Below are 115343 nucleotides of genomic sequence, written 5' to 3' on the forward strand. Positions count from 1 at the left end.
TTCGGAAAAGAACGATTCATCGAAAACTGTATAGAAGCAGGTGTAGACGGCATCATCGTTCCAGACTTACCGTATGAAGAGCAAAATATTATTGCTCCGTTACTTCGAGAGGCAAACATTGCGCTAATTCCACTCGTTACCGTAACGAGCCCAATTGAGCGAATCGAAAAAATTACGAGTGAATCAGAAGGATTCGTCTATGCCGTTACAGTAGCAGGCGTAACAGGAGTACGTCAAAACTTTAAAGGTGAGATTCATAGTTACTTAGAAAAAGTAAAATCACATACGCATTTACCGGTAGTGGCAGGGTTCGGTATTTCAACGAAGGAACATGTAGAAGAAATGATTACAATATGTGATGGAGTAGTCGTTGGAAGTAAAGTCATTGAGCTGTTAGAAAATGAAAAGCGAGAAGAAATATGTGAATTAATACAGGCAACAAAACAAAAAGAAGAGGCATAAGTCTCTTCTTTTTGTTTTACGTAATAAATGTTAAAATATACAGAAAATACATATAACTTAGAGGGTGAGAAAGCATGCTAAGACGAAAACTACTATATCTTCTTTTAACTGTACCACTATACGCTTGGCTCATTAGCATGACGAAAATAGAATTGATGGCTCTATTTATAGGATATGTATTTATCTTTTCCAACTTAAATCGCATTCAAGAGCAATCTATTTTAGAAATATGTATATTTTCGATTAGTATAGAACTATTTAGTATCGTTTCGATTGTATTATTAAACGAATTATTTCGATGGATCCATTCATTTGAATTAATGAAATTTGGAAATGTTGTATTGCAAGTAATATGTGCTTATATTGTGTTTGTTTTGTTAGATAAAATAGTCGGACAGCAGAGCGTTTTTCAGGATAAAAGAAAATGGGAGTGAAAGGAGCCATTTGGCTCCTTTTTTGAACCTGTTGTAAAAACAATTGAAAATTATGACATCTGTTATATAATAGTTAAAAATTGTATTTTTAATGAAAAGAGATGATAACATGGCCATATTGTTGGCACTTATCCCAATTATGATGATTTTCATTTGTTTATTTTTATTTAAACAAACGTCATTAAGATCCTCTTTAATTGCTTACGTTGTGTCTGTTGGAATCGTTTTACTCTCGCCAACGTTTCAACTAGGGATAAGTGAAACTGTGCACGCAACGATTAAAGGTTGGTTAATTTGTTTTATTGTTGGGTACGTTTTGTTTTTCGGTATTTTTTTATTTCACCTCATGAACAAAATGGGGTACATCGATCAAGTAGCGCGTTTTTTAGAAGAAGTGACGCACGATCGTTTATTACAAATGCTCCTTATGTGTTTTGGTATTTGTCCGCTAATCGAATCAGTAAGTGGGTTCGGAATTGGCTTCATGGTTGCAGCACCTATCTTTCTATCATTGGGCTATAAACCGTTTCAGGCTGTACTGCTTTCATTTATCGGCTTACTAGCTAGTTCGTGGGGCGCAATGGCAACTGGTACGATTATCGGTTCGCAGCTAATAAATATGCCGCTTACAACACTTGGTGCAAATACGGCACTACTAAGTATTCCGATGTTTGCTTATTTCGTCATTCTTTCTTTACACGTTGTTGGTGGCTGGCGGGCCGTAATTGAAAAGTGGAAAGAAGGATTCGGTTTCTTTCTATTATTTTCTCTCGGAATCTATCTTTCTAACGCATACGTAAGTGTTGAACTAGCAGGTATATTAAGTTCTATCGTTACAATTACATTTGGCTTTCTTATCAATAAATTAAAAGGAAAAAGTGAGCAAAATTTAATAACAGAACATGCTGCAGCAACGGAGAGAGAAGTATCTATTATAAAAATTATTAGCCCTTATATATTCTTAACTGTTTGTATTTTGCTTTCTCGCCTCGTACCAGCATTACATGATGTATTCAGATCATATGCCGTTCTTGATTTGAAATCATACTCTTACAAGCTAGAGCTACTATATTCACCAGGATTTTGGCTCGGTATGACATGCTTATTTACTATTATCTTCTTCCGTATTCCATCTCATATTATTAAACAATCACTCTCGCAAACGATAAAACAATGGATTCCTTTTGCGATTACAACGACGATGTTTATCGCCATTTCAGAACTAATGGGTGCATCTGGCATGCATTCATTACTGGCAAAAACAGCTGGTGAAACATTTGGAACGTTTTTCGTTTTCGTTGCCCCGTTTATCGGCGGAATCGGTGGCTTTTTAACAGGTAGTAACGCCGGATCAAATGCGATGTTTATAAAACTACAAATGCAAACTGCGCAAAACGTAGCGCTTCCGTGGCAATACGTCACAACACTGCAAAACACCGCATCGTCAGTAGCGACAATCGCTTGCCCGTCACGGATTACACTAGGGGCGTATTTATGTAACATTCCTTATCGTGAAAATGAATTGTTAAAGAAGACGACGTTAATGATCTTTGGTGCAATTTTGCTAGTAGTGGTAGAGGTTATTGTTTGGTATATGTTGAGAAATTAAAAATCCTCCTAACATAGGAGGATTTTCTTTATGATTGGATAATGTTTTAAATATGAAAAGCTTCTACTAAATGAATAGGAGATGAAATGTATGCCCCTAAAAAACTACGGCGTGTTAAAAGGTACAGTTATACAATCAAAGATTGGAAAAGGGAAAACACCTCATTATCAAGTTCATTTACAAGGTGAAGCAGAAGTAGATTATCGTATTGCAATTAACGTCAAATCGCAAAGTTATCCGTCAGAAGTTTTATATTTTGCGAGCGACAATATTCGGTCAGAAGCAATTAATATTTTACCGACATTACCATTCGGTTTTACAGAAATAAAAAACAATGAACCGAAAGTAGCTTTAGACTACGTAAGAGGTAATGTATTTGAATCGAAACAAATGATTCCTTTACCTGCTGAAAAAGCAGGTGTTGATAATGATTTAAATGAAAAAATAGAACGTTATATAAAACGAGCGATAGAAGAAAAAGCGATTATTTACGCATTTGGTGAAAGATGGGGGCCAGAAGAAAATACACCGGATTCTTACTTCCATTTCGAACCAGGAAACGGTATACACGATATTCATATGAACCAAGGGAATGTAGAGAAATGGAAAGGTGATAATGGTATATGGCAAGACGGAGGTATACTCATTCACTTCGAAAAGGAAGAATCATGGATCGGTATTTTTCTTGCCTTCCAGTCGCAGTCATGGTGTACAGATGAAGATGGGCACGCTCGTGTTCCGGTTGAGCATTGTGATTATAAGAACAATAAGTGATGAGAGGAGGGCGTTCAAAAAGAACGCCCTCCTCTTATTTTATAAAACCCAAAACTAACAAGTGTAGAAAGACAAGAGAACAGTAGTGCCACACTAGAAAATGCGATGAGGTACATATTATACTTTATCACTTTGCCGATTAGCTGGTTACTGTCGTACTGAAATAGTCCTGCGATTATGTTGAATAAAAATAATACGATAAACATGACGATGACACCGTCTATTGATCCTTTAATATCTGGTTTACTTAAAGCGATATGTGCAGAAATACAAATGGCGATAAATAAAAATAGCCAAAAGGAAGGATTCAATAAATTACTTATTGTAAATAAGCTTTTCAATAATACGAACGTCGACAAGAGCATGTTTTGAACCATTTCTATATTAATAGAAGTAGAAGCGATTGTTTTTTCGAGAGTGGTACTAAATAAGAAATATGAATTTGGTACGAAATAGCGCATTAAAAGGATTAGTGCAGTAATACCAGAAATAATAGGACCGATTCCAATGAAGAAGTTCCCAATTCGTTGATATACACTTTTTTGATTGTATTGATGCTGTACGTAGCCTAAAGCACCTTGACTTGTATCTGTTGGGAAAAACTGCGTTGCTACAATTTTATGACGAAATAGTACACACATAATGGCATGTCCAAGTTCATGAATAGGAACACCGATCCACGCCGTTAAAAGGAATCCTTTTCTTCCGAAAGCTCTCGACCAATACATGCGTGTGAGAGATTCTAAATAGCCTAATAGAAATCCAATTACAATGATAACGCCAATTAAAGAAAATAATTGGATTACGCTTGTAAGGAGTATTTGAAAAATTGAGTTTACCAATTCCATTGCCAGTCATCCAATCTGTTAAAAATGTTATTTGTTCTGTTTCATAATAGCATTATTTTTCAAGATTGCTAGCACATATATTTCTTTTGAAAGAAGGATTTCATAATCTTTTTCTTGTAGTCATGTTTTATGTACAAAGTCATATATTGAACTTGTAACACCCTATATGGTATCTGCTTAAGGAGGGAATGAGAGAATGAAATGTCCAGCGTGTCAGACGGAAAATGCAGCAGAGGCAAAATTTTGCGGAAAGTGTGGACATTCGTTGACGGAGGAAGCAGTAGCGAGTGGTGCACAAGAAGAAGGTGAGCAACAAGCACGCGTAGCACCAAAAAAGGAAACTCGACAAAATGAAACAGTAGAGCAAGCGAAGCGGTTTGCAAGTGGCTATTTTCAGTTCTTTAAACATGCTTTCAAAGCACCGACAGCGATTATGAAAAGCGGCAAGGTTGAAGTACGAAATGGAATTGTAAGTCTTGTTCTTATTTGTTTTTTAGGGGCATGTATTTTTTATAGAATGATGAGTGCTGGGGCAGCAGTTACGAGAACGTTAGTGCCAGATGTTTCTACTCTTACATTTTTTGGAGAAGCTGTAACGGTCTTTTTCTTTTTATTGATTTTAACTTTGTTTGTCGGATTTATTATTTTTGTAAGTGGTAAGATGATGAAATCTTCTTTTTCATTTCTTGAAGTATTTGGCGTATGGGGAACGATAGCAACGCCGGCTATCGCTATATTAGTTCTTACTTTTCTTTTTAGTTTTCTATTAATCTTTTTCTTACCAATATTATTATCTGTAGCTACAACTTATATAGGGATTAGTGTAACTGTTGCCATATTAAAATTAGACAACGGCGGATTAGATCTTGTTTACACACTTATTATCGCAAATGTTTTAATTGGAATCGCAACATTCATTGTACTTTGGTCTTACATTAGCACGATAATTCAAACCATTACTCAGGGATTAACTGGCCTCTAAAGAAAAGGTGGTTGAATGGATGAATGTATGTACAAAGTGTGGGACTCATTTTGAAGACGGTGTGCAATTTTGTCAAAACTGCGGTCAGAAGAGGGAAAGTCTTGTAGTAAAGAAGACAATGAGCAGCGGTACAAAATTTGGCATTACACTCTTAACATTACTTGCTGTAGTGATTGTGGGACTGTATTTGTACGGATCATCGTATTATAAGCAGGCGGCACAAGTAGATCGAATGATTACTATTGTACAAGAGAGGGACGGGGAGAAGTTAGCTGAAATCGTCACGGCAGATGATCCATCAGTTATTGCAACGAGAGAGAGTCTAATGCCGCTATTTTCGTATATAAAAGAAAATCCATCTTACTTGAATGAATTGAAAGAACAGTTGAGGATAGGTGAAAAACAAGGGAATGGAATTGAAAGAGCAGACTTTTCGTTAACGAAAGACGGAAAGTATTTCTTTATCTTTGATCGGTATAAATTGAAAGCGAAGACGTATTATACGACGGTGCTTACAAATGAAAAAGGTACATCTTTAAAAATGAACGGAAAAGAAATTGATAAGTCTGATGACAAAAAGTTTGAGAAGCAATATGGACCGTTTCTTCCAGGGGCTCAAGTGTTTCAAGCAGAATATAAAAATGACTATGTAAAACTATCACGTGAAGAAAAGGTTGTACTTATAAAACAAGGTCAAAATAATGTAACGATAGATTTAACGTTGCAAGGGCAATATATTACTGTCCAAACGAATGCACCTGGTGCAACATTGTATGTGAATCAAAAGCCAGTTACAGCTCTGGCTGGAGAAGAAATTAAGTGGGGACCGGTAGCAACTGATGGAAGTACGACGATTTATTTAGAACGAAATGGAGAAAATGGAAGGGAGACGACGAAGGTAGAAACGGTAACGGCACTTCCGTCTTATAATCTTCCATTCCACAAGAAGAGTACAGAAAAAACAGTTGTTTATAATGTTACTCCTCCCTCCGCGACTCGGTATGTATATAATGGTTTCATCTTACCAGATAGTGATATTCGAAAACTAACGAGTGCAGACTTAACATATTTATCGAAAGAACAATTGAAAATAGCGAGAAATGAAATATACGCAAGACATGGACACATGTTTCAAACGAAAGATATGCAAGCGTATTTCTCAAAACAGTCTTGGTATAGAGAAAATCCGTATTTTACAGGAAAGCTAACAGATATTGAATCTTATAATGTTGAACTCATCAAATCAAGAGAATAGAACACGTGAAAAAAGGTACAGTGCATAACTGTACCTTTTTTATGGTTATTTATCTGAACCAGGATCCCTTGAGAAAAAGATGTGAAAGAGAAATGTGACTTTGCTTGATCCTCCTGATGTACTAGCTTGTATATGGGATAAAGGACCAGACGTTAGAGCTGCCTCGGAATGGGGTGGCACGACTATTTTGAGCGCATGATCTGATTCTGGTGAGGCAGTAACGGTTATTGTATCATCAGAAAAGTTCATAATTTTAACAGAACCGACTGGAAAGATGGACTTGCCAGCATGTGATGCTGAAGCGAATTGGGTAGCTTTCCAAATATCTTGCGCAAACGTATCATCGTTAGATAACCAAGCACGGGCACTATATATTGTTGCATTAATGGAAAATTCTTGGTCAAGTGAGAGAGCGGGTTTCGGTTCTTTTGGTTCTTGTGGTTCCTCTGGAAGCTGGGCGAGAAGGCCGGCGCACATGTATGTTTCACCTACTTTCAATAGTAACTGTTATAGCATATTAAACATGTTGTTTTTAAGACACGACGATTACCTATTAAGGCATAGGTTCGTGCACCAAATTTGAAGATGGAATTCTCTTTCTTTACAATGGGAGTAGGTGTTATTTCTATAAAATATGGAAAACGTAAAGAGTATGTAAAAAATAAGGAGTGGTAAAGTGAACTATGTCATTATTGGTGGAGATGCAGCTGGTATGAGTGCAGCTATGCAAATTGTTAGAAACGATGAAAATGCAAATGTTGTAACATTAGAAAAAGGTGAAATTTATTCGTACGCGCAGTGTGGATTACCGTATGTCATTAGTGGTGCTATCGCTTCAACAGAAAAATTAATCGCGCGCAATGTAAAGGCGTTTCGTGATAAATACGGAATTGATGCGAAAGTGCGTCATGAAGTAACGAAAGTCGATACGGAAAAGAAAATGGTGTACGCAGAGCATACAGAGACGAAAGATATTTTTCAATTTCCATATGACCGTTTACTAGTTGCAACTGGAGTACGCCCTGTTATGCCGGAATGGGAAGGACGAGATTTACAAGGCGTTCATCTTTTAAAAACAATTCCGGATGCTGAGCGCATATTAAAAACGTTAGAGACGAATAAAGTTGAAGATGTAACGATTATTGGCGGCGGTGCAATTGGACTTGAGATGGCAGAAACATTCGTCGAACTTGGTAAGAAAGTAAGAATGATTGAGAGAAATGATCATATCGGTACAATTTATGATGCAGATATGGCGGAGTATATACATAAAGAAGCAGATAAACATCATATTGAAATTTTAACAAATGAAAATGTAAAAGCGTTTAAAGGAAACGAAAGAGTGGAACAAATTGAAACGGATAAAGGTACGTATAAAGCGGATCTTGTTTTAGTATCTGTTGGAGTGAAGCCGAATACTGATTTTCTTGAAGGAACAAATATACGTACAAATCATAAAGGGGCAATCGAAGTAAATACATATATGCAAACGAATGTGCAGGACGTATATGCAGCTGGTGATTGCGCAACACATTACCACGTTATAAAGGAAATTCATGATCATATCCCGCTCGGAACGACTGCAAATAAACAAGGGCGACTTGCTGGACTGAATATGCTTGATAAGCGAAGAGCATTTAAGGGTACGTTAGGTACAGGTATTATTAAATTTATGGATTTGACGCTCGCAAGAACAGGCTTAAATGAAAAAGAAGCAAAAGGGCTACATATCCCATATAAAACAGTCAAAGTAGATTCAACAAATATGGCGGGCTATTATCCAAATGCGAAACCACTTTATTTGAAATTACTATATCGTTCTGACACGAAACAATTATTAGGCGGACAAGTAATTGGAGAAGAAGGTGTAGATAAACGGATTGATGTGATTGCAATGGCGCTTTTCAATAAAATGAGCATTCACGATTTAGAAGATGTCGACTTAAGTTACGCACCACCATATAACAGCGTTTGGGATCCAATTCAGCAAGCGGCAAGGCGAGCAGAATAGCACTTTTTAAGTGCTATTTTTTTTGCAAAGGTAGGTAAACTTTTTTAGCGAATAATAAAGAGGGAGAAACAGTTACATATAGGGAAGGGGATTATTAAAAATGTTTGTAGCACTTCAAACCGTTCAAGAATCTGAAAAAGAAATATTACGTAATTTGTACGCACTATATCTTCATGATCTCTCTACATTCACTCCTAATATAAAGATTGGGGCAAATGGATTTTTTGAATATGAAGATTTGCACATGTTTTGGGAAAATGACGGAATCACTCCGTATTTTATTAAAAGTGATAATGAGATTGTAGGATTTTTATTACTACTGGAACGTCCTTTTTTGAAGAAGGAAAACGACTTTGGTATAAATGACATTTTCATATTGAATCAGTACAAGGGGAAAGGAATCGGTAAACAAGTTATTGCGAATGTACTAAAAGAGAAACGAGGGCAGTATTTCGTTATCGAACTTCTAAAAAATGTACCAGCAGTGTCGTTTTGGAAGAAAGTATATAAAGAACTGAACATTGAATTTGATGAGAGAGAGCAGTTAATTGATGATGAAGAATGCCTCGTTCACACGTTTAAAATTTAATGAAATTGGTGTTCCTTTTATATTACTTTGAAATTTAACTTTATCCCGCTATTTGCGGACAGTAAGACCCCCACCTCAAAATCCAGCGAAAGCAAAGAAGTTAGGTGGGCGATCAACTGCCCGTAAAAGCCCGATTGGTTCAACTAATAATCAGTGGGGATGAAGACCCCTATTGATTAAAGTTTCACTTTATTTTGAATATACCGTTCACCCTTGAAAACATAGTACTTATCGCTTATATTTTCATATAGTATTTATTTTTTAATAAAGCATTGAACGAACCAGGGGGCGCAGTATGGCAATTAATATGAAAACAATCGAAGAATGGATTGTTGAATCAAATACAAGACATGAAGAAGACTTTGGACATGTTGTGGAAGAAATGAAAGAAGTATGTGTCGGACTTGATAACGCGACATTAATTTATACGAAAAATGTATTTTGTTTCGGTAAAAAAGTAGAAGTATTTTTCTTCTTCCAAGACCATGTCGTGATCGGACAAGAAAAAGACGAATATATTGAGATTGAAAAATTAAAGTATGATGCCATTACAAATAGTAATTTAAAAACAAATGACAAAAATACAACGTTAGAATTAAAGTTTGCTAACGGACAATCTATTAATTTAGATAGTTTAAATGATAACTACGGTACGAAAAATTGGTTATTTGCTAGACAAATTAAGAGTATTTTTAAATTAATCTAGTAAAAAAGCACGCCGTCCACCGGCGTGCTTCTAATTACGCAAATCCCCTTTTAACCAATTCCGCGCTCGATACGCCCCAACAGGAATTTGAATAAGAGACGTTTCATTTCCAGTATCTATCCCGTATAACTGATCACATGAATTTGTATCAAAACTTAGTAATGGATGACCGCCCATCCCCATCGCGGTTGCGGCGAAAACGAGTTTATGGACGAGTATGCCAGCTTCCATTTGGTGAATACGGTACCCTCTATAGCCTAATGCACGTGTATAGTAATCTTTCTTTCCGACTACATGTAGGCAAAGCGGTACTTGAAAAAGATTCACGTTATCCATCGTCATACTAGATTGAAGGGGATAACGAAGGTCTCCATATCGAAGTGGTTGTATGGAATGCGTTTTACTGTTATAAGCGTAAGCACCGTTTTCTATATTTTTTACGTTATAAAAACATCCATATAAGGAGACGCGCGCATTTTCATTTACATACTGACCATCAAGGTCGTTGTAATAAGGGAAGGAGAGGCTCGCTTCTTGTAGTAAAGTAGCGAGCTCGGCTGCATCCCATTTCGTGAAAGTAAAGTCAGCATCAGGGGAATACCGTTCTTTACAAAGTTGTAAGAAATCATACGATAACCGTTCTACTTGCGGCAACTGTACAGCGTGCGCATGATGTTGATAGTGCTCTTCATGATGTAGTGTGTGGAAGTGTGCTGTCGATTCGATCATAGAAGCTTCATTTATTTTGGTTATCATAGGATGTTTATCTACTTGCTTTGATCGAACGAAATGTTCGTGTGCTAACGGCGGAATTTGTTGCAACAACTCATGAGAAGTAACTGTTTTATTTTCATGGTAATCATTGTGAAACCAACCAGTTTGCGGTTCTGTACTTAAAGGAACAACAGCATACACGCTTTCTTCGCCTTCTGGCAGTCCGAGTAAATGATTGATTGCGCGGTCTAAAAACTGAAAATATACGCCATTTGTGTAGCCAAATTGTTTGGCACATGCAAGTAATTGTCCGATGAGAACACCGCTATCTAAGCCTTGAAGCCGGTACGAAAAATTATTGTATTTAAAGAAGTTTTTCCAAAACATAGTGGATACGAATGCAGCGCCAAAACAAGACTGTATGTTACAACGGTTGCCAAGTGCTTCCGAAAGATAAGAATCGAAATTTCCTTCACGAAGTAAAACAAGCCGGTGATGCGCGGCATCGTAATGGTAAATGCCGTCTGGATAATCGTCAATCTTTAAATATATATACAATTCATTCGGATATAAAGCACCACCTGAAGGGATAGATCTTCGGAATAAAATTTTTTCGCTATTTAGCTGACATAACTGAGTTAAACCGAATGAGTACCCAAGGTAATGACCAATCTTCTTTAAAGTAGGTGTAGTAGAAGAGTTAGGTAAAGATAATGAAATTTCTAAAGAGAGAGGGATGACAGGTACATTTCGATATAATTTATAAGGAAGTGGTGCATCTGCCCAGTCCACTTCATGATTCGGCATAATTTCATCGATAGAAAAATGGAGATGATGTAAAAAAGTATCCAGCTGCATAGAATCCCCTCCTTTACTATGGAAACGGATGCGGATGTGGATTTAATTGTGCATTCGTTAAAGGCTCAGCGCTATATCCAAGTGTCATCGGTACAGTATACACTCTATCTAGTCCTGTAACCCGAGTGAGATGGTGACCGAACGTCATCGGGAGCATGCCTGGAATAATGACTTTTACACAATGTAATCCGTTTTTTTCTATAAGAGGTACTGTTTGATCTACAACGATTACTTCAAGTCCAGATTGCTGCAGACGGTTTAAAAGTTGATGAAGATCGGATGTTAAATCTATATTAACTGATTGTAATGCATTCATTTCTTGGAACGATTGCACAGGGGCATCGTCACGTAAAAGGAAGTGAAGCCGTTCTTCTGCTTCTTGCAATCCGTACAGCATACTATGGTCTTCCATTTTATTAACGAGATAAGGATCGTGTAAGCAGTTTTCGTAGTGCTCTCTTTTTTGTTCGAGTTCATCGTCTGCTATTAGTAACATGCCAGCTATTTCATGGATGGCACTCTTTAAAGCACGGACAGGATCTAAATGAGAGCCTCCCGCACAAACAACGTTCATTCCATTTTCACGCGTATTTTTCGCAATTACCCATAAGCTTGGGATACCGTGTTCCATCGTTGCGTTAAAAGCATGTAACTCATACCCAGTAATCGTGTACAGTCGCTGAATCATTAATTGTAATTCCGTATCATTTGCTGAACTAAGATCAAGGCGGGGGAGAGGTAATTCGGCATACCAAGTGAGCAAAAAGGCGTCACGCTCTACAATTTCTAAAATGCCGTGAAAAATTGCTTCTTCTAAACTACCACCAATTGCACATCCATTTGATGTTTCATACACGAAAGCATCTCGATGACCGAGACTATAATAAGCAATTGATTCAGGAACTAAAAGTGGTCGGTTTTGTAATAAAGAATAGCCCCATACCCAGTTTTGTTCATAGTCAGGATCAAACGGTTTAAACGGAAAACTATTACGATTATAATGTTCATTTGTATGTACACCGAGTAAGAGGGGATTAAGTGCATGATCCTCTAACTCATGAAAACTGCCGTGTACATTTGTCTTTTTTCCTCGAGGTGACATACCACAATATCGTTCTAAACCTTCTAAAATAGCAGTCGCTTCACTTATTGCAAATGAATGAGTTCGGCCTGCAACACCTTCATTTCCAAACATTAATGGCATGTTTATAATAACGTCAGCAAATGGTAATAAAGAGTGCTGCATTTTTCCGTTTAACATACCGACGCGATAATCTAAATAATCTCTCGTTAAAAATGTGTTTAGTTCATGAATGGAACGACAGCGATATGCTGCTTCGCTTGCTTTTAAGCTCGGTTGTAACGAAATCGCTGCTGCATCCGCCGTATCATCAGGCAAATTGCTACATACAGGGCAGAGCGGATCGGGAAGAAAAGAATGCCGTGTACATTGCAGTGTTTGTAAGTTTAGTAAAATGAGTTCATTTTCTAAAGAAGAATGGCTATGATTTAATATTTTCTCTGTTTCTGCACGAATAAGATGGCACATTTGTAACATACCATTTTGGGTGGCACGTACATCACGCCTTGTTACATTATCTGCCTTTAACGTATATTTCCGCTGTAGTTCCCACATTTCTTGTTGATCAAAGCCGGCGATAAAGCGGCGTCCATCAGAGCAGTTGGAACAGCCAGTTGCAAGAGGATGAATGTAAGGACCGATAATACCTTCACCAAATGAAGTGAATGCACGTAGCCATGGAATATGATTTGACCGAAACATTAGCTCGGCATCATGATGAATAGTAGAAGGAGAGCCATCATGTAATACGAGAGCGAGATGAATATTTTCAGGGAGTTCTTCTGTAAGGCTATGTTGGCGAATGATAGAATATTGTTTGCATAGTTGATCATGTGCATAGTTTGCAAGTAAGCCATCTCCTATAAGCAATATATTTTGAGTCATAGACTGTCCTCCTTTGCAATTAATACACCGTACACACCATCTAAGTTTTCTTTCAAAAATGATTCAATGGCTAAATCAAACACGAATGGATAAAAATTATGTTCTTCTAAATGTTGCAAGGCAAGCCGCACAGATTGCACACCTGGAACTTCTTCTTCCGCTTGTATTTCCACTCTAAAAGAATCCGTGTCATATAAAATAATAGAGGATTCAGGCAAGATATTAGCTCTGTAAGGAGTCTCTTCATTTTGAATATGAAGAAGTGATAGTTGTAGTGCGTTTCGTAAGGCTAACGTCATATTAATATTAGATGCACCGTACCATCGATCATTTATACCGACCCAAACGACAGGGAAGCTGAGAATCTCTTCGCTTACTGCTATTTTAGGTGTTTCATGAATTGTAGAGAGAGCATCGTAATAAAATCTACAATGTTTATCATGAATTTCAGTTAAATCAATCGTCGTAATTTCTTCTAGCATATGTGACTGCCGCTCATACAATTTATTATTTAAATGTTGTTGTAGCGCCCGGTATACACCTTCTGTCATCGTTTCTCCAGCGCCAATACCGATATCATTATGTTCAGGAATAAGGCGGTGCATAATTTCCGCTACATATGTTTCAATTCCTGCTAAACCAGCTTCTCGGCGCGCTTCATTATGAGTTAAACCACCACAAGTCATAAGAGGCAGGAGGGAAGCAGGGCCATCTGATAGTGGAGTAGCTACTTGAATATGGCATTGTGATAACGGTAATTGATATGAATCTTGTTCATCCCATACATGGAATAAACCAGCTTCTTTAGAAGTTAATGAGTCGAAAAAGCGGAATAAATCAGTTGAGGTATGTTGGTTGGAACGCTGCTCAAGTTGTTCAGAAAGGTTTTCTATCGTATCAATTGTAAAACTTTCATCAGTTGCGAGAGGATGTTTTATAAAAGGATGCCATGCTCCTTCGAGTGTTTCGTAATTTAATAAAAAGAATTGTGGTTCTTTTTCCCGGTAAGAATCATCAGCGACATGTTTAAGTAATTCAAATACGATTATATTTGCTAACATTGCAGATGGAAGTGGTGAAAATGATGCTGATGAATGTTCATTTTGTAAAGTCGTTTCATGTAGCCGATGCCATGCGGATTCCCAGCATTCTTCACGATTAGCTATTACGATAGGGCCGGCTATACCAAGTGCTGATAAACAGACGGCAGGTATGAAGTTCTTTCCTACTTCTCTACAAATCGTGTGAACTGCTCTTAGGCCTTCAATATCTCCATTTTGAGAAACATACAAAATCCAGTCGAAAGGCTCGAACACTTCATGCAGGGGACGATCAATTGTCGTATCTATTTCCTGAACAAGGACATGATCATCAACTTCATGTGCAAGTTCTACTAGCTCATGAATGCGATCGTAATTTGTTTCCTCATAATCTGTAACAAGGTAATGAAAGGTAGGTAATCCTGATTCTAATAAAGAAGAAACTAAGGAAGTAAGCATATCTCCAGAACCAATTATAAGGACGTTTGCCGCGCGATACGTTTCGAATTTTAGAGCGCCTGAATGAGAATCAGCTTCTAAAAATTCAATTTGTGAAGCGTATCTATCAAGTAATGCGCTATTTAATGCATGAGGTGCATCTTGACTTACATCCCGAACGAAACCATTTTCATATAAAATCTCTCCAATTTCAAATACACGATTTTGATAGGGGAGAGGGAGACCATCGGTTATTTCTGCTAAAGAATAATTCCCGTTAAACATTGGCATTAATTTTTCAATCCAGTTGTAAATTCCATCACCGTCCATACGAAATGAACTGGCATTATTTCGAAAATAGACACCCCCGTTTGAGTCGGGAAGGAAAAAAGTATCCTTATTTGCTTTAAGTTTTGCATCAATTGGAAGGTTATTCATTTTAATCCTCCTTACGTTTTAGGCATACATTATTAGCTTATGTTATGAAATTTGTCCCGTATGAATGCAATAAAAAAAGGCTGTAGAATAATTCATTCTACAGCCTTTAATAGATTATTAATCTATCAACCTTCTAATAATAATGATTTTGGATCTTCAAGCATATCTTTAACAGCAACAAGGAAGCTAACTGCTTCTTTACCATCAACAATACGGTGATCGTAAGATAGTGCAAGGTACATCATCGGACGGTTTTCCATACGCTCGTTATCAATCGCAACTGGACGTACTTGGATTTTATGCATTCCTAGAATACCTACTTGTGGGCTATTTAGGATTGGTGTTGACATTAGAGAACCGAATACACCACCGTTTGTAATTGTGAATGTACCACCTTGTAACTCTTTTAATGAAAGTTTGTTATCGCGTGCTTTCATACCTAAATTACGAATCTCGCTTTCAATTTCAGCGAAGTTCAATTGGTTAGCATCGCGTACAACTGGAACAACTAATCCATCTGGAGCTGCTACTGCAATACCGATATCATAGAATTTTTTTATGATAAGCTCGTCGCCTTGAATTTCAGCATTTAATAATGGGAATTGTTTTAATGCTGCAACAACTGCTTTTGTGAAGAATGACATGAAACCAAGACGTACATCATGTTTTTTCTCGAAAGCATCTTTACGCTCTTTACGTAATTCCATGATTGCAGTCATATCAACTTCGTTAAATGTTGTTAACATTGCAGATGTTTGTTGAACTTCTACAAGGCGTTTTGCAATTGTTTGACGGCGGCGGGACATTTTCACGCGCTCAACTGGTTTTTCGAATTCCGTTTTTGCAACTGGAGCAGGAGCTGGACTTTTTGGAGCAGCTGGTGCTTCTTTTGGTGCGGCAGCATGAGCTTGTACATCGTGTGGTCTCACACGTCCAAGTGGATCTGTGCTACGTACATCGTTTAAGTCGATACCTAATTCACGAGCCATTTTTCTAGCAGCTGGTGATGCGATAGGACGGTTCGTATTCGGTAAACCTTGTAAAGTTGTAGTTTGCTCAGCATTTGGTGCCGCAGCTTTCGGTGCTTCAGTTGTTTCTTGTTTTGGCTGTTCAGCAGCCGGTGCAGGTGTACTTACTGCAACTGGTGCTCCGTTTGCATCTAAAATTGCGATAGTTGCACCAACTTCAACTGTATCCCCAGGTTCGCCTAGTAACTTCGATACAATACCTGAATCTTCTGCAATGATTTCTACATTGACTTTATCAGTTTCAAGCTCAACAACGCTGCCACCTTTCTCAACTTTGTCGCCTACGTTGATAAGCCATTGTGAGATAGTTCCTTCAGTAATAGATTCTGCAAGCTCAGGTACTTTAATTTCGATCATTTTAAATGTCCTCCCCTTATTTGCCTAACGGTGTGTTTTTTCTTCTTTTGTCTTCGGTAATCTCCATTTGTTAGCTTGCCCCCGGGCAGAATATCTGTCCGGGGGACAAGCTAGAAACCTTCATTGTTACTTTCAGTTGCTGAAAACTTCAATTTCTTGTTTATCTTGACGGAAGTTATATTTCACATCTAAAGCGTGTGCAACAATTAGTTCTTGCTCAGCTTTGTGAGCGAATGGATCGCCACCAGATGGGCTAGAGCGATCTGGGCGTCCAATATAACCTGTTTTCACTTTATCTCCAGCAAGTTCGAACAGAATTGGAGCCATGTAATGCCATGCGCCCATATTACGAGGTTCTTCTTGAACCCAAATAATTTCTTCTAAGTTTTTAAAGCGTTTAATAATAGATTGAACTTTCTCAGCGGGGAATGGGTAAAGCTGTTCAATACGAACGACATGAACTTCATCTAAGTTATACTCATGTTTACCAGACTCAATTTCTGCTGCTAAGTCAATCGCCATTTTACCTGTGCTTAAAACAAGACGTTTTACTTTAGTTGGTTTTGTACCAAGGTTTTCTTGTTCTAGAGCAGGTTGGAAACGTCCTTCGCTTAACTGACTAGCAGTTGAAAGCGTAAGTGGGTGACGTAATAAACTCTTTGGCGTCATCAATACTAATGGTCGAACAGCTTCTGTTCCTAAGATAGATGCTTGACGACGTAAAATATGGAAGTATTGTGCCGCGCTCGTTAAGTTTGCAACTGTCCAGTTATTCTCAGCAGCTAACTGTAAGAATCGCTCTGGACGTGCACTAGAATGCTCTGGTCCTTGACCTTCATAACCGTGCGGTAATAGAAGAACTAAACCAGATTTTTGACCCCATTTTGCTCTTCCTGCTGAAACATATTGATCAAATAATGCTTGCGCAGTATTTGAGAAGTCACCATATTGCGCTTCCCACATAACAAGAGTTTCTGGAGCGAATACGTTATAACCATACTCGTAACCAACAACAGCAGCTTCTGATAACGGACTATTATGAACAGAGAAGGATGCATTAATGTTTGGTAAGCGATGTAATGGTGAATATGTTTCATTTGTATCAGTATCGTGTAATACGATATGACGGTGCGCGAATGTACCACGCTGTGAATCTTGACCAGTTAAACGAATTGGCGTACCTTCTTGTAAAATAGAAGCGAATGCTAATGACTCAGCAAGTGCCCATTCAATTTTACCGTTCTCTTCAAGAGCATCTTTACGGCGCTCAAGAATTTTCTTCACTTTCGGATATACGTTAAAGCCTTCTGGCCAAGATAGTAGACCTTCATTAATTGCACGAAGTGAGTCAATCTCAACACCAGTATCAATTGGCTGAATGCCTTTTGCAACAACATCTGGCACTTTAACGTGAATTGTTGCAGCGCTCGTATCAGCTGGCGGTACTTGTGCATAGTCAGATTTTAATTGCTCTTGTATAAACTGAGTCATTGTTTCAACCTCATCTGCATTTAGAACACCGGCAGCTTGTAATTGATCTGCATAAATCGCTCTTACAGTTGGGTGATTTTTAATCTTTTTGTACACTTGTGGTTGCGTAACTGCTGGGTCATCCATTTCGTTATGACCGTAGCGGCGGTAACCAATTAAATCGATTAAGAAGTCTTTTTTGAACAATGTACGATATTGAATCGCAAGGTTAGCAGCAGCAAGACAAGCTTCTGGATCATCAGCGTTCACGTGAACAATCGGAATATCGAAACCTTTTGCAAGGTCACTTGAATATTTCGTAGAACGAGAATCATAGCTATCAGTTGTAAAACCAACTGCATTGTTTGCGATAACATGAATTGTTCCGCCTGTTTGGTACGCGTTCAATCTGCTTAAGTTCAACGTTTCAGATACAATACCTTGACCAGGGAATGCAGCATCACCATGAACTAAAATTACGAATGATTTTGAAGTATCTTGTTCTGGAAGACCAGATTTTTTACGATTCTCTTGAGCCGCACGTGCAAAACCTTCTACAACAGGGTTAACGAACTCAAGGTGACTTGGGTTATTTGCTAATGTAACGCGAGTGCTAACTTCTTCGTTACTAACGACTTGTTCTCTACCTAAATGGTATTTCACGTCGCCAGTCCAGCCAGAATTTGCCACTGCGCCTTCTATTTTTGCATGTTTGAACTCAGCAAACATGTGACTATATGGTTTTTCTAATACGTGTGCAAGTACGCTTAGACGACCGCGGTGAGCCATACCAATCATGACATCTTCTACGCCGCCCTTTGCACCTTCTAGAACAATTTCATCTAGAACAGGTACAAGCATATCAACGCCCTCGATAGAGAAACGCTTTTGCCCAACGAATGTTTTATGCAAGAATTGCTCGAAACCTTCAACAGCTGTTAAACGTTTTAAAAGAGCAGTTCGTTTTTTATTTGGTAGTGGTTGACGCAATGAATTTGATTCCACCATTTGATGCAACCACGCGCGTTCTTCACTATCTTGTATATGAGAAAATTCATAAGCTAAAGATTTTGTATAAACGTCTTTTAATCTATGAATTACATCAAGTGCAGTGTGAATACCTTCTGGTGCATCTTGCCATACTGTTTTTGCTGGAATCGCTTTCAAGTCAGCATCGCTCAGTTCGTTCATTGCTTTCTCAAGAAGAGATTGTCCATTAGCAACATCTTCCATCGGATTGATGTGAGCCAACGTATGCCCGAATGAACGAATCTGTTCAACAAGCTGAACGACTTTAAGAATTTTTTCAATGTTCCCTGTGTTTTGAGGAGAAAAATTTGTTGCTGTGTTGTCCCCTGTTACGACATTATCTTGAAACGAAGGAGCTCCAAAAATTTCAAAAAGCTCTTGTAATTCCGGATCAACAGAACCTGCTCCAGTTACGTAAAGATCATACTGCTCAATAACATAACCAAGGTTCGGACCATGGAACTTGGCCCAAGGGTTTGTCGTTGTATTCTTCCTCGTCATTTGTTTAAACCTCCCAATGCATATAATCCTTTTTCCATACAAAAGGTGCATTTTGCTCTTTTCAATAATTGATGAACCAATAATCAATGTAAATGTTTTCTTTACTCTTATGTTATTACAATAATTTACATAATACCAAACACTATTACTTATCTGTTTTGTAAAAAAACATTCACAATAACTTATCACCCAAGTTAATCTTTCATGTTATAAAGTAATTTTACAGAAAAATGGGGTGGATATATTTGGTATACCTACACGAATAACTAAAATTGTTGCATGTAAATATAAGTATAATAATTGGAATGTTTCGATAAAAATGAGTTCGAATTATGTATATTGAAATAATAAGCGCTTTCATTGATATTATACAACAATATAACGGAATATAGTATAAAAAATAAAAAATTATGAATTTATCGTAAACTTTATTTAGATAGTGTTAAATATTGAAAGGAAAGTGAAGGATTTCTACAAAAAAAGTTGCTAAACATAAAAAATGCTTCATAAACAGTTAGTTTCTATAAATATGACGAAAAACACCGTAAAACCAATAACGCATTTCGTGGAATAAAGAGATGAATGAAATATTTTAAAAGGATAAAACAAATAGGGAGATATTAAATTTTAAAAATAGAGAGGAGGAGATATAGTAAAGGTTCATTACAGTGTTCCATATTTCATTTTAAAATAGACGTGCTGAAAATGAAAAAGTTTCTTCTATATAAATAGAGTGAAACAAACTGAAATGCATGTAAAGGAAACTTGACGTAAAGCTTACTTTACATATATACTCGAGATAAGGGAGGAGGGAGAAATTTCCTTGGAAAATAAAATGGTCGAATACCGAAAAAAATTTGGACTATCTCAAGAAAAATTGGCTGAGAAACTTGGAGTTTCCAGACAAACCATCATTTCAATTGAAAAGGGAAAATACGATCCATCACTTCCGTTAGCATTTGAAATAGCAAAAAAATTTCAGACAACGATAGAACATGTATTTATTTATGAAGGAAAAGAAGAGGGGGAATAGGGATGAATTATTCACAAAAGTACTTTTTAATTATGGGAATTATTTTCTGTATTATGAGTGGAACCATGATATTAGCGGGCATAATGACGCATTCCGCACCACCGGCTCCAACGTATACAGTACTTGCGATGATGATTATGTGTTTCTGCTTAAGTTACTTACATCCGCAATTTAAAGAAAAAGATGAGCGAATGAAACTCATTCGTTATAAAGGAATGTTCTTCAGCTTTTTTGCGCTAACGGCATATTACCTTCTTTTCTCTTTCGGTTTAAATCTACACGTAATTACACTATCTGCGGTTGAACTATTAAACATACTAATGGCACTTACGATGAGTACAGTTTTTATCTCATTTGTTGTTTTATCGAAAAGATATTAAGATGGAAGAGAGAAAGGAAGATTAATATATGCAAATGATGTATGCTTTTGGCATTGGGATTGTATTATTTTTAGCCGTATTCTTATTTATTCGGAAAGACGTTCAAGGTGGGACGTTAACGAAACGAGGCTTTTATAAAATGATCGGCTGTTTAGTTGTTATGTTTATAGCGATTATCGTAATGATCGTTTTAATAAATCAGTCACTATAGAATGAACCTTACTTGAGTAAGGTTTTTCTTTTTGATATAAAATCCGAAAATTCCCACTATATCCATTTACTACATATAATGGGTATTATATAATTTAATAAAATGATAGGTAGGGAGCATAGTATATGAATAAAAAAACTATCTTCTTTTTATTAACATGCCTACTACTTATAGCTAGTATTACTTATATAATATGTAACAAACGAGAACAAGTGCCACCGATGTTAGTATGGAAGGATCAAGAATACTATGTTACGAATGAACCTGTCAAAGCAGAAGAAGTCGGGCAAAGGCTCGGAGAAGTAACGAAGAAAATCGAAACGAGTAAAAAAACTACTAAAAATAGAAGGCGCTGTTGCAGAAGAGACGATAGCCTATAAATATAATTCTTCTAAAGGTTTTGGGGAGGAATTAACTCTTACTAGCAAACAAGGAGTAGCTTCTTATGTACAGGGGATTGAGGGATTTTCTTTTAAAAGTGAAAGCATGATAGCTTTACAAGTATACGAAGCGGAAATTACGAAGATTAAGATCCCTGATTATATCCCTGTATTAGGTGACTATGATATAGATGTTAAAGGTGAAATCATACTGGGTGGATATGGTTATAAAATCCGTGCAGGTGAAGAACCAGGATTTTCCGCAACAGCACCTAATGGTTATGGTGGAGGATTCTCATTTAAATTTAAGAAGGAAGAGTGAGGATGGGGTTAAAATGCGTAGAGTCACACAAGTAGTAATATGTATTGCAGCGGTACTATTAATTATACTAGCTATGATAAATGGAGAAACGTGGAAAGATAAAATTGTTATTTCGCTGGCTGTTCTTATATTTACTGGATTTTCTCTAGTGTGGAACTCATTTGTTATAAATCTTATGGAAAAAGTCAATAAAAAAAGGGGGAATAAATAAATGAAACTTTTACCGATTGGAACAGTTGTGAAGCTAGAAGATATAGAACAATTTGTGATGATTATTGGAAGAATGGTTATTTCAGCGGATAATCGTGAGTTCAATTATATAGGTGTTCCTTATCCAGTTGGCTATTTGGGTGAGGAAAAAGTATTATGCTTTAATCACGATAAGATTGTGGAAGAAATGAGAGGGTATATGACTGAGAGTGAATTGGCTCTACGTGAGAAATTAGTAGAATTGTAAAAAGAAACGTAAATCTTAAAGATATGATAGGAGAAAAAAATGGGGAAGGTAATGAGAATTATTGTAATTATTGGTATCCTTATTCCTCCAGCGTTAATGTGGAGTGCACCTGACATTCCTCTAAATGTTAAACTTCTGTTTACAGGTTTACAACTAACTGTAGGATTCATCGCAGTAGTAGTGTTAGAGGTAATATTTAGAAATCGAAAAAAGAAGAGGGCAAAATAGATATAAACTGTATAGAATGGCAGATAAGAATATTGGTGGTTAATCTTCTCAATAAAAGAAGCTAACAGAAGCAGGGAGAAATCCTTGCTTTATTTTTTGTATAGAATTACTAAGTAGAGTATCGTTAAATTAGGATATCTGAGGGGGATTACTGTAGGTGAAACTGGGAATCTGAGTTAAATAAACAGTAGTCTTAAGAGTTATCTCACTGATTTCAAAGAGTGTAAAAACTATAATTTTAATTACTATACAAACTTAAGTAGCATTTTCTTGTCAGTCCTTTCTCGGTTTTATAGAAACAAAAAAGAGGACTACCCCTGAGCCAGCTGATTTGCTGACTAGAAGTAGTCCTCTGTTAACTTGTGGTGTCTGATGGAGACCCCCACAGTTTTAGCTTTTGAGAATATCCTCTCAAGCCCTGATACTATTAGGTTTTATGACCCCGGAGAGGCTCGAACTCACGACCTCCACCCTGTCAAGGTGGCGCTCTCCCTGCTGAGCTACGGGATCTTCAAAAATGCGTATGTACCAGCAACTTTAATCTTTATGCTAAAGTAATTATATATAATTGACTGAAATTTTACAATATTTTTATATTAAACTTTTGAAGGGAAAGTAGTTGGAATGGTGCTAGTCGTGTATTAAGGAATATATAAGTAGAGAATGTAATGAAAAGTCGATTCGAATAAAGTGGTTATATTATTTTTTTCGATACCAATCTAAAGGACCTTCATCACTTAAATCAACAAGAAAAGGGAATAAGAAGTGTAAAGGTAAGCTAATAAGTTCTGGCATAGCGTTCAATGTTTTCTTTGATAGATACTGCCTTCCGAAACAATACGGACAATCTTTTTCAAATGTCACGAGTATTGACCATACATCTTTTATTGTCCACTTCGTTTTACAATACGTACAACGCGCCATAGAGTTCCTCCTCATGTTAAGTTTTCTACCATTATATTCCATTCTATTGTACGAAAGTCATTTGTATTTGGTGTGATAAAAGGTAAGTTGTTTTATTTTTATGTGAATTTATTTAGTCATTTATGATCATTTACATATCGTTTGATATTTTTGCAGGATGATAGGTTTTTGGATTCAATATGCAAACTGGCCAATATATCCTTTTTACAATTTACTTAAAATCATGTATAACAGAGATACAAGATTATTTTACCCCGCATTAACGGGCAGTAAGATCCCTGCTCAAAATTCAGCGAAAGCGAAGAAGTTAGGTGGGAGATTAACTGCCCGTAAAAGCCCGATTGGTTCAACTAATAATCCGTGGGAGATGAAGAAAACCCCCACGGATTAAAGTTTCACTTTATAAATATTCAAGAGTAGAGGGAGAATTATTGTAATGGTAAGGAAAACGTTCAAGATGCGTGTATCTAGAAATAGAACGATTTCGATTAATGGATCAATTCTTGATGTGGATGTTACACATGATGAGTTTTTACAAGAGTTTGTTGAGTGGGTCGATTCTAAAGGTTGGTCATTTATGGGGATGACAGATGAGATTACACCTGAGGAAGCTAGTCAAAATTTAATAGATTCATTAATTGATGAGAAGGATAAGAAAGAATAATTCTTTCTTATTTTTTATTGTATATTTATGTTCTTTATCGTAAAAGTATGATATAGTAAAAAACAGTGAATATTCTTCCAATTTAATACAAATTACGTATGGATTGGTAGATTCAGTTTTTAGACTGTGAGAGTATAGGAAAAGGGAGAGTCATATGGTAAATTTTAAGAAAATTTTGGCTTTTATTACCGTTATTTGTTTATTTTTTTTGACACCTATGACGTTACGTGCTGAGACGAATATTGGAGTGAATCCGGAGCAAGTGGCACCACCACCTAAGGAAGGGCCAAATGTTTTTAGTCAGTTTGCAACTACGATTGATGCGAAAACTGGAGATGTTTTGTATGATAAAAACGCACATCATCGTGCATTTCCCGCTAGTATGACGAAAGTATTAACGGCGATTTTACTTATGGAGCATACGAAGCCAGAGGATCAATTTACGTTTTCACAATTAGCATTAGATCAAGAGAAGAGTAATTATCAAATTGAATTTCAACCTGGTGAGACGATTAATAGAAATACTGCGCTTATGATTTTAATGGTACTGAGTGCAAATGATGTGTCGCATGCGATTGCGGAGCGTATTGGGGGAAGTGTTGAGAATTTCGCTCATCTGATGAATGAGAAAGCGAAGCAATTAGGTGCTACAGATAGTCACTTTGTAACGCCAAATGGATTGCATGATCCGAACCATTATACAACGCCATTTGATATGGCTATGATTACGAGAGGCGTACAAAAGTATCCTGAAATTTTGCAAGCAATGAATACGAAAAGAACGACAGTTACGACATCTAGACAGACGGTTTCTATTTTTAACAAGTCTACTTATTTTGAAAACCCATATAGCATTGGTGGAAAGACGGGTTTTACAAATGAAGCGCGCAATACGCTCGTTTTATTAAATGAGAAGGATGGAAATCGTATTATAAATGTAGTGATGGCTTCTCAAAGACCTGAAATTTATGAAGATTTGAAGCAGATGGCGGACTATTCTTTCGGTCAATTTGTGAAGCAAACTGTACTAGATAAACATAGTTGGCACCAAAAGACAACGTATTTAAATAAAAATATTGATAGCGAACTTGAAAAAAGTGCAGAACTTATGCTTAAGAAAGATGAAGGGAAAAACGTGAGGACGATTTTCCGTACAGCTTCATTAGATAAAGATTCTTTGTATCATAAAGGAATTCATCGTGGTGAGGTAGTTGGTGCAGTTGATATTACGAAAAACAATCAAACAATTGCGACGATAAATGTTCTTTCCAAAGAAGATGTTACTTTTGCGATGCCTAAAAAAGATACGGCTACGCCTGAAGTAAACGAATCAAATGTGAAAATAATAAGCATTGGGATAGGTGCCGCTCTATTATTTGGAGCTATTTTATTTGTAGTGCTACGCCGAAATACAACAGGAATGAAATCAGAAGAAAAATAAATTACTAGTTAAAAGGCTGTGAAGAGACTTTGTCACAGTCTTTTTTTATATATTAAAAATAACTAATAATTGTAAATTTTCTTATTGCATTTCCGTTTTGTTCGTTATATTATTTACTTATGTTCTTGTTAAAGAACGATAGTGAATATTGCATACTTCAAATAATATAAAACAACGGAGAGGGAGAGAGACGATGAAATTAATTTGGAAGGTGATTAGCAACGTTATCTCATTCGTTTTATTTGCGTTGATGGTTTGTTTAGCTTTTATAGTTATTTCTTCAAAAGCGAGTGGTGGTGATCCAACAGTGCTGGGATATCAATTTAAGAGCGTACTTTCAGGATCAATGGAACCAACATTTTTAACAGGATCAATCATTGCAATAGAGCCGACGAAAGATGGTTCTAAATATCAAAAAGGTGATGTTATTACTTTTAAAGAGAAAGATGAAAAAATTATCACCCACCGTATTATCGGTGTGAAAGATATAAATGGAAAAGTAATGTATGAAACAAAAGGGGATAACAACAACGGACCAGACTTAGAACCGGTGCTTGCGGACAATGTTATTGGTAAATATGCGGATATAACAGTACCTTATGCAGGGTATGCATTAAATTATGCGAATTCAAAAGCGGGAGCGGCATTGCTTCTTATTATTCCAGGAGTCTTTTTGCTAGGGTATTCCGCGATTTCTATTTTTAGCGCTATTCGTAGCATTGACGGAGAAAAGAAAGAGAAAAAAGTAGAACAATCCGTCTAGTTATTTTGGTTATACTTTCCGTTTAGGAAGTTGACAAATATATAGATTAAGGGGATATGGACATGACTTTAAAGAAAAAATTAGGGATGGGTATTGCATCAGCAGTATTAGGAGCAGCATTAGTTGGCGGAGGAACATTTGCATTCTTTAGCGATAAAGAAGTATCAAACAATACATTTGCGGCTGGTACGCTTGATTTAGCATTAAATCCATCAACAGTTGTTAATGTATCGAATTTAAAACCTGGTGATACAGTTGAAAAAGAATTTAAATTAGAAAATAAAGGTACATTAGATATTAAAAAAGTTCTATTAAAAACAGACTATAGTGTAGAAGATACGAAGAAAGATAATAAAGATGATTTTGGTAAACATATTAAAGTAACATTCTTAAAAAATGTAGATAAGCATGAGACGATTGTGAAACAAACTACATTAGATAAATTGAAGGGTGATACACTTACAGCAGTAGATAATGATTTAGCTGCTTGGTTCTGGGATGAAAAAGGTATTTCTGCAGGTAAATCTGATAAATTCAAAGTGAAATTTGAGTTCGTTGATAATAAAAAAGATCAAAATGAATTCCAAGGTGATAAACTACAATTAACTTGGACGTTTGATGCACAACAAGGCGATGCTGAAGCAAAATAATAAGGACAATAAAAAGAGACTATCAAAAGTGCAGTGACCCCTGTCAAGTAGACAGTATTAAAAAAGCGCAACTAAGCAACCTGAGTTCTATATTTATATGGACTCAGGTTATTTAATTTCTTTTGAAATCTTTGATGATTATAAAAGTACATATATTTACGCACGGCAAGTTTGACCTCATTCGCTTTACGGAAGGAGTGTAAATGAAAACACTCTGCCTTAAAGTGACTGAAGAAGTTTTCCATACAAGCATTATCCCAACAGTTGCCTCTTCGAGACATACTTGCCTTCATCTGATATTTTTTAAGTAATTGATTATATTGACGAGATGTATACTGGGACCCTTGATCACTATGTAAGAGGATTCCCTTTACATTTCGTTTTTTCTTTGCCTTTTTAAGTGTATCTAACACAAGTTTTAAGTCGTTTCTACGACTGGTTTCATAGGCAACAATTTCATTATTATATAAATCCTTAATAGCGGATAAGTACAAGCGCTGTCCATTGAAAATCAAATAGGTAATATCGGTTACCCATTTCTCATCCGGTTTTAAAGCTTGAAACTCCCTATTTAGATGGTTCTCTGAAATCACATAAGCTTCTTTTTTTCCTAATTACGGCTTTGATACCTAGTTCACTCATCAATCTTTGGATGCGCTTATGATTCAAATGAAGGTTATATGTGGCTTTCAGCCACACTTGTATTCTTCTATATCCATAAATTCCTCTTAATTTTTTATGACACTTCAATATCTTTTTCTTAATTTCGATATCCTCGGATTGTTTTATTGAAGGCGTCGTATGCCGTTTTATCCATTTGTAGTACCCACTTCTGGTTACACCAGCAATATTGCATAGAATGGTCACTGTATAACCTGTTTTTTTCATTTCATGGATAACTTCGAATTTTTTCGTTTTGGATACGACTTTCATTCCTCCTTTTACATCCCTAAGAGCTTTTTTAACATTTCATTTTCCGCTTCTAATCGTCGGATCTTAGCTTCAGAATCTTCGGGTCTAAGCCTTGGTCTACCTAAACCTGGTCCTTTCGCTTTACCGCGTTTTTCTTCTAGTCCTTTGATTCCTTCAGCTTCAAAGTATTTCACCCAACGACTTACAACCGAGTGATGAATACCTAATTCTTTCGCAATGGTTTTATAGCTCATGCCTTCTTTTAAGTATAAATCTATAGCTTTTTTCTTAAATTCTACATCGTAAGTGACACTAATTTTTCCCATAAAAAAATCCCCTCCATAGTAAACAGGTTAGTGTTCTTTCTTTTTCCTGTCTACTATAAGGGGATCATATCAAAAGAGGTAGTCTCTTTTTATGTTAAAAGAGAAATGTAAAAAGAAGCATAATTTTTATATCATTTTGTAATTCACTTTATTATAATAAAGATATAGTTCTTGATAAAGAACAAGTTGTTCGATAGGAGAGATTAAAATGCTGAAGCCACCTAGCAATTTCAAAAAGATGCTTATATTGCCATGTTTGTGTTCTATTACTTTTTATTTAGGCTCTCAAATGATGACTTATACAGAAGCAGCTTTCGTTCATGAAACGAAAGTAACGGCTACCATTTCTACAGCAAGTATTTTTCCAAAAACAGTTGATCAATTAACAGAACAAGCTAAGCAACATAAGGAAGTTATTTTGCGTGAGTATGAAGGGATGAAATTGAAATTAACCTTTACTTCCATTCAAGAGTTAGAGCAGGTGCTTACTACGTGGAAGCAAGGGCGTGAGAAAATAGTTGCGGAAAGAGAATTGTTACAAAAAGTATATGTATCAATAGAGAGTCCTTATAATCAAGTGCAAGAAGAGTTAAAAAGTAATACAACCGAATCGAATAAGCAAGTATTCTCGTATGTGAATGCGGGCTTCCATATAGTGAAAGACAATTGTGAGTATGTTGATAAAGAGGTAAAGTTACAGGTGATTGATAAACAAATTCAAGATTTTGAGAAGTTACTAGTAGATGAAACAGCAAAACTAGAAGAGGGTAAGAAACAAGAAGAAGCGAAAAAATTAGAAGAGAAGAAGCAAGAAGAAGCGAAAAAGTTAGAAGAGAGTAAGAAACAAGAAGAAGCGAAAAAGTTAGAAGAAAGTAAGAAACAAGAAGAAGCGAAAAAGTTAGAAGAGAGTAAGAAACAAGAAGAAACAAAAAAGCTAGAAGAGAAGAAGAAACAAGAAGAACAGAAAAATAAAGATAGCAAGTAAAATATAGTAACATTCCAGAGCAGATAGGGATCATAAAACAAATAGGTGAGGAGGGCACTATCACTCGCCTATTTTTCGTATCCTTCTCATCTTATTTAGCCACCTAGAGGTAGTTAGATGGATGAGGGATACTAATTAGTGGAGATAGGTCAAGAAATCAACAAAATCTTTTCTTGATTTCTTGATATTTTACTGAAAAATCAAAATAATATTGAGAAATAAAAATAACTGAAAATATTAATAAATATGTGTTGTATTTATATAGGTTTGTTCGTTATAATGAACACAAGGTTTTTAAAAAAGAACAAATATTAGCTAAGCTAATATAGTTTTAGTTACATCTCTTATTTTAAATAAGAGATAGCAATAAAAATATAAAAAACAGCTAGGGGGAATTGATTGTGAGTCTGAAAAAGAAATTAGGTATGGGAGTTGCATCAGCAGCATTGGGGTTATCTTTAATTGGTGGAGGAACATTCGCTTACTTTAGCGATAAAGAAGTATCTAACAATACATTTGCAGCTGGGACGTTAGATCTTACATTAGACCCTAAAACGCTTGTAGATATTAAAGATTTAAAACCAGGGGATTCTATTAAGAAAGAGTTCTTATTAAAGAATAGCGGTACATTAACAATTAAAGACGTTAAACTAGCAACAAAGTATACTGTGAAAGATGCAAAAGGCGATAATGCTGGTGAAGACTTTGGTAAGCACGTTAAAGTGAAATTCCTTTGGAACTGGGATAAACAAAGTGAGCCTGTATATGAAACAACTTTAGCAGATTTACAAAATGCTGATCCAGATCTTTTAGCTAAAGACATCTTTGCTCCTGAGTGGGGAGAAAAGGGTGGATTAGAAGCAGGCACAGAGGATTATCTGTGGGTACAATTTGAATTTGTAGATAATGGGAAAGAACAAAATATCTTCCAAGGTGATTCATTGAATTTAGAATGGACATTCAATGCTAACCAAGAAGCTGGCGAAGAAAAATAATTAAAAAGCGGGGATTCCCCGCTTTTTTTATAAAGAAAAAAGAAGTGCTGGTTGTAAGCACTTCTTTCTATTTATTATTTTTGATCGTGCTTCCATTTTGTAAATTCAAGAAATTCACGAAATTGTTCTTTGGAGACACCTGAGCTCATCGCATCTTTAACGAGTTGTGTCCATTCGGAGTCTAAGTGATTTTCCTTTGCTGTTTCATCATGAAGTAGAGTATCAACTGGAATTTGTAGAACTGCTGCAATTTTTTCAAGAAACTGAATGGAAGGGTTTTTTTGTAAATTTCGTTCTATAGAACTAATGTAAGATTTAGCAACACCAGCTTTTTCGGCAAGTTCAGTTAATGAAATACCTTTTTGTAAGCGAAGGCGTTTTATACGTTCTCCAATCATATTTGCGCACCTTTCTATCAATATGTAGTCGTCTTATGATGTCATTATTATAACATAAACTTCGTTAAAAAGAACAAGCCTATTGAGCCTGACTGGATGGCTTCATACGTTGGAAAAAATGTTCGATATCTTGCAGGGCGATACCAGCATCTAGAGCTTCAAGTATTAAATCAATCCATTCTTGGTCCAGTGCGTCAGTCTTATCTTTGTACAAATGTAATTCCTCCCTAATTATCGGTCATAACTGCTGCTACAGAATATATGATAATGCAATCGCATTTTGTGTTTTATATAGTGAATTATCAAATATTTTGTAGATAAAACAAAGATAAAATCCCCATTAAATTCCCTCTATGGAAATTATAAAGTTTCTGACAAGTATTTTCAATATTTTCAGAAAACATTGTTGAATTGTGATATATTCGTATGCTAACTATGGAATTTTTACAAATGTATTAAAAACATTACATAATATGACTAAATATTGAAAAAATATTGAATTTTTAATAAAATTCAATTTGTAATACATATTATTTATTAGGGGAGGAAATAAGGGATGAACAAGAAACCGTTCAAAGTTTTGTCATCAATCGCTTTGACAGCTGTATTAGGTCTTTCGTTCGGAGCTGGTACTCAATCTGCATATGCTGAAACGCCTGTGAATAAGACAGCTACGAGCCCAGTTGATGATCATTTAATTCCGGAAGAACGTTTAGCAGATGCGCTAAAAAAACGTGGGGTAATTGATTCGAAGGCTTCAGAGAAAGAAACAAAGAAAGCTGTCGAAAAATACGTAGAGAACAAAAAGGGTGAAAATCCTGGGAAAGAAGTAACAAATGGGGACCCACTTACGAAAGAAGCATCTGACTTTTTAAAGAAAGTGAAAGATGCAAAAGCAGATACGAAAGAAAAGTTAGACAAACCAGCAACAGGAACACCTGCAGCGACAGGCCCAGTTAAGGGTGGTCTAAATGGTAAAGTACCAACATCTCCAGCAAAGGGAAAAGAATATAACGGTGAAGTTCGTAAAGATAAAGTACTCGTTTTACTTGTAGAGTACGCTGACTTTAAACATAACAATATCGATAAAGAGCCTGGCTATATGTATTCGGAAGACTTTAACAAAGAACATTATGAAAAAATGTTATTCGGTAATGAGCCATTTGCGTTAGAGGATGGAAGCAAAATCGAAACGTTTAAACAATATTATGAAGAGCAATCTGGTGGTAGTTACACAGTAGACGGAACGGTTACAAAATGGTTAACAGTTCCTGGTAAAGCTGCTGATTACGGTGCGGATGCTGCTACAGGTCATGATAATAAAGGACCAAAAGGACCACGTGATTTAGTAAAAGATGCATTAAAAGCAGCTGTAGATAGCGGTATTGATTTATCTGAGTTTGATCAGTTCGATCAATACGATGTAAATGGTGATGGAAATCAAAAGCAACCGGACGGGTTAATTGATCACTTAATGATTATTCATGCAGGTGTTGGACAAGAAGCGGGCGGTGGTAAATTAGGTGACGATGCAATTTGGTCACATCGCTGGACAGTTGGACCAAAACCATTCCCAATTGAAGGTACACAAGCGAAAGTTCCATATTGGGGCGGAAAGATAGCGGCATTCGACTATACAATTGAGCCAGAAGATGGCGCAGTTGGTGTATTCGCGCATGAATATGGTCATGATTTAGGCCTTCCAGATGAGTATGATACAGACTATACTGGTCATGGTGAGCCAATTCAAGCTTGGTCTGTTATGAGTGGCGGAAGCTGGGCTGGTAAGATTGCAGGAACAACGCCAACGAGTTTCTCACCACAAAATAAAGAGTTTTTCCAAAAAACAATTGGTGGTAACTGGGCGAATATCGTAGAAGTAGATTACGAGAAATTAAATAAAGGTATCGGTCTAGCAACATATTTAGACCAAAGTGTTACGAAAACGAACCGTCCAGGTATGATTCGTGTAAACTTACCTGATAAAGATATAAAAACGATTGCTCCAGCATTTGGTAAGCAGTACTACTACAGCACAAAAGGTGACAATCTTCATACAACGTTAGAAACACCATTGTTCGATTTAACGAATGCAACGAATGCGAAATTTGATTTCAAATCGTTATATGAAATCGAAGCAGAGTATGATTTCCTTGAAGTACATGCTGTAACAGAAGATGGGCAAAAAACGCTAATTGAAAAACTTGGTGAGAAAGCAAATAGTGGAAATGCACATTCGACAAATGGAAAATGGGTTGATAAATCATATGATTTAAGCCAATTCAAAGGTAAGAAAGTAAAATTAACATTTGAATACATTACAGATGGTGGTTTAGCATTAAACGGTTTCCTACTTGATAATGCTTCATTAACAGTAGATGGCAAAGTAGTATTCTCTGATGATGCAGAAGGTACACCACAATTTAAATTAGATGGTTTCGCAGTTTCTAACGGAACTGAGAAGAAAAAACATAACTACTATGTAGAGTGGAGAAATCATACTGGATCAGATAGCGCATTGAAATTTGCTCGCGGTCCAGAATATAACTCTGGTATGGTTGTATGGTATGCAGACTCAGCTTACACAGATAACTGGGTTGGTTTACATCCAGGACATGGTTTCCTTGGTGTAGTTGACTCTCATCCAGAAGCAATTGTAGGAACTTTAAATGGTAAACCGACAATTGACAGTAGTACACGATTCCAAATCGCTGATGCGGCGTTCTCATTCGATAAAACGCCAGCATGGAAAGTTGTATCTCCAACTCGTGGAACGTATACGTATAACGGCTTAGCAGGTGTGTCGAAGTTTGATGATTCAAAAACGTATATTAATCAACAGATTCCAGATGCAGGACGTATTTTACCGAACCTTGGCCTAAAGTTTGAAGTAGTAGGACAAGCTGATGATAATTCTGCAGGTGCTGTTCGCTTATATCGTTAATACAGTAAAACTACCGAGAGATTTTCTTTCGGTAGTTTTTTTGTGAGCAATGAATTTTATATAAAAGAAGAAATTATATATAATGTAACTTTACGAATAGAAATTTATTATATATGAAGTCTATATAAATAATGAAAGAATTGGATAAAAATAGTGGGAGAAGGTGAATGAATGAGTGTTTCTTCTATTGTAAATAAACAAAAAGCATATTTTTATAATGGCCATACGAGAAGTGTAGAAGTGAGAAAGAATAATTTGAAGAAGCTTTATGAAGGCATTCAGCGTTTTGAAGAAGAAATATTTCAGGCATTGAAATTAGATTTAAATAAGTCAGTTCATGAGTCGTTTACAACGGAAGTTGGATATGTATTAAAAGAAATTTCCTTTCAATTGAAGCATATTTCATCGTGGAGTAAACCGAAGCGGGTTCGAACAGCACTCACTCATTTTGGATCAAAGGGGAAAGTAGTTCCTGAACCGTACGGTGTGACACTTATTATTGCACCATGGAACTATCCATTTCAATTAGCAATTGCACCTCTTGTAGGAGCGTTGGCGGCTGGAAATACAATTGTTTTAAAGCCATCAGAGCTAACGCCAAACGTTTCCAAAGTGCTTACGAGGATGTTAGAGGAATTATTCCAAGAAGAGCTTGTAGCGGTAGTAGAAGGCGGTGTAGAAAAGAGTACGGAATTGTTAAAGGAACCGTTTGATTATATTTTCTTTACAGGTAGTGTCGGTGTTGGAAAAGTTGTGATGGAAGCAGCGGCGAAACGGTTGACGCCACTCACGTTAGAACTTGGGGGAAAAAGCCCATGTATTGTACATAAAGATGCAAAAATAGATGTAACAGCAAGACGAATTGTGTGGGGGAAGTTTTTAAATGCAGGGCAAACGTGTGTAGCGCCTGATTATATGTATGTGCATGCTTCGGTGAAAGAACAGTTAATCGAGGCATTACGACACGAAATTGCGGAGCAGTATGGAAAAGATTCACTAAACAATGACAATTATGTACGAATTGTGACTGAACGTCATTTTGAACGTTTATGTGCATTTTTGAAAGATGGTAAAACGGTAATCGGCGGGAACTATAAAAAAGAAACTTTACATATAGAACCAACAGTGTTAACGAATGTTACATGGCAAAGTACTGTTATGGAAGATGAAATTTTTGGTCCGATTTTACCAATTGTAGAATATGACAACATAGAAGAGGTAATTGGAACAATTCAGCAACAACCAAAGCCGTTAGCGTTATATGTATTTTCTGAAGATAAAGAAGTACAAAAGAAAGTGACGAGTAATATTTCATATGGCGGAGGCTGTATTAATGATGTTGTCTATCATCTTGCAACGCCATATTTACCTTTTGGTGGTGTTGGAAGTAGTGGATTAGGTAGTTATCATGGGGAAGAAAGTTTTCGGACTTTTTCACATTATAAAAGCATTTTAGCCCAATCTACGGCATTCGATATGAAAATTCGTTACTCTTCTACAAAAAGTGCTTTAAAATTCATACGAAAGTTGTTAAAATGATGATGGTGTTTATCAGTAGGCGTAGCCGTATGATAATAGCCCCTTCGCAATGGAAGGGGTTTTTCTGTTCGACATATGTATCATGCAAAAATGAATCAAACATACTACATAAAGAATAGAAGAGAACGCTGCTAAACAACCATTTTTGTTTGGATCGAAACAAAAAATAGTCTATAGAACATAAATATTTATTCATGAATATAAAAATTAAAATTTAAGGTAGATAGGACGGGAAAATGAAAAAGATTATTAAAGTTGAAGCAGTAGAAAAACATTTTGGAAATCAAGTGATTATCCCACCTCTTTCTTTAGACATTAAAGAAGGGGAATTTTTAACGATTTTAGGGCCGAGTGGTTGCGGGAAAACAACGTTACTTCGCATGATCGCAGGTTTTGAAACGCCAACTAAAGGGAATCTTTTATTAGATGATGAAAAGATTAACGATTTGCCACCATATAAGCGTCATATGAACTTAGTGTTCCAACATTATGCGCTATTCCCACATATGAATGTGGAGAAAAATATTTGTTTCGGTATGAAAATGCAGAAAGTACCGGCAGCAGAGCAGAAAGAGCGTGCTGAAGAGGCAATGCGTTTAACGCAGTTACTTGAGTTCCGTAATCGTAAACCTGCAAAGCTTTCTGGTGGACAGCAACAGCGTGTAGCAATTGCGAGAGCGATTGTAAATAACCCGCGTGTATTATTACTAGATGAGCCACTTGGGGCGTTAGACTTTAAGTTAAGAAAAGATTTGCAACGTGAATTGAAAAACTTACAACGTAATTTAGGAATTACATTCATATACGTAACGCACGATCAAGAAGAAGCGATGAGCATGAGTGATCGTATTGTCGTTATGAATAAAGGACATATTGAGCAAATTGGAACGCCGAAAGAAATTTACAATAAGCCGAAAACAATGTTCGTTGCGACATTTATCGGTGAAAATAATATTGTGAAAAACGGGGAAGGCTATGTAGCAATTCGCCCTGAAAACGTAAAGGTACGTTCGGTTGAAGAGCCGATTTTAAAAGAATACCATCTTGGACATATTGAAGACGTTGAGTTTGTTGGAAATATGGAAAAGCTGTATGTACGTGACGAGAAAACATCAGAATTACTAATGGCATATCAAACTGCTGAAGAAGCAGCGCAGTGGAGCATTGGAGATAATGTATACGTAGGCTGGGAGCAAGAGGACGAGGTGACCTTAAATTGAAAAAAGGGAAATTACTCGCACTACCGACAGTCGCGTGGCTGTTAATCTTCTTCCTAATTCCCCTTCTGTTTGTATTGGCATTTGCCTTTATGCAGCGCGGGGCATATGGGACAGTGGAAATGCAATTTACGTTAGAGAATATAGCTCGTGTGTTTGATCCACTATACATGGGAACGTTATGGGAAACTGTTAAGATTGCAGTTATTACAACAGTAATCTGTTTAGTAATTGGTTATCCATTTGCTTATACAATTACAATTGTTGATCGCAAATACCGTTCCATTCTTTTATTATTGGCAACGATCCCGTTTTGGATTAACTTCCTTGTTCGTTCATACGCATGGATTGTTATTTTACGTTCACAAGGTCTTGTAAACACATTGCTATTGAAACTAGGTATTATAAGTGAACCTTTAAATTTACTATATAACACACCTTCTGTAATACTCGGAATGGTCTATTCTTTATTACCATTTATGATTTTACCGGTGTATGCAGCGATTGAGCAGCTTGATAAGCGTAAGCTAGAAGCAGCTTATGATTTAGGAGCAACACCAGCAAAGGCATTTTGGAATGTAACAGTACCAATGACAATGTCAGGGATTGCTACTGGTTCTATTTTAGTGTTTGTTTCTTCTATCGGAATGTTTGTTGTATCAGACGTTATGGGTGGATCGAAAGTAGCATTAATCGGAAACGTAATTCAAAATCAATTCTTAGGAGCGCGTGACTGGCCGTTTGGATCTGCGTTATCTATGATTGTTGTTCTATTCTCTGTTCTGTTAATTTACTTATATTATCGTGCAACGAAAGTATATAAATATGATGGAAACGGAGGGGAATAGGCAAAGATGAAGAAGTTTTTAGTTTCTTATTCTTGGTTAATTTTATTGTTCTTGTATTTTCCAATGATGGTTTTAATGGTATATTCCTTCAATGATTCTCGCATTAATGCGGAATGGGAAGGTTTTACATTCCATTGGTATACAGATTTATTTCAAAAGCAAGATGTTATTGATGCGTTTGTAAATAGTATGACGATTGCGATCGTAACGACGGTTGTAACGACAGTTCTTGGTGTGATTTTCGCGATTGCATTACATCGTTATAAATATCGTTATGAAGGGGCTATTAACGGTCTTGTGTATTTACCAATTTTAATTCCTGATATTTTAATGGGATTATCTTTACTTATCTTATTTAGTCAATTAGGTATGGAGCTTGGCAAAACAACAATTATTATTGCGCACATTACATTTAGTATTTCATTTGTTGTCGTTATTTTAGCAGCACGTCTTTCTGGAATGGGACGTGATTTAGAAGAGGCTGCCAATGATTTAGGAGCAACGCCGTGGCAAACATTTCGTTATGTAACGTTCCCGGCAATTGCACCAGGAGTTGTTTCAGCCGCATTATTAACATTCACATTATCAATTGATGATTTTGTAATTAGTTTCTTCGTATCAGGACCAGGATCAACAACATTGCCATTATACATTTACAGTATGGTTAAGCGCGGAGTATCACCAGAAATTAATGCACTTTCTACAATTTTAATTGTGGCTATCGTAGGATTAATGGTTCTATCTGAAATCTTCCGTAACAAAGGTGCAGATGGTGAAGAAAACTCTGGAGGACACCTTCCTTTATAATACGAACGATATAGAAAGTACGAGGAGGTAATAAACCGATGAAATTAATAAAAAGATTAGCCGGCGCAGCAATTAGCTTTAGCCTTGTTGCTGGTGTACTTGCTGGTTGTGGTGAAAAGAAAGAAGAGTTAAATATTTATAGCTGGGCTGACAATTTTGATGAGCAAGTGCTAAGAGATTTTGAAAAGAAATATAACGTGAAAATTAACTATGATAAGTATGCAAGTAATGAAGAAATGCTTGCGAAATTACAAGCAGGTGGCGCGAAGTATGATTTAATTCAGCCGTCTGATTACATGGTTAAAACAATGGCGAAAATGGATTTATTAGCGCCGTTAGACAAAAAGAATATCCCGAATATCGAAAATATGGTTTCTAACTTCAAAACACCGGCGTTTGATCCAGAGAATAAATATTCTTTAGTATATACTTGGGGTGTAACAGGTATTGCATACAATAAAAAGTATGTGAAAGAAGCTCCTACAAGCTGGGCTGACCTATGGAATGAAAAATATAAAGGGCATGTAACTTTATTAAATGATTCTCGTGAAGTGTTAGGAATGGGTCTTAAAAAGCATGGATTCTCAAACAGCACGAAAGACGATACACAGTTAAAGACAGCAGCAGATGATTTAAAGAAGCTGCTTCCAAACTTATTAGCATTTGATACAGATAATATTAAACAAAAATTCATTACAGAAGATGCTTGGATCGGAACAGTTTGGTCTGGAGATGCAGCATTTATCGCAAAAGATAATAAAGATGTAGAGTACGTTGTACCAAAAGAAGGCGGCACAATTTGGGCTGATACGTTAGCAATTCCAAAAGGTGCGAAAAACAAAGAGCTTGCAGAGAAGTTTATGAACTACTTATTAGATGAAAAAGTAAGTGTGAAAAACTACGAGTCAATTGGATACAGTAATCCTAATGAAAAAGCTCATCCTCTTCATAGTAAAGAATATCGTGATAATCATATGATCTTCTTAACGAAAGAAGAATTAGATCGTACGGAATGGCTTGTTGATGTAGACGATAAGCTAAAAGACTATGATCGTTACTGGACAGAGTTAAAAACAAAAGGTAAATAAGTAAGGAAATGCGGTTTCTAAAGTAGAAATCGCATTTTTTCATAGTAGGAGGAAATCGCTTGAAAAAGAAGTTGCATCAATATGAGGTAGTATGTATCGTTTTATTACTTGCTGTATTTGGCATTGTTGCTTGGCGCGTACATGCGGGTGGCGTTACAGTGATGGATACATATGTCCGAGCATTAGTAACAGGATTACAAACAGAAGGTTCGCTTACATTTTTTTCACACTATACAAAATTAGGTTCTGCTATCGGGATTGTAACTACGCTGGCTATAAGTTTACTTGTTTTTTGGAGAAAACGTTATTATGCTGCGATGATCGTGTATCCAATGGGCATTTTAATAACACATCTTGTTAATAAAGGGATAAAAGAAATTGTGAAAAGAGAGCGTCCGTCGTTAAATGAAGCGTTGGATGCGCTTGGATATAGCTTCCCTAGTGGGCATGCAATGTTATCTATTATGACATTCGGATTTCTTGCTTATATCATTGCGGCAAATTTGAAGAGTGTAACGGGGAAATATGTTATAACGATTTTGATGGGAATCGTAATTGTATCGATTGGATTAAGTAGAGTTATTTTAAATGTACATTATCCAACTGATATTTTAGCTGGTTATTGCGTAGGTGGTATTTTGTTAATTATAGCGATTTACTGCCATCGTTTACTTACGGAGAGATTGGGACTTAATAAAGAGAGATAAAAAACGTCTGGAAAAACTATCAATATAGTGTTTCCAGACGTTTTTTGTTTGTACGAAGATGTGATACAGTATAAATGACAATTGAATTATTTAAAGTAGGTGAAAATGTGTGAAAACAAATGTAAATAAAGTAGATAAGTGGGGGAAATTAGGCGCTTTTTTGTATCAGTTTCGTTATACAGTAATTGTAGCATTACTATTGCTTGCGATCGCACTTGGTATTTTCGCTCCAAAGCTGCCGGGGGTATTAGGTGGTGATGGTTTCCAAACGGAAGGGGACTATCAAAAAACGAAAGAAATTTTAGATAAAGATTTTAAGAGGTCTCAAGACACACTGCTACTCGTTTTTGAAAAAAACAAAGGTGTTTCACATGAGGAATTTCAAAAGCAAGTAGAGGAAATTGTAAAGAATGTACAAGAGAAAGAGACTTATGAATCTTTCCATCACCCAGTGCAAAATAAAGAAATGTTACAAGATGATATTGGCTATGCGACAATTTTATTTTCCGGGAAAACAATTAAGGAACGAATGGAAAAGACGTTACAATTTGCTGATAAAGTCGAAAAGGAAAGTAATGCAGCGTTAAAAGTAACGCCAACAGGATTTCCAAAAATTAATCAAGAGATTAATGAAAGAACGCAAAATGACTTAAAAGTAGCAGAGATGATTGGGTTACCGATTGCATTTCTCGTATTACTATTTTCATTTGGTAGCCTTTTGGCATCTATTTTACCAATTGTAAATGGAGCACTTAGTGTTATTAGTACGATGGGCATATTATACTTTATAGGTAGCGATAAGGAACTATCTATCTTTGTGTTAAATGTTGCACCGATGATCGGACTTGCGCTATCTATTGATTTTGCACTATTATTTGTAAATCGCTTTCGAGAGGAAGTTGCAAAGCGAACGGTAAAAGAAGCGATAGCAATTACATATCAAACAGCAGGGCGCGCTATCGTATTTTCAGGATTATGTGTATTTGTTGGATTATCCGGCTTGTTTTTCTTTAAAATCGATTATATTCAGTCTGTCGCAATTAGTGGAATGATTGTTGTGATTATGAGTATTTTATTCTCACTCACACTTCTTCCAACGTTATTGTCATTAATTGGGAAACGGATATTAAAAAAGAATCAAGTAGCGCATACGCCGGCAAAGGCGTGGCGTAAGTTTGCACAATTTGTAATGAAACATCCAATTGCGATGATTATTGTTGTTACAACATTTATTGTTATTTGCTTATTACCGTTACGTACAGCTAATTTGCAGTTCCCTGACGTAGAAGCTCTACCTAAACAAAGTGATACAAGAATTGCATATGAGAAGTACGAAGAGGCATTTAATAAAACTGCAAAAAAACATGCTGATGTTACGTTAGTGGTAGAGACGAAAAAAGATATGAAAGAAAAAGAAAGTTTACAAAAGATAGAAGAAGTCGTTCAAAAGTTAAAAGATGATAAGAAAGTATATGAAGTGAGAAGCTTATACGACGGGTTAACTGGTATGAAAGCAGATCAAGTTGCTGGAATGTTAGAGTCGCCAGAAGCTGCGAAACTAGCTCCTATATTTGAAGCATATACGAAAGGAAATAAGACGACGATAGAAATCTTTTTGAAAACAAAACCACGTACTGAAACTGCTAAACAGTGGGTTCGTGATTTTAAACAAAATTATAAAGAAACAGATGTTACGTATTATTTAGGTGGGATGACGACGTTCCAACAAGAGTTAGAAGATGAAATTAAAGATAAAGTTGCAATTGGTATGTCTGTTATATTTGGATCTACCTTTGTTATATTATTATTTGCATTCCGATCTATACTCATTCCGATTAAGGCGATTATTATGAATATACTTAGTTTAAGCGCAACAATTGGAATTGTTGTTTGGTTATTTGAAGGTGGGCATTTTGGTTTAGAAGCAAGTCCTGTTCTATTTGTCTTACCAATCTTCATTTTCGGTCTCGTATTTGGGCTTAGTATGGATTATGAAGTTTTTCTTATTTCACGTATTCATGAGTTATATGAAGAAACAGGAGATAATGATCAAGCGACGTTAGAAGGACTTGTGTCAACAAGTAGGATCATTACATCAGCTGCGTTAATTATGATTGTTGTAACTGGTGCGTTCGCCTTTACTGATATTTTACCAGTACGGCAAATGGGGCTTGGTGTTGCATTAGCGATATTCCTTGATGCAACAATTATTCGTCTTATGCTTGTACCAAGTTTAATGAAACTGTTTGGAGATTGGAACTGGTGGTTACCATTTCGAAAGAAAAGAGAAAAATCATCGTAAAAAATACTCATCTTATAGATGAGTATTTTTTTATGAATAGCAAGACCTACATTTTGCAAATAGTATGTGATAAGAACATTACATATAAGTAGGTGAAGGCAATGTTTCGTTATTTTAAGTTTAAGCTAAATGATACAGTACAGTTTGCAGAAAACGATGGGCATATGTATCGCATTGTCGGTTATCGGTTAGAAAAAGGATATTATCCAAAAGATGAATGGACTCATATCATTTATGAATTGCTTAGAGATTTTGATGGGTATACGATGGATGCGGAAGAGGAGGAACTTGTAAAGGTCATTCAAGTAGAGGATGAGTATTACAAAATACAAGAAGTATCAGGCTATCGTTATCCGGTAAAAATGAAGCAAAAACAACAAGTGATGAAAATAGAAAAAATTGATGACTTATTAGATACGTATAATGATTATAAAAGATTGGCGGATTTCTTTGAAGATTTATCGTATGAGCAAAAAGCGGAAGAAGTATTGCAGGAAATGAAACGGCGTAGAGCGTGAGGGGGACAGTCTACTATAAGACTGTCCTCTATTTTTGACGGTGCATCAAATTGTGTTTTCCGTTACAATGAGAGAATCAATAGAAATAAGGTGATACAGTATGGAAACGAAGAAGAAGGGCGAATGGTGCGAAATTACTGTTCCAGTGAAATGGAATGGCATAAGTATTGATTCGTTATTAAAAATAGAATGGGAAATACCGAAAAAGTTGTTACATCAGCTTCGTATGGAAAAAGGTATTACCGTTAACGGAGAACAGAAAAGATGGAATGAGCTTTTAAAAGAAGGCGATAAGTTACAAGTACATATGTTTATGGAAGAAGAATACGATGTAGAGCCTCAATATGGTGAATTAGATGTAGTATATGAAGACGATCACGTACTCATCGTAAATAAGCCTGAGAAGATGGATACGCATCCTGCGGAAAAAGGTGGAACGGGAACACTTGCAAACCTTGTTGCTTTTCATTTTCAAATGCAAGGTTTAGAGACGAAGATTCGTCATATTCATCGGTTAGATAAAGATACGACAGGTGGTGTCGTGTTTGCTAAGCATAGAATTGCTGGTGCAATTATGGATCGTTTATTAATGGAACGAAAAATTAAAAGAACATATGCAGCGATTGTGGAAGGGAAAGTAAAAGGTAAGCAAGGAACAATTGACGCAGCTATTGGAAGAGATCGCCATCATGCGACGAGACGACGTGTTTCTCCAAAGGGGGACCAAGCAATCACATATTATAAAGTAGAGAAGTATTTTAAAAAACAAAATGCTACGTTCGTAACGTTACAATTAGAAACAGGTAGAACACATCAAATTCGTGTTCATATGAGCTATCATGGTAATCCATTAGTTGGAGATGTATTATACGGTGGACAAACGAAATATATGTCCAGGCAAGCATTACATGCGATGAAAATTCATTTCTTGCATCCAATTACGAAAGAAGAGATCGAAGTGGATGTACCATTTCCGACAAAATTAAATAATACAATGAAAGAATTTCAAAGAATGAATGCATAAAGTGTAAGTTTAAATTTGAGAAAAATAGATTCTTGCAGGAATTTCTCTAAAAGAAGCGAAGCCGTTAAGAGAAAAGAGAGGTGAGAATTACTTGGTCAAATATAAATATATACTAGGAATATTTTTCGCTTGTCTTTTAGTTACTCTATGCCTCTATCCATACTTACCAAACCTTATGGCAGTACATTGGAATGAAAATGGTGAGCCAAACGAGTTTATGAGTAAACAAGTTGTTATAGCATTTATTCCTTGTCTTATTATTTTTTTACATGGATTCGTGTATATTATTTCACATTATGTATATAAGCTTAATGAAGGCGAGCATGTCATTATAAGTGGATTTCTAAAGACGATTACTTTATTTATGTTGTTTATCCATCTGCTCATTCTCTTTATTAATTTTGGAAGCATGATATCCTTTCAGACAGGACTAACAATTGGAATTAGTTTGTTTCTTTTTATGCTTAGTAAAGGATTTAAAAAAGTTAAGAGTACGGAAAAGGACCCAGTCAAATTACAAAAAATTCGTTTAGTGAGTAGGCGGATTTTTCAAGTGATGGCATGTAGTATATGGTTTTCCTTGTTTTTGAACTTGAAATGGGGATTTTATGTGTTACTTAGTGTAATAAGTTGTGGCTCTATTTTGTTTATGTTCTACATATTGTACTCATACATAATAGAAAGTTATGAAACGTAAAAAAGAGTCTTCTCATTATGAGAAGACTCTTTTAATCTATTTACTTCGTAATAAATTGTTGTGTCCAGTAGTTGCCGCTTTCTACATAGCCAACACCGATGTGAGTGAAGCCGTTATTTAAGATATTTGCACGGTGTCCAGCACTGTTCATCCAAGCTTGTACTACCTCTTCAGGTGTACGTTGGCCTTGAGCGATATTTTCACCTGCAGATGTATAAGAAATACCAAATTTCTTCATCATGTCAAATGGAGACCCATATGTAGGGCTGTTATGATCAAAGTAGTTATTCTTCTGCATATCTTCAGATTTAACACGTGCTACTTTGCTTAATTCAGTATCGATTTTTAGTGCCGGTAAGCCTTGTTTTGCACGTTCAGCGTTTGTTAATTCAACAACACGTTGTTCGAATTCGCTTAAAGATTTTGCTTCTTCAGCAGGCTTTTGCTCAGCAGGTTTTTGTTCAGTAGGTTTTTGAGTATTGTTGTTTTCAGCTGGTTTTTGAGCTTCTGGTTTTTGAACTTCTTCAGCAGGCTTTTGCTCAACTGGTTTTTGCTCAGCAGGCTTTTGAGTTTCTGGCTTAGCTGTTGGTTGCTCAGTTACAACATTTTCAGTTGGTTGTTGACCAGGAATGAAGCAGTTTGGTTGGAAATTTCCTTGTTGCCATTGTGCTAATGACTCAACGCCCATAGATTGTAAGAATGCTTGTAATTCTTGTTGGTTCATTTGCTTCATCATCACTTTTGAATGCTGAATATTTTGAACCTTTATGTTAGATGGTTGTACAGTTGCAGCTTGTGCATCTAAAGATGATACTCCTAAAGTAAGAGCTGTTGCAGCAGCTACAGATAATAAAACACGCTTTTTCATGATGTGTGTCCCCCTATATAAAGTTTTAATTTGTTTTCACACGATTTGTTTTGACAGCCTGTCTGACTGACAAATTCATCGTAGCATACAATTTGCGAGAAAAAAGATGGAAAAAAATTCATAGACTTTAAAATTACCTAATTTATCCTAATTGAAGAAAAGGAAAAAAATAAGAGAAACATAGAGTATAAAAGGAATTTTCAGCATTTTTATACTTCGTTTTAAGAGGGGGTTTTTGGATAAATGTACCTATATTGAAAATGAAGAATCCTATTGTATCAATGATTTGAGCGTTTTTTCGAGGAATATACTGGATTGATTTTTACACAACTGTAATGTTTCTGTTGTTCTTTTTTATAATAAAGTAACATATTCTTAATCTTGTAGCGGACAAAAAAGCGGCTATCTCTTTACATAGACGAAGGAGATAGCCGTTTTCCTATTATTACGTATGTTACGAGTTATTACGAGTTGGTTTCAATTGCTTCTAATAATAAATCTACAATGTGAATTCCTCTCATTTTATGAGAAAGTCCTTCTCGTTCAATGCCTAATTTCATTTGTAGTAGGCAACCTGGGTTTGCAGTAACAATAGTTGCTGCTTCTGTTTCATGTACACAGTCCATTTTATAATCTAGAAATTCCATGGATAGTTCTGAATGAACAATATTGTAAATACCAGCAGAACCACAGCAGCGATCCGCATCTTTCATTTCACAGTATGTTGCGCCTTGAATTGCTTCTAGTAACATACGAGGTTCTGAAGATGTTCGCATAACATTTCGTAAATGACAAGAGTCTTGATACGTAATAATTTGCGATGGAAGTCGTAAGTCATTCCGTTTATGGAAATCTAGTTCTACTAGAATAGCAGTAATATCTTTAATTTTAGAAACAAACTGCTTTGCGCGTTCAGCCCACTGTGGATCATCTTTTAAAAGATGATCGTAGTCTACGAGGTAAGCTCCGCAACCACCTGCATTCGTAATAATATAGTCGATGTTTAAATCTTCGAATGCTTTTATATTTCGTTTCGCTAATTCTTTCGCTCCACTCTTTTCACCAGCATGCCCATGTAATGCACCGCAGCAACTTTGTGTTTTCGGAATAACGATATCACAACCAGCTAACTGAAGAAGTTTCATCGTTGCGTTATTTGTTTCTAAAAACATCGTATCCATTAAACAGCCTGTGAAGAATGCAACTTGTTTCTTCTTCGTACTTTCAGCAGGTAAAAATGCAGGACGATCTTTCATTGCTTTCATTTTAGGGACTTTTGGTAAAACAAGATCCATCGTTGCAAGTGTTTCAGGGAATAACTTCATAATCCCTGTTTTATGTGTTAGCGTTTGTAAACCAGAACGCTGATAAAATCCGATTAACCCTGTTAATGTTCTCATTCGATTTTGATGCGGGAAGAGCCCTTCAAAAACGACTTTACGAACGGCTCTCACTGGCATCGAGAACTTTTTATTTTGATTTATAATATCACGAGTTTCTTCTAATAAATGTCCATAATTTACACCAGATGGACAAACAGGTTCACAAGCACGGCAGCCAAGGCAAACATTCAATGTATTTTCAACATCTTCATCTGGCTCAATTAAACCGTCAACGACCGCTTTCATTAATGCGATACGTCCTCGTGGTGAATGTGATTCTTTATATCCAGATTGGATGTAAGTAGGGCAAGTTGGTAAGCAGAAACCGCATCGCATACAGTTTAGTAGTTCATCTTCACTTAATCGTTCTTTAAATTCCTTTTGAATGTTTTCTTTATTTAATGTTGTCATCGCTCAACCACCACTCTTTTGCGAGTGTCTTTCGCGAACATCTTGCCTGGATTCATAATGTTATTTGGATCGAAGGCTTGTTTAATTCCTTGCATAGCAGCAATACCTTCTTTACCTAATTTCATTTCTAAATACGGAGCTTTCATCGCACCAACACCATGCTCACCAGTAATCGTGCCGCCAAGTTCAATTGCTTTTGCAAATATTTCAGCAAAAGCTTGTTCAGCCCTGTGCATTTCTTCTTCATTACGAGCATCTGTCATACAAGTTGGGTGTAGGTTGCCATCACCAGCATGCCCAAACGTACAAATAGGAATGTTATATTTTTTTGCAATTGCATTAATCGCTTCAACCATTGGAGCTATTTGTGAGCGTGGTACCGTTGCATCTTCTAGTATTGTAGTAGGTTTTAATCTTGCAAGTGCTGATAGTGCACTACGGCGAGCTGTCCGAAGCGCATCTGCTTCCGCTTCATTTTTTGCAATGCGAACATCGACTGCATTCATAGAGCGGCAAACGTTAGCCATTTTTTCAATATCTCGATTGACAACTTCAGGCGGACCGTCTTGTTCGATTAATAAAATTGCTTTTACATCAGTTGGTAAACCGATTTGTGCAAACTCTTCTACTACTTCAATTGTCGGCTGGTCTAAAAACTCAAGTGTTGCTGGAATGATTTTATTTGCAATAATAGAAGAAACAGCATGTGCAGCTTCATTAATATCTTCATATAGTGCAAGCATCGTTTTCTTCGTTTCAGGCATAGGAACAAGTTTTAATATCGCTTCTGTTACGACGCCAAGTGTTCCTTCAGAACCGATAAATAAACGAGTTAAATCGTAACCAGCTACATCTTTTGCTAATTTACCGCCAGTGCGAATAATATCGCCATTTGGTAAGACAAGTTCAAGACCCATCACATAATCACGTGTTACGCCATATTTTAATCCGCGTAAGCCACCTGAGTTTTCATTAATGTTACCGCCGATTGTAGAAATTTTCATCGAGCTTGGATCAGGTGGATAAAATAAACCTTTTTCTTCTACTGCTTTAATAATATCAAGTGTAATTACACCAGCTTGTACAGTAATTGTTAAATTCTCTTCATCAATTTCTAAAATGTTATTCATATGGCGGAAGATAAGGACGATACCGCCTTCAAGTGGACATGTCCCCGCGCAAAGGTTTGTTCCAGAACCACGAACATATACAGGAATGTTGTGAGTGTTACATATCTTTAACACTTCAGCTACTTCATTTGTATTACGAGGAGCAATGACTGCATCAGGCATTGCTTGGAAGTTTGGAGTGGCATCATAACTATACGTTAAACGCCCCATATTGGATGTATCTACATTATCTTCGCCAACAATGGATACGAATGAATGAATAATTTGCTTTTCTAACATTGGAAATCCCCCTCAAACTGTTAACGTATTTAGTCATCATAAAAAACGTTGTAACAGTGCTTTCATTATAATGATAAAAAAATTGGGGGATTCTTTCTATGTATAATCATCTAAGGATTAATCTAATTTATCATTATTTTTTGTATGATTATCTAATAAGAGGAGCGAGAAGTATAAAATGTTTAAGTCTTTGAATTGTTTCGGGTCAAGTTCTGTATGCTCCTCAATCTTTTTAAGTCTGTAATGCAATGTGTTAATGTGTATATGTAATTGTTCAGCTGTTTGTTTATAGGATTGGTTATAATCAATAAATAAGCGTAAAGTGTGCATAAGCTCAGGAGATGATAGTAAGTTTTCGATGGTGCGCCTTAGAAACTGTTCCCGCGTTGCAGCAGAAATATCTTGTAAGCACATTTCTAAACGTAAATCTTCATTAAATACAATTTTTTTCGTTTCAAGTGATACGGAAAGAGCTTGTAATGCTTGCTCGTACGATAAGTTCATATTGCTTGGTGTAACGGATTGTCCAATCCCAATATATAAAGGAATAGAAAACGAATTTTCACAGTCTTGTTTTAATCTTTTTAAAAATTGATACGTTTGCTCTTTGGAGTTTGTGGCTGTAAATAAAATGAATCGATCATTTCCCCAACGAACAAATAGATGCTCCTTTGTTAATAGATTGTGTACGTGTTGCCAAATCTTACGCTGAAGCATCGTGTCATTTTGATCGATAGAGAACAAAATAAGTTGTTTCTTCTTATATAAATCAATACCAAGTGTTTTTGCACGATCGAGAAAGCTTGAAGACCAGTCTGTATTTTGAAGCCAATCAAAGACAAATGCTTCATAAGAACGGTGTTCAAGTTCTAGTTGTTCTAAAAAGTAGTTTTCGTGAATGAGTAGTTCGGTCATTTTACGTAATATTTCCCCGTATTGTGAAATGTTTTCAGGTTCGCCTGTAATTCCAATGACACCAATTACTTCGTCATGAAATAGTAAGGGGAGGTTCATACCCGCCTTTACGCCTTGCAAACGTCGTTCATCTTCTTTTGTAATAATGACAGTTTTCTTTTGTTTCGCGCATCGGAGTGCACCTTCATGAAATTGGCCGATTCTTTCTACATCTGTACTCGCGATAATAACACCTTGTATATTAATGATAATAATATTTTCTTTAATTAGTCTGCGTACTTCTCGTACAATTTTATTCGCTAAATCAGGAAAAAGCATAATTTGCACACCTCAAATTCTATTTGTTGTACATTATATATGTAAATGCAGTAAGAAAGGGAAATTTCACACTTTCCACACATTTATTTGTTATTTTACAATTATAACGAAATCATCCGAAGATGGAGGGAATCTTTTGAGAAAGTATGTTTTTCTTCTCTGTTTTTTATTTCTATTAGTAGGGTGTCAAGGAAGTTCATATACACCGATTGCTAAAGAGAAAAGTGTTATTATAACAACGAATATAAAAGAAGGTAGTATCAGTTTTGTTGATGAAAAAACTAAAAAGTTAATTACGACATGGGAACTTAATGAACCAATGGCAGGAGTTGCACTACTTCCAAACGGTGAGGACATACTTGTATATGGCAAGCAGTTAGAGTACATGTATGTATATTCACTAGCAGAAGGAAGGCAAGTGGACAAATATAAAACTGGAAAAGGCATTGTAAATGTGATTGTATCCGAGGATAAAAAACAATTATTTGCTGCCGATCAAACTGCTCAAAAGGTAAGGTTCTTTACGATAAAAGGGAAAGAGACAGGGAGTGTATCAACAGGAAAAGGACCAATAACGATGGTAGAGCACGATAACCAGTTATCTGTATTAAACTTTTATGATACGAAGCTAACGACCATTGATACAAAGAAAAAAGAAGTGATACAATCCTTTATGATTCCCCCAGCATCAACGGGAGCGACAATTAGCCCAGATGGGAAAGAAATATGGATTGGCGGACATGGTGATGGAAATCAAGTCAATGAAAAAGTATTAGTGTATTCATTGCAGAGCGGAGAAATGGTACGTTCTTTACATGCTCCGTTTATGCCTGTGAATATAACGAAGGATAATAAGTATGTATTTGCATTAAGTCACGGTTCGAATACGCTTAGAAAGTTTGATGTTAGCACGTATAAAGAGGTTGCTTCTGTAGAAGTAGGATCGAATCCATTTGCATTTTTGAAGAGCGAAGCAGAAGGATACGTAGCAAGCTATGATAGTGATGAAGTGTGCGTCATGGATATGAAGAGTTTGAAAATAAAACAAACAATTAAAGTCGGAAAAGGGCCGTTTCAACTCATAGAGAGGGAAGGGAAGGACAATGAGTAAATATAGGGTGCTAGTTGTAGATGATGAAAGTGATATGAGGCAGCTTGTTGGAATGTACTTAGATAATTTTGGATACGAGTGGGGAGAAGCTGAAAATGGAAAAGAGGCGCTAAAAAAATTAGAGACGAATCATTATGATTTCGTTGTATTAGATATTATGATGCCAGAGATGGATGGACTTTCAGTTTGTAAAGAAATTAGAAAAACGTCGGATGTACCAATTATATTTTTAACAGCAAAAGGTGAAGAGTGGAATAGGGTGAACGGCTTACGTATGGGAGCAGATGATTATATTGTAAAGCCATTTAGTCCTGGAGAATTAATTGCTCGTATGGAGGCTGTGTTAAGACGGTATACAAAGCAAGAGCAACAAGAGGAGATTCAGTTTGGACCGATCCTTATTAATGAAAAAAGTAGGAAGATTGAGGCTGATGGTGAGCCGATTTCTCTTACAGTAAAAGAGTTTGATTTACTCTATTTTCTTTGCCAACATACGGGACAAGTATTTAGCCGGGAACAATTGCTGGAAAAGGTATGGGGATATGATTATGCGGGAAGTACAAGAACAGTGGATACGCACGTGAAAACGATGCGTTTGAAGCTTGGAGAAAGTGGAAACTACATTCAAACGGTTTGGGGTGTAGGCTATAAATTTGAGGTGTAACGTATGTTTACGATGGTACAGAAGCTTTGGCTTACAGTAGTATGTGCAGTATGTGTAACAGTTTCCTTTCTTTATTTTGTATCTTTATACTCGTATGAAAAACTATACGTTGATAATTTAAAAGATTCATTAGTAATGGAAGGCAAGCGTCTTGCTGCGCAATATGATAAGCGTGAAGGAATAGCAACTTTTGAAGAGAAAGTAAGAGCATTTGATCAAATATCTAGTTCAGATGTTCTTTTCGTATCTAATCCGCGTGATTTAAGCGCGTGTTTACCTTTTGATGTGCATCATCATTCTCTTATAAGTGAAGGGGACAGGCAAGCATTATTAGATGGAAAAACTGTGACAAAGATAGGGTATGAGGAACATTTTGACCGAAATATTATGGGGGTTGTCATCCCTGTTTTAGAAAATAAAAAGTTAGTTGGCATTGTATATTCTTATATTCCTTTAAAAAGTATAAAAGACTTAATATATGATATGGGCCTTATTTTAGCACCGTTAGCACTTGCTATGACTTTACTAACAATATGGATTGGTAGAAAGATTATTATTGCTATTACGAGACCGCTTTCGCAAATGGAACGAGTTGCCAATCATTTGGCTACGGGAGATTTCTCAGAACGGATTACAATTTCTTCTGAAGATGAAATTGGACGATTAGGAAAAGCATTTAATAAAATGGCAAATTCTTTAGAGACAGAAGACGTAAAGCGCAAGGAATTTTTAGCTAACGTTTCGCATGAACTAAGAACACCGCTTAGTTATATAAAAGGATATAGTGAAGCTATTTTAGATGGCGTAGCGAAGGGACCACAACAGGAAAAAGTAACACAGCTCATTCATAAAGAAGCGGGTCGTATGCAGCGTCTCGTTCATGATTTATTAGATTTAGCACAATTAGAAGGTGAACATTTTCCGTTAAAGAAACAACCTATCGTTTTTTCACAACTGATTGAAGATGTGTTAGATACGTATGAGATTAAGTTTATAGAAAAGAAAATTCGTATTTCAACAAATTTAAATCCAGAAATCATTGTAATGATTGATGAGGATCGCATGCAACAAGTGCTTCATAACGTGTTAGATAATGCGATACGGTATACAAATCAAAACGGGGATATTATGATAACACTCAGGCAGATAGATGATTACTGTGAATTAAACATAAAAGATACAGGAATCGGTATTGAAACAGAGCATTTAGAAAATCTTGGTGAACGTTTTTACCGCGTTGATAAAGCGAGAAGTCGTCAACATGGTGGAACAGGTTTAGGCCTTGCCATTGTCAGACAAATTGTTCATATACATGATGGACAGTGGCGAATTGAAAGTGAAAAAGGGCATGGAACGACGGTTAGTATTAAATTGAAAATACAAGTTGAAGAAAGCATGTTCTAACGTGAAGGACATGCTTTTCTTCATGAGTACAAATGAATAGAGGAATACATATAAATTGATATCAAATAAATATTAAAAATTTGACGATTTTATGAACAAAACATTTGTACTTCTTACCAATTCGTTCTAAAATAGTTATGATGCAAAGTTCTTATAAATCGTTTCAATTGTTGTTTGGAAGATACTGAGGTGATTTAACTGGAGTACAAATCTATTAAACCGAAAAAGATTTACGAAGAAGTATCTGAAGCTATTTTAACAATGATTAAAAATGGTACGTTAAAACCTGGTGACAAACTACTTCCTGTACATCAATTAGCTGAGCAGTTTCAAGTTGGTAGATCTGCTGTTCGTGAAGCGCTAAGTGCGCTAAGAGCAATGGGCTTAATTGAGATGAAACAAGGAGAAGGTACATATGTGAAGAATTTCGATTCTTCTTCATTAACAAAATCATTAAACAATAAATTATTAATGAAGAAAGAAGATATTTTGAACTTATTAGAAGTACGAAAGGTGCTTGAAGTGGGGGCAGTTCGAGCAGCTGCGGCAAAACGTACGGAAGATAATTTGCAAAATATGAAGCATTGGTTAGATGAAATGGCAAAGAGCATTGGAGATGAAAAGGCTGGCGAAAAAGCAGATTTTCAGTTCCATATGGGAATTGCGGAGTCTTCGCATAACAACATTTTGCTTGAACTCATGAATCACGTTTCAGAGATGATTGCTGAAACGATTGGTGAATCAAGACGCATTATTTTATATGGTGAACAAACAACATCAGAACGACTTATAGAAGAGCATCAAGTTATATATGATGCAGTGTTAAAGCAAGATGTAGAATTAGCGCAGCAAGCAATGCTAGATCATTTAACAAATGTAGAACATATTGTCACAGGTAAAAACGATATAAATTCGTAATTTAATCTTTTAAAAATCAAATTTTTTGATAAAATAGAGAAAGATTAAGTAAGCGTTTTCTTTAGAAGGGGGAGAGGGTAGGCCATGGTTGAGCCTACTTCTTCTTTCCTTAGTCATCTGATGACCATATGTTTGTTGGTGGAGTTGTAAAAAGGGGGAGTAATAATTATGAAAGTTACTTTATTTGTTACTTGTTTAGTCGATATGTTTGAAACAAACGTCGGCAAAGCAACAGTTGAAGTGTTGGAGCGTTTAGGTTGTGAAATTGAATTTCCAGAAGCACAAGTTTGTTGTGGTCAGCCTGCTTATAATAGCGGCCATGTAGAAGCAGCAAAAGAAGCGATGAAACATATGATTGAAACTTTCGAAGATGCAGAATATATCGTTACACCATCTGGTTCTTGTGCGACAATGTTTCATGAGTATCCGCATGTTTTTAAAGATGATCCGAAGTGGGCTAAACGTGCACAAAAGGTTGCCGATAAAACATATGAATTTACACAATTTATTGTAGATGTTTTAAAAGTGACAGATGTTGGTGCAAGCTTACCAGGGATAGCAACTATTCATAAATCTTGTCATATGACACGCCTGCTTGGAGTAAAAGAGGCACCAGGAATTTTATTATCAAACGTAAAAGGATTAACTGTGAGAGAACTGCCAAACGAACAAAATTGTTGTGGGTTTGGGGGAACGTTTTCAGTGAAGATGACTCCAATTTCTGAGCAAATGGTAGATGAAAAGGTAGATAGTGCAATGGAAACAGGTGCTGATTATTTAATCGGTGCAGATTGTGGGTGTTTGTTAAACATTGGCGGACGTATTGAGCGTTTAGGAAAAGAAATAAAAGTAATGCATATTGCTGAGGTACTAAATAGTCGCTCATGAAGGGGGAACATAAGCTATGTCTATGAAAATCAGTGAGAAAAAATTTAATGATCGCGTTGGCGATGGAATTCAAGATTCTTTTATGCGCGGAGCAGTATCTTCTGCGCAAACGCGCTTATATACGAATCGCTTAAAAGCAGCGGACGAATTAGGAAACTGGGAAGAGTGGCGTGAACTAGGTGAACAAATTCGCCAACATACGTTAGAAAATCTTGATTATTACTTAATGCAGTTAAGTGAAAATGTATCAAAAAGAGGCGGACATGTGTACTTTGCGAAAACGAAAGAGGAAGCAGCAAAGTATATTCAAGACGTTGCAAAAAAGAAACAAGCGAAGAAAGTTGTAAAATCAAAATCAATGGTAACTGAAGAAATTAGTATGAATCATGCCCTTGAAAAGATTGGTTGTGAAGTGTTAGAAAGTGACTTAGGAGAGTATATCTTGCAAGTTGATAACGATCCACCTTCACATATTATTGCGCCCGCACTTCATAAAAACAGAACGCAAATTCGTGATGTATTTAAAGAAAAGCTTGGCTATGAAAATTCTGATGATCCATATGAAATGACAAAGTTTGTTCGTAAACAACTTCGTGAGAAATTTATGGATGCAGAAATTGGTGTGACAGGTTGTAACTTTGCAGTTGCAAATACTGGCTCTCTTTGTTTAGTAACGAACGAAGGTAATGCCGATCTTGTTATGTCGATTCCGAAAACTCAAATTGCAGTAATGGGTATGGAACGTATGGTTCCGACAATGGAAGAATTAGATGTTTTAGTTGGTTTACTATGTCGTAGTGCAGTAGGGCAAAAATTAACAAGTTATGTAACTGTAGCGGGACCAATTCAAGAAGAGGAAGTAGATGGACCAGAAGAATTCCACTTAGTTGTTGTTGATAATGGCCGCTCTCAAATTCTTGGATCTGAATTCCGCTCAGTATTGCAATGTATCCGTTGTGCTGCTTGTGTTAACGTATGTCCTGTATATCGTCACGTTGGTGGACATTCGTATGGTTCTATATACTCAGGACCAATCGGTGCGGTATTAACACCACTTTTAGGCGGATATGATGATTACAAAGAGCTTCCATATGCCTCTAGTTTATGCGGAGCGTGTACAGAAGCTTGTCCAGTAAAAATACCATTGCATGATTTATTATTAAAACATCGTCAAGTAATTGTTGAGCAAGAAGGACGTGCACCACTTGCAGAAAAATTAGCAATGAAAATGTTTAGTATGGGTGCATCTTCAGCAGCTTTATATAAAATGGGATCAAAAATGGCGCCAGCAGCAATGAGTCCATTTACATCTGGCAACCGTGTATCAAAAGGTGTTGGGCCACTTAAAAACTGGACAGATATTCGTGAATTCCCGGCTCCAAGTAAAGAACGATTCCGTGATTGGTATAAAGATCATAAGAAAGGCGGGGACAAATAATGACAGGATTAATTCAAAACCGTGAGTCCTTTCTAGATAATATTGCAAAAGAACTTGGACGTGAGCGGAAAACGGAAGGCGTAAAGCGCCCAGCATGGAAAAGTAATGTGAATGTAGAAACGCTAAAAGATTATTCACAAGAAGAATTGTTAGAAGTATTTAAAAATCAATGTACAAACATTCATACAACTGTAGTGGAAACGACAAACGACCGTTTACGTGAAGATATTCAAAAAGTAATCGTGGAAAACGGCGGGGGACCTATTATGTTATCGGCAGATGAACGTTTTGATTCTTATGGATTGACTTCTTTATTTAAAGAAGAGCTTCCAAAGCAAAATGTTGAAGTGAATGTATGGGATCCTGAGAAAAAAGAAGAGAATATGCGTATCGCAGAAAGAGCGAATATTGGAATCGCATTTAGTGATTATACTTTAGCTGAATCTGGTACGATTGTTGTACAAAGTCATAAAGGTCAAGGTCGTTCTTTACACTTTTTACCAACTGTTTACTTTGCTATTATTCCACGTGAAACACTTGTGTCTCGTATTACACAAGCTGTTCAGGATATGAACACACGTGTAGAAAATGGCGAGGCAGTAGCATCTTGTATTAACTTTATTACAGGACCTAGTAACTCGGCAGATATTGAAATGAATCTTGTTGTCGGAGTACACGGACCATTAAAAGCAGTATATTTCATCGTATAAAAGAGGGGAAAGCAGGCCAGAAAATGGCCTGCTTTTTTAATAGAATAGAAATAATATGAAGTAGAATTTCTCTCCTTTTTTTGCTATGTTCTTCTGGAAAGGAGAGGAAGGGATGTTCACTTATTTATATGCATTGTTAGTGGGGATGGTGTTTGGTTCTTTTTTTATGTTAATTGCGATGAGAGTGCCGCTAGGTGAGTCTATCATTACCCCTCGTTCACATTGTCATTATTGTAAGTATGTGCTAAAGCCAAAAGAATTGATCCCAATCATTTCATTTTGTATACAACGGGGACGTTGTACGAATTGTAAGAGGAAAATTTCAATTTTGTACGTAGTATTTGAACTTGTAACCGGAATGATATTTTTTCTTACTGTATATATGATTGGGGTGGAACGAGAGCTTATCATCATTTTATCGCTATTTTCGCTACTTCTTATTATTTCAGTTACAGATTACATATATATGTTAATCCCAAATCGTATTTTAGCTTGGTTTGCCTGTTTACTCATTTTAGAATGTATTTTTGTACCGTTAGTGACTTGGACAGATAGTATAGTTGGTAGTGGCGTTATATTCATTTTGTTATATTGCATGCAAAAGATATATCCAGAAGGGCTTGGTGGAGGGGATATAAAATTACTTTCGTTACTTGGATTTATAGTGGGACTGAAAGGGATTTTTATGATTTTATTTTTAGCATCTTGCTTTAGTCTTTGTTTCTTTGGAGTTGGTATAGTATTAAAACGTATGAAAATGAGGAGCCAAATTCCGTTCGGTCCTTTTATTAGTCTTGGAGCAATATGTTACATGTTGGTCACGTATATAAAATAGAGAGGGGATAGAAAATGAATGTATATATGGATGATCAAAGAAGTTGTCCGTACGGGTATGTGCCCGCCACTACAGTAGAATGTGCTTTGCACATGGTTCGGGATTATGATGTGAATATTCTTTCCCTTGATTTTAATATGGGATGGGGGGGAAAGAAATGGATTAGATTTTCTAGAGGCTTTTTGTAAAGAGGGTTTATATGTAAATGAAATTCACCTTCATACGAATGATGTCATCGGTATGCACAAGATGAAACAGAGAATTAATAAGGGAAAGGAAGAAGGAGAAATTAATCCGCACCTTGTTGTTAAATATGTGGGGAGCTAAAAACTCCAAAGTAAAACTTTGGAGTTTTTAATGTTTCATATGTGCTTGTAACGGAATGATTTCTTCTTGTTGAGCTGCTACTAATTCAGTTTCTTCTTGTTTCACGTCAGGTACTTTTTTTGTTAAGTAATGGTATACCATACCGACAAAGACGGACCCGCCAATAATGTTACCGATTGTAACTGGAATTAAGTTATGAATAGCACCTGCAAAAGAAATTGTCTCCGGATGCGGTGAAACTAAAGATAGAGCAAACAGTGATAAGTTTGCAATGCTATGCTCGTAACCAGATAAGAAGAATGTGAAAACGAGTAGCATCATCATCATAATTTTTGCTGTATCACCTTTAACTTGAGAAGGTAAGAAACACGCAAGACATACAAGCCAGTTACATAAAATTGCTTTAAAGAATAATTGCATTGTAGGTGTATTCATTTTTCCTTCTACTACTTTATTCATGAAATGGCCGTGATCAATTGCTTCGAAAATTCCAGTTGCATAAAATAGTAAGGCAAAGAATAAAGCTCCAGCTAAATTCCCTGCATAACAAGCGAACCAGTTACGAAGTGTATCAGAAATCGTTGTTTCTTTTCTTAAAGTTGCTACAGTGAAGTACATTGTGTTTCCAGTAAACAATTCAGCACCGCCATATATAATAAGAACGAGAGCAATTCCGAAAAACATAGAAGCAGCTAAATAAGTTGCTGGTGAATCTGCAATGTGAAAAAAGTTACCTAATTTAAAACATAGTACAATAATAAAACCGATATAAATACCCGCAAGTGCGGCACGAATGAAATATTGCATCGGGTTTGTATCTAGCATTTGTTTTTTGCTCTTAGCCAGTTTGACAACATAATCTAATCCTTGTTCTAGCATGAGTAATACGCTCCTTTAGTACATCATCTATAAATACTCCTTATATGAATAAAGTACATGGAATCGTTCTTAGTTTCAATAAGTTTGTGCAATGTTTCACAAAAAGGACATACATAGATCAAGAAAACGTTTACAAAAGATAGTATAATGGAATTTTTTCTGGACATTGAGAGGGGGAAGGGAAAAAGAAAAAGCGCTGTAATTACAGCGCTTTTTCGTCTAAATTCTTTTCTACTTTTACTTCTACTTCTTTCGAGAAGAACCAGCCACCAACTGCGATTCCAACTAATACAATCCAGAATGTAAGTTTCCATGGCGTAGATTCTGGGAATGAATGCGGAATTACATTTAATGCAGGGTGTGCTAATGTATAAATTGCTAATTTCACACCAACCCAACCTACAATTAAAAATGCTGCGGTTTCAAGTCCTGGTTTACGTTTTAATATTTGTACGAAAGCAGTTGCTGCAAATCGCATAATGATTAATCCGATAAGTCCACCTACAAAGATAACAACGAATTGCCCAGTATCAAGACTACCAATTGTACCTAAGCCTGTTTTTGGTAAAGTCATTGCTAATGCAACAGCAGCTAAAATTGAATCAACTGCAAAGGCGATATCAGCAACCTCAACTTTAAATACAGTCCACCAAAAGTTCTCTTGTTTTTTCTTTGCTTCTTTTTCTTCTGTGTCTTCATCCGAATTCTTTTTAACATACGTTTTAAATAAGTGATTACCAGCGATAAACATAAGATAAATGGCACCGATTGCTTGCACTTGCCATACGTCGACTAGGAACGAAATCATAAATAACGATCCGAAACGGAAAACAAATGCCCCCGCTAATCCGTAAAATAGTGCTTTCTTTCGTTTTTCTTCTGGTAAATGTTTTACCATAATTGCAAGAACGAGAGCGTTATCAGCCGCTAAAATCCCCTCTAGTGCAATTAGGATGAGTAATACCCAACCATACTCCAATAATAATGATACATCCATGTACATTCTCCTCTCATTTCTATAAGTACTAAATAAGTGAAGAATTTCCCCACTATTTAGTTTCCCCATACTCCTGCCTATTAACTTTGGAAGAATTTGGAAATTAATACAAAAAAGACCTCTGCCGTTAATAGGCAAAGGTCTTGCTAGACATATGTAATGAAAATGCCAACAAAGCCGGAAGAACTAAGTTCTACGTAATGACGACTTTGTTTCCAAGAAATATTCTTGGACGCTACTCCCCTTTGGAGATATGCTATTGTACTCTCATTATATGGATAATTTATACGGTTGTCAACCTGTTAAAATATCTTCATTTGGATATTTTATTTTTCGGTTCTTTTTACGTGCAAATGAAAAAGCCAATGTTAAAGGTCCCATTTTCCCAAAAAACATCATAAAGATGATAATAGCTTTTCCGATCATAGTTAAGTGTGGTGTGAAATTCATACTGAGACCCACAGTCCCAAATGCTGAAAATACTTCGAAAGCACTCATCAATAGAGGAACTCGCTCAGTAATACTTAAAATTAAAATAGCAAAAAAGATAAATGAAATGGAAATAATAGTGATGGTCAATGCTTTGACAATGAGAGTATCTTTAATAGATTTTTTAAAAACGACAATATCATCTTGTTCTTGTAAAAATTTAAACACCCCAAAAAACATGATTAAAAATGTTGTTAACTTAATTCCACCACCGGTTGAAGCACTACCAGCGCCAATAAACATAAGGAGCATCATTAATAGTAGGGAAGGCTTTGATAATGCAGAAATATCAACTGTATTAAACCCGGCAGTACGAGTTGAAACCGCCTGGAAATAAGCGGCCATTCCTTCTTCAAATGGGGTAAATTCTCTCATAGAAAGGGAATTGTGGAACTCGAATATAAAAATAAAAACAGTCGCAATAATATTGACGATTAGAGTAGAAGAGAGCATAAGTTTTGAGTGTAATGTAAGGTTTTTAAAATTTTTCTTTCTTTTTATATCTACGATTACTGTAAAACCAATTCCACCTAAAATAATGAGGGAGGAAATAACGAGATTGACAAGAATGCTATGAGAATGGGACATTAAATTATCGCTCCACACAGAAAAACCAGCATTGTTAAAAGCAGAGATCGAATGAAAAAAGCTATAATAGACCCCTTTAGCAATCCCGTATTTTGGTACCCATTCAAAAGAAAGAATTAAAGTAGCGATACATTCGACTGTAAAAGAGAATAAAAATAATGCTTTGGCAAGACGAATGACGCCACCAATGTTCGTTTGATTTAACGCTTGTTGTAACAAAATTCGGTTTTGAAGACCAATTTTTCTGCCGAGCATAATCGCAATTAAAACGGCAAAGCTCATAATGCCAAGTCCGCCCACTTGTATAAGCGTTAAAATGACACATTGGCCAAATAAGGTAAATACTTTTCCTGTGTCTACAACACCAAGCCCTGTAACCGTACAAGCAGAAACGGTTGTAAATAAAGCATCGAGCCATGAAATAGACGTTGTTGTAGCAATTGGTAGCTTTAATAAGCATGTACCGATAATTGATAACATAATAAAAGACAAAGTAAGAACACGGGGAGGACTCATGCTAATATTAATCCGTTTCATGTTACATATCGTTCCTTTCAGTTTGCTCTTACTAGTATGTGAAAAAGCACGATTATGTATGTTAAAAATAGAAAGAGGCAGAGAATATCTGCCTCTAAGCCATATGGTATAGTATTATCCACGTAATTGTTGTTGAGCTAAAGCAACAAGTCGTTTCGTTACTTCACCGCCAACTGAACCGTTAGAACGAGATGCTGTATTAGAACCTAAGCTAACACCGAATTCTTGTGCGATTTCATATTTAAATTGTTCAAGCGCTTGTTCTGCACCTGGAACTAGTAATTTGTTTGTTTTTACCATGTTGATACACATCCTTATAAGTAGTCCAGTTCAGCTAAGTACCTATCTAAACTGGTAACGTTATTTTATGTGGAAACGACGTACTCATACGCGGAAGTAATCGGTGTGATTAGAAGTTATTGGATAGAAAAAAGAGTAGCAAATTTGCTACTCTTTTTTCAGTATTGTCGCTGTACCTTCCACGACAATATCACCGGATTGATTATATATGTTTGTTTGCAACGTAATGATTTTTTTATCGTCTCGTTTTTTAATGACTTCTGCCACAACGCGAAGTGTATCACCAATTTTGACAGGAGCACGGAATGAAACGTTTTGAGATAAATAAATCGTGTTTTTGCCAGGGAGTTTCGTTCCAAGAATCGTCGAAATGAAACTGGAAACGAGCATGCCATGAGCAATACGTTCTTTAAACATTGTCGTTTTTGCAAAAGAATCTAAAATATGAATAGGATTCACATCTCCAGTCAATTTTGCAAAATTAATAACGTCCTCATCCGTAATAGTTTTTGTAAGGGATGCTTGATCACCGACTTGAATCTCATCATAACGAAGCTCCGGAACAGTTTGTGCTTCTTGAAATGGATTCATTTTGGCCTCCTTCTTTTCCATATCGAAAAATGCCAGCCATCTTGATGTAGTAGGAGGAAGAAAGAGTTTTGTTTGTGCTGCAGTTAGCTCCCACATCTTTCTTACTTGATGGAAGTAAATAAATTTTTTGAGTTTTCCTCGAACTGCTTTGCGAGTTCTAGTTGTTTGGACTTGAACTCTCCCAAAAAAACATCTAACTGTTTTTGAACCTCGTCACGTTGTAATTGTTGTTGTTCGATAAATTGTTTTGTTGTTTCTTCAAATTGACCGCTAGTTTGAGTAAGAATAGACAAAGATGTTTTCGTAGGAGAAACAGTAAGTTGGTGCATTTGAGTAGAAAGTTCATTCCATTTTCCTTGCCACTCGTTAATTTGATCATTTAAGGAGTTTCCAGTTAATTGCTTCACGTAATCTGTATATTGGTTATTGAACTGAGCAGTGAATTGTTGTAGTTCTTTTTCTAGTTCATCTACTCCTGATGTTAATTTATGCAAAGCGTCTTGTTGTTGTTTTAAAGTTTCTAAAGTAAGTTGCTCTAATTGTTTCCCAGCTGAAGAGAAGAGGGAAAGAGATTGAGACCAGTTTTTCCAAAATGCATCGACTAATTCGTATGGCTTAGTTTCCATTGTTTGACCTCCAAATGTTTTTTTGCATATTGTGAACGCAGATTACTCTGCTGTACCACCAGGTGAAGATGAAGAATCCTTTTCATCCTTTTCTGGAGAAGTAGAAAATGGAAAGAATGCATTGGTGTATAACGTAAAAAACGTCCGCAACATATTTTGATAATGTTCAAAAGAAGTCGCACATGTTGTTAAATATTGCTCTCCATATTCTGTTAAAGAATAAATTCGTTTCGCTGGCCCGCCTTCGCTTGTATCCCAAGTAGAAGAAATAAGGTTTTCTTTTTCTAATTTGCGTAGTGTTCTATACACATTACCTTGGTCAACAGAAGAAAAGCCGATGTCCATTAGCATTTGAATGAGTTTGTAACCATGAAGACTCCAGTCTTTTAGACAGAGAAGTAAGAAAGGAACTAAGAAGTTTTTTGGCATGGAGTTTGGTTGTTTCGCTTGGTTTTTTTCCAAACTTTCTGGGTGTTCTGGTTCATTATGTAGCATGATTGTGCATCACCTCATGAATCAGTTAGATGGAATTTTTTGCTTATAAGTGCAATTTACACCTATCTGTTTTTAATGTCAACACATTTATTGGAAAATAAAGAAAAATAAAATATAGACTTGAAGTTTTATTCAGAATATTAGAAAATAGTGAATAGGTTGAATTGTTTCAAAAACGAAAAAGGGAGTGTAGGCGAAGTGATTGATCAAAAATTCGATCCATTGCAAGCATGGAAAAATGCTTATGAACAAACCGAAACATTTTGGGGAAAAGCGCTCAATGAAACAATTAAAACAGAAGAATATTCTGCTTGGATGGGCAGCGTTCTAGATTTGAATTTGTTTTATCAAAAAGCATTAAATGATACGACAAAAAATTATTTAGAACAGGTGAATGTGCCGACGAGAGAGGATATCGCTAGAGTAGCTACGCTTGTTATCAATTTAGAAAATAAAGTTGATAACATTGAGGAAATTCTAGAAGAGAAAGTGGATTCATTAGGACAAGCTCCTACATTAAAGCGTGATGTTACGAAAGTAAAACAAGATATTCGCACGCTAGAAACGAAAGTTGATCAAATTTTAGAGTTACTAGAAAAGCAAAATGCAGTACTAGAGAAACTACAAGTACCTGCAAAAGAAGAAGTAAAACCTGCGAATAAGCCGGAAAATAAAAAATGATAATAGCGTTTGTTTATAACGTGCAAAAGGGAAAGGGAGAATCTCTTTTTCATATATAAACAACGAAACATAATTAATATATGGACTCTATTCATATGAGTACCAAAATGATTCATAACAATCGTTCACAAATTCATTTAAGGGGGAAAAGAAATGGTTCAATTAAATGGCAAAGTAGCAATCGTAACAGGTGGGGCAAAAGGAATTGGAAAAGCAATTACAGTAGCATTAGCACAAGAGGGAGCAAAAGTAGTTATTAACTATAACAGCAGTAAAGAAGCAGCTGAAAACTTAGTAAATGAATTAGGAAAAGAAGGACATGACGTTTATGCAGTTCAAGCGGATGTTTCTAAAGTAGAAGATGCAAACAGACTTGTAGAAGAAGCTGTGAATCATTTTGGTAAAGTTGATATTCTTGTTAATAATGCTGGTATTACAAGAGATCGTACATTCAAAAAATTAAATCGTGAAGATTGGGAGCGCGTAATTGACGTGAACTTGAGCAGTGTATTTAATACAACAAGCGCGGTACTTCCATACATATCGGAAGCAGAAGAAGGAAGAATCATTAGTATTTCTTCTATTATTGGCCAAGCTGGTGGATTTGGACAAACAAACTACTCTGCAGCAAAAGCAGGTATGTTAGGATTTACAAAATCATTAGCATTAGAGCTTGCAAAAACAAATGTAACTGTAAACGCAATTTGCCCAGGATTTATTGATACTGAAATGGTAGCAGAAGTACCAGAAGAAGTGCGTCAAAAAATCGTTGCGAAAATCCCGAAAAAACGTTTTGGTCAAGCTGATGAAATTGCAAAAGGTGTAGTATATCTATGCCGTGACGGTGCGTATATCACAGGTCAGCAATTAAACATTAACGGCGGATTATACATGTAATGAAGTAAGAAAAAAGTGCATATCCATAGCAGGAATGCACTTCTTTTTTTAGAAATAAATCGACCGAAAAGGAGATAGAAAAATGACTACATTCGTAACGGAATGGGAAAAGCAATTGGAGTTGTACCCAGAAGAATATCGTAAAGCATATCGCCGTGTGAAAAGAGCGAGCGAAGTTTTATTACGCGAACCAGAACCACAAGTTGGTTTAACACCGAAAGAAGTTATTTGGACGAAGAATAAAACGAAGCTGTATCGTTACATTCCAAAACAAGAAAAAACACAGAGAGTTCCAATCCTATTAATATACGCGCTTATTAATAAACCGTATATTATGGATTTAACTCCAGGAAATAGTTTAGTGGAATATTTAGTAGATCGTGGTTTTGATGTGTATATGCTTGATTGGGGCACATTTGGTTTAGAAGATAGTCATTTGAAATTTGATGATTTCGTGTTTGATTATATTGCAAAAGCAGTGAAGAAAGTAATGAGAACTGCGAAATCGGACGAGATTTCTTTACTTGGTTATTGCATGGGTGGAACGCTAACTTCTATTTATGCAGCACTTCATCCGCACATGCCAATTCGCAACTTAATCTTTATGACAAGTCCTTTTGATTTCTCCGAAACAGGATTATACGGTCCTTTATTAGATGAGAAATACTTCAATTTAGATAAAGCGGTTGATACATTCGGAAATATTCCGCCAGAAATGATTGATTTCGGAAATAAGATGTTAAAACCAATTACAAACTTTGTAGGTCCATATGTTGCTTTACTCGATCGTTCAGAAAATGAGCGCTTCGTCGAAAGCTGGAAATTAGTTCAAAAGTGGGTTGGTGACGGTATTCCATTCCCAGGTGAATCGTATAGACAATGGATTCGTGATTTTTATCAAAATAATAAATTAGTGAAAGGTGAACTCGTTATTCGCGGACAAAAGGTAGACCTTGCAAATATTAAGGCGAATGTCTTAAATATTTCTGCGAAACGTGATCATATTGCCCTGCCATGCCAAGTAGAAGCTTTGCTAGATCATATTTCTAGCACAGATAAACAATATGTATGTTTACCAACGGGACATATGTCGATCGTTTACGGTGGAACAGCGGTAAAACAAACATATCCGACGGTTGGAAATTGGCTGGAGGAGCGTTCTAATTAAAAATAAAAAATCCAACTAGCGTATGTTAGTTGGATTTTTTTATGGGAAATAACAAAAGATAGAAAGGAGAAATTTATATTTTAGGAGTATAATTATGAAACTTATGACTGGTAAGTTGTTTTGGAATACAGGAGTTTCTATACCTTGTTATCCATCATTAGAAAATGATATGATATGTGATGTGCTTGTAGTCGGAAGCGGAGAAGCAGGTGCTCATATAGCTTATTCGTTAGCGAAAATTGGAATGCGTGTTACGCTCATTGAAAAACGAGCAATCGCATGTGGTAGCACAGCTGCTAATACAGGTTTACTACAATTTCTTCATGATAAACCGCTAACCTCACTTATCCATACATTTGGTGAAAAAAAAGGGGTACGAGCATATAAGCTATGTTACGAAGCGTTACGAACAATGGAGCAAGTTGTACCGACTCTCGATATTGATCCCCAGTTTATTCCACGAAGTAGTTTGTATTATGCAAGTAGAAATGAGGATGTATCGTTTTTACAAGAAGAATATAATACGTTACGCCATTATGGATTCCCGGTTGAATATTTTACCGATTCACATATGAAGAAGAAGTATTCATTTATAAAACAAGCAGCGTTATATACGCATGGTGATGCCGAAGTGAATCCGTATTTATTAGCGCATAGCCTTTTGCATAAAGCAAATCAAATGGGAGCTACTATACTTGAGCATACAGAGGCCATACATATAAAAAAACGCCAAAATGATTTAATTTGTTACACGAAAACAGGAAATCAAATTGTAGCAAAGAATATTATTATGGCGACAGGATATGAAGCACTTTTCGGAAAGAAAGAAAAAAATACAACAGTGGAAACATCATATGCAGTGGTGACAAATAAGGTAGATTCATTTGAAGGCTGGCATGAACAATCATTAATTTGGGAAACAGCACGGCCTTACTTATATTTTCGAACGTATCAAAACCGTATTATTGTAGGCGGATTAGATGAAGCGATGAAAATTCAAACAATCGGTGATACGAAATTATTGCATAAGCGTGATATCCTTATTAACATTGTAAAAGAGATGTTCCCGCAGTATAAGAATATACAGGCAGAGTACTATTGGGCGGCAGCATTTGGCGGTAGTCATGATGGTCTCCCTATTTTAAAAGAAGACAAAGAGATACATAATTTATTTTACGCATTGCCGTATGGAGGTAATGGAACTGTGTATGGAATGGTATTTGCCAAATTATTTGAGCAGTTATTTACAAATAAAGAAAGTGAAGATTTTTCTTTATTTAATCGATAGAAAAAAGGTAGCGAAGTGATGGAATGAGAGATATAAAAAAGTTTTTACAAAAATTACGTCCTGTACAACTTATTGTTTTGTTTTATTTATTAGCAGTAGTTGTATCGGTGATATTGCTTAGTTTCCCGTTTGTTACGAAGGCTGGTGTGAAATGGACATTTATCGATGCCCTCTTTACATCTGTTAGTGCGGTAAGTGTTACGGGACTGTCTGTTGTTACAATTTCAGATACATTTACTACGGCAGGAATTATTATGTTAGCCCTTATTTTACAATTAGGCGGCTTAGGAATTATGGCACTTGGTACATTTGTTTGGATTATAACGGGGAAAAAAATCGGTTTGCAGAGAAGAAGACTCATTATGGCAGACCATAATCAAGGGAATTTATCAGGCCTTGTAGAATTGATGCGTTCTATTTTAATTGTAATTATTTCGATAGAACTTATTGGAGCAATACTATTAGGTACAAGATTTCTACTTTATTTTCCAACTTGGCAAGAAGCTTATTTCCACGGTTTCTTTGCCGCTGTTAGTGCAACTACGAACGGAGGATTTGATTTAACTGGACAATCACTAATTCCGTACAAAAAAGATTATATTGTGCAAATGATTCATATGTTACTTATTATTTTAGGAGCGATTGGCTTCCCGGTGTTAATGGAAGTAAAGCAATTCTTTAGTAAAAGGAGACAGCAACTATTCCGCTTTTCGTTGTTTACAAAATTGACGACAACGACATTTTTTGCACTCGTTATCGTTGGAACAATTATGATTTTTCTACTAGAGCGAAATCAGTTTTTAGCAGGAAAGTCATGGCATGAAACAGTTTTTTATACATTATTCCAATCTGTGACGACGCGAAGTGGTGGACTGGCTACAATGGATATACGTGAATTGTCACAACCGACGCTTTTATTTATGAGTATATTAATGTTTATAGGGGCATCTCCAAGTTCGGTTGGGGGCGGAATACGTACAACAACATTTGCTGTTAGTATATTATCGTTATACACTTTTGCAAGAGGTGGAAGAACGGTCAGAGTCTTCAAACGTCAGTTACATGAAGAGGACGTGCTAAAAGCATCTGTCGTTATGACGATGGGGATTTTATTATGTGCCACAGCACTCTTTATTTTATCTATTACGGAAAATGTACCGCTTATGAGTTTAATTGTTGAAGTGTGTTCTGCTTTCGGGACGACAGGGCTATCGACAGGTATTACGCCAGATTTAACAACTGTTGGTAAACTTGTACTCATTGTACTTATGTTTATTGGGCGTGTCGGTATTTTAACATTTATACTGGCTAGTGGGGGAAGAGAACAGCCACCTCGCTATAAATACCCGAAAGAGAGAATTATTATTGGATAGTATGAAACCATTCTACCTATGTGAGGTAGAATGGTTTTTTAGTCGTTAATGCCAAATTGCGGATGCATAAAAGCGTCATTCTTATTATCCACTTCTTTTTTTAGCAACTCTTGATTTTCTTCTGAAATCCACCCAATATCATTTGTAGGATGAATCCATTCTTCTCCAGCCATAATGGCAGGGTCTACTTCATCAGTCCAATTGTGAAGTGGACTATTCTCGGAATCATATTTACTGTCTCCGATTACGACGTCATATTGATTTATGAAAGGTTGTTGCATCTTCTTTCCTGTTCCTTTAAAAGATGGGAAATTCATTTGATGCGGGAGCGTTTCATCTAAAATTGGTGACTGAATTTTATCTTTCTTCTTCAAAATAATCGCCCCTTTTATAATACTTTCTTCATAGGTAGTATTTCCATCTAGCGGCTCTTATGTACTTGTTAACACTTGCCAGTAATAATTATTTAATGTTGCTTCAAACTAGGGTAGAAAGTGAATTCTTGAGAGCAGGTGAATGTATTGGTAAAAAGAAAAGTGAAACAAAATGCGGCAATCAACAATAATAAAACTCCGAAAGAAAGCTTACCAGATGCAGAATTTGCATTAGAGTATGAAGGAGAAAATAGCGCGAAGTATGCAAATCGTAATTCAAAAAAAGGTAAACAAAAATGAGGCGTTTTTTACAAACGCCTCATTTTTTTGTGGGATTATAAAGGTTTTTTTAATTATTTGTAAATTTAGTGTTCATTATTGGCAGAAAAATGCGAAAAAACATAGAAATAGCAACGTATTACACAAAAACAAACAACAAACAAAAGATTAATGTTGGTTTAATACTGCTTTTACACTAGTTGTTTATATTTGAGTTGTACATAAGATTTATAAAAGGAGAGAGAGACAGTGAAAAAAACAATCTTTAAAGCTGTAGCAACTGGAATGGTATTTTCGTTATTAATGGGGTGTGGTGCAAAGAAAGAAGAAAGTGCTGGGGCAAAAGTAAAGGATGATAAATTATCTGGATCATTAACTGTTTACACAGCGATTGAAGAAGAACTTGTACCAATTTATCTTGATTCTTTTAAAAAGAAGTATCCAGATGTGAAACTGAACATTGTTCGTGATTCAACTGGAGTTATTACAGCGAAATTGCTAGCTGAAGGAAAAAATACACAAGCAGATGTTGTATGGGGAACAGCAGCGTCTAGTCTATTAGCTTTAGATAAAAAAGATATGTTAAAAGGATACTCTCCAAAAGGCGCAGATCGTGTTCTTCCGCAATTTAAAGATGATAAGCAACCAGAAAAATGGGTAGGTAATACGGCATTTATGACGGGGATTGCTATAAATAAAGAAGAATTAAAGAAGAAAAATTTACCGATGCCAGAATCATACGAAGACTTAACGAAACCAGAATATAAAGGAACGCTTGTTATGCCACATCCAGCTTCTTCTGGAACAGGATTTTTAACAGTTTCTGCATGGTTACAAATTATGGGTGAAGATAAAGGCTGGGATTACATGAAGAAACTTCATGATAATATGGCAACTTATACTCATTCAGGTTCAAAACCAGCGAAATTAGCAGGCGCAGGTGAATATCCAGTTGGCGTATCAATGGTTTATAGTGCTTTGAAAGAGAAACAAAAAGGTGCACCGGTTGAAGTTGTATTGCCGAAAGAAGGATTAGGTTGGGAAGTAGAAGCGAACGCACTTATTAAAAAAGATAATGCAAAAAATGAAAAATTAGCGCAAGCATTTTTGGATTGGGCAATTACTGATGATGTAATGAAGTTATACTTCGAGAAAAATGGATTTGCGACAATTAAAAATGATTATAAACTTCCAGATGGATTCCCTAAAGATGTGACAGAAAAGTTATACAAAAAGAATGACTTTAAGTGGGCAGCAGAAAATCGTGACAAAATTTTAGAAAAATGGGAAAAAGATTTTGGCCAAAAAGCAGAACCGAAAAAGTAAGTAAGTGAGTGGGAGAGAGAAAAAATGAGCGAATATTTATCAATTCAACACATTCAAAAAAAGTTTGATGCATTTACAGCGTTAAAAGATATTTCTTTTACTGTGAAAAAAAATGAGTTTGTATGTTTATTAGGCCCAAGTGGTTGTGGGAAAACAACATTGCTTCGAATTTTAGCAGGGCTAGAAGAGGCAACAACAGGTAGTATAGCTGTGGATGGAAAAGATATTACAGCATTACCTCCTGGAAAGAGGAATTTCGGAATGGTGTTTCAATCGTATGCATTATTTCCGAATTTAACAGCACTTGAAAACATTGAATACGGCTTAAAGACAAAAAAATATGGAAAAGCAGAAGTAAAAGAGAAAGCGTTAGAGGCGTTAGAACTTGTAGATTTGCTGAATGTAAAAGATAAATATCCTGCTCAAATGTCTGGTGGACAACAGCAGCGAGTAGCACTTGCACGTGCGCTCGCTCTGTCTCCGGATATTTTGTTACTCGATGAGCCGTTATCTGCTTTAGATGCAAAAGTGCGTGAAAAGTTACGTAGAGAAATGCGTGATTTGCAAGAAAAAGTAGGAGTAACAACTATTATGGTTACGCATGATCAAGAAGAGGCATTAACGATGGCCGATAAAATTGTTGTAATGAATCATGCGGAAATTATGCAGATTGGCACACCAGAGGAGATTTATCAAAGACCAGCCAATCCGTTTGTGGCAGATTTTATTGGTTCTATTAATTTCTTTTCGAAAAACAATGAAGAACATGCAATTCGTCCTGAGCATGTAACAGTTGTACAAAAGGATGGTATTAAAACGGTTGTTGAAAACATGGAATTTCGCGGATCTGTATATCGGACGGAAGTGCGAGTCGTAGAAGAAAAAGCACATCTTTATAACGAGAAAATTGTAGTGGATATATTGGCATCAGAAGTAGAAGCAACCGCAATTAGAAAAGGAAAGCCGATTCAAATCTCTTTCTCAGAAAATCATATGTTGTCATATGGAAAGAAGGTCATTGTATAGATGGAGATGTTAGAAGATTTCAAGGTAGAAAGTACGAAAAAAAAGATTAAGAGACGTATCGGTAAAGAAGAGTGGATACAAAGACTATTAATTATTGGTATGCTTCTCGCGTTTTTGATCATGCTTGTATTACCTTTATTACAATTGTTTACACAAGCTTTTTATGATAAAGATGGAGCTTTCATTGGTGTTGCGAATTTCAGTAAATATTTCACAACACCAACGCTAGTTCAATCATTACAAAATACGATATGGATTTCGGGCGCGACAACAATTATTGCAGTGACACTCGCTTTCGCTTACGCCTATGCGATCGCTCGTACGAATGTGTTTGGAAAGCGTGTATTTCAATATATTGCGTTGTTACCATTATTCGCACCTACGATGATGCATGGTATCGCACTGACATATTTATTTGGTAATCAAGGGTTAGTAACGAAAGGAATGTTTGGTTTGTTTGAAGGGATACAAATCCCTTTATATGGACCAGTAGGAATTGTAATGGCTGAAGTCATGTATACATTTCCGCAAGCATTTCTTATATTATTAATTGCTTTTCAAGGCTCTGATTATCGTTTATATGAAGCTTCTAATATGTTAGGAGCGAGTAAAGCAAAGCAATTTTTCACTGTTACTTTACCTAGTGTAAAGTACGGATTAATTAGTGCGATGTTCGTTGTGTTTACACTTAGTTTCACTGATTTTGGGGCACCAAAAATTGTTGGTGGGCAATATAATGTACTTGCTACTGACGTATATAAGCAAGTAATTGGGCAGCAAAATATGCCGATGGGTGCAACTGTCGGAATGATTTTATTAATCCCAGCTATATTTGCCTTTGCAGTTGATCGCATTACGCAAAGAAAGCAGGCGAATCTTTTATCTTCCAAATCAGTACCTTACAGAATAATAAATAATAAGAAAAGAGATGTTATTTCATTCGTATATTGTAGCGTAGTAACGCTTATGATCATTCTATTATTTGTGGCAGTTGGTATTGCTGCAAGTGTGAAAGTATGGCCATATAATATGAGCTTTACATTTGAGCATTTCAATTTTTCCAGTTTAACAGGAGATGGACTTGGAGCATTTAAAAATAGCGTAATTGTTTCAGCGATTACTGCAGTAATTGGAGCGGTTTTAACATTTATGTTCGCTTATGTGATTGAGAAAATAGATCAGCTACAATTTTTCCGAAAAGCAGGTTACTTTTTCTCTATCGTTCCTTTAGCGATACCAGGTTTAGTACTTGGGGTAGGCTACGTCTTCTTCTTTAGTCAACCAACAATACAAATCTTTGGACTTTCCGTAACGAACCCGTTCCATTCTCTATACGGAACAATTGCTGTGCTAGTACTAGTCAATATCATTCATTTTTATTCTGTAACATTTGTTACGGCAACGACAGCTTTAAAGAAATTAGATCGAGAGTTTGAACTTGTTTCACAGTCGATGGGGATACCGTTTTATAAAACATTCTTTCGAGTTACGGTACCGATGTGTTTACCAGCCATTTTAGAAATGGTAATGTACTACTTCGTAAATTCAATGGTAACTGTCTCAGCAGTTGTATTCCTGTATGCAGCTGATTTTAAACTAGCTGCCGTATCAATTGTAAATATGGATGATGCAGGAAATGTAGCACCAGCAGCTGCAATGAGTGTACTTATTGTTGTTACAAATATTGTAGTGAGAGTTGTATATGAATGGGGAACGAAAGCACTTCGTAACCGAACGTCACAATGGCAAAAAAGATAAATAAGAAGGGTGATGGATTGAATGAAAGTAGAAGCAGTTATTTTTGATTGGGCAGGTACAACAGTTGATTACGGATGTTTTGCACCACTGGAAGTATTTATGGAGATTTTCCATAAACGCGGTGTTGCAATTACTGCAGAAGAAGCCCGTAAGCCAATGGGATTATTGAAAATTGATCATGTTAGAGCATTAACTGAGATGACTCGTATTGCAAGTGAGTGGAATCGTATTTTCGGACAATTACCAACAGAAGCAGACATTCAGGAGATGTATGAAGAATTCGAAAAGATTCTCTTCGCTATTTTACCGCGCTATGCGTCGCCGATTAATGGAGTAAAAGAAGTGATTGCTTCTTTACGTGAAAGAGGAATTAAAATTGGTTCAACGACTGGTTATACGAGAGAAATGATGGACATTGTAGCAAAAGAAGCAGCACTACAAGGGTATAAACCTGATTTTCTTGTAACACCAGATGATGTTCCAGCAGGTCGTCCGTATCCGTGGATGTGCTATAAAAATGCGATGGAGCTTGGTGTATATCCAATGAATCATATGATAAAAGTTGGAGACACAGTATCAGATATGAAAGAGGGAAGAAATGCTGGTATGTGGACAGTAGGTGTAATTCTCGGCAGTAGCGAACTCGGCTTAACTGAAGAGGAAGTGGAGAATATGGATCCGGTAGAACTTCGTGAAAAAATAGAAGTAGTTCGCAATCGTTTCGGTGAAAATGGGGCGCACTTTACGATAGAAACGATGCAGGAACTCGAAAACGTAATGGAACATATCGAGAAACAAGAACTTATTATTTCATAAAAGGGGAATAGGATCATGACTGAAAATCACTATTTATTATTAACGCCTGGACCATTAACAACAACCAAAACAGTAAAAGAAGTTATGTTATACGATTGGTGTACGTGGGATGCTGAATATAACACAATGGTACAAGAGGTAAGAGCTAAACTTGTATCGTTAGCAACGAAAGAAGAGGAGAAATATACAACTGTTTTAATGCAAGGAAGCGGTACGTTTTCAGTTGAAGCAGTGATTGGATCTGTCATTCCTAAAAACGGAAAGCTGCTCGTATGTACAAATGGTGCGTACGGTAAGCGAATTGTACAAATGGCAGAGATGTTACATATAGATGTGGTGGTCAGTCAAACAGAAGAGTGGGAGCCTACTAATATTGCAGAAGTAGAAAGGATATTGCAACAAGATAAAGAGGTTACACATATTGCAGTTGTTCATTGTGAAACAACAACAGGTATTATCAATCCAATTGTAGATGTATGTAAATTAGGGAAGCAATATGGAAAAGTAACACTAGTTGATGCAATGAGTAGTTTTGGTGGTATTGAAATAGATATCGCTGAGTTGCAAATTGATTTTTTAATTAGTAGTGCGAATAAATGTATTCAAGGTGTTCCTGGGTTCGGCTTTGTTATTGCAAAGCGTGCTGAATTGTTGAAATGTAAGGGACAGGCACGTTCATTATCATTAGATTTATACGATCAGTGGGAAACAATGGAAAATCAAAATGGGAAATGGCGTTTTACGTCACCTACACATGTTGTGCACGCTTTTTATCAAGCACTACTTGAATTAGAAAAAGAGGGCGGAGTAGAAGCTCGTTACAATCGATATTATAACAATCAAAAACTATTAGTGAGTAGAATGAGAGAAATCGGATTTAAGCCACTAGTAGATGAAAAATATCAATCGCCTATTATTACATCCTTCATTTATCCAGAAAAAGGATTTGAATTTCAACAGCTATATAATGAATTAAAGCAATATGGATTTGTTATTTATCCTGGTAAAATTTCGAAAGTAGATACGTTCCGCATTGGAAATATCGGTGACGTACATGAGGAAGACATAAATCGTTTAGTAAATAGTATAGCTGAAGGAGTTGCTATAGGATGAAAGTATTTTGTTTAGGTGGAGCAGGTAAAATTTGTCGTGAAGCAATTTTAGATTTAGTACAATTTTCATCTTTTGAGGCGATTACAGTAGCTGATTTTAATGAAGAAGAGGGCCTGAAAGTAGTAGAATGGCTCAACGATCCTCGTGTTGATTTTGTGAAAGTAGATGTAACAAATCACGAGGATACGGTTGCAAAAATGAAAGGTTATGACATTGTAATGGACGGTACGACAATTAAGTTAAATGGATTGTCTACTCGATGTATTGCAGAAGCAGGTTGTCACGGTGTGAATTTGAATGGATTTGGTGAAGAAAATGAATTTCATTCTATATTTGCTCAAAATGAAAAAACGTGTTTACCTGGTTTTGGTATGACGCCAGGTGTAACGCAAATGATGGCAATGCATGCAGCAAATCAGCTAGATACTGTAGAGTCAGTACGTGTAAGTCATGGCTCGTACCGTCCAATTGCTTTTTCTGCATCAATTACAGAAACAACGACATATGAATATGATCCACATTTACGATTGCGTACAGTATATGAAGATGGTGAGTTTAAGCAAGTACCGCCGTTTGCGCGTCCAAGAGAAATTGAATTACCGGCGCCTTATGGTAAGGCAACGCAGTATATAATACCGCATTCTGAAACGATTACGTTAGCAAAAGCACTAGAAAATAAAGGCGTCAAGCTGATAGAGACGAGAGGAACTTGGCCAAAGCAAAATATGCAGCTCGTACGTGCTTTATATGATTATGGTATATTGCGTAATGATCGGGTTGACATAAATGGGAAAGAAATTGGCATTATGGATTGTATTTCGAAGTATTTATTGCAATCGAAAGAAGGGCAAGAAACAGAAATTTACGGTTATGCACTTCATGTAGAAGTAATAGGTGTGAAAAATAATGAAAAACAAAGGCACGTATTATATCATACACACCCGTTATCTGATGGTTCTGTTGTAGGATGGGAAAAATTAAGAGCTTATACGAGAAACGTCGGTATTCCATTTGGGATTGCTACAGAGTTAATCGCAAAAGGGAATGTAAATAAAGCTGGTGTTGTGACACCTGAGGAAGCTTTTGTAAATCCACAAATCATTTTTGATGAACTAAAAAAGCGTGGTATTCATATTCATGAAGAAGTTTTCACTGAAAAAGAAAGTTATAACTTTGTATAAGTAAGGCAGTTTATGAGGTAGAAATCAATGGGGTGAAGCTATGTCTGTAGTAGGTGAAGAAAGAAAGCGAACCATTCTTGAGAAGGTAGAGTTTAAAGGGAAAGTAAAAGTTTCAGAGTTAGCGAGAGAGTTTGCTGTATCAACAGAGACGATTCGTCGTTATTTAGAAGAATTGGATCGTGAAAAGAAGTTGAAGAAAGTGTATGGTGGAGCCGTCCAACTTCCGGGAGCTGGAATAGAGGCACCAATGCTAGAACGAGAGATGCTGCATATAGAAGAGAAGAAGAGAATTGGGTATAAAGCAGCAACGTTTGTGGAAGATGGAGATGTGATTGCGATTGATGATGGAAGTACACCACTTCAAATGGTGCCATATCTTGTTCATCGTAAAAATTTAACGATTGTAACAAGTTCATTTCCAGTAGCTACACAATTAATTTCTTCTATTAATAAAAAGATGTTTCACGGTGAAGTTTTATTTATTGGTGGAAAAGTGTCTCCAAAGCATTCACGTGTGTCAGGGTCTATTTCGCAGCAAGTAATCCAGCAATTTCATTTTCATAAAGCATTCGTTTCGATTGATGGATTGTTACCTGGTTTTGGGGTTTCTAGTTTTGAATTAGAAAAGGCGAAACTGTCAGAAGCGATGCTGAAATTAGCGGAGAAAACATATATTTTATGTGATCATACAAAAGTAGGGGTAAAAGGAAATTACCGAATAGCAGCATTTTCACGTATTCAACATGTAATTTGTGATAAGAAAATGCCCTATAGTTTTGAAGAGGAAGTCAAAAAGCATAATATTCAATGGACAATTTGCTAAATAAATTGAACTCCCACCTGTTTTTGAGGTGGGAGTTTTACTGTCCGCAAATAGCAGGATAAAAGATTTGTATGTATGCAAAAAGTGGACACATTTTCTCATCTCTTTCATATAATTTACCAATACAAAAAAAGTTGGTCGAAGGAAAGAAGGGAGAAGCATGTCAGAACGGATATATAATAAACTTGTATTGTATGCAAATATTTTGCAAAAAATTGGTTTTATTAATGAAAAAGAAAAAAGTGAAATTCTTCATACGCTAGGTAAAAAGGCCCTTTGATTAAAGGGTTTTTTATTTTTTATCTTTGGAAATATAAACTTAATGTAATATTATCATTGACAATGATAATGAGATTCATTATCATTTATTTTGTAAGTAATTGATAACGTTTATCAATTATAAAAATTATATATGATAGGGGATATTATTTTGAAAAAAAGTTATATTAAGGCGCTAGTAGTAGCCACAACATTAGCAATTCCATTTGCTACATACTCTACTCCAGCATTAGCAGCACTAAAAGCTGAAGCAAACCAGTCGGTGGCAGCAGCTAGTGAACGTACATACGATACTGAGATTAAAATATATAAGGATCAAAAAGATGAGCCATCTATGGTTTCTCAGTACATAAAAAATCCTAAAGTAGCAATTGAAGATGGGAAAAAAATCGTTACTGTAACAATACAAGATAGCGATTATTTTCAATATCTTAGAATAGAGGATAAAAACCAACCTGGTGTATTTCAAGATGTGAAAGTTTTATCAGAAGATAAGAGGAAAAATGGAACGAAAGTAGTCCAATTTGAAATTGGCGAATTTGAGAAGAAGCATAATATGCAAATGCATATACTTATTCCGGCCATCGGATATGATCACAAATATCAAGTTCAATTTGAAATTAAAGATCCAACTGTAGGTGACAAAGAAACAGAGAAACCAGATGATAACGCTAATTCAGGCAATACGGAAACGGATCATCCAATTGATAGTCAAAATATGATAACAGATAACAAATTAAGAGAACTTGTTAATAAAAAAGTATTTAATAGAAAAGATTTAAATACACCAATTACGAAAGAGGAGTTATTACAAGTAAAGGACTTGTTTTTAAACACGAATGAGATTCTTGATTATAGTGCATTAAAATATATGCCAAATTTAAAATCTTTAACAGTTGCGAATGCGAAGATAACAGATCCATCGTTCTTTGCGAATTTAAAGCAATTAAATCATTTAGCTTTGCGTGGTAATGAATTTTCAGATGTAACACCACTTGTTAAGATGGATAATTTAGCATCTCTTGATTTGAGTAATAATAAAATTACAAACGTTGCACCACTCATTGAAATGAAAAATGTAAAAAGTTTATATCTATCAGGCAACCAAATAGAAGACGTAACAGCATTAGCGAAAATGGAACAACTAGATTACTTGAATTTAGCAAATAATAAAATTACGAATGTTGCTCCATTAAGCGCATTGAAAAATGTAACATACTTAACTTTAGCAGGTAATCAAATTGAAGATATTAAACCGTTATATTCATTACCTTTAAAAGATTTAGTATTAACGCGTAATAAAGTTAAAGATTTATCGGGTATTGATCAAATGAATCAATTAAATAAATTATTTATCGGTAAAAATCAAATTGAAGATGTGACACCACTTGCTAAAATGACTCAGCTTACAGAATTAGATTTACCTAATAATGAGTTAAAGGATATTACTCCATTATCAAATCTAGTAAACTTACAAAAACTTGATTTAGAAGCAAATTATATTTCAGACTTATCGCCAGTTAGTAAGTTGAATAAGTTAGTATATTTAAGTTTTGTTGCAAATGAAATCCGCGATGTTAGACCAGTAATAGAACTAAGTAAGAAAGCTTATATTAATGTTCAAAACCAAAAAGTCTTTTTAGAGGATACAGAAGTAAATAAAGAAGTAAAAGTACCTATATACGAAAAAGACGGCGAGGTATCTACAAAAATCCGTCTGAAGAGTGATGGTGGTACGTATAGTAATGGTGTAGTGAAATGGAGTACACCAGGTGAGAAAGTATATGAATTTGGAGTGAAAGATCCATTTGCGGATACAGGAATCTTTTTTACAGGATCTGTAATTCAAAATGTAGTAGAAAGTAAAGGGGACAACAATTCTAAAGAAGACAATACTTCTAAAGAAGATGAAAAAGTAGAAGTAGTAGAATTTAAAGATGTACCAAAAGGACATTGGTCAGAAGAAGCAATTCATTATTTAGCGAAAGAAAATATTTTCAAGGGATATGGAAATGGACAATTTGGATTTGGGGATAGTATTACTCGTGGGCAAGTTGCGTCTTTAGTACAAAGGTACATGAAATTAGAAAATAAAGTAGAGCAGAAAGAGAGATTTACAGATACGAAAGGGCATATGTTTGAGCAAGATATTGCCACAGTTGCGCAAGCTGGAATTATGCAAGGAGATGGTACTGGGGAGTTTCGTCCAGATGGAGTATTAACTCGATACGAAATGTCTGTAGTATTATATAAAGTATTTCAGTTAAAAGAAGATAGAAATAATAAAGTGAACTTTACTGATGTACCGACTGGTCATTGGGCAGAAGGATATGTGAAAGCGTTAGCGGATAATAATATATCAAAAGGTAATGGAAAAGGAAACTTTTTAGGTGATGATTTCGTAACACGTGAACAATATGCACAGTTTTTATATAATGCAATAAAGAAATAAAAGATGAGAAAATACGTTATTCTTTGATTTAAAAAGAATAACGTATTTTTTATGTACAAAATGAAGTAGGGAATAGACAGAAGTATAGATATATGAATGGCCCATTTTAAAGAAGAGCTGTGAAACTATATTGACAAAAAGGCGTTCTCATGTGATAATTCAATTAAATTTTTAGAATAATCAAAAAATACTCCTTTTACATAGAAAGGATTCGAACATTATATAAATATTATGCCGGGGGTGACGAAATGTTATTTTTTCTAAAAAAATGGAATGAATTAAAAGATGTGAAATCTGAATTGGCACTTCGTGATTGGTTTTATGGTACAAAAATTAGTTTATCACTCTGTACGTCAAAAGAGCCGTTAACTTTTTTAGTAAACGTTGAGGGAAGAGATAAAGGGTTATTTTCAGAAGAAGACTTTATTGTTGTTAATTGTATGTGTGAGCCAGTATTTGAAAATGAAGAAAAACCAGCTGCAGAATCATTTATGCATGCGGATATTTATAAAAAAAGTAGTGCAGAATGTATTTTACAAGTGCAGACTGTAGATAGCCATTTAATATCAGAGTTATATGGAGAAACAGGGGAAGTAACATTCGATAAACGTAGCGTGGAACGTGTTTTTGGAAAAGAAGGTATAACAGAAATGACAATTCCTATTGTAGAAGATGAGAAAAAATTCGCTGATTTATTAGAAAATAATGTACCGAATTTTATTGAAGGTGGAGGAGTAGTTCTTGTTCATAATTATGGCATGATTGTGTGGGGGAAAACTCCAGAAGAAGCGAAAAAATGGCTAGAGGGTATAGAATATTTAATGAATTACCATGTAAAGTTGTTAATGATAAAAGGTGCAAAGAGCTCTGTTATATAAAATGTTTGTGATGTCGTTACAAGTCAATAAAAAATGAAAGCGTTTTAAATGTAATTTTACTCATAAAATATAGGTCTCCTTATTATATATAGATTACATGTTGACATGTAAGGAGGAACATATTTTGCGAGTTAAATACCATTTTCTGCCGAAACAACAAGTAACATTTTGCAAAATGAACAATTCAGGTGAAGAGGCTTTGCACATTATGAATGAAACGGGATTTCGAGCAATCCCTGTATTAGCAGAAGATGAAAAGAAATTCATAGGGATTATTTATAAAGTAGATCTTTTAGAAAAGAAGTGTAATAGCGGATTAGAGAAATTAAGCACGGAACATATGCTGGAAGATTCCTCTGCATTTATTTTTGAAAAGGATTCTTTTTTTAGAGCATTTTATGTTATTCGTCGACTTCCATTTTTAGCTGTGTTAAATGACTATAATGAATTTGTCGGTATCTTAACGCATTCCAATATATTTGATGTTATTGAAGATTCATTCGGTATGCGGACGGGTGGTTATATATTAACAATTGCAACACAAGATTGTAAGGGAACGATTAAAGAACTTGGGACATTGTTGAAAGCATTTAATATCGGTGGATTATTTACGCTAGATAACGGTGATCAGTATATTCGCCGCGTTATCGTAAATATAGCAGATGAGTTAAATGAAAAAAGATTAAAGCAATTAATCGAAAAAATAGAGAAAAAAGGATTCAGGGTGAGTCATGTAGATTATATTTAAGGTGAAAAGGAAAGGTACCAATTTGCTATATGCAGATTGGTACCTTTTTTAGTGCGAGTAATGAATCTTATTTTGAAACAGGAGGTGGAGATAATGCTAAATCAGATAAAAAAATAAAATCTGCATGTGCGCGAATGTTAGGAATAGAAGTTTCTATAACACGTGATGTAATTTCACCTGGAGGTCCAACGTGTCCGATAGCTACCATAATCGGTTTTTCTTGAAGTTTTTTAATGAGTAATTGGGCTTGTTTTGAAATATGTGCCGCTGTATACACATCATCAAAAAATAATTGATTTTCAATAATAGGCACTCCTAATTCTTTCCCGATTTTTGGGACAACACTCTTAGGATTTGTTTTGCTATCTAAATAAAATAAACCGTGTTTTTTACAAGCTGCAAGTATAAGTCGTACAATTCTTTCGTCCGCGGTCACTTTTGAGCCCATATGATTGTTCATCCCAATTGCATGCGGTACTTCTTGAATCGCTTGTTCGAGTCGGTTATTTATTTCTTCGTCGCTTAAATCAGTTGTAATTGCTTTTGGTCCAAGCCATTCTTTTTTACCTTTAATCGGTTCCATTGGCATATGTATAATAACTTCGTGCCCTTTCTTATGAGCCGCTATCGCATCTTCCTTTGTGGAAGGGAGAAAAGGCATAACGGCAACAGTCAGTGGAATAGGAAGTGATAACATTTTATCAGTCCCCTTCATATTATTGCCGAAGTCATCAATGACAATAGCGACTTTGTTTGTATGGGCCATTGCTTGAACAGGAAACAAGAAGGATGGTAAGAACATAGTAAAAATAAGCAATGCAATCGTATATTTGCGCATATAAATATTTCCTTTCTATTTTTTCCCGCTATTTGCGAGCAGTGAGGAATGAACAAAATCCCCCAATGATTAAATTTCACTTTATCAATCATCATTATGTTTTGCGTTTTTATATAAATTAAACAAAAAATGTCGAAGAAAAGTATATAGAAAATAGCGAATCCGCTATTTAATTGGTATTTGTAAAAAAAGAAGATGAAAAAAATGTCTATTATTGCGAATGTATTTACAAAGATAGAATAATTTGTAATAATTCTCAAAGTGAGGGTAAAGATTTGTAAATTACAGGGAGAAAATGTTAAAATTTCTGATTCTTCAAATTCAAATATGATTAAGTAGTTAAAAGCATGGAAGTATAATAAGGGGGATATGAATGTTTACCGTAAAAAGGAAGTACACATTAGAAAAGCTTTCACGTGATATTCATATGAAACGTGAAGAAATGATTCAATTAGGTTTAACAAGTGGGTTAAATAGTATGGAGACAATTCAAGTGAGTCAAGAATTGGACAAGCTTATTTTACAGTACCAGCGTTATAAAGAAAAACAAACACCAAAATGGCTATCAATTATTAAGGTACCTATTTTTCAAATTGGGTATGAAGGGAAATCAAGTAATTTTTGGCGAATGCTTGTGGCTGGTTTTATGAAATAAGTATAATTACCCTTTTGGGATAAGGATAATTATACTAGGTGTAACGGAATTTCGATATGAACTGTCGTTCCTTCGTTTTCTATACTATCAATAAAAATATGCCCATTGTACATCTCTACAATTCGTTTACATATGACAAGTCCAAGACCGGTTCCAGTATCTTTATTAGTAAAGAACGGATGAAAGAGGTGTTTTTGAATATGTTTTGGAATCCCTTTTCCAGTATCTGTAATTCTCAATTGTGCGTGTGTTTCATTGTTTGTTACGGAAATGGTCAGTGTGTCACCAGAATTCATGGCTTCAATTGCATTTTTTGTAATGTTTAAAACCACTTGTTTCATATGGTCTTTTGAGCAACGGATATGAATAGGATGGTCTGGCAAATGTAAATGGAATACAATGTTATGTAGATTCGCCTCAGATTGAATAATTAATGATACCTCATTTAGAATAGTTCTCACATCATATGTTTGTTCAATGATAGCAGTTGGCTTTCCAAGAATAAGAAATTCGCTTACAATTTCATTAATCCGTTCTATTTCTTGTTCGATGACGGAAAAATAAAACTGATCTTGTTCATCTTTATATTTCTCTTTTAATAGAGCGACGAGCCCTTTAATTCCGGTAAGAGGATTACGGATTTCGTGGGCTGTACTAGCTGCAAAAGTTCCAACCAATTCAATTTTTTGTAGTTCATTTTGTTGTCTTTCCAGTTTTGTTTGACGTTTTAACAACATATATTGAGCAAGTAAAAATAAAATAGACATTAAAAATAAAGTAGCTATACACTCTATTGCAACCCACTGATATAAAGTTTTTTGATGGATAGGCAAAGGAGAAACAGAGACCTTCCAATTTAATCTTTTGAGTGGGGTAGTAAGCATATTAGAATGCGCATCACTTGTTTCGTTATTATCATCGGTGAGAAAAACTACATCATGTTTATCAGTTACTTCAAAATGGTATTGTGGCTTAATGGCATTTAAAGATGATGAAATGTAGTCAAAGCGTAAACTTGCTAACAATAAGCCTGAGATTTCCTTCTGTTTATTGAAAATGGGAGAAGCAATCATAATAGCTTGATGTCCAAGAACACGATCTGTAATGACTGATGATACAGTTGTTTTCTTCGTTTGCAATACGTCTTGAATATATTTGCGATCTGAGACATCAACAGGTGGTCGGTCGCCTTCGGATGCGATTGTAATGATTCCTTCTGGTGTAGCGTAGTATAAACCAGAAAAACGTGCATCGTTTCCATCTGTATCATGTACAATTTGTTTAACTCCATTTATATTTCCAGTCTCGGTTCCTATGACCTTTGAGAGCATTTCTAATGCGGAAATTGCTTCACCAAGGTGATGATCTAAATAGTCTCTATATAAAAAGAGAACCGTGTGAGCAGATAGTTTGTTTTCCTGCTTCATTTTATACGAATGATATGAATAAAATGTAGCACCAATCCCTATCGTTGGTAGGATAACAAGTAATATATATAAAACTATGCTGTGGAATTTGACTTTCAAATTTGGTACTCCTTCTTTTTTATTATCATTATATATAAACTATGTTAAAATTGTCATGTTTTTATTCAAGAATCATTCGTAATATATTTGGGGAGAGGAAATGAATGAGTGAATACTCATTCGGAATTTACATGAAGTACTAAGCTGTTTTTTCTTTTTATTACTGAGAATTTAAGTGAAGGGTTGAAAGTTGTATGACATCAAATAATGAACGAGAAGATATTTCTCAATCTCTAAAAGTATTTATTGCATTATCTCGTGTACATCGTTCTGTTATGGATACTACAAATAAATCTATACAAAGTAACGGGTTAAATCCAACTGAATTTGCTGTATTAGAACTGCTATATCATAAAGGCGGTCAACCACTTCAGCAAATTGGTGAGCGTATTTTGATTGCTAGTGGCAGCATTACATATGTTGTAGATAAGCTAGAGAAAAAGGGACTAGTAAAGAGAATTCCGTGCCCGAATGACAGACGTGTTATTTATGCACAATTAACTGAGTCTGGAGAGAACTTTATTGCTTCTATTTTTCCAGGGCATGAGCAAGTTATACATCAGTCTTTTGAAATGTTAACGAAAGAGGAAAAGGATGAATTACTTGATCTATTAAAAAAGATTGGAAAGTATGAAAAATAATAGTATGTTCCAAAGGAGCTTTGGATAAAGAAATCCAAGGCTTTTTTGTTTACATGTAATTATGACAAAATATGCCGTATTTTGCTGAAGAATAAGAGGAGATTTGTAAGTAAGCATTGAATTATAGTAAGGATGCATATAATGGAGAGGAGGCTCGTTCATGTCATTTAAAGACTATGAATATAAACGGCCAAATATTGAAGAATTAAAAGAGAAGTTTACTGTTGCTTTAGAGAAGTTTGATAACGCTAAAACTGTAGAAGAACAAAAACAAGTCATCAATTCAATTAACGAAATTCGCAACGACTTCGGTACAATGGGGAATCTTTGTTACATTCGTCATTCTGTTGATACGACAGATGCTTTTTATAAGGACGAGCAAGATTTCTTTGATGAATTCTCTCCAGTTGTACAAGGTTATGGTACAAAGTATTATAATGCGTTAATTCATTCTCCATTCCGTGAAGAATTAGAAGCGTATTATGGAAAGCAATTATTTGCTTTAGCGGAGTGTGATTTGAAAACATACTCTGATGAAGTTGTGAAAGATTTACAATTAGAGAATAAATTATCTTCACAATATACGCAGTTATTAGCATCTGCAAAAATTGACTTTGCAGGAGAAGAAAGAACGTTATCGCAGCTTATTCCATTTATGCAAGGGAAAGAAAGAAGTGAACGTAAAGTAGCAAGTGAAGCATATTACGGATTTTTAGCTGAGAATGAGGAAGAGTTAGATCGTATTTATGATGAGCTTGTTAAAGTGAGAACGAAAATCGCCAAATCTTTAGGTTTCAAAAACTTTGTTGAACTTGGATATGCAAGAATGTACCGTACAGATTATAATGCGGAAATGGTGGCGAATTATCGTCAGCAAGTACTTGATTATATCGTTCCAGTTACAACGGAATTAAGAAAACGACAACAAGCACGTATCGGTGTAGAGAAGTTAGCGTATTACGACGAAAACTTTGAGTTTGCTACTGGTAATCCAACTCCAAAAGGAGATGCGGATTGGATTGTTAATCATGGGAAAACGATGTATAAAGAGTTATCGGCTGAAACGGATGAATTTTTCAATTTCATGCTAGATAATGATTTATTAGATTTAGTTGCGAAAAAAGGAAAAGCTGGTGGCGGATATTGTACATATATTGAGAATTATAAAGCGCCATTTATTTTCTCAAACTTCAATGGAACATCTGGCGACATTGATGTATTAACACATGAAGCTGGTCATGCTTTCCAAGTATATGAAAGCCGTAAGTTTGAAATTCCAGAATACAATTGGCCAACGTATGAAGCATGTGAAATTCATTCTATGAGTATGGAATTCTTTACATGGCCATGGATGAAGTCATTCTTTGAAGAGGATGCAGATAAATATTATTTCTCTCACTTAAGTTCAGCACTTCTGTTTTTACCGTATGGTGTATCTGTTGACGAATATCAACATTATGTATATGAAAATCCAGAAGCATCACCAGAAGAGCGTAAGACAGCATGGCGTAATATAGAGAAAAAGTATTTGCCGCATCGTGATTATGAAGATAATGATTATTTAGAGCGCGGTGGATTCTGGCAACGTCAAGGACATATTTATAGCTCGCCGTTCTACTATATCGACTACACATTAGCACAAATTTGCGCACTGCAATTTTGGAAACGTGCAAGAGATAATAGACAAGAGGCGTGGGAAGATTATGTAAATTTGTGCCAACAAGGTGGAAGTAAATCATTCTTGGAATTAGTAGAAGTTGCAAATTTAACATCACCATTTGCTGAAGGCTGTGTGAAAAGTGTCATTACAGAAATTGAAGCGTGGCTACATGCGATTGACGACACAAAATTGTAAAAAACATGCGCTTTTTTTCACATGTTTAACATCGACATAATGAGAAAATGATGAGATAATAAAAGAAAATTCAGAATGCTAAAGAGGTGTTTCTAATAAGGAGCACCTCTTTTCACCAACAAAAAGGGGGGAAAGAAGTATGCTTCAATCAAATATGGATGTGAGTTTAGAAAATTTGGTGAACTCATTACAGTCTACTCGAAGCACGCTATTATCAGAAATTGAAATGTTAAATGATACAGAAGTGAATGTAAAGCCACGCCGTGATAAATGGAGTATTATTCAAATTTTGCATCACTTGCATTTAGTTGAACAATCAGTTACGTCTGCCCTTGTATATGCTTTACAAAAAAATGAAAGAAACACGACTCCATTTAAAGACCTCCAACTTACGCTTGATCGCACATATAAACGAGAAGCTCCTCAGCAAATGCAACCAACAGAAACGTTAATGAAAAAACAGCAAGGAATTCAATTACTAGAACATTCACGACAAGAGCTATTACACGCGCTTCATAGTGTGATAGATGAAAAAGATTTATTTGAAAATGGATTAAAGCATCCTATTTTTAATGATTTGAATTTGTATCAGTGGGTTCAATTTCTTGATTTGCATGAACAAAGACATCTTACGCAGTTAAAAGAGGCGAAACACGCAATTTTGCAACGATAATTAGAAGGAAGTGGGAGACCACTTCTTTTTTGATGCGTGCATAGTTTTCTTTCTTATTTTGGAATACTACATGGAGAAAGAACAGAAGGAGTTGAAATGTATGTCCAAGAAAAAGAAAGAAGAAGAGCGCGCGTGGAAAGCACGTAAAGAAAATCAAAAACCACATGGTAAAGTGAAAGCCTTTGCTGAATTAGTTGAAGGAACAGAAAAAACGTGATGAGTATTTCATCACGTTTTTTGTATGAGTGGAAAAGTTAATAAGAAGGTTGTACCTGTACCTTTTTCGCTTATAATATCAACTTTTCCGTTCATAGCTTGCACAACACTGAATACGACCATCATTCCAAGACCAGTACCTTTTTCTTTTGTTGAGTAGAAAGGGGATCCAAGGCGTTTTACTTGTTCTTGATCCATACCAACTCCTGTATCTTTTATATATAACTGAATATGCTTATGATCAGGAACTAATGAGAAATAAAGATCACCGCCTTTTGGCATGGCCTCAATGCAGTTTTTTAAAACATTTAACAAGCATTGATTTAGTTTTTGTTTTTCTCCCGCGATAAAAAAAGAAGTGCTTTGCTTTATATAATGAGTACGCACATTTGCTAAATTAGCAAGAGGTGTAATTAACGCTAATGCGTGTAGTAGTTCTTCTTCTAACTGTAATGTTTGTTCTTTTTCAATACTTGGTTTTGCAAAGGTTAAATAATCTGTAAGAACGTGATTTGCTTGTTCGATTCCGTTAATGGCTATGTCGATATATAATTTTCGCTCTTGCTCAGTGCATGTATCTGACTGCAAAAGTTGTAAAAAGCCTTTTGTTGAAGTTAATGGATTACGAATCTCATGAGAAATGGACGCTGCCATTTCTCCAATTAAATGAAACTTTTCAGCATTCATAAGTTCGTTTTGAAGACGAACTTGAGTTTGTAATATGTGTAGTAAATATAAAATAAGTATCGTACCAAGTATCGTACATAACTCATACACAATAATATGTGGTATATAATCAGTCTTATTTGTAACCTTTGAAAGGAAGAAAGGTATCCAACTAAATCCGTATGTGAGACTGTAGATAATGGCAAGTGCTACTTTTATACGATTAGAAGTTCGATTGAAAACTTTATATGTAAATAGTAGGACAATAAATAGAAGGATAGAACCGATAAGCGATGGGAAAACACCGATTCCTCCTAATAAGAAGCGGTATATATTTAATACAACTAATATAGATCCACCAGCAATAGGACCTCCTGTTAATGTACCGACAATTAATACGATATGGCGCATATCAAATTGAAATCCATAATTTGTTTTTGCTCCGAAAGTAATACATAGTATGGTTGCGAGGCAACATAATGCAATAAATATAGCTGAGTTTAATTTAGGAGAACGTTTCCCTTTTTGATTCCAAAATAAATGGTATACGAGCATTGTAACAAGAATGAATAATATATTTAAAAAGAGATAAATAATAAAGGGTTTCAGTGGGATGCCTCCTCTCTTCTCACATTAAATTAATCATACTATAAAATGAAAGAAATAAAATGAGAAATAGCGGAAAAATCAGAAATTTTTTCTGGTAGTATACAATATGTTACAATAAGCTTTGTCAATGAAAGAAGGAATTCCGTGCGATGCGCGGGAGAGGTTCGCGAACTCCCTCTATAAAAAACTATGGAAACAACAATATCTTTAGGTATTGTTTTGTTTTTTTATTGTGACAGTTCAAGAACGTTCTTTCTTCTTATTCGTAGTAGAGAAGGAGAATGAGTGAAATGAAAAAAGAAAAGGCAGTTGTTGTTTTTAGTGGAGGACAAGATAGTACGACATGTTTATTTTGGGCAATAGAGCAGTTTGCAGAAGTAGAAGCTGTAACGTTTAATTACAATCAACGTCATAAACTAGAAATTGATTGTGCAGCGGAAATTGCGAAAGAACTAGGAATTAAACATACGGTACTAGATATGAGTCTATTAAATCAACTTGCTCCAAATGCGTTAACGAGAACGGATATGGAGATTACACATGAAGAAGGTGAATTGCCATCGACGTTTGTAGATGGACGAAATTTACTATTCTTATCATTTGCTGCTGTATTAGCAAAACAAGTTGGGGCACGTCATATTGTAACGGGTGTATGTGAAACTGATTTTAGTGGTTATCCAGATTGCCGTGACGTGTTTGTGAAATCGTTAAACGTTACTTTAAATTTATCCATGGATTATCCGTTCGTAATTCATACACCACTTATGTGGATTGATAAAGCGGAAACATGGAAATTATCAGATGAACTTGGAGCATTCGAGTTTGTTCGAGAAAAAACATTAACATGTTATAACGGAATCATTGGTGATGGTTGCGGTGAATGTCCAGCATGTCAGCTTCGTAAAGCAGGATTAGATACGTACCTACAAGAACGCGAAGGAGCAAATAACTAATGGATAATTTCTTTGGATTTCGCATCGTAGAAAATTTGCAAAAAATGGACAAGGATATTCAGCGTAAACAGCTTAAATATCATAATAAAAGAGTAATGGTCAGCAAGGAATTTACATTTGATGCAGCACACCATTTACACTGTTATGAGGGGAAATGTAAAAATTTACATGGTCACACATATAAAGTTGTATTTGGGATTAGTGGATATGTAAATGAAATAGGTCTTGCGATTGACTTTGGAGATATAAAAGAAATTTGGAAGAATGAAATAGAAATTTATTTAGACCATCGTTATTTAAACGAAACGTTACCAGCAATGAATACGACTGCTGAAAACATGGTCGTTTGGATTTATGAAAAGATGGCAGAAGCATTACTAAAAGATAATCGTGCGAACGAATATAAAGGAGCTCGTGTTGAATTTGTTCGTCTTTTCGAGACGCCGACTAGTTATGCGGAAGTAAGACGGGAGTGGATGCTCGATGAGTAAGATCCCTGTCTTAGAAATATTTGGTCCGACTATTCAAGGTGAAGGAATGGTTGTGGGACAAAAGACGATGTTTATCCGTACAGCTGGCTGTGATTATAGCTGCGCATGGTGTGATTCTGCTTTTACGTGGGATGGATCGGCTAAGGAACAAATTAGACAGATGACAGCAGAGGACGTTTGGAACGAGCTTGTGGAAATTGGTGGCGAAAATTTTTCTCATGTTACGATTTCAGGTGGAAATCCAGCATTGTTGAAAAATATTGAGTTTCTTCTTTCTATATTAAAAGAGAATGGAATGCGGACGGCAATCGAAACGCAAGGGAGTAAATGGCAAGATTGGTTACTTCAAATTGATGAGATAACGATTTCTCCAAAACCACCAAGTTCGACGATGAATACTGATTTTCAGAAGTTAGATGCTGTTATTCAGAAACTAGCAGGAAAAGATATTAGTTTAAAGGTAGTAGTATTTGACGATTATGACTTTGAGTATGCAGTTAAGATGCACGAACGTTATCCAGATGTTCCATTCTTCTTACAAGTAGGGAATGATGATACAAAAACTGTGGATGATGCGATGTTGATTAAAAAATTATTAGATAAATATGAGTGGCTTATTGAAAAAGCGGTTAACTGTAAAGAAATGAATAATGCAAAAGTATTGCCGCAGCTTCATGCGTTAGTATGGGGAAATAAACGCGGAGTATAATGAGAAGGGATGTTTAAAATGGCAGGAAGATTAGATGAAAATTTAAAAGATGTAACATTATTAGGAAATCAAAATACAAAATATTTATTTGAATATAGCCCAGAAATTTTAGAGGTATTTGATAACAATCATCCAAACCGTGATTATTTTGTGAAATTTAATTGCCCTGAATTTACAAGCTTATGTCCGAAAACAGGTCAACCAGATTTTGCAACAATTTATATTAGCTACATTCCAGAACAAAGAATGGTAGAGAGTAAATCTTTAAAGCTATATTTATTTAGTTTCCGCAATCATGGTGATTTCCACGAAGATTGCATGAACGTTATTATGAATGATTTAATTAAATTAATGGATCCGCGTTACATTGAGGTATGGGGGAAATTCACACCACGTGGAGGGATTTCAATTGATCCTTACTGCAACTACGGTCGCCCAGGCACGAAGTATGAAAAAATGGCAGACTACCGCATGATGAACCATGATCTATATCCAGAAACAATTGATAATCGTTAATATATAATAGAAAGAAAGGATCTGTATAACATACAGATCCTTTCTTTCTATTATATTATGCATTTTGATTAATGACAGTATAGTTTTTATGACTTACAACTGTAAGAGGTTCCATATCTAGTTCTCTAAAATTTTCCATAATTGTTATATCTACAATAACGGAGTTTTGATTTACTTTTTGAACACGGCCTTGCATTCCACCTTTAAATTCAATGATATCTCCAGTTTCTGCGATCTGCATAAGCAACTCTCCTTGTTACAGTTTTCCAAAAAAAGAATAATTTTGGTTTTTTTTATTTCCTCTTATTTTGAACCATATTGTCTAGTTTGTAAATGTTTCCAAAGTAAAAATTCGAAAAATATTCACATTTTGTAAGAAAATATGCAAGAACTCCAAGTTATTAGAAAAAAAGAACGGTTTAAATGCGTGCATCTTTATATAGGGGTATAATGAAAAATATACAATAACCTACTAAAGTGGGATAAATTAGAGGCGGTAAAATGATGTTTGAATTTGTGGGGAGTGTTATAGCATTAACTTTATTTGTATTTTCTTATATAAATTTAAAAAAGATTCGTCATCATGAAACGACTACATATTTTGATGGGATGGATGGTATACATGCTGGGGTCACACATGAGAGTGGCGAGGATATGTAAAGGTGTATAACTTTCTTTTTTTGCGTGGTATGATATTTAAAAATAGTACATAATAGAGTTCGTAAGTGATGAATGGAGAGTGGAAAGAATGAAGATTTCTTTTATTCGTCATGGTCGCTTAGATCGTACTATAGAACCAATGACGGTTACATCCTTTCATGAATGGATGAAAGGATATGACTTACATACTATAACAGAAAAAGCACCTATACCAATGGAAACAATGGAAGCGGTTGAAGCAGCAAAGTTGATTGTAACGAGTGATCAAAGGTGTGCTATACAGTCAGCAGCTGAATTAATGAATTCTTTATCTTTTATGCAAAATTCTCTTTTTAGGGAAGCTGAAATTCCGACGAGTTTTTATGCTCCAACATGGTTGAAATGTAAACCTAACGTATGGATGTTTATCGGGCGAACATTATGGATACTTGGTTACCATAAAGATGTTGAGTCTTATAAGGAAGTAAGAGAGAGGGCAAGGCAAGCGGCTTACGTATTACACCGTTATGCTCTCGTACATGGAAGTATTGCTCTTGTAGGTCATAATTACATTAACGCAATGGTTGGTGCGGAGCTGAGAGCGATGGGATGGTCTGGTACGCCTATTTTGCACAGAGAGCCATGGGGATGTACAACATATACATTTCACGAGGCGATGAATGGAAATGTATTGAATACGAATTTAACATAAAAGCACACGATTTATATAAATCGTGTGCTTTCTTTTTAAGATACAGAAACTTTGATGTTTAATGTTTTTACGAGATGTGCATAAGGTTCGCCTACGAGCATAATGATTTGATCTTTTTTATAACCTAGTTTTTCGTATAGTGAATAGGCACGTTTGTTTTCTAAATTAACAAGTAATGCGATTTTTTCATACATCTTTTCAGTTGCATGGATTTCAGCAGCTTCAATTAATTGAGAACCAATTCCTTTTCCGCCATATGCACTTGAAACTGATAATGTATCAATGTAATATTCATCAAGCTCAGCTTCTTTTTCTAACGTAATCGATTCATCTTTATGTAATTCTCTTAAGTGATGTGCAATTGGTGCATCAAGCATTGTTGCTTCACTACCATGATAAGCGACAATAACTCCAACTGCATCCCCGTCTTGCTCATATACAAAACAGTTTTCGTAGCTCAGTCGATTTCTCTCTTTTGAGAACCATGTTTCAAGTCCTAGTAATACTTCTGTTTCAACAGTGCTACCTGTGATTTTTTCAGCAATTTCGTGCAGAGCGTTATACAATAAAGGCGCAATTGCCTTCGCATCTGTCTTTTTTGCTTTCCGAATCATAGTATCCCTCCTAGTTCTATTTATATATTGTAGCATAGTGGTATGGAACTTTGCATAATTGAATGTCGAAATGTTTGATATAGAGAAGTAGCTATGTTAGTATATGATATTTAGTGGACATATAGTAAAGTGATATCGTTTGTGAATAATGAAAATAAAATGAAGGTATAGCATCTGGATAATTTTACAGTTGTTGACCTATAGAATATACGATAAAATAAAATATTGCATAGAGGTGAAATACATGGATGAACAATTAGCAAATACAATTTTGGATCAGCTGAAAAATGGTGAAATAAAGGAGTATGTTGCAACGAAAGATGTATTTTATACGTTTAGGAAAGTTGTAGTAGGGCGTGAAGATTTTAAACATATTATTGGAAACGCGCAGCGCGGCGGACAAGTAATTTATACATATTCAGAAACGCCACGTTCGTAACTAGAAGAATATAGGGGAGGAGAATTATGGGCGATTTTAAACAAGGCATATTACCGCATTGGGATTATATGTGGAAAGATAGAGCCGGCAATAGGTTTATGGGGATGGTCATGTACCCAGAGAAACGAAAGTGTTCGGCAAAAATGCTTCAGAAAATAAAAAGAGCATATGAAGAGGCTGTAGAAATTAAAGTAACTGTACAAGTTCAACATACATTTCAGTACGTAGAAGGAATGATTGTGTACTTTGATGAAGAAGCTCCTGTATGTACAATGATTGATAAAGATGAAAATCCACATCATATATTTGTAAAAGATATTTTGCGTATTGAGCACTCTGAATAATCTTTTCATAAATAAATTGAATTTCCATAATAATAATCTTTTTCTATAATAGTTATCTTTTAGTATGTAACGCGAACCGAAAGTATATGTATAATATTTAATAAAGTAAAATTGATAAATGTAATCGTTTTTTAGAACAGATTATCGTTTCATGTCTGTTCTTTTTTTCGTGATGCTGGAGAAATATATTCCTCCAGCATTTGCCGTTTTATGACAAAATATATTGGTAACTTTTTTAAAAATAAGGTTAAATTCGTTGACAACTTTTTTGAAAAGCACTTTATTGACATGAGTTTTAGAATGTTGTTTCATAGTCATTGTATTGAAAAAAATCGACTGTCTTGTCGAAAAGTAAAATTTAAAAAAAGAAAGAATTTATACATATATCTTGTGTCTTATTTTGAAACGTAATACAATATATAGAGAAATCAAGAAACAACATACAGAGAGTATAGATTGGAGAGGGAGGGTCGGAAATGATAGTTGCATATGATTCTATGACAGGAAACGTGAAGCGTTTCATTCACAAATTAAATATGCCGGCCGTTCAAATTGGTGAAGATCTAGTAATAGATGAAGACTTTGTTTTAATTACGTATACAACAGGTTTTGGCAATGTACCAGAACGTGTTTTAGAATTTTTAGAGCGCAATAATGAAAAATTAAAAGGCGTATCTGCAAGCGGCAATCGTAACTGGGGAGACATGTTCGGTGCAAGTGCTGACAAAATTTCTGCTAAATATGAAGTGCCTATTGTATCAAAATTTGAGTTATCAGGAACAAATAACGATGTAGAATATTTTAAGGAAAGGGTGCGGGAGATTGCGACACATTGAACTGAATAATGAAATCACGCAAATGCAGGACGGTTTTTATCAGCTTCATAAAGATAAAGAGGCATTAGAAGTCTTTATGGAAGAAGCTAGAGAGAATACCGTTCATTTTAATAGCGTGGCAGAGCGAATGGAGTATATGAAAGAACATGATTACTATTACAACGTTCTGGACGAGTATAGCTTGGAGGAAGTAGAAGAGGTATATAACATCGCTTATGGTGAAAACTTCGAGTTCCAATCTTATATGGCAGCATCTAAGTTCTACAAAGATTATGCGTTAAAAACAAATGATCAAAAACAATACTTAGAAAGCTATGAAGATCGTGTAGCAATTGTTTCATTATACTTAGGACGCGGTGATGTTGCGAAGGCAAAACACTTCGCAAGCATGATTGTAAAACAAAACTACCAACCAGCGACACCAACCTTTTTAAATGCGGGCCGAAGCAGAAGAGGAGAAATGGTGTCTTGTTTCTTGTTAGAGATGGACGATAGCTTAAATTCAATCGGCTTTAACATTAATACTGCAATGCAATTATCAAAAATCGGCGGTGGAGTAGCTTTAAACTTGTCTAAGCTACGTGCACGCGGTGAGCAAATTAAAGGTATCGATAACGCTGCAAGTGGTGTAGTACCTGTTATGAAATTACTTGAAGATTCGTTTTCATATGCGAATCAACTTGGGCAACGAAAAGGTGCCGGCGCAGTATACTTAAACATTTTCCATTGGGATATTATTGAATTCCTTGATACAAAAAAAATAAATGCCGATGAGAAGAGCCGTATTCAGTCTCTATCAATCGGAATTATCGTTCCAAGTAAGTTCTTTGAGCTTGCTGAGAAAAACGAACCTTTCCATGTTTTCGCGCCTTATACGGTGTATAAAGAATACGGAAAGCATTTAGATGATATAGACATTGATGAAATGTACGATGAATTAATGAGCAATCCGAAAGTGAAGAAGAAGCCGCTAGATATTAGTGCACGTGATATGCTTATTAAAATTGCTATGATTCAGCTTGAGTCTGGTTACCCATACTTAATGTTTAAATCAAATGCAAATAACCAACATCCACTGAAGGATATTGGAACTGTGAAGATGTCGAACTTGTGTTAAATATGTAGCACCTTCTAGTAGAAATGCTAGTCGAAAACTCCGTTAAACGGGGAAAGCCTCAAATTTGAGGTAACCTACCGTGCTAAATCTTATCTTAGAATGAAAATATAAAAGTTCAGAATGTATCTTATTATTTTGTATAGCAGAGTTATGGGACAACATAAAGTAATAAGAGACTTTCTGAAAGATTAAGATAAGTAAAAGCCTAACGACTATCCCTTATGGGAGTAGAGCGCAAGCGATTGGCGTTCGAAAAGCGGAGCACCTAATCAGGTAATGCTGTAGGTGATGATATAGTCTGTCCTGTATGGTGACATACAGCAGTTGCATGAGCAACGGACTGAGGAGTAGCGGACTCGGTTGAACATTCGAGACAGAAATCTTCCAGCTTCAAGAAACTTCTGAAATAAATGATTACGGTACAGAGGATATTATCCGTCGTGATATTAACTGTAACTTAGGATCGTTAAATATCGTAAATGTAATGGAAAATAAAGAAATTCGTGAAGCCGTTCATGCGGGAATGGAAGCTTTAACAGCTGTTTCTGATATGACGATTATTCCGAATGCACCAACTGTGAAAAAAGCAAATGATGAGCTTCATTCAGTTGGACTTGGCGCAATGAACTTACACGGATATTTATCAAAAAACAAAATCGCATATGAAAGTGCAGAAGCGAAAGAGTTTGCTCGTACATTCTTTATGATGTTAAATTACTACTCTATTGAGAAAAGTATGGAAATCGCTAAAGAAAAAGGCGAAACATTTAAAGAATTCGATAAGTCTGATTATGCGAATGGCACATACTTTGAAAAATACGAAACGACAGATTACAGCCCAGTAACTGAAAAAGTTCAGCAACTATTTGAAGGAATTCATATTCCAACAAAAGAAGATTGGACAAGTTTAAAAGAGCAAGTGAAGAAGAATGGATTATATAATTCATACCGTCTTGCTATCGCTCCAACACAATCTATCAGTTACGTTCAAAATGCAACTTCAAGCGTAATGCCGATCGTAAGTCAAATCGAATCAAGAACATATGCGAATGCGACAACATATTATCCAATGCCGTATTTATCAAAAGATACGTTCTGGTACTATAAATCTTCTTACGATATGAATCAGTTTAAATTAATTGATTTAATCGCAGAAATCCAAGAACATATTGACCAAGGAATTAGTACAATTCTTTACGTTAATAGTGATATTTCAACACGTGAATTAGCACGTTACTACATCTATGCACATAAAAAAGGTTTAAAGAGTCTTTATTATACGAGAACACGTAAGTTAAGCGTGGAAGAGTGCGTAGCTTGTACCGTTTAATATAAAAATTGAGACATCATGAGCAGGGTTTTCTGAACCCTGCTCATGCTTAGTTATCAATTTTTCATGTTTATTTAGAGAAGGGGCGATTGAATGCGTGCGGTAAACTGGAACAAAAAAGAAGATGATTTTAGTTTAATGTTTTGGAAGCAAAACATCGCTCAGTTTTGGACAGAAGAAGAAATCGCGGTATCTTCTGACAAAAATACTTGGGCACAATTATCAAAAGAAGAGCAGGTTGCTTATAAGCGTGTATTAGGTGGTTTAACACTTTTAGATACGAAACAAGGTGGCGAAGGGATGCCTCTTGTACTTGTTCATCTTGAAAATTTACAAGCAAAAAGTGTATTAGCTTTCATGGGAGCTATGGAAGAAGTACATGCGAAGAGTTACAGTCATATTTTCACAACGTTAGCTACTGAAGAAGAAATTGATGATATTTTTGAATGGGTAGACAATCATCCATTACTTGAGAAAAAAGCTGGTATTGTTACTAGTTACTATCGTCGTTTATTAAAGCCTGAAGTAACGAAAAAAGAGTTATACATGGCAATGGTAGCAAGTGTATTCTTAGAAAGTTACTTATTCTATAGTGGATTCTTCTACCCACTTTACTTAGCAGGTCAAGGTAAATTGACGGCAAGTGGTGAGATTATTAACCTAATAATTCGTGATGAGTCAATTCACGGCGTATTCGTCGGTATTTTAGCACAACAACTCTTCGTAGAACTTTCTGCAGAAGATCAACAAGAAGTGCAAAAAGAAACACAAGAGTTATTAATGGAATTATATGAAATTGAAATGGCATACACAGAAGAAATTTACACTTCTATCGGTCTTGTAGAGGATGTAAATCGTTTCGTTCGTTACAATGCGAATAAAGGACTTATGAACTTAGGACTTGAGCCGAAGTTTGAAGAAGAAGAAATTAACCCAATCGTTTTAAATGGTTTACGTACAGATACGAAAAACCATGATTTCTTCTCTGTAAAAGGGAATGGTTACGTAAAAGCAACGAACGTTGAAAAGTTATCTGACGATGACTTCGTGTTTAATTTTTAATATACGATTATAAAGAAAAGCTGTCTTGTTCATTGATAAGACAGCTTTTCTTTATGAATTTGTTTACATAACACTATTATTTTCGTATAACGAGTTCTGTTTAAAAAGTTCTATCCAGCAAAGGGATAGAACTTTTTTGTAATTAAATGGGTATTTACAAATTATTTGTATCAGTGTATTATTTAACTAGTACACCGATACAAAAGGAGGGAAGAAATGAAAATAGAGTTTTCTCCAAATACACCAATTTACATTCAGGTAATGGAATACATAAAAAAAGAAATCGTAACAGGACATTTATTGCCTGGTGATAAAATTCCCTCTGTACGTGAATTAGCGAGTGAATTACAAGTAAATCCAAATACGATTCAGCGTACATTTCAAGAGCTAGAACGGGATGGGGTTGTTGTAACGCGTAGAGGAATGGGACGATATGTAACGAATGAAGGGGAGAAAATTATGGAGCTGCGAAAAGAGATGGCGAAAGAATTACTTCATTCTTTTATAGATGGAATGGACAATTTAGGTTTTTCAGAAGAAGAAATTCTTACAATCCTTCGTTCTTCATTACATGAGAAGAGGGAGGAGAGCGAATGACAGAGTTATTAAAAATAGAAAACTTATGGAAGAGATACGGATTAAAAGCAGTGATCCGTGAATTAAACATAGAGATTACGGAAGGGAAAATTATAGGACTCGTTGGAGATAACGGGAGTGGGAAAACGACGTTATTGAAAATGATTGCCGGTCTGCAGCATCCTTCCGAAGGCAGTATTACAATCGCTGGTAAAAAGGTAGGATTAGAAACGAAAGAAATTGTTTCTTTTATGTCGGATAAACCAGTATTTGATGATTGGATGACGGTAAAAGATTCTTTATTCTTCTATCGAGATTTTTATAAAGACTTCGACATTCAAAAAGCAGTAGATACAATTGCGGAATTTAAAATACCGTTAGAAGAAAGAATTACAGCTTTATCAAAAGGTATGGTTGAAAAGCTACAAATTATTTTAACATTTTCGAGGAAAGCAAAGTTATACGTACTAGATGAACCGCTGGGCGGAATTGATCTTGTTTCTAGAGAACACGTATTAGAACTTATTTTACAGTTTTATCGTGAAGATTGTACCATTTTAATTGCAACACATTTAATTGGAGAAGTGGAAAATATTTTTGACGAAGTAATCTTTTTAAAAGATGGTGAGAGTGTACTACATGAAAATGTAGAGGAGTTACGCTTTCAGCGAGGAAAAGCTGTCACAGATGTGTTTAAGGAGGTGTTTAGTAGATGAAGGCCAGTTTAATATATATGTACAATGCGAATAAAAAACAAATTTTCATTTCGTTATTGTCATTCATATTTATTGTAGCTGTCGCTTTTGTAAGTATGGGAAATTATATTAAACAAGAATCAGGAGAAGTAAGGCAAATGATTACGATTGCCTTAGTATTCTTAGTTTATATAATTTTTGCGGTACTTGTATTGCTGCAGGCGATGTCTGCATTTGGCAAAATGACCGAAAGTACATTATTTCGATTAACACCGATATCTGGTAAAAAAATTGTTTTGGCAATATTGTCATATGCGGCAATTAGTTTAATGTGTTTTGAAGTGATAGGTACTATATTTGTCTATAGTATTTCGATGAAAGTAATAAAAGGTACAGAACTCTATGGAATGTTATTTACGGAAAGTACAATTGAGCTAGATATAGTAAAACAAGTATTTAGTAGTGTGTTATATGTATTTAATTTATCAAGTATATTGTTGGTTTTACTTTTCACAGTAGCTGGTGTTAAAGTATTTTCTTTGAAAAAGAAAAAAATGGAGTATGTAATTATTTTCTTCTTATTTTTATTAGTAACGAAAGCAATCAATATGATATATGAAATGCTAGGCCGACTTGCACCTACATCTACTTTTATTAGGAAGTTAGTTTATATAGATGAATCAGTGGATATAAATCTTATACTATATCCAGAAAGTCTTATGAATTTATATAGTATTGCTTTTTCAATCGGTATATTTGTTTTACTTGTTTATATAACAGGTCGCATAATTGATAAAAAACTAGAAGTCTAAAGGAGGAATCAGCATTGGGAAATGTAGTAGTAAAGTTAGAGAATGTTCGAAAAAAGATTGGTGGAACGGAAATTATCCGTGGTTTATCATTTGAAGTTCGTGAAGGGGAAGTGTACGGGTTTCTTGGACCGAACGGTAGTGGTAAAACGACGACAATTCGTATGATGACAGGTCTTATATCAATGACAGAGGGCGATATTACAATTTGCGGTCATAGTATTCGCACGGAGCGTGAAAAGGCGCTAGAGCAAATTGGGGCGATCGTAGAAAATCCTGAACTATATGATTATATGACTGGAATGCAAAACTTAAAGCATTTTGCGAACATGGCAATTACACCAATTAGTAAAGAGCGCATTGCTGAGATTGTAAAGCTTGTTGAATTAGAGCACGCGATTCATAAAAAGGTGAAAACATATTCACTTGGTATGAAACAACGTTTAGGAATTGCACAGGCATTACTTCATCAGCCGAAAATCTTAATTTTAGATGAGCCGACAAATGGATTAGATCCAGCTGGTATTCGCCAAATTCGTGATTATTTACAACGTTTAGCGAAAGAAGAGAATATTGCTGTAATCGTATCAAGTCACTTATTAAGTGAAATTGAACTCATGTGTGATCGCGTCGTTATTATTAAGCAAGGTGAGTTTGTGCAAGAGTACAACTTACACGAACAAGCGAAACATGATGAGACAGTAGTTGTAGCGTTTGAAGTAGATCAAGTACAGAAAGCAAATGAAATCATTAAAGGTAAGACGCAAGGAAATGTAATTGCAGTATCTGTAATGAAAGAAGAAATCCCACAACTTGTAAAAAAACTTGTGAATGACGATGTTCTTGTATACGGAGTTACTGTTCAAAATAAAACGTTAGAGGATGAGTTCTTAGCGATTACAGGGGGAGTGAAAGCGTAATGTTTAAATTAATTCAAAATGAATTTTTAAAGTTACATGCGAAAAAAGGTATGTATATTTTAATTGGTGTCATTGCAGTATTGGAGATTTTGGGAGTTTTAGCGATGCTGAAATGGGGAGACGGAAGTGAATTTAAAGGATCATATTTAGATTTTGCAAGTTCAGAGATTGGTTTAATTACTTTGTTTGCAACAATTTTTGGGATTACGATTGCTTCTCGTATGATTACTGATGAGTTCCAAAAAGGTACAATTAAGCAGTTATTAATCCGTCCAAGAAAACGAATTACAGTTTTATTCTCTAAATATATTACAGTGTTACTTACTATAGTATTTATCATATTTGCTAGCACGTTAATTGCAATGATTCTTGGTGGAATTGTAATGGATGGTAGTAAAACAGAATTAACGGTAGGAATCGTAATGAAATCTACTTTATATCAAGTACTTTCACCGTTCTTCTTTGCGACACTAGCATTTTTCTTAGCAAACGTATTTAGAAAGTCTGTATTACCATTAATTATTACGATGTTCCTCTTCTTTTTACAAGGAGCAATTAATATGGTACTGATGATGTTTGCAAAAGGTGTAGCGAAATTTGTAGTGTTTTTCCATTTAAATTTAAGTGTGTACGATAGTAATAAACTAGTAAGCGGCGGAATGGAACCAACATTTACAGAGTTTACATTTACAACTTCATTATTACTTGTAGCTGCATACTTTGTTGTATTACTTGTAGCATCAAGTGCATTATTCCAAAAACGTGACGTATTATAATAAAAGAAATCCCCGCTTGTAAAAACGGGGATTTTTATTACATAACTTTCTCATAGATTTCAATTGAAAGAAAAGAATGATTACTATATATGTTGTTCAAAAGTGTTTGAGACAAACAGGAAGAATTTCAACTATATTCATATTATAATTTAGTTATCACACCATTTATTTTACTATCTTTGGGGGTGTTCTATATGCACTATGCATTTTCACGTATAAGACTACGTAGCTTTTTTGGATGGATGATTATAGGGGTGTTCCTTACGATGATCCCATTAGGTCTATCAAATGTTTCTGAGAATACGATGGAGGTTATTTCACAAATAACATTATTTTTTGTATTTCCGTTATTTTGGTTATACGTAAAAACAAATAAAAATAATGTTGTATTTAACAGTTTTTTTGATAAGCCAGGACGTTTACCGTGGGGATTAATTGTATTAGCAACGATAATGGGAATGATTTTTTCAGTTGGTATATCTCATATTCAATTTTACATATTAGCACATACGTTACCGAATTTCTTAGTTACTATGTTAGAAGACGGAAATGTTATTAACACGAGTAACGTATATATGACGATATTTACTTTCATTTCAGCATGTGTATTAGCACCTATTATGGAAGAGGTTATTTTTAGGGGATTCTTTTTACAGCGAATGGCTTATAAATGGGGAATTAAAAAAGCTGTAATCATATCTTCACTTATTTTTGGTTTAGGACATTTTGATGTTATTGGTGCATTTATGTTTGGTATTGTAATGTGTCTTTTATACATAAAGACGAAAAATATATGGACGAATATCGCTGTACATGCTCTAAATAATTTAATTGCAACAAGTATGCAATTTATAGGTGGAGAAGAGAGTAGCGCAATCTCAATTACTGAATTACAAGCACAAAGTAATTTATGGATCGGTATTGGTCTGACAGTTGTTGGGTTACTTTGGTTAATTCCTTACGTTTGGAAACAATGGCGTACTGTAAAAGAAGTGGGTGTGCCACCAGTGCGCTTTATAAATGAGGAAAAAGTAGTGAGTGCATCACAAGAAAATGAAGTGTATAGTCAAGTAATTGTAACAGATAGACTGATGGCTGTAGAGCTACCAGATGAGGCTGTAAATAAGCTTCGATTAGAAGAAAATGATTATGTAACAGTATCTGTAGAAGAAGATAAAATCGTTATAAAGAAAGCGCATGATAGATAACTAAAAAGTAGCTCCTAAAGAGCTACTTTTTAATTTGTAATAATTTCTACACGAAAATTATTACCGTTCTTTACATATTTAATATCTGTAACGATACGGACTGTTTTTAAAATCTCCACTTTTTCACCAATTCGAGGGATAGTGGGAACATTATCCCAAATGCCAAGCAAGTCGTCTAATTGTGCCGTTTTTTCATAAAACCAGATTTTCAATGTAAAGCCCCTTTCTCGAACTTTATGTATTTTAATACATAATATATTATTTTTATTCTTAATGTAAGGGGTTTTTTTGTATTTTATGAATAAAAATAAATTAATCTTCTGGGAAGATATGTTCAATATCAGGAGTAAGAGATACTTCTGATAATACGATATGAGAAACTGTCGTTGCATATGAAGAAACATCATTTATAAAATCTTCAAGTTCAACGAGTGAAGGAACAGAAATTTTTACAATGTAGCATAAGCTTCCTGTTACTCGGTAACAAAAACTTGCAGATGGATAAGACTGAATAAACTGTTGCATACGTGTTGTATCACCATTTTTTAAAGTGATTTCTAAAATACAATCTAAAACAAGTCCTGCTTTTTTATAATCGATATCGATTGTGTACTTTTGAATCACGCCTTCACTTTCAAGTTTGCGAACACGTTCTGCAGTAGACGGAGCAGATAAGTTTACTCGTTTCGCCAATTCACGCATGGAAAGGCGACTATCATTATATAATTCATTTAAAATCTTTCGATCGACACGGTCTAGTTGCATTTGTAAATATACCTCCAGTAAAATAATAATTTTTGTAAAGTGAAAATATAAATTAAGATTCATATGAAATGTAAAGTGAACTTTATTTATTTTACAATAAAACGGAAGGAAATAGGAGGGGAAATGATGGAGAGAATTTCATTATCAAATGTAGGAGTTACAAAGTTTCAAAATTTATTAGGCCATAATCTGGATATATTACATTCGTGGAGTACGTTAGAGGATACACTGTACAATAAAGGAACACTTTCAGCAGAGTTGAAGGAGCAAGTGAGAAGAACATTAGCGTATGGGAATGAATGTCCGTACTGCATGGCAAAGGGAAGACCTGATGATGTGCAAAAGGCAGAGGAGATTAGTGTAGCCGTTACTTTTGCGCATACATTTGTTCATGATCGAAAGGCGATAGATGATAATATGTTTCATGTATTAAAACAATATTGGACGGAAAAAGAAATTGTAGAACTTTGCGCTTATATTTGTTTTATTACTGCGTCGCAGCAACTTGGTTTTGTATTTCAACTACAACCAAATTAAGGAGAAAATGATGACTAATCAAATAGCACTTATCATAATTGATGTACAAAAGGCGTTTCAATTACCATACTGGGGTGAGAGAAATAATCTTTTTGCTGAAGAAAACATGAGAATGTTATTAGCAGAATGGAGAAAAAGGAAAAGACCAGTTTTTCATATTCAACATGTAAATAAAGAAAATGCTCAATCGATGTTTTATGAAGGAGCGGAAACGGTGAACTTTAAAGAAGAGCTGAAGCCATTACCAGGTGAAGTGCTTATTCAGAAATCTGTTAACAGCGCGTTCATTGGGACAAATTTAGAAGAGCAATTAAGAGAGAACAAATGTAATGCAGTAGTGGTTGTAGGATTAACGACAAATCATTGTGTGGAGACTACGACACGAATGGCAGGAAATTTAGGATTTACAACGTATTTAGTGAGTGATGCAACGGCTACTTTTAACCGTAAAGGTCTAGATGGTAAAGAGTATAATGCAGAGGATATTCACAATATGACACTTGTAAATTTACATGAAGAGTTTGCAACGATTGTAACGACAAAAGAAGTATTAAAATTATTTTAAGAAAATAATTGCGAATTATGTAGAAAAAAATAAGAATATTTCGTATAATCTAAGTACAATCATTTTGAAATAGGGGTGGCATCATATGGAGCAAATTCCGGTGAAAAGAATAGAAGAAGTACTTGTTGTAGCAGGGGACGATAAACAGAAGCAAAAGGAATTTTATGAATTGCTCTTATCTACTGAGTTTTATGTTGCTGGTTCACTAGAAGCAGAGGACGGGGCAACAGAAGGAACACTTCGTTTGCGTCATTTCCAAGGAGAGGGTAGATGGATCGTTCCGTTCTTTACTCAAATGGAATTTGTAAAAGACGTGTTGCCAGAAGGAACGCCCCTTATTACGATACGTGGAAAAGAATTATTTGGTAGCATTGAGAAAGATGCTACAGCAGTATTAAATGTTGGCACTGATATAAGTAAAACATTTATTCCAGAAGAAGTTGCAGATATCGCATCTGGACGAATTTTTAATTATTATAAATAAAAGGAAAAGCGGAATCGCTTTTCCTTTTTAATTTGAATACGGATTGGCTACGCCAGAAGAAATAGAGAGTGTTTTATTATTTGTATTTATTGTCGCTGTAGCTCCAAGAGGAATCCCGATGTTTGGGCTTATATGTCCAATCGGTAAACCGAATAGGACAGGTATATGATATGGTGCGAAAAATTCATATAGTATTGTTTGCAATGATCGAGATGGTTTAGAAGGAGTGCAGTCGTGACAACTTGTAAAAATAACACCGCTACATTCATTAAACTTTCCAGATAAAAGTAGTTGATTTAACATACGGTCAATGCGATACGGTTCTTCTCCAATGTCTTCAAGCAACAAAAGTTTATTAGCCGTATTTATCTCATAGGGTGAGCCAATTATACTCGTTAATACAGTTAAATTCCCTCCCGCCAATGTGCCTGTAACTGTACATGGAGAGGTAGGTACGATACATTCTGAAGCAGATAAGATGGTTGAATACGGATGGAATAGTTGATTGAAAGAAGATAAAGAAAGAGAATCTACACCTTTACCTAATTCTTCAACCATTGGACCATGAAAAGTAACAAGCTTTGCATAACGTGAAAAGGCAGTATGTAAAGCTGTAATATCGCTATATCCCCAAAAGATTTTTGGATTCTGCTGAATGATTTCATATTGAATGTGAGGGAGGAGACGGGCACTTCCGTAACCACCTCGTGCACAGAAAATGGCCTTTACTTCATTATTTGTAAATGCTCCATGTATATCATCGAGCCGAACTTGATCACTTCCAGCTAAATATCCATATTTCTCATAAACACTCTTCCCGATTACTACAGATAAACCCATTTCTTGTAATAGGGTTACCCCTTTTAATACATTTTCAATTGTTGGTGGGCCGGACGGTGCAATAACCATTACTGTATCACCTTGTTGTAACGCATTTGGATATATCATTGTTTTTAGCCTCCTTCCCTTTCAATATATTCGCTTCCTATGAAGTTCAACCCTTGTAAAAGAAGGGGAAAGTTTGTCAAATAAAGAAGATATAAGGGGAATAGGAGGAGAAATGGTGTTTACAAGTCGCGTAATAGATCTATTACAAATTAAGTATCCCATCATTCAAGCAGGTATGGCAGGTGCGATTACGACGCCTGAGCTTGTTGCAGCTGTAAGTAATAGTGGAGGACTAGGAACGCTTGGAGCAGGCTATATGAGCCCTGAGCAAATTCGTGAAGCAATTTATAAAATAAGGGAACGAACTGATAAGCCTTTCGGTGTTAATTTACTGTTAACGAAAGAGATACAGATAGAAGAAGAGAAAGTAAACTTGGCAAAGGTATTACTTAGCGGAATGAATAGAGAATTCGGTATAGGGGAAGAAGAGGCGATAAAGCTCCCAAAAAGCTATAAAGAACAATTACAAGTGTTAATAGAAGAAAACGTACCAGTCGTTAGTTTTGCATTTCAAACGTTAGAAAAAGAAGAAATAGGTGACTTAAAAAGAAGAGGAATAAAAGTCATCGGAACAGCTACTCATGTGAGAGAGGCGAGGGTGCTTGCTGAATTAGGAGTAGATATTATTGTTGGTCAAGGTAGTGAGGCAGGAGGGCATAGAGGAACGTTTATTGGGAAAGAACAGGACGCTATGATTGGGACGTTTGCATTAATTCCGCAGTTAGTAGCAGCAGTCCCGCATATCCCAATTGTTGCAGCGGGTGGTGTAATGAACGGACAAGGGCTTGTTGCGGCATTTACATTGGGGGCAGAAGCTGTTCAAATGGGATCAGCCTTTTTAACGAGTGAAGAAAGTATTACGCATGATGTGTATAAAGAAGCAGTTTTACATAGTACAGATACGAGTACAACTGTGACCCGTGCGTTTTCCGGGAAATATGCACGGGGTATTCGTAATGAATTTATAGAGAGACATGAAGGGAAAGAAGAAGGGCTTCCCATGTATCCAGTGCAAAATGTATTAACCTCTAAAATACGCCAAGAAGCAGCAAAACAAAATAAAGGAGAATACATGTCGCTTTGGGCAGGGCAAGCGTCATCATTAGCACGAATAGAATCAGCTCAGCATGTAGTGGAGCGAGTTATGAAAGAAGCAGAGAACGTAATCGAACAATTACAAAATATATATAGAAAAAGACCACTTGAATAATTCAAGTGGTCTTTTCATTAGTTTGCTTTATAAAATTGTTGGATGGCCTCATCGATATAAACCCAGCCTTTCCAACCTAAGTGCATATGATCTTTTAAGAAGTATTTATCATACTCATGATTTGAGAAGTCGGCAATTGGATAGCCAGCTTTCTCAATTTGCTCATGAACTTTCTTGTAGTACAATTCGCGACGTTCTTTCGGGAAGCCAGCGTAATCGTACCAAGGACCTTTTACAGGAACAGAAATGAAGAGTGGTTTTGCACCAGATTGTTTTAATAAATCAAGTACAATTTGTAAATCTTCATATTCTGGCGATTGATCATAAGCATCATTTTTTAAGTAGCCTTCACGTTGCTTTAATTTCTTCTTAATTTTGCTATTGAAGTAATCATCTTCGATACCATATTCGTTAGATCCTGATTCTACTGCACCCGTTTGATCTGCATGTTTACGAGCCTCGTCCCAATTCATTTGTTTTAATGAAGGGTCAAGTTTTTCTTTATGCGGTTTAATATTAAACATTGCTGTAAATAAATCTTTACGATCTAAAATGTTACGATAAATATAAGCGAAAGGTTTAGCAGCAAGTGCTTTTACTTTATGCTTTGTATCATCATAAACGATACCTTCAAGCGAAATTTTTAGTAAAGTTTCTTTCTTGACGATCTCAAAGTTTAATAAACGTTTTGCAATTTGCTTTTTCATTTCAGGCTTTAAGTCATCATTGAAAAGCAAGTGATAGCCTTGTTGTTTTGAAAAGTTAGGTGCAAAGTGTGTTTCATCAATACCTTGTGGTACAAACCATTGAGGAGAAAGAACGAATACCATTTTCTTATCCTTCAATTGATCCATAGTAGATGCAAAGTTTAACACATGTACAAGGTCTTGTGTTCCTCCGCGTCCAAGTAGGAATGGTGTGAACCCTTCAGGCTTTACTTTGAAATAATTTGATGGATGGAAAGCATCCATACGTGCGAATTCCGATGAACCGTACATCGGAAGGTATTTCGGGTCTGCTAACATCTTTTGCTGTAATATCATACTTTGAATCTTTTCTTCTTTTAAAGAAGTGGCAGCTTGTTCTACTTTTTCATCACTTAAAAGTGGAAGTAGGAAGCGCGTTGGAATAAGTAAGAATACAGCAAAAAGGGCCAATGCTAAAAGCATCGGACCAAATTTTGCTTTGTTCATCGGATTTCTTCCAACTTCTTAATAACCATGTTTGGTGTAGCCCACTCGTCACGGTCAAAATCAGAAATAGAAACTTCAATATCTAAACGCTCTTGGAATTCAACTAATAAAGATACTACAGCGAAAGAATCAAGAATACCTTCTTCAAATAATTGAACATCTAAGTTTTCTTTCACAATATCGTTTTCACATACTTCTTCTAAAATATCTAATACTTGCTCTTTGAATTCTGCCATTTTTAAAATCTCCTTTATATCCGAAATATATTATATGTGCAACTTCTTACTAGTATAAGAAGGGTGCATTAAAAGTATCTGTTAAGGTGTCCCGAGAAAATTAGGAAACCGAAACATACAACGTGGAACGTAATTACAATCGCAAGGACATGTGTAAATTTATTGTTTGGCCAAAACTTATGCTTCTTGTTTTTTCGTTCGAAAATATCGAATAAAATAAACAGTGCGGCATGATAAAGACCATAAATAATGTATTGATACACATGCTCACCAGTAATATGCCAAATTCCCATGATGAAAAAGTTCAAAAATGCACCGATATAAGAAATTGTGTAACGGTTTTTAATTAACTTTTTCTTCGTTGCAAAAAAGACGAAACGCATGTAAATAAAATCACGGAACCAGAATGATAAACTCATGTGCCAGCGGTTCCAGAAGTCTTTAATGTTACGACTAATGAACGGTTTATTAAAGTTTTCTGGTGTTTTAATACCCATCATATAACTTACACCAATTACAAATGAGCTATAACCAGCAAAGTCAAAGAATAAATATAAGCTATAGCTATACATGTAAATCATATTGGATAGGATTGTATCTTGCTGAGCAAATGCCGGATCCATAAAATATTGCTTTATTAAGTAAGCGATAATAAATTTATACAAGAAACCTTGGAAAATACGGTTTAATCCTGTATATAGTAAATTTTGATATTCTTCAGCGCTAGGTGGTTTTTGAATATCTTTTTGGAATCTGCGGTAACGATCGATAGGTCCCGTTGAAATCGCAGGGAAGAATAAAACGAATTCCCAAAAATTAAAGAAGGAAAGTTCTTTAATTAAGCCATCACGAACTTCAAATACCATTTGCACTGCTCTAAATGTTACATAGGACATGCCTAGAAATACAATAAACTTTAGTTCAGGTGCAAATGGTGCGACTTTCGCCAAAATAAGTGGCAAAATCGATAAAATAACAGCTACACAAAACGTGAATGTACTATTCTTTTGTTTTCTTAAAATTAAATAGCCTTTAATCAGGGCATATTGCCAAATAATAAATGCGGCTAACATAATCGCTTGCTTCGGTTTATCCGAGAAGATAATAGCAAGCATGACTAATGTTAAAACGGCATTATATTTACGCAACATTTTACCTTTTAATCCAGCTATGATAGTAGGTATTAATAAAATGCCCACTATAGCGAAAAAATAAAATGATCCATATGCGGTCATGCTGTAACCTCACTCAATAATTTTTTGCGATCTACCTTTCCATTTGGTGTCATTGGAATAGAAGATTGATACATGAATTTACGTGGAATCATGTAGTTTGGTAATCGCTCATTGAGTTCTTTTTTGATTGCAGATGTTAATTTGAATTCTTTTTCAAATGAATGTTCGCCAGGAACAACAACCGCTAATAAATAATCGTATTTCTCACCTTTTTTAATTGGAACGATAACTGCTCCTTCTACGTAAGAACACGCACGAAGATGATGCTCAATTTCTTCTAATTCCATTCGATAACCATGCAGCTTAATTTGGAAATCAAGACGACCATTATAGAATAGAAGCCCATTTTCAACATAGCCAGCATCGCCTGTTTTATAGGCACGCTCACCGTCAATCATAGTAAATGCTTTTTCTGTTAATTCAGGGCTTCCTAAATATCCAACGCTTACGCTTGGACCGACAATTACGATTTCACCTTTTTCACCATCAGGTGCAATGGTGCCATCTTCTTTCATAATAAGAAGGCGGCAGTCTGATTTACAGTAGCCAACTGGAAGTGATTTGTATTGATCAAGCACTTCTTCTGTAACGTGAATCCCTGTTACAGCGACAGTAGCTTCTGTTGGACCGTACGTATTCATAATTGTCGCTTTCGGGAAACGCTCAATTAATTTTCTAGCTACTTCATTTGGTAACACTTCACCGCAGAATAAGAATGTTTTCATGTTCGGTAGCATACTCTCAGAGAAAGATGCTTCCATTAAACACATCTCTGCGAAAGATGGTGTTGAAGTCCATACTTGTATATCCGATTGCTCTAAAGAAGCAAACAAGTCTTTTGGACGTGCAATCATATCTTTATCGATTGCCCAAAGTGTACCACCTGTTACTAAGGATGGGTAAATATCCATGACAGATAAATCGAATGAGAAAGGTGCTTGGTTTAAGAATACTTGCCCTGTTTGTAAGTTAAAATCTTCTACAGTCCATTTTGTAAAGCTTACAAGGCAGTTATAAGTAATCTGAACCCCTTTCGGATTACCTGTGCTTCCTGATGTGTAAATAATGTAGAAGTTCTCATCACCTTTTACCGCATGTTCAGGATTTGGAGTGTTCCCTTTATGAGTAAAGAAAATATCTTTTAAGTTGTCTTCACTTACAATGCGAACTGGTAAATCAGTTACAGTTACTTCAGTTCCTGATAAAAGTAGTTTCGCACCAGAATTTTCAGCGATACGTTGTACACGATCAGCTGGGATAGATAAATCTACAGGAATATAAGCATGTCCAGCTTTTACACATCCTAAAAAGTTAATAATCATTTCAGGTTGCATATGGCCATACACCATAATTGGTGAACGATCATCTGGATACGCAGAAGAAATCCAATGTGCTAACGCATCAGAATCTTCCTTTAATTGTTTGTACGTAATTTTCGCATCTCGCCAAACAAAAGCAGTTTGATCAGGCGTTTCAATAGCCCACTTTTCAATTTGTTCTAATAACTTCATAACGTTCCCACCCTAAAATTCGTTGTAAATAAATGTACTTGTGTTTGTATCATGGAATCCATACAACCAAAGCAATGCAAATAAAATTGCAAGGTAATAAACCGTCTTTGCAACCCATTGTGTGAGTGGTCGAGACCATATCTCTTTTAATCTTTCCATGTCTTTCCCTCTCTTAATGAAATGATAGCTCTTTGTAGGTATCATGTCCTACATTATTGTGAAAAAAACAAAATTCCACATTTTAGGTAAAAATAAGTCAAAAGGCTCTTTTCTGATATTAGCACTAAATACTAAAAAAGAAAATCCCTAACTTAGCAATTATATTACATTCAGTATGAATTTGTAATGGGTTTGACATGTAAATAGGAAGTGGATTGTGTGAATGTATAAAAGTGGTCAGGGAGAATGTATAGAAATGTAATATTTGTTTGAGTTTTTCATAGTTAATGTATGAATTGTTAAAGTTTCATAAGAGGAGGAATTTCTGATGAAGAGGATGTGGAAGGATCTTATTTTAGAAGAAAACATTATTAAATGGAGACAGCATTTTCATAAATATCCGGAATTATCATTTCATGAAAAAGAAACTTCACAATTTATATATGAAACATTATGCTCATTTTCTTCTTTAGAAGTAACGAGACCGACGAAGTATAGTGTACTAGCAATTAAAAGAGGGACGGGACAAGGGAAAGTAGTTGCGATTCGAGCTGATATAGATGCTTTACCAATTCAAGAGGAGACAAGGAAATCTTATACGTCTGTGAATAAAGGAATGATGCATGCATGTGGGCATGATGCTCACGCAGCTATTTTGTTAAGTACAGCAGAGGTGCTATCAAATATAAAGGAAGATTTCGTAGGTGAGATTCGTCTCTTCTTTCAGCACGCAGAAGAGGTGTATCCTGGCGGGGGACAAGAAATGGTTGAGGCAGGCGTGATGGATGGTGTTGATTATGTAATAGGTTTACATGTTATGTCTGGATTGGAGAGCGGGAAAATCGGAATTGCGTATGGACCGATGATGGCGGCACCAGACGTATTTACAGTTGAAATTCAAGGGAAAGGAGGGCATGCGGCGAGGCCAGAAGAAACGATAGATCCTATTGCTATCGGAGCACAGATTATTACAAATTTACAACATATCGTATCAAGAAATACAAGTGCTTTCATGCAAAGAGTTGTTTCAGTTACGCAGTTTCATGGGGGAATGGCTGATAATATTATTCCTAATGCAGCAACTTTAATGGGAACTGTGCGTTCTTTTAATCAAGCGTTAAGAATAGAAGCAGAAGAGAAAATTGAGCAAATCGTGAAAGGAATCACAAAGGCACATGGAGGAAAGTATACATATACGTATCGATACGGATATGATCCGGTTATTAATGATGAATATATTACGAAAGTAGTAGAAGAAAGTGCACTACATTTGTTTGGGAATGAGCGTGTTGTGAAGCTTGAACCTTCTATGGGAGGAGAAGATTTTTCAGCATATTTAAGAAAGGCACCGGGTTGCTTCATTAAATTGGGGACGGGGAATGAAAAGGTAGATACTTGTTATCCGCATCATCATCCGAAATTTGATGTAGATGAATCAGCTTTAATTTATGGAGTGGAATTATTTTTAGAGACAGCGATAAGACTACTAAAATCATAGAAAAGTATAAAAAAAGGCAACTGCGCTCTATCGCAGTTGCTTTTATTTCTTTCCGTCAGAGAGGGCTGAGAAAGAACTATGCTCATTTATAGTATATGAATAGCTAACGGACAAGCTTGTACATTTTAATCATTTTTTAAAAAATAGTTATTGACATTGATAATCACTGTCAATTAATCTAAGGGTAGTTGAAATTGATAATTATTATCAATAGGATGGATGAGACATGTTAATGAGAAAAAAATTTCACCTTCTGCGGAGGGGATTAAAAGATAAAAATAAAGATGTTGATCAGCATATGGAATGGCAACGAAATGTAATTCGTTCTGAATATGTAGATGAGAAGAGTACGCTTCCAACAGAAAAAGAGATACAAGGTAAAAGGAGAGATTCAGTTGAGTAAGTTAGTAATGATTTTTGCAAGTATGAGTGGAAATACAGAGGAAATGGCTGATCATATTGCGGGTGCAATTCGTGAAACAGAAAATGAAATTGAAGTTATCGATATTATGGATTCACCAGAAGCTTCTATACTAGAACAGTATGATGGAATTATTTTAGGTGCTTACACTTGGGGAGATGGTGACCTTCCTGATGATTTCTTAGATTTTTATGATGCAATGGATTCTATTGATTTAACCGGGAAAAAAGCGGCAGTATTCGGATCATGTGATTCGGCTTATCCGAAATACGGCGTGGCGGTTGACATTTTAATAGAAAAGCTACAAGAGCGCGGAGCTGCAGTTGT

124 protein-coding genes, 1 tRNA gene, 3 pseudogenes and 2 riboswitches (2 of these 130 cut by a window edge) are annotated in these 115343 nt (G+C 35.5%); of the genes and pseudogenes, 89 read left to right on the top strand and 39 right to left on the bottom strand.

Translation table 11 applies throughout. From position 1 onward, the window contains the following. The 4 genes from trpA to MKX31_RS04495 form a co-directional block, all read left to right on the top strand. Positions 1-462, top strand: the 3' portion of a protein-coding gene (gene trpA, locus MKX31_RS04480; protein WP_048561487.1) for a tryptophan synthase subunit alpha. It extends 315 nt beyond the left edge of the window; the window shows 462 of its 777 coding nt (coding positions 316-777); the start codon falls outside the window, past its left edge; its stop codon occupies positions 460-462. A 74-nt stretch (positions 463-536) separates the two neighbouring features. Beyond that, entirely contained in the window at positions 537-896 is a 360-nt protein-coding gene (locus MKX31_RS04485; RefSeq protein ID WP_088048336.1) for a DUF4029 domain-containing protein, read from the top strand. Between the two features lie 109 nt (positions 897-1005). Next, positions 1006-2505 (top strand): L-lactate permease, encoded by a 1500-nt coding sequence (locus MKX31_RS04490; RefSeq protein ID WP_340980149.1) that lies wholly within the window; start codon positions 1006-1008, stop codon positions 2503-2505. Positions 2506-2595: 90 nt separating this feature from the next. After that, entirely contained in the window at positions 2596-3279 is a 684-nt protein-coding gene (locus MKX31_RS04495; RefSeq protein ID WP_064476779.1) for a DUF2278 family protein, read from the top strand. Between the two features lie 14 nt (positions 3280-3293). Here MKX31_RS04495 and MKX31_RS04500 read toward each other — a convergent pair whose 3' ends face one another. Further along, entirely contained in the window at positions 3294-4127 is an 834-nt protein-coding gene (locus MKX31_RS04500; protein ID WP_088048338.1) for a hypothetical protein, read from the bottom strand. Positions 4128-4323: 196 nt separating this feature from the next. Between MKX31_RS04500 and MKX31_RS04505 the strand changes: the two genes are divergently transcribed. Both MKX31_RS04505 and MKX31_RS04510 read left to right on the top strand, forming a co-directional pair. After that, a complete protein-coding gene (locus MKX31_RS04505; protein ID WP_064476777.1) occupies positions 4324-5109 on the top strand; it encodes a zinc ribbon domain-containing protein in 786 nt (261 codons plus the stop codon). Between the two features lie 19 nt (positions 5110-5128). After that, positions 5129-6364 carry a TcaA 3rd/4th domain-containing protein gene (locus MKX31_RS04510; protein WP_064476776.1) on the top strand — a complete coding sequence of 412 codons (1236 nt, stop codon included), beginning with the start codon at positions 5129-5131 and terminating at the stop codon, positions 6362-6364. 45 nt (positions 6365-6409) lie between these two features. Here the strand turns inward: MKX31_RS04510 and MKX31_RS04515 are convergent, their stop codons facing one another. Further along, positions 6410-6841: a hypothetical protein gene (locus MKX31_RS04515; RefSeq protein ID WP_064476775.1), complete on the bottom strand. Its 432-nt coding sequence runs from the start codon at positions 6839-6841 to the stop codon at positions 6410-6412. A 199-nt stretch (positions 6842-7040) separates the two neighbouring features. Here MKX31_RS04515 and MKX31_RS04520 point away from each other — a divergent pair, with 199 nt between their 5' ends. From MKX31_RS04520 to MKX31_RS04530, 3 genes are all read left to right on the top strand, one after another. Further along, on the top strand, positions 7041-8375 hold the full coding sequence (locus MKX31_RS04520; RefSeq protein ID WP_064476774.1) for an FAD-dependent oxidoreductase: 1335 nt from the start codon (positions 7041-7043) through the stop codon (positions 8373-8375). 100 nt (positions 8376-8475) lie between these two features. After that, positions 8476-8964, top strand: coding sequence for a GNAT family N-acetyltransferase (locus MKX31_RS04525; RefSeq protein ID WP_098101831.1), 489 nt, complete (start codon positions 8476-8478; stop codon positions 8962-8964). A 295-nt stretch (positions 8965-9259) separates the two neighbouring features. Beyond that, on the top strand, positions 9260-9670 hold the full coding sequence (locus tag MKX31_RS04530; RefSeq protein WP_000996806.1) for a DUF3908 family protein: 411 nt from the start codon (positions 9260-9262) through the stop codon (positions 9668-9670). A gap of 30 nt (positions 9671-9700) precedes the next feature. On the opposite strand, the gene MKX31_RS04535 is transcribed toward MKX31_RS04530, so the two are convergent. From MKX31_RS04535 to odhA, 5 genes are all read right to left on the bottom strand, one after another. Further along, positions 9701-11242 carry a SagB family peptide dehydrogenase gene (locus MKX31_RS04535; protein ID WP_088048342.1) on the bottom strand — a complete coding sequence of 514 codons (1542 nt, stop codon included), beginning with the start codon at positions 11240-11242 and terminating at the stop codon, positions 9701-9703. A 16-nt stretch (positions 11243-11258) separates the two neighbouring features. Beyond that, positions 11259-13208, bottom strand: coding sequence for a TOMM precursor leader peptide-binding protein (locus tag MKX31_RS04540; protein ID WP_098101835.1), 1950 nt, complete (start codon positions 13206-13208; stop codon positions 11259-11261). Next, a complete protein-coding gene (locus MKX31_RS04545) occupies positions 13205-15124 on the bottom strand; it encodes a putative thiazole-containing bacteriocin maturation protein (protein WP_098101837.1) in 1920 nt (639 codons plus the stop codon). The genes MKX31_RS04540 and MKX31_RS04545 overlap by 4 nt, the downstream gene beginning before the upstream one ends. Before the next feature lie 125 nt (positions 15125-15249). Then, positions 15250-16509, bottom strand: a complete 1260-nt coding sequence (odhB, locus tag MKX31_RS04550; protein ID WP_088048345.1) for a 2-oxoglutarate dehydrogenase complex dihydrolipoyllysine-residue succinyltransferase — start codon at positions 16507-16509, stop codon at positions 15250-15252. Between the two features lie 132 nt (positions 16510-16641). Further along, positions 16642-19509 (bottom strand): 2-oxoglutarate dehydrogenase E1 component, encoded by a 2868-nt coding sequence (gene odhA, locus MKX31_RS04555; RefSeq protein ID WP_098101839.1) that lies wholly within the window; start codon positions 19507-19509, stop codon positions 16642-16644. 823 nt (positions 19510-20332) lie between these two features. On the opposite strand from odhA, the gene MKX31_RS04560 reads away from it, so the two are divergent. From MKX31_RS04560 to MKX31_RS04595, 8 genes and pseudogenes are all read left to right on the top strand, one after another. Further along, positions 20333-20542, top strand: a complete 210-nt coding sequence (locus MKX31_RS04560) for a helix-turn-helix transcriptional regulator (RefSeq protein ID WP_098101841.1) — start codon at positions 20333-20335, stop codon at positions 20540-20542. A gap of 2 nt (positions 20543-20544) precedes the next feature. Then, entirely contained in the window at positions 20545-20922 is a 378-nt protein-coding gene (locus tag MKX31_RS04565) for a permease (protein ID WP_088048347.1), read from the top strand. A gap of 28 nt (positions 20923-20950) precedes the next feature. Continuing rightward, on the top strand, positions 20951-21133 hold the full coding sequence (locus MKX31_RS04570; protein ID WP_064476764.1) for a DUF3976 domain-containing protein: 183 nt from the start codon (positions 20951-20953) through the stop codon (positions 21131-21133). Between the two features lie 125 nt (positions 21134-21258). Continuing rightward, positions 21259-21477: pseudogene (locus MKX31_RS04575) on the top strand (hypothetical protein); the annotation flags it as partial. Between the two features lie 142 nt (positions 21478-21619). Then, on the top strand, positions 21620-21835 hold the full coding sequence (locus MKX31_RS04580; RefSeq protein ID WP_340980162.1) for a hypothetical protein: 216 nt from the start codon (positions 21620-21622) through the stop codon (positions 21833-21835). Positions 21836-21848: 13 nt separating this feature from the next. After that, positions 21849-22046, top strand: coding sequence for a hypothetical protein (locus MKX31_RS04585; RefSeq protein WP_064476761.1), 198 nt, complete (start codon positions 21849-21851; stop codon positions 22044-22046). After that, complete coding sequence (locus MKX31_RS04590; RefSeq protein ID WP_064476760.1) at positions 22047-22292, top strand: DUF4176 domain-containing protein; 246 nt, start codon at positions 22047-22049, stop codon at positions 22290-22292. Positions 22293-22331: 39 nt separating this feature from the next. Next, entirely contained in the window at positions 22332-22520 is a 189-nt protein-coding gene (locus MKX31_RS04595) for a hypothetical protein (RefSeq protein ID WP_064476759.1), read from the top strand. 437 nt (positions 22521-22957) lie between these two features. Here the strand turns inward: MKX31_RS04595 and MKX31_RS04600 are convergent. Both MKX31_RS04600 and MKX31_RS04605 read right to left on the bottom strand, forming a co-directional pair. Then, positions 22958-23030: transfer RNA gene (locus tag MKX31_RS04600), tRNA-Val, on the bottom strand. A gap of 189 nt (positions 23031-23219) precedes the next feature. Next, positions 23220-23444 (bottom strand): hypothetical protein, encoded by a 225-nt coding sequence (locus tag MKX31_RS04605; RefSeq protein ID WP_063260295.1) that lies wholly within the window; start codon positions 23442-23444, stop codon positions 23220-23222. Positions 23445-23880: 436 nt separating this feature from the next. On the opposite strand from MKX31_RS04605, the gene MKX31_RS04610 reads away from it, so the two are divergent. The 4 genes from MKX31_RS04610 to MKX31_RS04625 all read left to right on the top strand — a co-directional run bounded on the left by MKX31_RS04610 (position 23881) and on the right by MKX31_RS04625 (position 26962). Further along, positions 23881-24108 (top strand): hypothetical protein, encoded by a 228-nt coding sequence (locus MKX31_RS04610; protein ID WP_000251865.1) that lies wholly within the window; start codon positions 23881-23883, stop codon positions 24106-24108. A 154-nt stretch (positions 24109-24262) separates the two neighbouring features. Continuing rightward, positions 24263-25549 carry a D-alanyl-D-alanine carboxypeptidase family protein gene (locus MKX31_RS04615; RefSeq protein ID WP_088048348.1) on the top strand — a complete coding sequence of 429 codons (1287 nt, stop codon included), beginning with the start codon at positions 24263-24265 and terminating at the stop codon, positions 25547-25549. A gap of 193 nt (positions 25550-25742) precedes the next feature. Next, positions 25743-26312 carry a signal peptidase I SipW gene (gene sipW / locus MKX31_RS04620; RefSeq protein WP_064476757.1) on the top strand — a complete coding sequence of 190 codons (570 nt, stop codon included), beginning with the start codon at positions 25743-25745 and terminating at the stop codon, positions 26310-26312. 62 nt (positions 26313-26374) lie between these two features. Then, positions 26375-26962 carry a CalY family protein gene (locus tag MKX31_RS04625; RefSeq protein WP_064476756.1) on the top strand — a complete coding sequence of 196 codons (588 nt, stop codon included), beginning with the start codon at positions 26375-26377 and terminating at the stop codon, positions 26960-26962. 71 nt (positions 26963-27033) lie between these two features. Here the strand turns inward: MKX31_RS04625 and MKX31_RS04630 are convergent, their stop codons facing one another. Genes MKX31_RS04630 through MKX31_RS04640 form a run of 3 tightly spaced genes read right to left on the bottom strand, consistent with a single transcriptional unit; the run spans position 27034 to position 28200 of the window. Further along, complete coding sequence (locus MKX31_RS04630) at positions 27034-27555, bottom strand: IS3 family transposase (RefSeq protein WP_222660721.1); 522 nt, start codon at positions 27553-27555, stop codon at positions 27034-27036. After that, positions 27530-27895, bottom strand: a complete 366-nt coding sequence (locus tag MKX31_RS04635; protein WP_098101846.1) for an IS3 family transposase — start codon at positions 27893-27895, stop codon at positions 27530-27532. Before MKX31_RS04635 ends, MKX31_RS04630 begins: the two co-directional genes overlap by 26 nt. Before the next feature lie 8 nt (positions 27896-27903). Then, positions 27904-28200, bottom strand: coding sequence for a transposase (locus MKX31_RS04640; RefSeq protein WP_340980169.1), 297 nt, complete (start codon positions 28198-28200; stop codon positions 27904-27906). A gap of 208 nt (positions 28201-28408) precedes the next feature. Between MKX31_RS04640 and MKX31_RS04645 the strand changes: the two genes are divergently transcribed. Together MKX31_RS04645 and calY are read left to right on the top strand one after the other, a co-directional pair. Beyond that, positions 28409-29185 carry a DUF4047 domain-containing protein gene (locus MKX31_RS04645; protein WP_340980171.1) on the top strand — a complete coding sequence of 259 codons (777 nt, stop codon included), beginning with the start codon at positions 28409-28411 and terminating at the stop codon, positions 29183-29185. A gap of 401 nt (positions 29186-29586) precedes the next feature. Next, complete coding sequence (gene calY / locus MKX31_RS04650; RefSeq protein WP_064476754.1) at positions 29587-30180, top strand: biofilm matrix protein CalY; 594 nt, start codon at positions 29587-29589, stop codon at positions 30178-30180. Between the two features lie 74 nt (positions 30181-30254). Here calY and MKX31_RS04655 read toward each other — a convergent pair whose 3' ends face one another. Both MKX31_RS04655 and MKX31_RS04660 read right to left on the bottom strand, forming a co-directional pair. Continuing rightward, complete coding sequence (locus MKX31_RS04655) at positions 30255-30578, bottom strand: helix-turn-helix domain-containing protein (RefSeq protein ID WP_000578867.1); 324 nt, start codon at positions 30576-30578, stop codon at positions 30255-30257. 79 nt (positions 30579-30657) lie between these two features. After that, entirely contained in the window at positions 30658-30792 is a 135-nt protein-coding gene (locus tag MKX31_RS04660; protein ID WP_000276217.1) for an anti-repressor SinI family protein, read from the bottom strand. 342 nt (positions 30793-31134) lie between these two features. Between MKX31_RS04660 and inhA1 the strand changes: the two genes are divergently transcribed. The 11 genes from inhA1 to MKX31_RS04715 all read left to right on the top strand — a co-directional run bounded on the left by inhA1 (position 31135) and on the right by MKX31_RS04715 (position 44269). Then, positions 31135-33522: a M6 family metalloprotease immune inhibitor InhA1 gene (gene inhA1 / locus MKX31_RS04665; RefSeq protein ID WP_064476753.1), complete on the top strand. Its 2388-nt coding sequence runs from the start codon at positions 31135-31137 to the stop codon at positions 33520-33522. A 171-nt stretch (positions 33523-33693) separates the two neighbouring features. After that, on the top strand, positions 33694-35061 hold the full coding sequence (locus MKX31_RS04670; protein WP_064476752.1) for an aldehyde dehydrogenase: 1368 nt from the start codon (positions 33694-33696) through the stop codon (positions 35059-35061). Positions 35062-35297: 236 nt separating this feature from the next. After that, a complete protein-coding gene (gene potA / locus MKX31_RS04675; protein WP_000720323.1) occupies positions 35298-36281 on the top strand; it encodes a spermidine/putrescine ABC transporter ATP-binding protein PotA in 984 nt (327 codons plus the stop codon). Continuing rightward, on the top strand, positions 36278-37126 hold the full coding sequence (gene potB / locus MKX31_RS04680; RefSeq protein WP_000715495.1) for a spermidine/putrescine ABC transporter permease PotB: 849 nt from the start codon (positions 36278-36280) through the stop codon (positions 37124-37126). Before potA ends, potB begins: the two co-directional genes overlap by 4 nt. A gap of 6 nt (positions 37127-37132) precedes the next feature. Next, positions 37133-37933: a spermidine/putrescine ABC transporter permease PotC gene (gene potC / locus MKX31_RS04685; protein WP_064476751.1), complete on the top strand. Its 801-nt coding sequence runs from the start codon at positions 37133-37135 to the stop codon at positions 37931-37933. 38 nt (positions 37934-37971) lie between these two features. After that, the gene (gene potD / locus MKX31_RS04690; protein WP_046957063.1) at positions 37972-39021 is read left to right on the top strand and encodes a spermidine/putrescine ABC transporter substrate-binding protein PotD; all 1050 of its coding nucleotides are present in this window, start codon (positions 37972-37974) and stop codon (positions 39019-39021) included. 59 nt (positions 39022-39080) lie between these two features. Continuing rightward, positions 39081-39728, top strand: a complete 648-nt coding sequence (locus MKX31_RS04695; protein WP_064476749.1) for a phosphatase PAP2 family protein — start codon at positions 39081-39083, stop codon at positions 39726-39728. Positions 39729-39837: 109 nt separating this feature from the next. Further along, positions 39838-42030 carry an MMPL family transporter gene (locus tag MKX31_RS04700; RefSeq protein ID WP_340980173.1) on the top strand — a complete coding sequence of 731 codons (2193 nt, stop codon included), beginning with the start codon at positions 39838-39840 and terminating at the stop codon, positions 42028-42030. A 101-nt stretch (positions 42031-42131) separates the two neighbouring features. Then, positions 42132-42548 carry a histidinol dehydrogenase gene (locus MKX31_RS04705; protein WP_088048350.1) on the top strand — a complete coding sequence of 139 codons (417 nt, stop codon included), beginning with the start codon at positions 42132-42134 and terminating at the stop codon, positions 42546-42548. A 100-nt stretch (positions 42549-42648) separates the two neighbouring features. Next, positions 42649-43572 carry an RluA family pseudouridine synthase gene (locus MKX31_RS04710; protein ID WP_088048351.1) on the top strand — a complete coding sequence of 308 codons (924 nt, stop codon included), beginning with the start codon at positions 42649-42651 and terminating at the stop codon, positions 43570-43572. Between the two features lie 91 nt (positions 43573-43663). Continuing rightward, positions 43664-44269, top strand: a complete 606-nt coding sequence (locus MKX31_RS04715) for a DUF1648 domain-containing protein (RefSeq protein ID WP_088048352.1) — start codon at positions 43664-43666, stop codon at positions 44267-44269. A 40-nt stretch (positions 44270-44309) separates the two neighbouring features. On the opposite strand, the gene MKX31_RS04720 is transcribed toward MKX31_RS04715, so the two are convergent. The 4 genes from MKX31_RS04720 to MKX31_RS04735 all read right to left on the bottom strand — a co-directional run bounded on the left by MKX31_RS04720 (position 44310) and on the right by MKX31_RS04735 (position 49572). After that, positions 44310-45137: a CAP domain-containing protein gene (locus MKX31_RS04720; RefSeq protein ID WP_064476745.1), complete on the bottom strand. Its 828-nt coding sequence runs from the start codon at positions 45135-45137 to the stop codon at positions 44310-44312. 464 nt (positions 45138-45601) lie between these two features. After that, entirely contained in the window at positions 45602-46930 is a 1329-nt protein-coding gene (locus tag MKX31_RS04725) for a (Fe-S)-binding protein (RefSeq protein WP_064476744.1), read from the bottom strand. After that, positions 46927-48339, bottom strand: coding sequence for a glycolate oxidase subunit GlcD (gene glcD / locus MKX31_RS04730; RefSeq protein WP_088048353.1), 1413 nt, complete (start codon positions 48337-48339; stop codon positions 46927-46929). Before glcD ends, MKX31_RS04725 begins: the two co-directional genes overlap by 4 nt. A gap of 117 nt (positions 48340-48456) precedes the next feature. Next, the gene (locus tag MKX31_RS04735; RefSeq protein WP_088048354.1) at positions 48457-49572 is read right to left on the bottom strand and encodes a CdaR family transcriptional regulator; all 1116 of its coding nucleotides are present in this window, start codon (positions 49570-49572) and stop codon (positions 48457-48459) included. 136 nt (positions 49573-49708) lie between these two features. Here MKX31_RS04735 and MKX31_RS04740 point away from each other — a divergent pair, with 136 nt between their 5' ends. The 9 genes and pseudogenes from MKX31_RS04740 to MKX31_RS04780 all read left to right on the top strand — a co-directional run bounded on the left by MKX31_RS04740 (position 49709) and on the right by MKX31_RS04780 (position 57867). Then, on the top strand, positions 49709-50683 hold the full coding sequence (locus MKX31_RS04740) for a YVTN family beta-propeller repeat-containing protein (protein WP_088048355.1): 975 nt from the start codon (positions 49709-49711) through the stop codon (positions 50681-50683). Next, entirely contained in the window at positions 50676-51347 is a 672-nt protein-coding gene (locus tag MKX31_RS04745) for a response regulator transcription factor (RefSeq protein WP_064476740.1), read from the top strand. Before MKX31_RS04740 ends, MKX31_RS04745 begins: the two co-directional genes overlap by 8 nt. A gap of 3 nt (positions 51348-51350) precedes the next feature. After that, on the top strand, positions 51351-52751 hold the full coding sequence (locus MKX31_RS04750) for a sensor histidine kinase (RefSeq protein WP_064476739.1): 1401 nt from the start codon (positions 51351-51353) through the stop codon (positions 52749-52751). 228 nt (positions 52752-52979) lie between these two features. Next, positions 52980-53669 carry a FadR/GntR family transcriptional regulator gene (locus tag MKX31_RS04755; protein ID WP_254913065.1) on the top strand — a complete coding sequence of 230 codons (690 nt, stop codon included), beginning with the start codon at positions 52980-52982 and terminating at the stop codon, positions 53667-53669. Positions 53670-53837: 168 nt separating this feature from the next. Next, positions 53838-54557, top strand: a complete 720-nt coding sequence (locus MKX31_RS04760) for a (Fe-S)-binding protein (RefSeq protein ID WP_000869144.1) — start codon at positions 53838-53840, stop codon at positions 54555-54557. A gap of 16 nt (positions 54558-54573) precedes the next feature. Further along, positions 54574-55995, top strand: a complete 1422-nt coding sequence (locus MKX31_RS04765; RefSeq protein WP_064476738.1) for a LutB/LldF family L-lactate oxidation iron-sulfur protein — start codon at positions 54574-54576, stop codon at positions 55993-55995. Continuing rightward, positions 55995-56705 carry a LutC/YkgG family protein gene (locus MKX31_RS04770; protein ID WP_340980185.1) on the top strand — a complete coding sequence of 237 codons (711 nt, stop codon included), beginning with the start codon at positions 55995-55997 and terminating at the stop codon, positions 56703-56705. The genes MKX31_RS04765 and MKX31_RS04770 overlap by 1 nt, the downstream gene beginning before the upstream one ends. Before the next feature lie 112 nt (positions 56706-56817). Beyond that, a complete protein-coding gene (locus MKX31_RS04775) occupies positions 56818-57540 on the top strand; it encodes a prepilin peptidase (RefSeq protein ID WP_000495729.1) in 723 nt (240 codons plus the stop codon). A gap of 14 nt (positions 57541-57554) precedes the next feature. Beyond that, positions 57555-57867: pseudogene (locus MKX31_RS04780) on the top strand (cyclic-phosphate processing receiver domain-containing protein). Positions 57868-57894: 27 nt separating this feature from the next. On the opposite strand, the gene MKX31_RS04785 reads toward MKX31_RS04780, so the two are convergent. The 7 genes from MKX31_RS04785 to phaQ form a co-directional block, all read right to left on the bottom strand. Next, a complete protein-coding gene (locus MKX31_RS04785) occupies positions 57895-58746 on the bottom strand; it encodes a formate/nitrite transporter family protein (protein WP_000893044.1) in 852 nt (283 codons plus the stop codon). Between the two features lie 202 nt (positions 58747-58948). Beyond that, positions 58949-59743 carry a TerC family protein gene (locus MKX31_RS04790; protein WP_000383306.1) on the bottom strand — a complete coding sequence of 265 codons (795 nt, stop codon included), beginning with the start codon at positions 59741-59743 and terminating at the stop codon, positions 58949-58951. A 90-nt stretch (positions 59744-59833) separates the two neighbouring features. After that, positions 59834-59999: riboswitch (yybP-ykoY riboswitch) on the bottom strand. A gap of 38 nt (positions 60000-60037) precedes the next feature. Beyond that, the gene (locus MKX31_RS04795) at positions 60038-61357 is read right to left on the bottom strand and encodes a TrkH family potassium uptake protein (protein ID WP_000822343.1); all 1320 of its coding nucleotides are present in this window, start codon (positions 61355-61357) and stop codon (positions 60038-60040) included. A gap of 114 nt (positions 61358-61471) precedes the next feature. Then, positions 61472-61657, bottom strand: a complete 186-nt coding sequence (locus MKX31_RS04800; RefSeq protein WP_000241212.1) for an alpha/beta-type small acid-soluble spore protein — start codon at positions 61655-61657, stop codon at positions 61472-61474. Between the two features lie 147 nt (positions 61658-61804). After that, a complete protein-coding gene (locus tag MKX31_RS04805) occupies positions 61805-62248 on the bottom strand; it encodes a MaoC family dehydratase (protein ID WP_001067917.1) in 444 nt (147 codons plus the stop codon). A gap of 101 nt (positions 62249-62349) precedes the next feature. Further along, positions 62350-62874 carry a polyhydroxyalkanoic acid inclusion protein PhaP gene (phaP, locus tag MKX31_RS04810; RefSeq protein ID WP_000448584.1) on the bottom strand — a complete coding sequence of 175 codons (525 nt, stop codon included), beginning with the start codon at positions 62872-62874 and terminating at the stop codon, positions 62350-62352. A gap of 42 nt (positions 62875-62916) precedes the next feature. Further along, positions 62917-63369 carry a poly-beta-hydroxybutyrate-responsive repressor gene (gene phaQ / locus MKX31_RS04815; RefSeq protein ID WP_000903018.1) on the bottom strand — a complete coding sequence of 151 codons (453 nt, stop codon included), beginning with the start codon at positions 63367-63369 and terminating at the stop codon, positions 62917-62919. A gap of 198 nt (positions 63370-63567) precedes the next feature. On the opposite strand from phaQ, the gene phaR reads away from it, so the two are divergent. The 5 genes from phaR to MKX31_RS04840 all read left to right on the top strand — a co-directional run bounded on the left by phaR (position 63568) and on the right by MKX31_RS04840 (position 68776). Beyond that, positions 63568-64050: a polyhydroxyalkanoic acid synthase subunit PhaR gene (gene phaR, locus MKX31_RS04820; protein WP_000566955.1), complete on the top strand. Its 483-nt coding sequence runs from the start codon at positions 63568-63570 to the stop codon at positions 64048-64050. A gap of 153 nt (positions 64051-64203) precedes the next feature. Continuing rightward, positions 64204-64947 carry an acetoacetyl-CoA reductase gene (locus MKX31_RS04825; protein ID WP_000250411.1) on the top strand — a complete coding sequence of 248 codons (744 nt, stop codon included), beginning with the start codon at positions 64204-64206 and terminating at the stop codon, positions 64945-64947. An 82-nt stretch (positions 64948-65029) separates the two neighbouring features. Next, positions 65030-66115: a class III poly(R)-hydroxyalkanoic acid synthase subunit PhaC gene (phaC, locus tag MKX31_RS04830; RefSeq protein WP_000206842.1), complete on the top strand. Its 1086-nt coding sequence runs from the start codon at positions 65030-65032 to the stop codon at positions 66113-66115. 94 nt (positions 66116-66209) lie between these two features. Continuing rightward, on the top strand, positions 66210-67403 hold the full coding sequence (locus MKX31_RS04835) for an NAD(P)/FAD-dependent oxidoreductase (RefSeq protein WP_064476734.1): 1194 nt from the start codon (positions 66210-66212) through the stop codon (positions 67401-67403). A 23-nt stretch (positions 67404-67426) separates the two neighbouring features. Next, entirely contained in the window at positions 67427-68776 is a 1350-nt protein-coding gene (locus MKX31_RS04840; RefSeq protein ID WP_001204688.1) for a TrkH family potassium uptake protein, read from the top strand. A 38-nt stretch (positions 68777-68814) separates the two neighbouring features. On the opposite strand, the gene MKX31_RS04845 is transcribed toward MKX31_RS04840, so the two are convergent. Beyond that, positions 68815-69150 carry a DUF3905 domain-containing protein gene (locus MKX31_RS04845; RefSeq protein ID WP_002070938.1) on the bottom strand — a complete coding sequence of 112 codons (336 nt, stop codon included), beginning with the start codon at positions 69148-69150 and terminating at the stop codon, positions 68815-68817. 147 nt (positions 69151-69297) lie between these two features. Here MKX31_RS04845 and MKX31_RS04850 point away from each other — a divergent pair, with 147 nt between their 5' ends. The 11 genes from MKX31_RS04850 to cbpA all read left to right on the top strand — a co-directional run bounded on the left by MKX31_RS04850 (position 69298) and on the right by cbpA (position 81829). Then, positions 69298-69450 carry a hypothetical protein gene (locus MKX31_RS04850; protein WP_000240799.1) on the top strand — a complete coding sequence of 51 codons (153 nt, stop codon included), beginning with the start codon at positions 69298-69300 and terminating at the stop codon, positions 69448-69450. 228 nt (positions 69451-69678) lie between these two features. Continuing rightward, positions 69679-70755, top strand: a complete 1077-nt coding sequence (locus MKX31_RS04855) for a putative 2-aminoethylphosphonate ABC transporter substrate-binding protein (RefSeq protein WP_088048360.1) — start codon at positions 69679-69681, stop codon at positions 70753-70755. A gap of 24 nt (positions 70756-70779) precedes the next feature. Further along, a complete protein-coding gene (locus MKX31_RS04860) occupies positions 70780-71781 on the top strand; it encodes a putative 2-aminoethylphosphonate ABC transporter ATP-binding protein (protein ID WP_064476731.1) in 1002 nt (333 codons plus the stop codon). Beyond that, positions 71782-73539: a putative 2-aminoethylphosphonate ABC transporter permease subunit gene (locus MKX31_RS04865; protein ID WP_340980193.1), complete on the top strand. Its 1758-nt coding sequence runs from the start codon at positions 71782-71784 to the stop codon at positions 73537-73539. It abuts the gene before it with no gap. A gap of 21 nt (positions 73540-73560) precedes the next feature. Next, positions 73561-74355: a phosphonoacetaldehyde hydrolase gene (gene phnX, locus MKX31_RS04870; protein WP_340980195.1), complete on the top strand. Its 795-nt coding sequence runs from the start codon at positions 73561-73563 to the stop codon at positions 74353-74355. A gap of 15 nt (positions 74356-74370) precedes the next feature. Then, on the top strand, positions 74371-75468 hold the full coding sequence (gene phnW, locus MKX31_RS04875) for a 2-aminoethylphosphonate--pyruvate transaminase (protein WP_064476728.1): 1098 nt from the start codon (positions 74371-74373) through the stop codon (positions 75466-75468). Next, positions 75465-76649: a saccharopine dehydrogenase family protein gene (locus MKX31_RS04880; RefSeq protein WP_064476727.1), complete on the top strand. Its 1185-nt coding sequence runs from the start codon at positions 75465-75467 to the stop codon at positions 76647-76649. Before phnW ends, MKX31_RS04880 begins: the two co-directional genes overlap by 4 nt. 40 nt (positions 76650-76689) lie before the next feature. Further along, positions 76690-77472: a DeoR/GlpR family DNA-binding transcription regulator gene (locus MKX31_RS04885; protein ID WP_000117658.1), complete on the top strand. Its 783-nt coding sequence runs from the start codon at positions 76690-76692 to the stop codon at positions 77470-77472. Between the two features lie 430 nt (positions 77473-77902). Next, the gene (locus MKX31_RS04890) at positions 77903-80203 is read left to right on the top strand and encodes an NEAT domain-containing leucine-rich repeat protein (RefSeq protein ID WP_098625569.1); all 2301 of its coding nucleotides are present in this window, start codon (positions 77903-77905) and stop codon (positions 80201-80203) included. Positions 80204-80451: 248 nt separating this feature from the next. Continuing rightward, complete coding sequence (locus MKX31_RS04895) at positions 80452-81081, top strand: class II aldolase/adducin family protein (protein WP_064476725.1); 630 nt, start codon at positions 80452-80454, stop codon at positions 81079-81081. A 124-nt stretch (positions 81082-81205) separates the two neighbouring features. Then, positions 81206-81829 (top strand): cyclic di-AMP binding protein CbpA, encoded by a 624-nt coding sequence (gene cbpA / locus MKX31_RS04900; RefSeq protein ID WP_340980199.1) that lies wholly within the window; start codon positions 81206-81208, stop codon positions 81827-81829. Between the two features lie 67 nt (positions 81830-81896). On the opposite strand, the gene MKX31_RS04905 is transcribed toward cbpA, so the two are convergent. After that, positions 81897-82667: a divergent polysaccharide deacetylase family protein gene (locus MKX31_RS04905; protein ID WP_064476723.1), complete on the bottom strand. Its 771-nt coding sequence runs from the start codon at positions 82665-82667 to the stop codon at positions 81897-81899. Positions 82668-83040: 373 nt separating this feature from the next. Between MKX31_RS04905 and MKX31_RS04910 the strand changes: the two genes are divergently transcribed. Then, complete coding sequence (locus MKX31_RS04910) at positions 83041-83322, top strand: aspartyl-phosphate phosphatase Spo0E family protein (RefSeq protein ID WP_000495533.1); 282 nt, start codon at positions 83041-83043, stop codon at positions 83320-83322. A gap of 29 nt (positions 83323-83351) precedes the next feature. On the opposite strand, the gene MKX31_RS04915 is transcribed toward MKX31_RS04910, so the two are convergent. Then, on the bottom strand, positions 83352-84848 hold the full coding sequence (locus MKX31_RS04915) for a DUF3149 domain-containing protein (RefSeq protein ID WP_098103315.1): 1497 nt from the start codon (positions 84846-84848) through the stop codon (positions 83352-83354). A gap of 194 nt (positions 84849-85042) precedes the next feature. Here MKX31_RS04915 and MKX31_RS04920 point away from each other — a divergent pair, with 194 nt between their 5' ends. The 4 genes from MKX31_RS04920 to MKX31_RS04935 all read left to right on the top strand — a co-directional run bounded on the left by MKX31_RS04920 (position 85043) and on the right by MKX31_RS04935 (position 88234). Next, positions 85043-85489 carry a MarR family winged helix-turn-helix transcriptional regulator gene (locus MKX31_RS04920; protein WP_000203340.1) on the top strand — a complete coding sequence of 149 codons (447 nt, stop codon included), beginning with the start codon at positions 85043-85045 and terminating at the stop codon, positions 85487-85489. 160 nt (positions 85490-85649) lie between these two features. Then, positions 85650-87344, top strand: a complete 1695-nt coding sequence (locus MKX31_RS04925) for a M3 family oligoendopeptidase (protein WP_064476721.1) — start codon at positions 85650-85652, stop codon at positions 87342-87344. 139 nt (positions 87345-87483) lie between these two features. After that, positions 87484-88017 carry a DinB family protein gene (locus MKX31_RS04930; protein WP_064476720.1) on the top strand — a complete coding sequence of 178 codons (534 nt, stop codon included), beginning with the start codon at positions 87484-87486 and terminating at the stop codon, positions 88015-88017. 100 nt (positions 88018-88117) lie between these two features. Next, positions 88118-88234, top strand: coding sequence for a DUF6254 family protein (locus MKX31_RS04935; RefSeq protein WP_000038254.1), 117 nt, complete (start codon positions 88118-88120; stop codon positions 88232-88234). Positions 88235-88245: 11 nt separating this feature from the next. On the opposite strand, the gene kinB is transcribed toward MKX31_RS04935, so the two are convergent. Next, positions 88246-89454 carry a sporulation sensor histidine kinase KinB gene (gene kinB / locus MKX31_RS04940; RefSeq protein WP_064476719.1) on the bottom strand — a complete coding sequence of 403 codons (1209 nt, stop codon included), beginning with the start codon at positions 89452-89454 and terminating at the stop codon, positions 88246-88248. A gap of 207 nt (positions 89455-89661) precedes the next feature. Beyond that, positions 89662-89705: riboswitch (PreQ1 riboswitch) on the top strand. Positions 89706-89798: 93 nt separating this feature from the next. On the opposite strand from kinB, the gene queC reads away from it, so the two are divergent. Genes queC through queF form a run of 4 tightly spaced genes read left to right on the top strand, consistent with a single transcriptional unit; the run spans position 89799 to position 92177 of the window. After that, a complete protein-coding gene (gene queC, locus MKX31_RS04945) occupies positions 89799-90461 on the top strand; it encodes a 7-cyano-7-deazaguanine synthase QueC (RefSeq protein ID WP_000711595.1) in 663 nt (220 codons plus the stop codon). Further along, the gene (queD, locus tag MKX31_RS04950) at positions 90461-90952 is read left to right on the top strand and encodes a 6-carboxytetrahydropterin synthase QueD (RefSeq protein WP_000368411.1); all 492 of its coding nucleotides are present in this window, start codon (positions 90461-90463) and stop codon (positions 90950-90952) included. The genes queC and queD overlap by 1 nt, the downstream gene beginning before the upstream one ends. After that, positions 90945-91661 carry a 7-carboxy-7-deazaguanine synthase QueE gene (gene queE / locus MKX31_RS04955; RefSeq protein ID WP_000036302.1) on the top strand — a complete coding sequence of 239 codons (717 nt, stop codon included), beginning with the start codon at positions 90945-90947 and terminating at the stop codon, positions 91659-91661. The genes queD and queE overlap by 8 nt, the downstream gene beginning before the upstream one ends. 18 nt (positions 91662-91679) lie before the next feature. Continuing rightward, positions 91680-92177 carry a preQ(1) synthase gene (queF, locus tag MKX31_RS04960; protein ID WP_103655964.1) on the top strand — a complete coding sequence of 166 codons (498 nt, stop codon included), beginning with the start codon at positions 91680-91682 and terminating at the stop codon, positions 92175-92177. Positions 92178-92232: 55 nt separating this feature from the next. On the opposite strand, the gene MKX31_RS04965 is transcribed toward queF, so the two are convergent. Next, positions 92233-92418, bottom strand: coding sequence for a YkvS family protein (locus tag MKX31_RS04965; protein WP_001165081.1), 186 nt, complete (start codon positions 92416-92418; stop codon positions 92233-92235). A 263-nt stretch (positions 92419-92681) separates the two neighbouring features. Here MKX31_RS04965 and MKX31_RS04970 point away from each other — a divergent pair, with 263 nt between their 5' ends. Further along, the gene (locus MKX31_RS04970) at positions 92682-92837 is read left to right on the top strand and encodes a hypothetical protein (protein ID WP_064476896.1); all 156 of its coding nucleotides are present in this window, start codon (positions 92682-92684) and stop codon (positions 92835-92837) included. A gap of 88 nt (positions 92838-92925) precedes the next feature. Next, on the top strand, positions 92926-93528 hold the full coding sequence (locus tag MKX31_RS04975) for a hypothetical protein (RefSeq protein ID WP_064476717.1): 603 nt from the start codon (positions 92926-92928) through the stop codon (positions 93526-93528). A 35-nt stretch (positions 93529-93563) separates the two neighbouring features. On the opposite strand, the gene MKX31_RS04980 is transcribed toward MKX31_RS04975, so the two are convergent. Continuing rightward, complete coding sequence (locus tag MKX31_RS04980) at positions 93564-94142, bottom strand: GNAT family N-acetyltransferase (RefSeq protein ID WP_103655965.1); 579 nt, start codon at positions 94140-94142, stop codon at positions 93564-93566. Positions 94143-94386: 244 nt separating this feature from the next. Here MKX31_RS04980 and MKX31_RS04985 point away from each other — a divergent pair, with 244 nt between their 5' ends. The 12 genes and pseudogenes from MKX31_RS04985 (at position 94387) to MKX31_RS05040 (ending at position 104254) form a co-directional block, all read left to right on the top strand. After that, positions 94387-94581: a hypothetical protein gene (locus MKX31_RS04985; protein WP_000344283.1), complete on the top strand. Its 195-nt coding sequence runs from the start codon at positions 94387-94389 to the stop codon at positions 94579-94581. Between the two features lie 26 nt (positions 94582-94607). Further along, positions 94608-94925 (top strand): hypothetical protein, encoded by a 318-nt coding sequence (locus MKX31_RS04990; RefSeq protein ID WP_000502200.1) that lies wholly within the window; start codon positions 94608-94610, stop codon positions 94923-94925. A gap of 476 nt (positions 94926-95401) precedes the next feature. Then, positions 95402-95761, top strand: a complete 360-nt coding sequence (nrdI, locus tag MKX31_RS04995) for a class Ib ribonucleoside-diphosphate reductase assembly flavoprotein NrdI (RefSeq protein ID WP_000634376.1) — start codon at positions 95402-95404, stop codon at positions 95759-95761. Continuing rightward, a pseudogene (locus MKX31_RS05000) lies at positions 95748-96875 on the top strand (ribonucleotide reductase N-terminal alpha domain-containing protein); the annotation flags it as partial. The gene nrdI and the pseudogene MKX31_RS05000, both read left to right, overlap by 14 nt. Positions 96876-97257: 382 nt before the next feature. Next, positions 97258-98208: a ribonucleotide reductase gene (locus MKX31_RS05005; RefSeq protein ID WP_339328657.1), complete on the top strand. Its 951-nt coding sequence runs from the start codon at positions 97258-97260 to the stop codon at positions 98206-98208. A 93-nt stretch (positions 98209-98301) separates the two neighbouring features. Further along, on the top strand, positions 98302-99270 hold the full coding sequence (nrdF, locus tag MKX31_RS05010; RefSeq protein ID WP_048561423.1) for a class 1b ribonucleoside-diphosphate reductase subunit beta: 969 nt from the start codon (positions 98302-98304) through the stop codon (positions 99268-99270). Positions 99271-99486: 216 nt separating this feature from the next. Next, positions 99487-99867 carry a GntR family transcriptional regulator gene (locus tag MKX31_RS05015; RefSeq protein ID WP_000687513.1) on the top strand — a complete coding sequence of 127 codons (381 nt, stop codon included), beginning with the start codon at positions 99487-99489 and terminating at the stop codon, positions 99865-99867. After that, complete coding sequence (locus MKX31_RS05020) at positions 99864-100562, top strand: ABC transporter ATP-binding protein (RefSeq protein ID WP_064476714.1); 699 nt, start codon at positions 99864-99866, stop codon at positions 100560-100562. The genes MKX31_RS05015 and MKX31_RS05020 overlap by 4 nt, the downstream gene beginning before the upstream one ends. Beyond that, positions 100559-101353, top strand: a complete 795-nt coding sequence (locus MKX31_RS05025) for a hypothetical protein (protein ID WP_064476713.1) — start codon at positions 100559-100561, stop codon at positions 101351-101353. The genes MKX31_RS05020 and MKX31_RS05025 overlap by 4 nt, the downstream gene beginning before the upstream one ends. Before the next feature lie 14 nt (positions 101354-101367). Then, complete coding sequence (locus MKX31_RS05030; RefSeq protein ID WP_000528799.1) at positions 101368-102270, top strand: ABC transporter ATP-binding protein; 903 nt, start codon at positions 101368-101370, stop codon at positions 102268-102270. Further along, positions 102270-103046 (top strand): ABC transporter permease, encoded by a 777-nt coding sequence (locus MKX31_RS05035; protein WP_098103458.1) that lies wholly within the window; start codon positions 102270-102272, stop codon positions 103044-103046. The genes MKX31_RS05030 and MKX31_RS05035 overlap by 1 nt, the downstream gene beginning before the upstream one ends. A 194-nt stretch (positions 103047-103240) precedes the next feature. After that, positions 103241-104254: a CPBP family intramembrane glutamic endopeptidase gene (locus tag MKX31_RS05040; protein ID WP_098111728.1), complete on the top strand. Its 1014-nt coding sequence runs from the start codon at positions 103241-103243 to the stop codon at positions 104252-104254. A 29-nt stretch (positions 104255-104283) separates the two neighbouring features. On the opposite strand, the gene MKX31_RS05045 is transcribed toward MKX31_RS05040, so the two are convergent. Both MKX31_RS05045 and MKX31_RS05050 read right to left on the bottom strand, forming a co-directional pair. Further along, a complete protein-coding gene (locus tag MKX31_RS05045) occupies positions 104284-104466 on the bottom strand; it encodes a DUF3913 family protein (RefSeq protein WP_000707104.1) in 183 nt (60 codons plus the stop codon). A 100-nt stretch (positions 104467-104566) separates the two neighbouring features. After that, complete coding sequence (locus MKX31_RS05050) at positions 104567-105019, bottom strand: Lrp/AsnC family transcriptional regulator (protein WP_001175492.1); 453 nt, start codon at positions 105017-105019, stop codon at positions 104567-104569. A gap of 123 nt (positions 105020-105142) precedes the next feature. Between MKX31_RS05050 and MKX31_RS05055 the strand changes: the two genes are divergently transcribed. From MKX31_RS05055 to MKX31_RS05065, 3 genes are all read left to right on the top strand, one after another. After that, a complete protein-coding gene (locus MKX31_RS05055) occupies positions 105143-105556 on the top strand; it encodes a carboxymuconolactone decarboxylase family protein (RefSeq protein WP_098103456.1) in 414 nt (137 codons plus the stop codon). Between the two features lie 10 nt (positions 105557-105566). After that, positions 105567-106121, top strand: coding sequence for a cysteine hydrolase family protein (locus MKX31_RS05060; protein ID WP_340980213.1), 555 nt, complete (start codon positions 105567-105569; stop codon positions 106119-106121). Between the two features lie 85 nt (positions 106122-106206). Further along, positions 106207-106605 (top strand): SseB family protein, encoded by a 399-nt coding sequence (locus MKX31_RS05065; RefSeq protein WP_088048371.1) that lies wholly within the window; start codon positions 106207-106209, stop codon positions 106603-106605. Positions 106606-106632: 27 nt separating this feature from the next. On the opposite strand, the gene MKX31_RS05070 is transcribed toward MKX31_RS05065, so the two are convergent. Beyond that, positions 106633-107553, bottom strand: a complete 921-nt coding sequence (locus MKX31_RS05070) for a S66 peptidase family protein (RefSeq protein WP_088048372.1) — start codon at positions 107551-107553, stop codon at positions 106633-106635. 112 nt (positions 107554-107665) lie between these two features. Between MKX31_RS05070 and MKX31_RS05075 the strand changes: the two genes are divergently transcribed. After that, positions 107666-108763, top strand: coding sequence for an NAD(P)H-dependent flavin oxidoreductase (locus MKX31_RS05075; RefSeq protein WP_142289429.1), 1098 nt, complete (start codon positions 107666-107668; stop codon positions 108761-108763). Positions 108764-108780: 17 nt separating this feature from the next. Here the strand turns inward: MKX31_RS05075 and dltD are convergent, their stop codons facing one another. From dltD to MKX31_RS05100, 5 genes are all read right to left on the bottom strand, one after another. Continuing rightward, positions 108781-109956: a D-alanyl-lipoteichoic acid biosynthesis protein DltD gene (gene dltD / locus MKX31_RS05080; protein ID WP_088048374.1), complete on the bottom strand. Its 1176-nt coding sequence runs from the start codon at positions 109954-109956 to the stop codon at positions 108781-108783. Beyond that, on the bottom strand, positions 109953-110192 hold the full coding sequence (gene dltC / locus MKX31_RS05085; protein WP_000807310.1) for a D-alanine--poly(phosphoribitol) ligase subunit DltC: 240 nt from the start codon (positions 110190-110192) through the stop codon (positions 109953-109955). The genes dltD and dltC overlap by 4 nt, the downstream gene beginning before the upstream one ends. 68 nt (positions 110193-110260) lie before the next feature. Beyond that, positions 110261-111427 carry a D-alanyl-lipoteichoic acid biosynthesis protein DltB gene (gene dltB / locus MKX31_RS05090; protein ID WP_088048375.1) on the bottom strand — a complete coding sequence of 389 codons (1167 nt, stop codon included), beginning with the start codon at positions 111425-111427 and terminating at the stop codon, positions 110261-110263. Then, on the bottom strand, positions 111424-112938 hold the full coding sequence (gene dltA, locus MKX31_RS05095) for a D-alanine--poly(phosphoribitol) ligase subunit DltA (RefSeq protein ID WP_340980217.1): 1515 nt from the start codon (positions 112936-112938) through the stop codon (positions 111424-111426). Before dltA ends, dltB begins: the two co-directional genes overlap by 4 nt. A 12-nt stretch (positions 112939-112950) precedes the next feature. Further along, positions 112951-113097 (bottom strand): teichoic acid D-Ala incorporation-associated protein DltX, encoded by a 147-nt coding sequence (locus tag MKX31_RS05100; RefSeq protein ID WP_000440293.1) that lies wholly within the window; start codon positions 113095-113097, stop codon positions 112951-112953. A 328-nt stretch (positions 113098-113425) separates the two neighbouring features. Here MKX31_RS05100 and MKX31_RS05105 point away from each other — a divergent pair, with 328 nt between their 5' ends. The 3 genes from MKX31_RS05105 to MKX31_RS05115 all read left to right on the top strand — a co-directional run. Continuing rightward, positions 113426-114595, top strand: coding sequence for an amidohydrolase (locus MKX31_RS05105; RefSeq protein WP_098103454.1), 1170 nt, complete (start codon positions 113426-113428; stop codon positions 114593-114595). 232 nt (positions 114596-114827) lie between these two features. Next, entirely contained in the window at positions 114828-114998 is a 171-nt protein-coding gene (locus MKX31_RS05110; RefSeq protein WP_165761941.1) for a hypothetical protein, read from the top strand. Further along, positions 114991-115343, top strand: partial view of a flavodoxin gene (locus tag MKX31_RS05115; protein WP_000041146.1) — the 5' portion only. It continues 94 nt past the right edge of the window; 353 of the gene's 447 nt are visible here — the first part of the coding sequence; the start codon lies at positions 114991-114993; its stop codon lies off the right edge, out of view. The genes MKX31_RS05110 and MKX31_RS05115 overlap by 8 nt, the downstream gene beginning before the upstream one ends.

Origin of the sequence: Bacillus sp. FSL M8-0063 (assembly GCF_038005545.1) — a bacterium.
GTDB classification, from domain to species: domain Bacteria; phylum Bacillota; class Bacilli; order Bacillales; family Bacillaceae_G; genus Bacillus_A; species Bacillus_A wiedmannii.

Bases quoted from the DNA above. Each gene is read 5' to 3' on its own strand.
- MKX31_RS04990 (WP_000502200.1), top strand. From the start codon at position 94,608: ATGGGCGATTTTAAACAAGGCATATTACCGCATTGGGATTATATGTGG.
- MKX31_RS05020 (WP_064476714.1), top strand. From the start codon at position 99,864: ATGACAGAGTTATTAAAAATAGAAAACTTATGGAAGAGATACGGATTA.
- MKX31_RS04745 (WP_064476740.1), top strand. From the start codon at position 50,676: ATGAGTAAATATAGGGTGCTAGTTGTAGATGATGAAAGTGATATGAGG.
- MKX31_RS04535 (WP_088048342.1), bottom strand. From the start codon at position 11,242: ATGCAGCTGGATACTTTTTTACATCATCTCCATTTTTCTATCGATGAA.
- MKX31_RS04965 (WP_001165081.1), bottom strand. From the start codon at position 92,418: ATGCAGATCGCAGAAACTGGAGATATCATTGAATTTAAAGGTGGAATG.
- MKX31_RS04760 (WP_000869144.1), top strand. From the start codon at position 53,838: ATGAAAGTTACTTTATTTGTTACTTGTTTAGTCGATATGTTTGAAACA.
- MKX31_RS05110 (WP_165761941.1), top strand. From the start codon at position 114,828: ATGAGAAAAAAATTTCACCTTCTGCGGAGGGGATTAAAAGATAAAAAT.
- phnW (WP_064476728.1), top strand. From the start codon at position 74,371: ATGACTGAAAATCACTATTTATTATTAACGCCTGGACCATTAACAACA.
- MKX31_RS04540 (WP_098101835.1), bottom strand. From the start codon at position 13,208: ATGACTCAAAATATATTGCTTATAGGAGATGGCTTACTTGCAAACTAT.
- MKX31_RS04615 (WP_088048348.1), top strand. From the start codon at position 24,263: ATGGTAAATTTTAAGAAAATTTTGGCTTTTATTACCGTTATTTGTTTA.
- MKX31_RS04565 (WP_088048347.1), top strand. From the start codon at position 20,545: ATGAATTATTCACAAAAGTACTTTTTAATTATGGGAATTATTTTCTGT.
- sipW (WP_064476757.1), top strand. From the start codon at position 25,743: ATGAAATTAATTTGGAAGGTGATTAGCAACGTTATCTCATTCGTTTTA.
- MKX31_RS04720 (WP_064476745.1), bottom strand. From the start codon at position 45,137: ATGAAAAAGCGTGTTTTATTATCTGTAGCTGCTGCAACAGCTCTTACT.
- MKX31_RS05055 (WP_098103456.1), top strand. From the start codon at position 105,143: ATGATGGAGAGAATTTCATTATCAAATGTAGGAGTTACAAAGTTTCAA.
- MKX31_RS04765 (WP_064476738.1), top strand. From the start codon at position 54,574: ATGTCTATGAAAATCAGTGAGAAAAAATTTAATGATCGCGTTGGCGAT.
- inhA1 (WP_064476753.1), top strand. From the start codon at position 31,135: ATGAACAAGAAACCGTTCAAAGTTTTGTCATCAATCGCTTTGACAGCT.
- MKX31_RS04925 (WP_064476721.1), top strand. From the start codon at position 85,650: ATGTCATTTAAAGACTATGAATATAAACGGCCAAATATTGAAGAATTA.
- MKX31_RS05040 (WP_098111728.1), top strand. From the start codon at position 103,241: ATGCACTATGCATTTTCACGTATAAGACTACGTAGCTTTTTTGGATGG.
- MKX31_RS04510 (WP_064476776.1), top strand. From the start codon at position 5,129: ATGAATGTATGTACAAAGTGTGGGACTCATTTTGAAGACGGTGTGCAA.
- MKX31_RS04580 (WP_340980162.1), top strand. From the start codon at position 21,620: ATGATAGCTTTACAAGTATACGAAGCGGAAATTACGAAGATTAAGATC.
- MKX31_RS04865 (WP_340980193.1), top strand. From the start codon at position 71,782: ATGGAGATGTTAGAAGATTTCAAGGTAGAAAGTACGAAAAAAAAGATT.
- MKX31_RS04735 (WP_088048354.1), bottom strand. From the start codon at position 49,572: ATGCTTTTTCCTGATTTAGCGAATAAAATTGTACGAGAAGTACGCAGA.
- potD (WP_046957063.1), top strand. From the start codon at position 37,972: ATGAAATTAATAAAAAGATTAGCCGGCGCAGCAATTAGCTTTAGCCTT.
- MKX31_RS04805 (WP_001067917.1), bottom strand. From the start codon at position 62,248: ATGAATCCATTTCAAGAAGCACAAACTGTTCCGGAGCTTCGTTATGAT.
- MKX31_RS04840 (WP_001204688.1), top strand. From the start codon at position 67,427: ATGAGAGATATAAAAAAGTTTTTACAAAAATTACGTCCTGTACAACTT.
- MKX31_RS04920 (WP_000203340.1), top strand. From the start codon at position 85,043: ATGACATCAAATAATGAACGAGAAGATATTTCTCAATCTCTAAAAGTA.
- dltA (WP_340980217.1), bottom strand. From the start codon at position 112,938: ATGAAGTTATTAGAACAAATTGAAAAGTGGGCTATTGAAACGCCTGAT.
- MKX31_RS04775 (WP_000495729.1), top strand. From the start codon at position 56,818: ATGTTCACTTATTTATATGCATTGTTAGTGGGGATGGTGTTTGGTTCT.
- MKX31_RS05050 (WP_001175492.1), bottom strand. From the start codon at position 105,019: ATGCAACTAGACCGTGTCGATCGAAAGATTTTAAATGAATTATATAAT.
- MKX31_RS04655 (WP_000578867.1), bottom strand. From the start codon at position 30,578: ATGATTGGAGAACGTATAAAACGCCTTCGCTTACAAAAAGGTATTTCA.
- MKX31_RS04970 (WP_064476896.1), top strand. From the start codon at position 92,682: ATGTTTGAATTTGTGGGGAGTGTTATAGCATTAACTTTATTTGTATTT.
- MKX31_RS04705 (WP_088048350.1), top strand. From the start codon at position 42,132: ATGTTTCGTTATTTTAAGTTTAAGCTAAATGATACAGTACAGTTTGCA.
- MKX31_RS04800 (WP_000241212.1), bottom strand. From the start codon at position 61,657: ATGGTAAAAACAAACAAATTACTAGTTCCAGGTGCAGAACAAGCGCTT.
- MKX31_RS04670 (WP_064476752.1), top strand. From the start codon at position 33,694: ATGAGTGTTTCTTCTATTGTAAATAAACAAAAAGCATATTTTTATAAT.
- MKX31_RS04515 (WP_064476775.1), bottom strand. From the start codon at position 6,841: ATGTGCGCCGGCCTTCTCGCCCAGCTTCCAGAGGAACCACAAGAACCA.
- MKX31_RS04905 (WP_064476723.1), bottom strand. From the start codon at position 82,667: ATGCGCAAATATACGATTGCATTGCTTATTTTTACTATGTTCTTACCA.
- MKX31_RS05075 (WP_142289429.1), top strand. From the start codon at position 107,666: ATGGTGTTTACAAGTCGCGTAATAGATCTATTACAAATTAAGTATCCC.
- kinB (WP_064476719.1), bottom strand. From the start codon at position 89,454: ATGCTCGTATACCATTTATTTTGGAATCAAAAAGGGAAACGTTCTCCT.
- MKX31_RS04570 (WP_064476764.1), top strand. From the start codon at position 20,951: ATGCAAATGATGTATGCTTTTGGCATTGGGATTGTATTATTTTTAGCC.
- queF (WP_103655964.1), top strand. From the start codon at position 91,680: ATGGCAGGAAGATTAGATGAAAATTTAAAAGATGTAACATTATTAGGA.
- MKX31_RS04530 (WP_000996806.1), top strand. From the start codon at position 9,260: ATGGCAATTAATATGAAAACAATCGAAGAATGGATTGTTGAATCAAAT.
- MKX31_RS04490 (WP_340980149.1), top strand. From the start codon at position 1,006: ATGGCCATATTGTTGGCACTTATCCCAATTATGATGATTTTCATTTGT.
- odhA (WP_098101839.1), bottom strand. From the start codon at position 19,509: ATGACGAGGAAGAATACAACGACAAACCCTTGGGCCAAGTTCCATGGT.
- MKX31_RS05065 (WP_088048371.1), top strand. From the start codon at position 106,207: ATGGAGCAAATTCCGGTGAAAAGAATAGAAGAAGTACTTGTTGTAGCA.
- phaP (WP_000448584.1), bottom strand. From the start codon at position 62,874: ATGGAAACTAAGCCATACGAATTAGTCGATGCATTTTGGAAAAACTGG.
- MKX31_RS04795 (WP_000822343.1), bottom strand. From the start codon at position 61,357: ATGAAACGGATTAATATTAGCATGAGTCCTCCCCGTGTTCTTACTTTG.
- MKX31_RS04485 (WP_088048336.1), top strand. From the start codon at position 537: ATGCTAAGACGAAAACTACTATATCTTCTTTTAACTGTACCACTATAC.
- MKX31_RS05025 (WP_064476713.1), top strand. From the start codon at position 100,559: ATGAAGGCCAGTTTAATATATATGTACAATGCGAATAAAAAACAAATT.
- MKX31_RS05015 (WP_000687513.1), top strand. From the start codon at position 99,487: ATGAAAATAGAGTTTTCTCCAAATACACCAATTTACATTCAGGTAATG.
- potA (WP_000720323.1), top strand. From the start codon at position 35,298: ATGAAAAAGATTATTAAAGTTGAAGCAGTAGAAAAACATTTTGGAAAT.
- glcD (WP_088048353.1), bottom strand. From the start codon at position 48,339: ATGTTAGAAAAGCAAATTATTCATTCATTCGTATCCATTGTTGGCGAA.
- MKX31_RS04635 (WP_098101846.1), bottom strand. From the start codon at position 27,895: ATGAAAGTCGTATCCAAAACGAAAAAATTCGAAGTTATCCATGAAATG.
- MKX31_RS04545 (WP_098101837.1), bottom strand. From the start codon at position 15,124: ATGAATAACCTTCCAATTGATGCAAAACTTAAAGCAAATAAGGATACT.
- MKX31_RS04860 (WP_064476731.1), top strand. From the start codon at position 70,780: ATGAGCGAATATTTATCAATTCAACACATTCAAAAAAAGTTTGATGCA.
- MKX31_RS04985 (WP_000344283.1), top strand. From the start codon at position 94,387: ATGGATGAACAATTAGCAAATACAATTTTGGATCAGCTGAAAAATGGT.
- MKX31_RS04980 (WP_103655965.1), bottom strand. From the start codon at position 94,142: ATGATTCGGAAAGCAAAAAAGACAGATGCGAAGGCAATTGCGCCTTTA.
- MKX31_RS04930 (WP_064476720.1), top strand. From the start codon at position 87,484: ATGCTTCAATCAAATATGGATGTGAGTTTAGAAAATTTGGTGAACTCA.
- MKX31_RS05100 (WP_000440293.1), bottom strand. From the start codon at position 113,097: ATGGAAAGATTAAAAGAGATATGGTCTCGACCACTCACACAATGGGTT.
- nrdF (WP_048561423.1), top strand. From the start codon at position 98,302: ATGCGTGCGGTAAACTGGAACAAAAAAGAAGATGATTTTAGTTTAATG.
- dltD (WP_088048374.1), bottom strand. From the start codon at position 109,956: ATGAACAAAGCAAAATTTGGTCCGATGCTTTTAGCATTGGCCCTTTTT.
- MKX31_RS04605 (WP_063260295.1), bottom strand. From the start codon at position 23,444: ATGGCGCGTTGTACGTATTGTAAAACGAAGTGGACAATAAAAGATGTA.
- MKX31_RS04725 (WP_064476744.1), bottom strand. From the start codon at position 46,930: ATGACAACATTAAATAAAGAAAACATTCAAAAGGAATTTAAAGAACGA.
- MKX31_RS04975 (WP_064476717.1), top strand. From the start codon at position 92,926: ATGAAGATTTCTTTTATTCGTCATGGTCGCTTAGATCGTACTATAGAA.
- MKX31_RS04645 (WP_340980171.1), top strand. From the start codon at position 28,409: ATGCTGAAGCCACCTAGCAATTTCAAAAAGATGCTTATATTGCCATGT.
- MKX31_RS04910 (WP_000495533.1), top strand. From the start codon at position 83,041: ATGTTTACCGTAAAAAGGAAGTACACATTAGAAAAGCTTTCACGTGAT.
- MKX31_RS05035 (WP_098103458.1), top strand. From the start codon at position 102,270: ATGTTTAAATTAATTCAAAATGAATTTTTAAAGTTACATGCGAAAAAA.
- MKX31_RS04750 (WP_064476739.1), top strand. From the start codon at position 51,351: ATGTTTACGATGGTACAGAAGCTTTGGCTTACAGTAGTATGTGCAGTA.
- nrdI (WP_000634376.1), top strand. From the start codon at position 95,402: ATGATAGTTGCATATGATTCTATGACAGGAAACGTGAAGCGTTTCATT.
- MKX31_RS04880 (WP_064476727.1), top strand. From the start codon at position 75,465: ATGAAAGTATTTTGTTTAGGTGGAGCAGGTAAAATTTGTCGTGAAGCA.
- MKX31_RS04640 (WP_340980169.1), bottom strand. From the start codon at position 28,200: ATGGGAAAAATTAGTGTCACTTACGATGTAGAATTTAAGAAAAAAGCT.
- phaC (WP_000206842.1), top strand. From the start codon at position 65,030: ATGACTACATTCGTAACGGAATGGGAAAAGCAATTGGAGTTGTACCCA.
- MKX31_RS04500 (WP_088048338.1), bottom strand. From the start codon at position 4,127: ATGGAATTGGTAAACTCAATTTTTCAAATACTCCTTACAAGCGTAATC.
- MKX31_RS04710 (WP_088048351.1), top strand. From the start codon at position 42,649: ATGGAAACGAAGAAGAAGGGCGAATGGTGCGAAATTACTGTTCCAGTG.
- dltB (WP_088048375.1), bottom strand. From the start codon at position 111,427: ATGACCGCATATGGATCATTTTATTTTTTCGCTATAGTGGGCATTTTA.
- MKX31_RS04595 (WP_064476759.1), top strand. From the start codon at position 22,332: ATGGGGAAGGTAATGAGAATTATTGTAATTATTGGTATCCTTATTCCT.
- queD (WP_000368411.1), top strand. From the start codon at position 90,461: ATGGATAATTTCTTTGGATTTCGCATCGTAGAAAATTTGCAAAAAATG.
- MKX31_RS04895 (WP_064476725.1), top strand. From the start codon at position 80,452: ATGTTATTTTTTCTAAAAAAATGGAATGAATTAAAAGATGTGAAATCT.
- MKX31_RS05060 (WP_340980213.1), top strand. From the start codon at position 105,567: ATGACTAATCAAATAGCACTTATCATAATTGATGTACAAAAGGCGTTT.
- MKX31_RS04825 (WP_000250411.1), top strand. From the start codon at position 64,204: ATGGTTCAATTAAATGGCAAAGTAGCAATCGTAACAGGTGGGGCAAAA.
- dltC (WP_000807310.1), bottom strand. From the start codon at position 110,192: ATGGCAGAATTCAAAGAGCAAGTATTAGATATTTTAGAAGAAGTATGT.
- MKX31_RS04590 (WP_064476760.1), top strand. From the start codon at position 22,047: ATGAAACTTTTACCGATTGGAACAGTTGTGAAGCTAGAAGATATAGAA.
- MKX31_RS04525 (WP_098101831.1), top strand. From the start codon at position 8,476: ATGTTTGTAGCACTTCAAACCGTTCAAGAATCTGAAAAAGAAATATTA.
- MKX31_RS04625 (WP_064476756.1), top strand. From the start codon at position 26,375: ATGACTTTAAAGAAAAAATTAGGGATGGGTATTGCATCAGCAGTATTA.
- MKX31_RS04785 (WP_000893044.1), bottom strand. From the start codon at position 58,746: ATGCTAGAACAAGGATTAGATTATGTTGTCAAACTGGCTAAGAGCAAA.
- phnX (WP_340980195.1), top strand. From the start codon at position 73,561: ATGAAAGTAGAAGCAGTTATTTTTGATTGGGCAGGTACAACAGTTGAT.
- MKX31_RS04935 (WP_000038254.1), top strand. From the start codon at position 88,118: ATGTCCAAGAAAAAGAAAGAAGAAGAGCGCGCGTGGAAAGCACGTAAA.
- MKX31_RS04505 (WP_064476777.1), top strand. From the start codon at position 4,324: ATGAAATGTCCAGCGTGTCAGACGGAAAATGCAGCAGAGGCAAAATTT.
- MKX31_RS04585 (WP_064476761.1), top strand. From the start codon at position 21,849: ATGCGTAGAGTCACACAAGTAGTAATATGTATTGCAGCGGTACTATTA.
- queC (WP_000711595.1), top strand. From the start codon at position 89,799: ATGAAAAAAGAAAAGGCAGTTGTTGTTTTTAGTGGAGGACAAGATAGT.
- MKX31_RS04770 (WP_340980185.1), top strand. From the start codon at position 55,995: ATGACAGGATTAATTCAAAACCGTGAGTCCTTTCTAGATAATATTGCA.
- MKX31_RS04885 (WP_000117658.1), top strand. From the start codon at position 76,690: ATGTCTGTAGTAGGTGAAGAAAGAAAGCGAACCATTCTTGAGAAGGTA.
- MKX31_RS04835 (WP_064476734.1), top strand. From the start codon at position 66,210: ATGAAACTTATGACTGGTAAGTTGTTTTGGAATACAGGAGTTTCTATA.
- phaQ (WP_000903018.1), bottom strand. From the start codon at position 63,369: ATGCTACATAATGAACCAGAACACCCAGAAAGTTTGGAAAAAAACCAA.
- MKX31_RS05070 (WP_088048372.1), bottom strand. From the start codon at position 107,553: ATGATATATCCAAATGCGTTACAACAAGGTGATACAGTAATGGTTATT.
- potC (WP_064476751.1), top strand. From the start codon at position 37,133: ATGAAGAAGTTTTTAGTTTCTTATTCTTGGTTAATTTTATTGTTCTTG.
- MKX31_RS04790 (WP_000383306.1), bottom strand. From the start codon at position 59,743: ATGGATGTATCATTATTATTGGAGTATGGTTGGGTATTACTCATCCTA.
- MKX31_RS04495 (WP_064476779.1), top strand. From the start codon at position 2,596: ATGCCCCTAAAAAACTACGGCGTGTTAAAAGGTACAGTTATACAATCA.
- MKX31_RS04610 (WP_000251865.1), top strand. From the start codon at position 23,881: ATGGTAAGGAAAACGTTCAAGATGCGTGTATCTAGAAATAGAACGATT.
- odhB (WP_088048345.1), bottom strand. From the start codon at position 16,509: ATGATCGAAATTAAAGTACCTGAGCTTGCAGAATCTATTACTGAAGGA.
- MKX31_RS05105 (WP_098103454.1), top strand. From the start codon at position 113,426: ATGAAGAGGATGTGGAAGGATCTTATTTTAGAAGAAAACATTATTAAA.
- queE (WP_000036302.1), top strand. From the start codon at position 90,945: ATGAGTAAGATCCCTGTCTTAGAAATATTTGGTCCGACTATTCAAGGT.